Here is a 115,343-nt window from a genome sequence, read left to right on the forward strand (position 1 = left end):
GAAACACCAGCCTGATGGTACCTGGAAATTAAAAGTGAAGGATTTTAGTAGGAACAAAACCCGTACTGTTCATACCAAATATGTATTTATAGGCGCAGGAGGCGCATCCCTTACGCTCCTGCAAAAATCAGGAATAAAAGCAGCCAAAAGCTATGGTGGTTTTCCTGTTGGTGGTCAATTCCTAGTGACCGAAAAACCTGACATCATTAAAGCCCACAAAGCCAAAGTATATGGCAAAGCCCCCGTCGGTGCCCCACCCATGTCGGTGCCACATATGGATACCCGAGTCATAGATGGAAAAGAAGTGGTTCTATTCGGCCCATTTGCAACCTTCTCAAGTAAGTTCCTGAAAAATGGTTCCTTATTAGACTTGTTTAATTCCGTACGCCCATCAAACTTACTGCCAATGACACAAGTAGGGATGAAAAGCTTTGATCTTATCAAATACCTTATCGGCCAGCTAACACAGAGCAATGAAGACCGAATGAATGCACTGCGCGAATTCTTCCCGTCGGCAGACATCAAGGATTGGTCTTTGGTACAAGCAGGTCAGCGCGTCCAAATCATAAAGCATGTGCCAGGTAAAGGTGGTGAATTACACCTCGGATCCGAACTTGTTCACGCTGAAGATGGTAGCCTCACCGCCTTATTAGGCGCATCACCAGGTGCATCTGTTTCGACTTCGATAATGCTTCAATTACTTGAACGTTGTTTCAGTAACGAGATGGCTTCAGATAAGTGGAAGCATAAAATTAAAGAAATGATTCCATCATATGGGTTGCCATTAATCGAACACCCTCAATTGAATCAGGAAATTTTACGTACAACGAGTGAAATACTGCACTTAGAGCAGGACTTACTTGAGGTTCGCTCGAGTAAAGAAAGTATAGTGGAGCAAAACGAACCAGTTTATGCCTGCAGGGCTTAATCTCCTGCGGTTTTCAACGTTTTATTCCCCTATTCTACTCAACTTCCATAACAAAAATACCGCCCGTCAAGGGCGGTATTTTTGTTCTTCAAATGCATGAAAGGTAAGGAAAATCCTGAACCTGACATAAATTCCTGCAATTCTCAGTTTAAACCCAAATGTTCTTGTGGGCTCATTGAACGACTAAAAAGCAATCACTAAGAACATAAGAATAAATATGGCCACCTGTCGCCATATTTATTAATGACAAAACACTCAACTAATAACTTTCAAAACTTGATCGAGGTCAAATTAGTGCTACTTTTTATGTATGGGTTCTCTGTTTTTGAGAGTACACCCATACAAGTCGAAGCTGATTTTTCATTTTCAGATAAGCATTTTTTCATTTTCAGATAGCAGAAAGCTTGCAAGATTGTGACAAAGATGATTATCGGGATGACATCAAGAACAAATGAATTGGAACTTAGTCTTTGTGTGTGCCTAATATCCTGTTCATTATAAGGTACTGTTATGAAAGCGTTAATTACAATCTTATGTATGTTTTTTGCGTTTACCGCTACCGCTGGTGAACGGATGGTTCAAAACAACAAAAAACTATACTCAGATACATTTGCTAGTAAAGAAGAAGCGATCAATGCTGGTTTCAATATGTACGATTCACTAGCGAGCGCAAATGACAACCAGTTACGTTGGAAACTGAATCCTACTGGTCAAAGCGTTGTCGGACATAGTATGAATGTAGAAAGTGCTCAAGTGAGGGTTGAGGAAGTCCCAGTATCTAGAGGTACTGTTGAGTATCGTGCCATTGTTGACGTTGATTTCAACTACAGAGTTAATGAAGACGGTCGCTAAACGACAGGTTTTGAGATGAATAAATAAAAGGCGAACGACTCATTGAGTTGTTCGCCTTTTCTATATAGGTATATGCAGATGGTATTTAGTTTAAACTAACAAATTTTTCTGTATTACCCGCTTCTTTCGCAGCTTTAAAATCTTTGGAAATACGTTCTAACTCTAAATATGCATAGCTATGCTCATTATAACTGCATACGTTCAAAGATATGGCTAACTTGTACACTGATAGCGCTCGGCTCATATCGCCATGTTCCATATAATACTTACCTAAATAAAAATAAGCTTCGGTAAGTCGCTGTGCCATCACTTTATTATCTGTTGTGCTATTAGTAACCAGTTTAACAGCATTTTCTTCAGTTATTTCGTTTAGCAGTATACCCGCTAACACCCAACCCCACTCATCGGTGCGGTTTTTATAACTCTCTTGTAACTTTGCCGTTGCTGCAGTTTTATCAACGTCCGATTCTATAATGTATAACCAGATAGCACGGAAAGGATCATTCGGGTTGTCCTCATGGAAAGTTTTCATATCTTCCAGTGCAAGTTCTGGTCTTCCACCATAATAAAGTGCAATTGCACGGTTGTAGATAGCCTGTTTATTACTCGGGTCCAATTCAAGAGATGAATAAAATGCGTCATAGGCAGCATCAAACTGACTCAGTTGGGTGTAGTACATCCCAAGCAGATTGTAGATATCAGGTTGTTGAGGGTTGATCTCCAGCGACTTGGCGTAGTCTGTACTCGCCAAATCTCTTAACCCAATCTCATCATAATAGAGACCTCGTTTTAAATAGATTTCTGCACGAGCCTCATCGTCGAGTTCTTTATCTGTCAGGAGATGATTTAGTTTTGCAATATTAGCCTCTGCCATTGCATTCGGTTGCAACGGTACAGCCATAGCTGGATAAACTAATTGTTTTTCATTTCGGGTTGAGCTTTCTTGTGAAATGTCTTGCTCAACAAGGTTACATCCTGTCAAAACAATCAGCGCACCTAGACTATAAAACTTATACCATTTAACCATATCTTTACTCCAATTCTACTCCCTGAATCAGCTTGGGAGTCATTCGAGCACCTTTATAACACAAAAAATAATCAAACTGCCAACTATTAACCAAATACTCAATAAGGATCTCATTGTTACTGATCTAGCGAGTGATCACTTTACTTAAATGTCTTTTCCTTGCTGTCTATTTGCATGTTATCGAAATGCATAGCTCTCCACACAAATTGGCTAATCATTATTTCGTCAAGCCATCAAGTGCTACTCGCAAGGGAGCATAAACAAAAACAAACACCAATGAACACAAACGATCAAAATAATGTTCACTTATTGATCATTGTGTACATTTGTGTTTTTATTGCTTCAGTGACCGATTAAAAAATGAGGAATGCAATAATGATTAAACTGATTATCACGGATATGGATGGGACGTTTCTAAACCGTCATGGGGATTACAACCGCGAATTATTCCAGCAAGTAGTCACCAGCATGCAAGAGCATGGTGTGAAGTTCGCCCCTTGTACTGGCAAGCAAGTTGAACGGGTTGAAGAACTATTCGGAGAACAAAGCAAAGATTTCTGGATACTCGGTGACAGCGCTACTCGTATCAAACATCAGGGACAGATTATTTATCAATCTCTTCTCAATAATGCGTTAGGTCTTAATATCATTCAGCAATTAGAATCTATCCAAGGCTCGCATATCGTCATTGCGTGTACCCCCGAATTTGCTGCTATCAAACGAGATACACCCGAGCATTTACGCACCTTAGTAAGAACCTCTTATGCTGAGGTAAAATTGGTCGATTCATATACAGATATTGATTCTGATTTCGTAAAGATCACTGTTTATGATGAGAACAAACAGTGTCCACTAATTCGTCCTCAACTCTCTCACTTTGACGAACAAGCCTATATCGTTGTATCAGAAGCTGCATGGATCGATATTGCGAATGCTGGCGTTCACAAAGGAACCACCGTTGAAAAACTGCAATCCATCGTCGGAGCAACAGAAGCTGAAACCATGGTATTTGGAGACGGATTCAATGATATCGAGCTAATGGAACGTGCTCACTTTAGCTTTGCCATGCGTAATGCTTTTGAAGAAACGAAAGCGGAGGCAAACTATATTACCCGTTCAAATGATGAGGATGGTGTAATGCACACGATTTTACAGTTCCTAGCCCTGCAAACAAAATCATAACCTGTTCCTTAAGTTGGGCTGGCCACTTTAAAGCTGGAAATTCGATAAGCATAAACGAACAGATATGAACACAAAGCGTGTTTGTTTATAATGGTTGCACTAGTTCATGAATAGAAAATGAGGCTCTTCTCCGCTTTCATGAGTCAAACAACATCAATGAACCTATCATAATCACATGATTTATAATGCTTATTTTTATTATAAGTTTGTAGTGTATTTTGTCGTCTTTGTATTCCTCGTTGTTTTGCTTTAAAGGTCAGTGTGTCGAATCTTGTTCAATAGAAGAAGTGTCCCAATCAGTTTTCGTTCGTTGCCGTCGAGACCGAAGATATAAGGTCAAAGATCCAATCACAGGTGCAACCTGCACCGTAGACCACTATGTCAAAAGACGACTTCAGGATCTGCCTGTTAGCGGACGGCCATGCACGATAGAAGTTGAACTGGCTAAAACCAGAGATAAAGACGGAAGACGGCTAATTGAAGATACTGACTATGTCTCTAAAGGAGGTCGCTATACCGCTCGCTTTTGCAAGTTTATCAGTGGATTATGCCGCCACATGAGCATACATGCCGTGTCTCAGCATTTAGGTATTCGGTGGGAAACAGTCAAAAACATCGATAGAGAATACTTGCGTTCAAGCCTGCCAGCTTTAGAACCCGAGAAACTAAAGAACTTACTCCACATTGGCGTTGATGAAGTAGCTAGAGCTAAACGACACGATTATATGACCGTCGTTTACGACCTTGTTTCTGGTCATTTAATTTGGGTAGAACATGGACGAAAAGCAGAAGTCCTTATCTCATTTTTCGAGCAACTATCAGAGGAAACAAAGGCTGGAATTAAAGCGGTATCAATGGATATGGGGCAAGCTTACCAATCAGCGGTAAGAAAAATGTTACCTCATGCAGACATCGTTTTTGACCGATTCCATGTGATGCAAAACTACTGCATTTTAATCAGAAAAGAGAGAGCGAAAGCTTTTAGGATTGGCTCGCACGATGAGAAAAGGATGCTTAAAGGCACACTCTTCCTCCTACTGAAAAATGCACAGAAATTGGATGACAAGCAGTCTGACAGACTCGACGATTTACTTGAGAGTAACAAGACGTTGTGCGTGATTTATATGCTAAAAGAGCAGCTACAAGCGATATGGGATGAGCCTTGTTACGAGACCATGACAGCCGCTCTTGAAGCTTGGTGCCGTCTAGCAAAGTCAACTCGGATAATGTCACTAAGCAGCTTTGCAGACTCAATATTAGAAAGAAAAGTAGGTATCTGTAACTACGCAAAATACAAGCTGACCAACGCTCGGGTTGAGGCTGGCAATGTATCTATAGGGTTACTCAGACGAAGAGCCAGAGGAGTAAGAGATACAGATTATTTTAAGTTGAAGATCAGACAAACATCGGTTCCTGATACCCACTCAACTTTTTACCCAAATATCAAGCTCACCTAAGCGGAGAAGAACCGAAAATGATAATGGAAAAATTTTCACCAGAAGAACGCCATCAGTTAATCCTGAATTTACTCAAATCTCATAATAAAGTGATGGCAACTGACCTAGCCGTGCAACTTGGAACCACCGAAGCCACGATTCGTCGAGACTTACGTTTTCTAGCCAATGAAGGATTATGTAAACGAATTCATGGCGGTGCGCTGTCTCTCGTGCCACCGACAGGAACGCAAGAGCAACGCCTGGAGAACAGAAATAGCGAAAAACAGGCTTTAGCACTTGCAGCACTAACTATTATCAAAGCAGAGCAAGTCATTTTCCTAGATGCCAGCAGTACCCATATGTTGCTCGCAAGCCTGTTACCTACTGATATCGGTTTAACGGTCGTAACTAACAGCCCAGCTATCGCCACCCGACTACTGGATAGGCAACATATCAGAACCATTCTTATTGGTGGTGAATTGAATTATGCCGTTGGTGGAGCCATCGACATTACAGCCGTTGAAGCACTAAGCAAATTTCGATTTGATCTTTGTTTTATGGGGATTTGTGGATGGTCGTCTGAAGCAGGATTCAGCGCGATTCACTATCAGGATGGTGAGTTCAAACGCCATGCAGCATCAAAAGCTGGCGCAATTGTTGCGTTATGTACTGAGGACAAAATTGAAGCATTAGGCCCCTACCCATTTATGGAATCTAAGGACGTTGATTACCTAATCTGTTCTCCAAGCAATACGGTAGCAAAAGATTATTTCAGCCAATTAGATTGCACCGTGATTACCACTAATCCTCTTTAACGAAAAACTCTAAGGCTTCTAAAGTTGATATGCCGACTATCGTTCAGACAACTTGAATTAGGCCTATCAACTCTACCAAACACAAAGTTGGTAAGCCTCATTCGTCAATTGTCTGTTTACGTCCTTTTAATACCGCCTACCATTTTAGCGTTCGACTAAACTCTTCTCCTTAAATGAAACCTTTTTGATAGAAGTTGGGAAAAATCTACCTGATTAATCTACACTTTCTACTTCCTACCAATTCATTTTTCGACGTTCCTTGAGGGAAACATCATGAGAATTTCACCTTTGGTATTCGCTTTACTTTCCGCCAGTGGGACCACTTGGGCGGCAAGTCCAGCAAAACCTTTTGCAGATACGATCTATGTTGGCGGCGAGATTATTACGGTTAATGACTCCGAACTTACCACTGAAGCTTTAGCGATTAAAAATGGTCGCATTTTAGCGGTCGGTAAAGAATCAGAATTGATGAAGTTACGAGATGATCATACGAAAATTGTTGATTTAGATGGTAAAACGATAATTCCAGGCTTTATCGATGGTCATGGACATGTTTTTAACACGGGCATTCAAGCATTATCTGCGAACTTACTTGCCGATCCTGATGGTAATGTAAATAGTATTGCGTTGCTGCAAGAAGAACTAAGATCTTGGGTGGCGAAGCCAGAAAACGGCAAGCATGGAATCATCCTGGGGTTTGGTTATGATGACTCACAGCTAAAAGAGCAAAGGCATCCTACTCGCCAAGAATTGGATGAAGTATCTAAAGACCTTCCGGTACTTATTATTCATCAGTCAGGTCACTTAGCAACGTTGAACACTAAAGCATTGGAGTTGGCAGGTTTGACGGCTGAGAGTACCGATCCTGATGGCGGTAAGATTCGTCGTGAGAGTGATGGAAAAACACCTAATGGTGTGCTGGAAGAAACTGCTTTCTTTGGGACCTTGCTACCGCTATTTGCCAAACTCAACGCCAAAGAGAATGAAGTCATTTTTAAAGCGGGTATGGAGCTTTACGCAAGTTTTGGTTATACCACCGCTCAGGAAGGCCGCGCTTCAACGTCGGCAGTGAAAACCATGTACGACTTAGCTCAATCGGGAAAACTCCCTATCGATGTGGCCGCGTATCCTGATATTCAAGTGGCTCAAGAGGTTATCTCGCCTCCGTATTACTCAAGTGAGTATTCTAACGGATTCCGCGTGGCGGGAGCTAAGCTTAATCTGGATGGTTCTCCTCAAGGCAAAACCGCTTGGCTAACGGAACCTTACCTTGTTCCACCTGTTGGTCAAGAGAAAGGCTACAAAGGTTACCCGAGTATGAGTGATGAACAAGCCGCTGAGCTTATAGAGTTAGCACACCGTAATGGGTGGCAATTGTTAACCCATGTCAACGGTGATGCTGCAATTGATCAATTGCTTAATGGTATTGAAGCGAGTGAGAAAAAACACGGTGTACCTGACCGAGGTTTTATTGCAATACATGCGCAGACCGCTCGTAAAGATCAAGTAGAGCGATTTAAGCACTTGGGCGTTTTTCCGTCGTTTTTCCCAATGCACACTTTCTATTGGGGTGATTGGCACATGAATTCCGTTTTAGGCAAAGATCGAGCAGAGAATATCTCGCCAACCGGCTGGGCTCGAGATTTAGGCATGATTTATACCTCTCACCATGATTCTCCTGTGGCTCTGCCTAACTCAATGCGTGTTTATTCCGCGACAGTTAACCGCGTAAGTCGTACTGGTCATGTTTTGGGGCCTAAACAACGCGTGTCGGCGCTGGACGGATTAAAATCGCAAACATTATGGGCGGCCACTCAATACAAAGAAGAGAAAAGCAAAGGTTCTCTGGAAGTAGGAAAACTCGCTGACTTGGTTATTTTGTCTGAGAACCCGCTCACGGCAAAACCTGAAACACTGGCCGATATCAAAGTATTAGAAACGATAAAAGAAGGGCTAACGGTATATTCAAGTGATCAACAAGTCGCCGCAGGTAGTTGCGTAAACACTAAGCGATGTCAGGAAATCGCAACTGCCACGATGATTTCTGCCGGGCTATTGCATCACTCCCACTGATCTTTTTTCAGTCTCTTACTTTTAACAAACAATTAGGAAGCCAGTTGTGCTTCCTATTTGTTTAACCAACTCTATCTCTAAAATATGGATATATTTGAAAAACAACAATGAATCGCCGCGATTCACTGGCATACAGTTTGTTCTTACAGGCGATTAAAGAAGTTAATAATCTCGTTCAATCGTCAAAAGGGCCTAACGTTGGTAATTTAAGATCCAAAAATTTTCTTACCCATGACCAAACTAAATGCAGTCTATGAAATAATCAGCAATCGTATTGAATGATAGCGCTTGTCTCATTCAATTTTCTACTGACTTAATGTAATAGTGGCAAGCCTAACCATGTTGTGTAACAAGCTAAAACGCATGAAAAAACTTAACCTCATTTTTGTCGCTTTGATCCTTAACTTGTTAGTTGGGTGTTCCTCCGCTTCGGCCATAAGCCAAGATAAAACAACAAGTTATTCCAGATCACATCAGCTTACAGGTAAAGCTTCATGGTATAGTCAAAAGTTTCACGGAAAACGTACTGCAAGTGGTGAACGATATAACAAAGGAGCTTACACAGCGGCTCATAAAAGCTTACCTTTTGGAACAATCGTGAGAGTCACCAATACAGCAAACGCCAAAAAGGTAGATGTCAAAATCAATGATCGAGGTCCTTTTGTAAAAGGCAGAGTCATTGATCTTTCACAAGAAGCATTTGAGCAAATAGGCAACATCAAAAAAGGCGTCGTGCCGATCAAAATCGAAATTATTGATGATAGTAATACCTTCACATATAAACATTAATCCCCCCACATATCGTCCAAATTGTCTTTTTATAACCATATCGATCACCATGGCTGAGTGCCAAAAGTGAGTTGGCGCCTGGCACACAAGCAAGACCTAGAGCAGACAATAACCGTTGAACAGATTGCTCCGCTCATTGGCATCGGCCAACGACAATTGGACCGTTTATTTCAACAAAAGCTTGGCGTTTAAAACATGTGTACTGGCGATTGACACATTCTAGCCATGACCTTGTGCAACTTACAGATGAAGTTAGTGTTAGAGATATCAGCTGTCTCGGCATTGCTTAATGATCAGAATGAATAAGTGAAGTAGATAACTTTGTTTTTCCTGATAAATTGGCTGCTGACACAGCCAAAACGATACGATTATCTAATGAAAGAAGGCTTATACGTTTTAGGCAAGTTTATCTACTTTGAAAACTGATTTCACTTGTCACGTAAACAGGTATTTTTAATGTATTAGATTCAGACGGAACATATTCTAGTTTACTTAAAGCCTTTAACGCGATGAGATCCCACTCCCCCTCGGGAGATGACTCTACAATTGTAGGGTTAAATATCTCTCCATTCGAGTCTATTAAATAGTTGATTTGTACATAACCAGCTATTTTTGGCACATCAATATGAGGCTTTAAACTGAACCTAAAATCTTCAGATGTCTGAACCCAATAATCTTGTAAGTCCTGTAGCTCAACTTTAATTGGTGATTGTGTCAGATATACTTCCTGCTTTGATGCACAACCACTTAAAGCTAAAAGACTTATCGATAATAAACTCAAAATTCTCATTTACACTCCTTGTAAAATATAACACCTCGTTATGGGGTGAGTAGCATAATGCTGAAGCTTATTAAGCCACCTTATAATTTATAATCAACAGGTTAAATGGATAAAAGAAGGTTGGTTCACAAAATCGAGCATTCGCTCTAGGTTGACCTGATTGATGGCAGACAATGAACATTGCTAGCCTCAGCCACTGAAAAATGGAAAATTAGGCCTCACCTGTTAATGTTCTAGTCCAATTGTTTTAGAGTATGCCTCCTACGGTAGTCGATTTAACTAAACAGTGAATTTATGCAAAAAAACTCTGATCTTATCCATCAGGCCAATCGCGAAGCATGTTGGGCGATACTTCTTGCTCTGGGCTACTTTGCCTGGTGGTACTGTGGTGCCTATGTTATCTCTGCGCCAAAAGACGAACTGCAACTCCCTCAATTATACTGGGGCATGCCACTGTGGTTTGTATTGTCATGTGTACTTGGCCCCATCCTTTTTACCGTGCTATGCGCGCTAATGGTTAAATACCTTTATAAGGATATCCCCCTCGATAAATACGACGACGAACATTATGAATAGCCAGCTTATTATTCCTTTATGTATTTACCTTTTTGCGGTTTTCGCTCTGGCATTCCTGACTCGCCGTTATCACAAGCCGGGGAACTTTCTTACCGAATACTTCGTGGGAAGCCGCAGTATGGGAGGATTTGTCCTTGCCATGACGCTGGCGGCAACCTATGCGAGTGCCAGTAGCTTTATCGGCGGACCGGGAGCGGCTTACAAAATGGGACTGGGCTGGGTGTTACTGGCAATGATCCAGCTGCCGGCTACCTGGCTGACTCTGGGCGTTCTGGGGAAAAAATTTGCGATAGAAGCAAGACGCCATAACGCGGTGACGATCAACGATATGTTATATGCCCGTTTTAAGAGCCGAAAAGTAGTGATCTTCTCTTCACTTGCTCTGCTTCTGGCCTTTTTCGGAACCATGGTAGTGCAATTTGTTGGTGGAGCCCGCCTGTTGCAAACTGTGCTTGGGATCAGCTATCAGAACGGACTGCTGCTATTCGCCTGTACAGTCGGCATATACACGACTATTGGTGGTTTCCGGGCTGTTGTTCTGACTGACACCGTTCAGGGGGTGATGATGGTCATCGGCACCATCGTTCTGCTGGCTGGTGTTATTCATGCTGGTGGGAGTCTGGAAAACCTGGTCACCAAACTTCACTCCATTGACCCTGCTCTGGTGACACCATATGGTCCGGATCATTTCCTGAGCCAGCCGTTCATCCTGAGCTTTTGGGTTCTGGTCTGTTTTGGGGTGATAGGGTTACCTCAGGCTGCTGTACGATGCATGTCATACAAAGACAGTCCTTCTCTCCATAAAGGTATGGTGATCAGTACGATTATGATTGCATTACTGATGTTTGGGACTCACCTGACCGGAGCTTTAGGCAGAGCACTCGTGCCAGAGATTGCCAGCCCGGATCAAATCATGCCAACACTGATGATGACGGTTCTGACCCCAATGTTTGCGGGAATTTTTCTGGCAGGGCCAATGGCGGCCATTATGTCGTCTATCGATTCACAGCTGATTCAGGCATCATCGACGCTGCTGAAAGACCTTTATATAAACTATATCAATCCCCAGATCGTTGAAGACAAGCGTGCAGACAGTAAACTGAATCGAATCTCACTGTGGACGACGGCTATCTTCGCCAGTCTGGTTTTTGTTGCTGCGACGAATCCTCCAGATATGATCATATGGCTGAACCTTGTGGCATTGGGAGGTCTTCAGGCCGTATTTTTATGGCCGCTGGTATTTGGTTTGTACTGGTCAAAAGCCTCGGCAACCGGCGCATTTAGCTCCATGGTCATTGGGCTTGGTGTATACATCAGCTTAGTTTGGATCAAACCCGATATGGGTGGTGTTCACCCCATCGTTCCGACGATGATTACAGGCATGCTTACGTTCGTTATCGGCAGTTTATTGAAGCCGAATGCTTCTGAAAGCAAAGAGCTAATATCAGTCAAAACATACTGCACACAGAAAGAGCAATAGTTGATAAAAGCGACATGCTCATGGGCACAGATAGGCGCAATTGTTACTACCTGTGCCCAATAAGGAATGACTCAATTCCAATTCCGTATATATAGGCAAAGTTCAGATGGGAAAAATTGGGCTGGATTTGGTTAAACCTAGATACGACAAAGCCCGCTATAAAGCGGGCTTTGTGTTTGTTCATGAAGAACTAAATTTGGTGGGTCCGGGCGAACTCGAATCGCCGACCCCTACCATGTCAAGGTAGTACTCTAACCAACTGAGCTACGGACCCAAATTTTGTGTTCCTGCTTACCATTCAAATCAGAATGGTGCGTCCGAGTGGACTCGAACCACCGACCCCCGCCATGTCAAGGCGGTACTCTAACCAGCTGAGCTACGGACGCATTTCTCTGGAACGAGAGGGATATTAGCCAGAAGCTATCTGGGGTGCAAGCATAAATTCACTAACTTTGAATCGTTTGGCGAAAATGTAAACTCAACACCCGTTTTCAGGCGTATTTATAAGCGAAACATACCTAATACGGGTATAAAAATGTGATCTAGGTAACTTTCGAGTTTTTGCTTAATTATCATAAGGTACGTCACTCAGCATCCAGATCTGTAAGGTATAAGAAACATCAGGACAAGAACCGAACAGAATTTGGTATTTAGGTTCAAATGGTTCACCGATATAGGTGGTACGAATCAATTCGCCGGTTTTAAGATCCACTTGAGTGACAACTCGTCCTTTGAAGTTTTGAAAAATGACAAACTGCTCGCTGTGATAAACCATTTGATCTCGATAAAACAAAAAATGGTCTTCTGGTGTATCAGTAAGCCTACATTCCAACGGCTTTAAATTAGGAAAAGCAATAGCATTTGAAACGAACAGCAGCAGAGCAAAAATCCATCCATATCGCATAGCACTAACCTACTTTTTGTTTCTCTTTTCAAAGTATAGGACTGATATCCAAATTACTTCTAAATGCTTGGTCCTAAGTTACTAAAAAGGCTTTGACTCAAACAAGTCAAAGCCTCAGCCAAGATAAATTTTACTTATCGTTTTCTAGATCACTAATCGTTTATTGTTACTCGTTTGGAACATCAAACACCACGTTGTAGTTCTCGGTGTAAGTACAGTTTGGTTGACGGCTACACGTGAAAAAGCGTCGGCCTTTAAATTCGCCTTGGCTGGCTGTCTTAATTATCATCGGGCTGCTGCACTTTTTACAAAAACGCACCTCTTTATCCGGCTCGATCAAATCGATGTGCGCCGCAAGTAAACGACGTAATCGCCCTACTTGATAGCTGTGTTTTATCGATGTACCAATTAACGGTAAATTGGCTGTTTTACACACGTGAATCAGCAGCTTTTGTCGCGCAGCCTTGCCTTTGTTGAGAGGCTTTCCATCATCCAACTCTAAGATCACTCGCGGTTCTAACGTACGCGGGTCACAAATTACATAGTCAAAATAGCTTCTGGAAATACGGTTACTCGCAACAAAAAGCTGCCTTTTGTTTTTAATGTCCTTCGGCGCAACCAAGCTGGACATATTAACTTTACTAAATATCACCGCGTGATCGCCAACAGCCGTTCTTAAGGCATTGAAAAACGCAGCTTCTTGCCCTCTTAACAACGCGCCTTTTGAGCGATATGAGTAGTCTCGGGTGTCATCATGCTTGAGCACATACTTTTGAATAATGAAGAAAAAAACAACCAGAAGAACTACGATGATAAAAATGTTGGTCATAGAGAAATCGAGCCGAAAACAACAAGTTGCTCAAGCCTAAATCGAAACGTTGACCAGAGCAACAAAAGGGCTCAATTTTGCAATAATGGTGAGATTCAGGGTAGGAAATGAGCTTAACAGAGGCCTCTATTAAGCTCTAAGATCTAGCTGTTGGCATCCGGTTGATGCTCTGGCATTGCATCAATGAAAGCCGGAAGTTGGTAACAGGCTTCAACAATCGAGTTGATTATCGGATAAGCGGCCAAATCAACACCAAAGCGCAACGCATTATACACTTGCGGTACCAAGCAAATATCAACGATAGACGGCGAATCGGTCAGGCTGAACTTACAATCACCATACGTTTTTCGATGGGCTGCAAGTTTTTCCTCCAATGAAGAAAACCCTTTGTTAATCCAGTGATGAATCCAGGCAACTTTACGCTCTGCATCACACGCCAACTCCCCTTCCAGATACTGCAAGACGCGCAAATTATTCAAAGGGTGAATCTCAATGGCAATATCCTGTGCCATGGAAAGCGCTTGATATCGCAAAGGCGAACGCTTTGGAATGACAGCAACATCCGGATAATTTTCATCAAGATACTGAATAATAGCCAGCGACTGGTTTAATCGAAGCTCACCATCCACCAGCACCGGCACCAGCTCAGAGGCATTCAGTTTGTGATATTCCTCGCTGTGCTGCTCTCCTCCCTCACGCACCAAGTGCACCGATTTTGATTCATACTGGATCTCTTTAAGATTCAGACAAATGCGCACACGATAAGCCGCGGAAGATCGCCAATATCCATAAAGCGTGATCTGTTCGCTCATTCATTTTCCCTGCATTAATGCTTCAAGTACTGGCTAACTTGTTGATCAATCGAACCGAAGATATTGTTGCCATCTGCATCAAACATCTCAAGTTTGATTGCATCACCAAACGACATAAAGTTCGTCGACGGTTTACCATCGCGTATGGTTTCAATCATGCGCACTTCAGCAATACAAGAGTAACCGACGCCACCTTCTTCAATCGATGTGCCATGTTCAGTACCTTGTTTGTTAGACACGGTACCAGAGCCTATTATCGCTCCAGCGGACAGCGGACGCGTTTTAGTAGCATGGACAATGAGATCCGCAAAATCGAATGTCATGTCCACCCCTGCATTCGGGCAGCCAAATGGCTTGTGGTTGTAGGTCGATACCAGCGGTAAATGCACTTTGTTTTCATACCACGCATCACCAAGTTCATCTGGTGTTACCGCGACAGGAGAAAATGCAGATGACGGCTTAGACTGGAAGAAGCCAAACCCTTTCGCCAACTCTGCCGGAATCAACCCGCGTAGCGATACGTCATTAACCAACATGATGAGCCTGATCGATTCTTGCGCCTCGGCGATACTCGCGCCCATTGGCACATCACCCGTCACTACCGCGACTTCACCTTCAAAATCAATGCCCCACTCGTCACTGGCAAATTCGATGTTGTCGCAAGGGCCGATAAACGCATCTGAGCCACCCTGATACATCAGTGGATCCGTCCAGAAGCTCTCAGGCATTTCTGCTCCACGCGCTTTTCGAACCAGCTCAACATGGTTTACGTACGCGCTGCCATCTGCCCACTGATATGCTCGTGGCAAAGGAGATTCACAATAGTGCGCTTCGAACTCTTCGAATCCAGCGACGGTGCCATTATTCAGTGCGATGTACAATTCTTCTAATTGCGGTGCCACTACGTCCCAGTTATCCAACGCAACTTGCATCGTTGGCGCTAAATTTCTTGGATGGAACACTTCTGTCGCTGGTACGCAGCGAGTTAGATCTTTACTCACGACCATCAACAGGCCATCACGAGTACCATTTTTCTTGGTTGCTAATTTCATCCTTGCCTCTTATTTTTCTTGCCAACTGTAGACGTATTCTTTGTTTTCTACCTTTTCCAGTTCATCCGAGAACTGAAGCGCGTGGCGCGTATCTATCATCACCGCCACTTCGTCGGTAAACTTCTTCTTGTACTCCTGACCCGCTTTAAATGCTTTCGGGTGAGGTCCGTGCGTAAAGCCAGCCGGGTGGAATGTCACCATGCCCGCTTCAATATTGTCACGGCTAAAAAAGTCACCTGCGTGGTAGAACAAGACTTCGTCATAGTCATCATTGTTGTGGTAGAACGGTACTTTAAGCGCGCCAGGATCACTCTCTATCGGACGAGGAACAAAGGTACACACCACAAATCCTGCTCCTACAAATGTAGTATGTGCGGAAGGTGGTAAGTGGTAACGGTGCGACATAAGTGGACGAATATCACGCCAGTTCACTTTTACTACCGCTAAATCGCCATGCCAGCCAATCGCGTCTAAAGGATTGAACGGATAAGTAATCACGCTAACTTTATCGTGGCGTTTTACCTGAACTTCTGTGCGGTTTTCAGAATATTGCGCGCGGAATTCTTCGTTGATCGACGGTGTTTCCAGTACCGCAGGATCAAACACAGCGTGATTTCCCACCATTCCCTTTTCAGGCAAGGTATAGGCAGCATCGGTGTTTTCTATCATCAGAATAAACATCGGTTCGCTTGGCTCTAAGCGCCAGCTCGTTGAGCGCGGGATCATGACATAATCCCCTTCGCTCACCTTTAAGTGCCCGTAGTCACAGTAAAGATCGGCAGTCCCCTGGTGGATAAACAGCAGCTCATCGCCATCTGCATTTCGTACCAGAAAATCCATCTTTTCATCCATACGCCAAACACGGATTTTGCAGTTAGCGTTATGCAATAAATGTGGCACCGCCCAAGGCGTTATGTGGCTGGCTTTCTCTACGAGATTGAAATCAAACGCTCGTGGGCGTAATTCGCCTTCCCACTCAGCCCAACCTGTTGGTGCGTGTTGATGATGAAAATGTACCGCAGGGCCAAAGAATCCACTTCGACCTGCTTCACGTTCATAAATTGCCTCTTCCGGGAAATCAGCATGTGCTTGCTTTGAGCACACTCCCTCCCGATGAGGGAATGTGATCCATTTATGCATCGTTCAGTACTCCTCGACGAATTTGGTCTTCTTCAATCGATTCAAATAGCGCTTTGAAGTTACCTTCACCAAAACCTTCGTTACCTTTGCGCTGAATGATCTCGAAGAACACCGGACCAATCACGGTTTGCGTAAAGATTTGCAGCAAGATACCGTCTTTCGTTGGTGCACCATCAATAAGGATCTGCAGCTCACGAAGTTTACTGACGTCTTCTCCATGACCTTCAACACGTTGGTCAACTTTCTCGTAGTAGGTATCTGGTGTTGGCATAAAGTCCATACCACGGTCGCGTAACGTTTGAACGGTTTGATAGATGTCATCCGTTGTCAGAGCGATATGCTGAATTCCTTCGCCATTGTATTCACGGATAAACTCTTCGATTTGCGATTTATCGTCCGAGGACTCATTAATAGGAATTCGGATCTTGCCACAAGGTGCGGTCATCGCACGGCTGACAAGGCCTGTGAGTTTACCTTCAATGTCGAAGTAACGAATTTCTCGGAAGTTACCGATGCGCTCATAAAAGCCAGACCACACATCCATGTTGCCCTGTTTAACGTTATGGGTCAGGTGATCGATCTCGTAAAGACCCACATCAGATTTCGCCAGACGCGCTTGCGCATCATCGTAAAAACGGAAGTCGACATCATAAATACTCTGCTTACCGTATCGGTCAACAAAATAGAGCAAGCTCTCGCCGATACCATAAATGGCAGGAATGCTGAGTTCCATCGGCCCGATTTCGGTTTTGTATTCTGTTCCGCCGTTTTGTATTGCGTGCTCAAGCGCCGCCGTGGCATCTTTTACTCGAAATGCCATCCCACACACTGACGGGCCATGTACCTTCGCAAACGCTTCAGCTTGACTATGAGGCTGCGCATTGACGATAAAACTGATGTCACCCTGACGATATAACCAAGCTTCTTTCGAACGGTGCTTCGCAATCTCTGCGAAGCCTAACGATACAAACAGTGCTTTGAGTTGTTCGATGCCTTTACTGTCCGCAGCCGTGTATTCCACAAACTCAAATCCGTCTGTACCTAATGGGTTGTATGCGTCCACCATGACTTTCTCCTTGCGTCATTAATTTGTTTACAGCGTTTCTAAACTATTTTTCTAACTTGGCGCAGGCGGAAGAAAATTGGAATACATCAACCAAAATCTCTGTTTTCAGGTTTTGAAGGTGTAAATGTAAAATATTTGTTACGCACAAGATCTATGCAATATCCGCCCGTAAATTTCACAATATTAAACATTAATTTCAATAACTTATTCTATTTTAATTGAATTACAACCACACAGACCAATGTAAACAAATTGTTACCGTGGTGATATTTGTTGGCAGTGTGGTGATGTTTTAAACAAATCATTCACTTACATTAAAGCAGCGCCTTCAGCTTGCATGACCTTTCTCTTATAGCCTGACAATGCGATCAGTTTCTCAGCATATCTGGTTATAATTGTGTCAGCCTCCCCACTTTATTGATTCATCTCAGTATCCCTGACTCTCCTGTATGTAATAACAACGACTCTGTTTAGAGGACGTGTTCTAACTCCCCCGTTTACGCCCTCGCCCTACAAGATGAGACCTCCAAATGACACAAATTAATCAAGAACGTCTAGTTGACCACTTCTGCCAACTGGTTCGCATTGACAGCGAATCGATGAATGAAAAGCAAATTGCAGAAACGCTGGCTGAACAATTGGGCGAGTTAGGCTTTACCGTTCAAAAGCTTCCTGTTCCGGAACATATTTCCAATGGCTTCAACGTATATGCGCGTTTGGAAGGAAAGAAAGAAGGCTCTATTCTGATGAGTTGCCACATGGATACAGTCACGCCAGGTATCGGTATTGAACCGATCATTGAAGACGGTATTATTCGCTCGAAAGGCAATACAATCCTTGGTGGTGACGATAAATCCGGTATCGCCGCAATTATGGAAGCTGTACGTTGCATTCAAGCGGAAAATCTAGCGCACAAAACGTTAGAACTTGCTTTCACTGTGCATGAAGAAGGCGGCCTGTTTGGCTCTGAATACTTCGACATGACGCATGTAACGTCAAAAGAGGCAATCGTACTTGATACAGGTGGCCCAATCGGAACGATCGTGACAGCAGCTCCGGGCCAGCAAAAGATCGTTGCGACGATCAAAGGCCGCCCGGCGCACGCAGGTCTAGCGCCAGAAGAAGGCATCAGCGCAATCATGGTTGCGGCAGATGCAATTAATCAGATGAAACTCCTTCGTATCGACGAAGAAACGACGGCTAACATCGGTATGGTAAACGGTGGTCAGGCGACCAACATTGTTATGCCTGAGCTAAAAATTGTGGCCGAAGCGCGCTCGCTAAATGGCGATAAACTGGACGCACAAGTCAACCACATGATCTCGACCTTTGAGTCTGTTGCAGAAAAACACGGTGCAGAAGTCGACATCGAATCTAAACGTGCATACGATGCGTTTGTTATTGAAGAAGACAATGCACACGTTGCTGATATCAAAGCAGCATTCGCGGATATGGGCATCAAAGCGTTTACCAAAGGCACGGGTGGCGGTAGCGATGCGAACAACTTCAACAAGAAAGGCCTGACAACCGTTAACCTTTCTACTGGGATGGCAAAAGTGCATACCACGGAAGAGTACATCGCCGTTGACGATATGGTGAAAATCACTCAGTTCATCAAGCACTACCTAGTGAAATAATCGAAAACAGAGATATCGTCTCTTACTGGCGATACTGGTTGGATACAAAGGCTCTCGCTTTCGTCGAGAGCCTTTTTTATTCTGCATCCAAAACACTCACATCGCTCAAAAGCGGCGTTTTATGGACGAATACCATCGCCCCACGCTAAAATGCGCTACTTTTGATAACTTCGTAAAACTCTATGACCGACGCTGATATCGAGCTTCAACACATTTGGCTGGAAGTTCAGGCAGAACGCTGGCACAACATCCCTCGTTTCCTGTTTAGTTTTTACTGCTACAAACACAACCTCGTTAGTAAAACGAATAAGCCGTGTTGGGAAACCGCGCGTAATGAATTATCTGCATCAAGCTCAGTTCAAGCTCGAAAAAACAGTGTGATTGACCCGCTGGTTCCGGAAGAGGCAGTCGTTGGTTTGCTTAAAACGCTATACAAAGATGGAGAAATGTCTTTCGACGCTATGGCGAAAACATTAGACACGTTTTTGCACTATGTGGTGGTGAGCAAGCAAGAGCACGCAAAGCTCAAGCCAAATATGCCGGCGAGCTGGTATCAGGGGCATGAAAAGCCGTTAATGGCTCGTTTTGATCTTGCAGGTATTTCAATCCAGAGCCGCTAAGTTTTAAAAAATAAGCTAACTCAAAAACTTAATCGCCTAGCCACTGTTAGTCAATGAATAGCGCGAAGTAAAAAGCCGAAGTGAATCAAGAGTGACCCATTTCGGCTTATTAAATATTAAGGCTTTAGATTAAAGCTCGGTCATAAAAGTGCCAGCTGGTTTTATCGGCAGGTACTTCTGATAAAAGTTGTCGTAAGCCGCTTCTGGATTTAAGTCACTAAACACATCTGGGTACATGATTTTGGCATAAAACTGGATCAACGCGCCGTCGATGATCGTGCGGCAAGCACCGTGGTAAGCTGCATACATACGGTTGTTTTTCACCGCAGAAATTGAAGACCAACCAATACGATTTTTAAAGCCCGCTAATCGCTCTTTTGCCAATGCTTCGTCAACACCTTCGCCCATGATCATCGAATCATCCGCACTGCCGGACTCGTAGCCAGTCATTACGATAACATCAGGGTTTGCTGCAATGATCTGTTCTGGGTTCAGTTTGCCCCACCATTCAACAAACGGTGCAGAAATGTTGTCGCCACCCGCCATTGTAGCAATAGCGCCCCACATGTTTTTACCGAATGTGTAGCCAACCTCATTGACACCGGATGCACCGTATTCGGTGTAGACTTTCGGCTTATCCAGATTGGCTTTGGCTAATCGCTCGCTAATCGTCTCAACGTTCTGTTTGTATTCATTCGCGATGGTCTCTGCACGTTCTTGCTGGCCGGTGATTTCACCAATCAGCTTCGTCGTCTGAACATGACGCTCTACCGTTTGAGCGTTGTAGTCCACCACGATAACGGCAATACCTGCGCTCTTCATGCGCTCAACGTCTGACTCCAGTGCTTTGAACTGCCAATCCGCAAGCATTACCACATCCGGGCTCAGGCTTATTACCTTCTCAACGGAAAACGCATTGGTATCAACACGGCCAATCTCAGGGATATTATCCAATGATGGTCGATGCGCCACATACGCCTGCCAACTTGCTGAACGTGCCTGCCAAATGTACTTTGACATGCCTACAACGTTGTCATACGCCGCTTCGGTACCGATCGCCATGTAATCTTCTGGGTAGAATCCCACTACCACTCTTTTCGCCGGCGAATCAAACGTAACCTCACGCCCTAGCACATCTGTAACGGTAGTTTGTTCGGCAAAAGACAACGTGCTAACGCAGACAGCAGCAAGCGCGAATAAGTGTTTCAACATCAAGAAGGTTCCTTTTTATTCCATGAGTCAGGCAGAGACACTTCCACCCTCGTGGCGTATATTAATTCTTTTGTTAACGATAATGCAACTAACTATCATTAGTGCTAATATCGCCACCTTCTCACGAGCTCTGTAGGCCCCTCTACTGGTCGTAAAATAAATAATAATTAGGTAGTAAGTCGTGCAATCTGCAGTTTTAGAACAACTCATTCAACAACAACGTAAGAGTGAAAAACGTCGAATCTTGGTGATCGGAGCTTTTGGCTTACTCATCCTGACGACCTTCATTCTTGATATCATGACAGGCCCCTCTTTACTGGATGCAACCAAAGTACTCCACTCTCTGTTTGAGTTCATCGGCTTGCCATACCAAGTTGCGCCATCCACCCAAATCATTGTGACTGAGTTACGACTGCCAATCGCGATAATGGCGATTGTTGTTGGCGGCGCGCTTGGTATGGGCGGCGCAGAGATGCAAACCTTACTCAATAATACAATGGCCAGTCCGTACACCTTGGGTATGGCTGCGGCGGCTGGTTTTGGCGCTGCGATTACTCTATATATGGGATCCTTCGGCTTAAGCAGCTATTACGCGGTGCCGATGGGCGCATTCTTATGCTGTATGCTTTCGGCGTGTTTTCTTTTCTCGTTAGCCTCAGCGCGTCATATTAGCTCGGGACAACTCATTCTGGCGGGTATTGCCCTGCTGTTCTTATTCCAGTCACTCTTATCTCTGGTGCAGTTTGTATCGTCTCCAGAGCTTAGCCAGCAGATCCTGTTTTGGCTGTTTGGTAGCTTAACGAAAGCAACCTGGAATACAGTCGCGATAACCTCTGCAGTTGTCTTCGTCGGCGGGATATTATTACTTAAAGATGCATGGAAGCTTACCGCCCTACGACTGGGTGAAGAGCGAGCGAAAAGCGTCGGCGTTAACATCACTCGCTTACGCATGAAAACACTGTTTATCGTTGCTGTCATCACGGCTACTGTCACCAGTTTCGTCGGGATCATCGGATTTGTAGGCATCGTCGCACCAAACATGGCCAAATCTATGGTGGGAGAAGATCAGCGCTTCTTCTTACCGCTCTCCTTCTTAATTGGTGCGTTCTTGCTTTCTGGCGCTTCAGTACTGTCAAAGATCATCGTTCCAGGTGCACTATTCCCGATCGGTATCGTTACGGCGATCATCGGCGTACCTTTCTTTTTCTGGTTGATTTTGGCGAAGCGAGGTTAATGATGCTGGTAGCAAACAATGTAAATATTCAGATTGAGTCACTTACCCTTGCCAAGAACTTCAATTTCACATTGGAACCGGGTCAGGTGACCGCCGTTCTTGGTCCAAATGGCGCGGGTAAAAGTACGCTACTCAAAGCCATTTTTGGTGATGTGAATCTGGCCAGTGGTTCCATTTCTCATTACGGTGACGAGCTAGATAGCAAGTCTCTCTCCTCATGGCGAGCCAAGTTTGGTTACATGCCACAGGACATCGGCTTACAGGTTAGTTTGACCGTTCTTGAGGTTGTACTGATGGGACGTTTAGACAGTTTAAGCCTGCGTATCGATGACAAATTACTTGGTGAAGGCTTACAAATACTAAACAGTATTGGTATGGCGCATTTAGCGAACCGGAACGTAAGCTCTTTAAGTGGTGGTCAGCGTCAAATGATCTTGTTCGCGCAAGCCATCATGCGTAACCCACAAATTATGCTGCTTGATGAACCCGTCAGCGCGCTTGATCTTCATCACCAACATGTGTTGCTTGATCATCTCGTGACTCAAACCCGTGCCGAGAACTACGTGAGCGTCATGGTATTGCATGATCTCAACCTCGCCGCGCAGTACGCCGATAATCTATTGGTAATAAAACAGGGGGAATTGGTTAGCGTAGGCTCACCAAAAGACGTCTTAACCACAGAGTTAGTGAAAGACATCTATCAAGTGGAAGCCAATGTTCATCATGACGACGACGGCATACCATTCGTCAGAACGATGAAGGCCAGTTAGGCGAAACTCGGTAAATTGGCGTAGATGAAATATTGCTAAATATCGCAATAGCTGCCGATATCTAGCAATAAATTATCACTTGAGAACACATCCAGTTTGGTTGTTATTTCGCGTTTAATACGAAATTTGAATTGATATACCTAGCCAAGACGCCCCCTCTCTCTTATCGCTTGAAGAGTGCCAATTTTCAATGAAATCCCAATTGGAGTTCATCACGTCATCGACGCCTGAGTCGAACCACTCGCCTTGGGCACTATTGAGAATGTAATGCAATGAATCATCCACCGAAATGACGGATATAAGCATCGTTTTATTTGGGGTAGATTCCTCCATATCCAGAATGCTCACCGGAACCTGTAATTTTTCCATCAGCTGGAATTCGACAGGAAACACCTTACGCAAGTATCGGTTTGTTTCATCGTCACGAATGACAACTTTACACTGCAAGCCAAATTGACCAAGAACATAAAGCATTGCGCCTAGGGAGTTGTATCCCGAGTGTTCTATATAATCTGGATTCTCTCCGGGTGTAATGATCCCAGTGACTTTGTAGAGCTCTAGTGCAAGGCTGGTTAAGTCGTATGAATCGTTTATTTCTATTGAAGACCCTGTGAATGCAACTTCTTCTGGTACATATCTTCGTAATTCAATAGACGATGTAAAAGGCAATCTCCCCAAAGCTGCTAAACATGCAACTACACAATAAGGACCACAATACAAACTGCCCTCTGGCTGCCTTAATTTTGGAAAAATACTCATTTGATCCTCATTGTTGTCTTAAACACATAGCGTCTACTGTATTTGGTGCTTTTCTAAGAAAGGAGTCAGTTTCTCAATAAGTTTGGGTTGAGCACGCTCAGCTTCTTGCATGCCTAGTTGAGCGCCTGCTTGCATTAATGCCGGCGATTTTTCTACAAGTTTTTGTCCTACAGGTGTCGCGTAAAACTCAATCATTAATTCGATTTCTTGTTGGCTGAAAGCTTGAGAATAAAGTGTACCCATCTCAACGATGATGTTTTGGCGATTAATATCATTGATGAACCAATCTCTATAAATGTTAACGAGTTCCTCTTTTTCAGTTGCATTCAACTGAAGGTTATTCGCTAATTGTTCGATGACTGGTGTCATTGCTTCAAAGCCACCGGAAAGCTGTTTTTCAACTTTCATCACCTCTAGTAAGCGATCGACTACTTCTTGTTTATCAGCTGCCATACCAATAATTGGGTTAGCGACAAGTAAAGCTACCACTATAAACTTGCGTAAATTTTTCATTTTAACTCTCTAGATGTATAACAACCCTGTTAAGGGAGAAGAAAAGGCAGATAAAGTGCCATCCGTTGCGAATCTGCTTTAAACACTGTTAGCTATTTTATTCACCCATGAGACCGATGGCATACTCACGAAGAACTCTGGCATTGTCTGCATAAGCCGCATTGCCACAAACAATGTTTTCATAACTAATCTCTGGTGATGAATAGAAAGGATGCGTTTCATCCGCATAAGCCATGATGGTACCTTTGCCACCACAAACATAACCATATGAATACTCTGTAATTTTACTCGCTAAGCTTAAGGGGAGTCGTTTTGAAAGATCAAATGGCATTCCACCAGTTTGGTTCGATAGCGTTTCCATATCATGGCTTGCCCACGCCAAATGACCTAACTCATGTTCTAACACATGATCTTTACATGTAAGTCCAATTGTAAAAAACTGAGGATACACTGATGGACGAGTTTCACCACACCAATCGGTTGTAAATTGCGAGATGTTTTTTTTGAAAACCAGACCATAAAAACCCGTTTTACTGCCATTGACCCGCTCAACTTCTTTAGAGTAGTAATACGCTAAAAAATCGTGCACTACGCTAAATTCTTCCGCTTCTTCCCCAAGAATTTTGGGAGTATAGATAATTTTGTCCAACGTCCGTTTTATAGGAATACATGAGTTTTTCAAAGCGCTATTCGAAAACGTTATCCATCGTTGAATGTGATCTTCGATGACAAATGACTCGTAATCTTTTTGAACTGAATCTGAGATAAAGAATGTAATTGGTGTTTCTAGAGTACGTGACATTTGACATTCTGGTAGGTCAAGAGTACTACTCTGAGAGTCCCAACATAATCCGAAAATGAGTAACACTGAAGCTAGTATTTGTTTCATCTCACTACGACTCCTTTCTGACTAACAACCCACATTTTTCAGACGTCACCAAGCGTCTTTTTCTGTCCACTATGATGTCGTCTTTTTTTGAGCATTTCAAAGGATAATCAGTAAGTTAGCGATCGACACTATGAATTTAGCGATACAATATTGCATTATTCTGGACTTTCGATGTGACGCAGCCATTTGAGGAACTTTTGTTACGGGAAAGGCACACATTCCGCTTATGAGGGAAGCTACCACTATAAACTTACGTCAATTTTTCATTTTAACTCTCTAGTTTTTTTAACATTCTGTTGAGGGATGAGGAGCGCAAAGCAAAAAGGCCACGCGTTGAGAATCAATTTTATGCGCTTTGCTATAGGCATTCGTCACACTGTCAACGCCAGTTTAAAATTGACCCACTTATCGACGTTATCGCCGAAGTAAAATTGACCCACCCATACAATTAACTTTTGCCTTCAGATAGACTTTCTAGAACCGCTGGTATGGTTCCAGCCGCTTTCTTTCCTCTTAATCGATAGCTTTCACCGCTGATTTGTACAATGTGCGAGTGATGAAGAAGTCTATCGAGTAATGCCGCCGTCAACGTTGTATCATCGGCGAACGCATTTGACCATTGAGAGAACGGCAAATTACTGGTCACGATAATGCTGCCTTGCTCATAACGTTTGGCGATGACGTTAAAGAACAAGTTGGCCTCTTCTCTGCCGAACGGTAAGTAGCCGATTTCATCGACGATAAGTAGCTTAGGTGCGAGTACACTTCGTCTCAAGTAGCTTTCAAGCTTACCCTGAGCTTTTGCTGTAGATAGCTGAAGCATCAAGTCTGCTGCGGTGATGAACCGTGTCTTTAGGCCCTTTTGAACCGCTATTTGGCCAAGGCTCACTGCAAGGTGGCTCTTACCAACGCCACTTGGGCCGAGTAATACCACGTTTTCCTTTCGCTCAATGAAGGCTAACCCTGTTAACTCCTTGAGCTGTTTTCTTGGGGCACCCGTTGCGAACTTGAAGTCATAGTCATCGAACGTTTTTTCCATTGGGAAGCTGGCGAACTTAGTCAGTGTGGCTCTTGTGCGTTCTGCTCGCGCTTCCAGTTCAGCGTTCAGAAGTGACTCTAAGTAATCGGCTAGACTCAGTTCACGACTGTTGGCTGCTTCTGCCAGTCTCGGCCACTCCTGACCGATAGCTTGTAACTTCAGCGTTGCACAGGCAGCCTCGATACGACTCATTTGAAGGTTCATGGTCGTACCTCCAACAACGCATCATACGTCGAGAGTGGGTGCTGGAAGCTCTCAAGTGGCATCACACTATCGCTTATTGTTAGTGGTGTGACTGGGCGTGTCGGCGATGGTAGCGACTGAAGTGTAAAGCGCTCTTCATCTAAGAGAACCTGAGGCTTTGCACCTGTCGTACCATGAGTTCGTTGGTGAGCGACGGTTTCTAGCCATGCGCCGATATGTCCATTAAGAACATCGACGGTGATTTTAAGTCCGTGTTGCTTGAGTGTCGCCGCAAGAGGAGTGACGAAACTATTCTTCAAGTAGGAGTTAAATCGCTCCACTTTTCCTTTGGTCTTTGCGCGATATGGACGACAGGCTCTCGGTTTAAAATTGTACTTCTTGGCTGCGGTGAGCAGTGCAGGGTTCCAGCGGTGCTCACCTTCACCGTATGCATCACGCTCTATCATGATGGCTTTCGCATTATCGAACAGAACTTCTTTGGGGACGCCACCGAAGTATTCAAACGCTTCTTCAAGACCTTCTATCCAGTCTTCTTGGCGCTCTCGTTCACTAAAGCGAACGAACGTCGCTCTGCTATAACCAAGCGTTGCCACGAAGGCTTTAACACGGACTCCGTAATGGGTGATGGTCGTAAAGTCCACTTGCATCTGCTCACCTGGCAATGTCTCGAACCGAACGACAGGGTCGACAGGCGTACTTGGTTTGTACTGTTTGATGTACTCCTTAAGCATCGTTATACCGCCTTCATAACCAAGTGATTTTAACTCACGTAGTAAGACGGTTGCGGGTATCCAATAAGGCTTTGCGGCTTCAATCCGCGTACACAAGTAGTCATGGTAGGGCTGAAGTTTAGTTGGTCGGGATTGACGCTCGGGGTACACGGGTGCTTTGCTTCTATCTCGCAGATAAGTACGAACGGTATTCCTTGAGATCCCCAGCTCCTTTGCGATACGGCGGATGCTGCACCCTTGCTGATGTAAAACGTGTATTTCCACTAGTTGCTCCTGATTGATCATAATCCGCCGCTTTGTCCATGTTACGAACGGATAGTTTGACTCAGGTGGGTCAATTTTAAATCGGCGTTAGTGGGTCATTTTTACATCGGCGCTGACAACACATCAATACGTCTGCAATGTGGTGTGAATTATTTTGCAAATATTCGATATCAGCTAAATACGCCAAGTGATGGCCATTTTTAATATTTGCGATAAAAGCTTCATTTCCTTTACTCGCTTCATTATGAATATGCTCAACCAACGCTTGGATTCGGTGGCACATATCAGTAACAAGAGAAATTCGTTCCGCTTTACTCAAACCATAAGCATCACAAAACTGCTTTGCCCTAATCGACTGCGAATGTAGATCCCCCATTGCATCATATTTATCTGTTTTGAATGGAGCCCAACAATAAAGTGCGTAAGCAATATCCCAATTCCTTGGAGCCGGGTGAGCAGTGTCAAAGTCAATAACCCCTACGACTTTGGAACCAACCAAAGCAACATTATATGGCGCATAGTCACCATGGCAGATAACCTCCATTGGTTCTCTACATGGGAGCATCCAAGTTAAATCTTCTGCTGAATTTTCTGATATAAATGAGCGAGATGCATCATGATACTGACGTAATAGCTGGCCAGCTGAAACGAGAGCTTCTACAGTTGCGATATTTCCTTTGAGAGGATAGTTGAAAACCTCACCCTCAACATATGACAGAATTTCATTGCCATTGTTGTCAAAGCCGAAAGGTTTTGGGGCAGAAGTAAAGCCTTTATTGGCGATATGTAATAGCAACTTTTGAACGGTTTCAGACCATTTACCACTTGGGCGAGACACCTTGTCCCCTAAGCGATAAATTGCATTTTCTCGTCCGCCATGCAGTTGTTCCATTTAATTCCTTATATGTATTTTACTTGTAGCCAAACGCCTCGAAAGTACATCATCATGTGCGTACTTTTATGGTTTGCGAGTTACTGTTCAACCACGCCAACTTTCGATTCTTGCTCGGGTTTTGACCACTTGATAATTGCTCTTAGGTTCATTGAGAAAAAGATGATATTTGCAATAATCATGGCAACACTGCCTGTAAGGTAGCCAACCGCGACCCAACTCGTATTTCCGCACATCATTAGAATGAAGCCAATTTTGTTCTTATTCCCGATTTGCCAAATTGCGAGAAATGTAAGCACCATAGCAATCCAGTCGATCCCATAGTACTGAAAGTATTCCATTTTTCCTCCTGTTCTATAACGTCATTTTAAGTAGTTTTCAGGAGCCCAAACACATTGTGAGTTCTGGGTGTCCAGTATGCTCATCTAGTTGTTCGCTGACCACTTTGAACCCCTGAGACAAATAAAACTGACAACTAGCTTGGTTTTCCTTGTATACGGACAGACTTAATTCCGTTCTCTGCGCTTTAGCATGGCTCAACAACTGCTTACCAATGCCTTCACCTTGACGTTCGGGAGCAACAAATATCGCAGCCAATTTATTTTCATACAACGCATAAAAACCAACTACTTTAGACTCAACTTCATAAACGTAGGTCTCTGAAGATGGGATATAGATATTACGCATGTTATCGAGTTGAGATTCCCAGAACTCTACTGAAACGAAATTATGTGCTTGAACTGAAGCGTTAAGCCAAATTTCAAGAACTGAATCTAAGTCATTTTCGTTGTACTTTCGTATCATTTTCAAACTCTAGACAATCAAATTTATTGGGCAACTTCACGCCCTATTAATGGGTGAACGACGAATAGTAAAAATACCGCGGGTTGTGACTCACTCTTTAACAATTTGTTAGACTATTTATGTCCACTTTTGTAACAACTTGTCTTCACTATCCGTGAATTTCCCTAAAGCTAACACAATGCAATCGTAAATAGCCCAAAAGCCCAAACCACCTAATGTTAAGAGCTGAAAAATACCAGACTTTACTCTTCCAACATAAAATCGATGAACACCAAAACTCCCCAGAAATAAACACAATATAAATGTAATCAATATTTTTTTATCTGAAGTTTTCTTATTATCCATTTTTAACCTGCCTTTAACGTTTAAGAATTTTACGTCGCATAACGAATACATTTATATATTCACCTAACGCCGCGTTAACGTGCGAGCAACTCTACCACCCAACCTAAAACATTGTGCCGTAAACCCTAGAGCTGATTCAAACTCAAAGTGCCAAACGTTGCGAATCAACGTTAAACGCTTTTTTATGTATTTCTTACAAACTTCATGTGCTTAGCTAGGTTTACATATAAAAAACAGCTCCAAAGAAGAATAATGCTAACACCAAAGGGAGTTGTAACGGTTACCTCATTTTCTACGCCGAAAGCTGAGTCGTACATTTGAAGTAAAACGACGATTGGAAAAAGGATAACCGAAAATCTAATGGTTACTACAAAGCCAAGACTGAAATATCGTCCTAAAAAGTCTCTCCCACTATTAGCACCATTAGCCCTGTACGTAAAATAGGTTCCCGCCAAAACTACAACAACATTGGAAATTGCCTCTATTTGGTCCCATATATTTGTATATTCGTTGTTGCTGCCTTGAAAGTACTCAAAAGCAGCAGCACTGGATACAATATAAATCAGTGCGTATATAAACCTATCTTTTTCTGTAAGCCTGCCTCCTAAAATGTCACGTTTCAAAGCCTCAATATTCCAAAAGTACATAATATTTTCCTCACACCCGCAAATAACTATAGAGTATTACCAATTAAATCTAACCACTTGTAAAATAATGATTTTACCGAGTAATTTCACAATTTTTTTAGGAAACCTCTAACGCCCTATTAATGGGTGAACGACGAATACCGAAGCCGCCGTAAAACACCTTAATCGCTCAAGCCAACGCATAGTAAAAATACCGCGTGTGCCGAATCGCTTTTAAATTATTTGTTAGGTGCGATACTTAACCAGCTGTTGCCATTCAGTAGAGCTAAATACAGTACATGGAATTCTAACCATGCGTCTATTCATACCCTCCATGTAAGTCAGTTCTAAATATGACCATATGCTAAAACCTGAAATCTCAACATCACAACCATGTCCATCCCAAAAAATAATCCCGCGAGTTGTATTGACAGAAAGATTTTTAAAGATAAATTGAAGATACTTTCGTTTATCAAAAGCTAGAAAAACAGATGATAGAACGAAACATATAAGCAGAAATAGGCCAAACTCCCTAGAAATCGCATAAAGCGCGCCAAAAAATACAGCATATTTAACTAACTCAATTCCCAAATACCTATCAATCTTTAATAGGTCTCGATCTTCCATATTTTCTCCAAAGCACATAACGCCACATTACTGTGTGAGCGACGCAGTAACCTGACCATAACCATTGCGACGTAAACACATGACCCAATCCTGAGCTGAGAATGCCAAGCGTTGGGAACGCTGCCTTAAACTCTTGTATGGTAAATTATTAAACATTAAGTGAGGTTAGATAGCTTAATCACTAAGTTATAAGCAAGTATTGCTGTTATCAACCAGCATAATATCGTTACCAACGTTACATTTAATTTACTCATAATCTTCTCATGCTGAAGAATAAAGAATAAAGGCAGTAATGGGTCAGATAGTGCCTCCAATGTAAATCCATCGGCAAGATCATTGGTAAAAAAGTACGATTGCATAGCTAACAATAATAACCAAAAATATAGAGACCATTTAGAATGCAAAATTGCTTTAGTTCCCACACAAACTCCTTTGAGCGATAGATCGCCAAAACTATCAATAACCATTGGGGATGCACGAGTTAACAACGACTTTAATTTACGCATCCACTTCTCATCTATTTGCCGAACGCTATTTAGACGTCACCAAGCCTGCATTTTCTGTCAAATATGATGTCGTCTTTTTTTGAGCACTTCAAAGGATAATCAGTAAGTTAGCGATCGACACTACGAATTTAGCTATACAATATTGCATTATTCTGGACTTTCGATGTGAAGCAGCCATTTGGGGAACTTTTGTTCGGGAAAGGCACACATTCCGTTTATGAGGGAGTGTTGACGGGGAATGAAACAGGGATGGCTGAAATAAAGCAGTCCGTCAGTTCTAAATACCGAAGTAAATTAGAGCTGACGGGTGGAAAGAGGTAGTGGGCAAATATAGATAAGGCGAAACCTTAAATCCCACATTTTAAATATCCATCTATTTATTATCCGCAACATTTATCGTGATCACGCCAGCTGCAAGCGCCATATCGACCACCTTTTGAAATTCGGAAGGGTGAAGCATGACATACCCCGTCAAAGCGTACCCATCATGTTTGGAGGTTGGATCTCTTTCACCGCTACCACTTATGCGGATCTCACCGGCGACTAACTCTGCCTTTCCTAACATGACAACACATTCGTCTTCTTCAACTTTATCCGTTGAAGAATATTCTCTAACAATTCCTACCTTCATGTTTATTCACTCATATAAGGGAGTTTATTGAATAGTAGTAACGCCCTGAAAGTTCGTCAAAATAGAAAGTGATGTTGTAGGCTTAAAGCTAAAATGGAGTATGCGCTGGGAATAACTAAGTAGAATCTGTCAGCTCTGATTACAGAGAGAATGAAGAACTGACAGATTGAAAGATTTAGGTGAGCTACATTGTTTATTTGGCTACTTAAGTGCTCGCCACGCCTTTCGCTGCTCTTTATCCATATACGACCAGGCAATAAAACGGCTGATTTTTTGTCCTTGGCTCATCTCTACCACACGAATGGCTTTTACGCCCAATTTCTCAAGCTGCTTGCGCATAGGGCGAACATTCTCTTTTTTCGAAATTAGCGTAGTAAACCAGAGCACTTGGGCGCTGAAGGCTTGGCTTTCGTTAGCCATTTTACGGATAAACGCCGCTTCTCCGCCTTCGCACCAAAGCTCTGCGTTTTGACCACCAAAGTTAAGCGTTGGTTTTGCCGTGTTTTCGCGCGCTGGTTTCACGCCTTTCTTACGTTGGTTAGCTCTAAGGTTGTCCACTTTACGTTGACTTCCCATCGCTGCTTCTTCTGCCGAACGGTGGAATGGCGGATTACATGTTGTGACATCGTAACGCTCATTCGGCTGAATTACCCCGCGATAGATGTTTGCTTGACTCATCTGACGAACCAGTTCGATTCTGCCATTTAGTGACACATTGCCATCGACGATTGCCTGAGCCGATTCAATTGACTTAGGATCAACGTCGCTTCCGGTATAGTGCCATCCGTATTCTGTCACTCCAACAATTGGGTAAATACAGTTTGCACCAACGCCAATGTCCAACGCTCGCACATCGTGATGCGGGTATTTACCTTTCACTTCCCCATCGAGTAACTCAGCGACACGGTGAATGTAATCCGCACGCCCTGGAATTGGTGGGCAAAGATAGTGTTCAGGGATATCCCAGAATTCAATATCGAAATGCGCGGCTAACAAGGCTTTATTGAGCATTTTGACCGCTTTTGGATCAGAGAAGTTTATCGAGTCTTCCCCGTTCGGATTTTTAATCACAAAAGCTTTTAGCTCAGGCTCACTTGCCGTCAATTTTTTAAAGTCATAGCGGCCACGATGCTGGTTACGTTCGTGTAATCCACTTTTAGCTACTTTAATGAAGTCCACATCGCTGTTCGTTGCCACTGGCGATTTTGCTTTAGCAGAGGTTTTTTGCTTCACACGCTTTTCGCCTTTTGCATCGCCTCTACTCTGCTTTGGCTTGGCATTTTTTCGAGATTTTTCTGGCTTAGCGGTGTGGTTATTGTTCTTCATTCGAATTCGCTTTTAAATCGAGGTAAATCATAAACAGACGGGCATCAAACTCTAACTGGTGATACTCGGGCTCCATATAACAGCACAGTTGGTAAAACGCTTTATCGTGGTTTTTCTCTCGCGTATGAGCCAGTTCATGAACCACCAGCATTCTCAGTAGTGGCTCCGGAGCTTCTTTAAAAACACTCGCGATACGAATCTCGTTCTTCGATTTGAGCTTGCCACCATGATTACGACTGATCACGCTGTGCAGCCCTAGCGCATTATTAATCAAGTGAATTTTCTTATCGTAGACCACTTTACTGATAGGTGCTGCTTTCTTCATGTAACGATTTTTTATCGCTATGGCGTACTCATACAGCGCCTTTTCACTTTTAATTTGATGACGTTCTGGATAGCGCTTTTCAAACCAAGGAACCAGTTTACCGCTGTCTACCAGCGAGCTAACTTGCTCAACAATGTGTGGAGGGTAACCCTGAATGTATCGAAGTGACGGATGCATGGTATAAAGTCTGCTATGACAAGGGAAAGGCGCTAAATATACCTGAGATAATCAGCACTTTCACCCTCGCTTTGACAATAGATTTCGCCTTTCAATTGTCGATAAAGGCCGTTAAACTTCGCATCCCAAAGATAATGGAGAGAAATTCAATGAAACGTGTCGTTCTTTACGTCAAAGATAAATGCCCCCACTGCAAAGATGCTCAACGTTATCTGGACTCAAAAAACATCACCTATCGCCTGTGCAACGCGAAAATGCAACGTGGCCGTAAAGAGCTGGATGCGCTGGGTGCCCGCTCACTTCCAGTCCTGAAAATTGGCGACCAGTTGATGATTGGCTGGAATCCCAAAAACTTCGAAAAGATGTATAAAGGTGACTAGGGTCTGACTACAAATAACGTTTAACGAAATCAATAAACGTTCTGTCTGCAATCGATAAATAACCGTCTTTCCGCCATGCTAGCGCCAGATCGAGCGTAACTGGCGGATTAAACGGAATCCCCACCACATCTTTTTCATGCTGAGTGACCAGTTCGAGTAACGCCGTAATCGCAAACTCATGCTTTACGATGCTGAGGATCAATGGCAATAAGTTGGTTTCAAATGACGACTTCATGGTAAAGCCGTGCTCCTCGCTGACCTGGTCTAAAAACTCACGATGGAAATAACCGCGCTGGAACATCACCAATTCATGTTCAAAAAACTCATCAAAGGTGAGTGATTCACGCTGGGCTAATTCGTGCTCTGGCGCGACAACGGCAACCATCTGGCTGGTAAACAGATGATCGGTCTCGAGATCGTCGGGTACATTGTCACAACTTATCACCCCGATATCTAACCGCCCATCAAGCAACATACTTCTTATCGAATGCGTACCCGCTTCCACCAGCGTTAATTTCAAATCCGGGAAGCGGCTCTTAAACGCCATGACGATACGTGGGAAAAAATAGCTTCCCATCATCGACGGCGTACCCAAGCGCACTTCACCTTTGGCCAGCCCTTTCAGTTCATTAATCGCGAGCTGTGCATCGTGCAATTGCTGAATGACACGCTTCGCGTGCACCAACAAGGTTTCGCCCTCTTGGGTTAGGCTAATCTTCTTATCTTCTCGCCGAAACAGCGTGACTCCCAGAGACTGCTCGAATTTTTTAATAGAGATACTCAAGGCAGGCTGAGCAATGTTCAGCACCTTCGCGGCATGGGTGATATTGCCTTGCTCTGCAACAGCAAGGAAATGTTTCAGTTGCTTCGATTCCACTAGATCAAAAATATATGGTATCCATATTTTTAATATATTTTTTTAATTTACGATTAGCTGATAGATTGATCACAGTTTCTTTATATTACGCTCTCGCATCAGGCAGGACACATGGTCATCTTCGGCACGCCAGAATACAAACGAATCACGCTCGCTCTTGCGCTGGGTTCATTCTTAGTCTTCTCTAACTTATATCAGTTGCAGCCTATGTTGCCGACCTTTGCTCAGTTGTTTGCCATTTCTGAAACGCAGGTGAACTGGTTGTTTGCCTCTTCCACGCTGGCGCTCTCTTTCAGCCTGGTGCCAATGGCAGTATTGTCTGAAACCATTGGGCGAAAACCGGTCATGATGGCTGGCTTATTCGCTATCCCGGTTCTGTCTGCACTGATGTTACTTGGTGATTCATTCCTGTTTTTGGTTATCTGCCGCGCCCTTATTGGTGTCGCATTGGCGGCGTTTGCTGCCGTAGCGGTCGCTTATATGGCAGAAGAACTCGATAAACACGCCTTCTCCATGGCGATAGGTACCTATATTGCAGCCAACTCATTAGGTGGCATTGTGGGACGTATTAGTGGCGGCTTATTGGCTGACAACTTCAGTGTGGATGTAGCGATTGAAGCCATAATGGTAGTGACCCTGTTAGGCGTAATTTGCGTACATTATTTGCTGCCAAAACAACGTAACTTCACCCCTTCTTCAAGTGGATTGAGACAACAGAACCGCGCCATCTTAGGTCACTTCAAAAACCAGCGTATATGGTTCGCCATGTTGATTGGTGGCCTTAATTTCGCACTATTCGTTAACCTGTATTCAGTAATGGGTTTCAGATTGGTTAGTGAGCCGCACAACATTCCGGTCGGCTTGGCATCGCTTATCTTCGTTTGTTATTTAGGTGGTACGTTCTCATCCCGTTGTGCAGGACACTGGAGTAAACGTTACTCATCTATTTTGGGTATGTTCTTAGGTGCCATTCTCAGCATGAGCGGCATGTGGATAGCGGCAATTGAAAGTGTGGCTGCCATGCTGTTTGGCTTGCTTCTGATTAGCTTTGGAGCCTTCTTCACCCACACTTTGGCTTACGGTTGGGTTGGCCAAAAAGCGACAACCGCGAAAGCGACGGCAACGGCTCTATACCTGGTGCATTACTATGTGGGCGGCAGTCTTGGTGGATTCTTACTGCTTTACTGCTGGCAACATGGCGGATGGTCTACAGTTCTTATCGGCGGTAGCGTGGTCTATCTAGCGATGTTTAGCGCGATAGCTTATCTCAAACGCATCACACAGACACACGACACAAAGGAAAGTGAAGAAGTAGCCAGCTTGAGAAGAAGTTAATTAGGGTCAACAGACCCTAGTATATCTGCTATGCTTGCGCCACTTTCAAAATGATTTAAAAATCGTATGTCAACGCGCTCAACACCAACAAACCAAACTACAGATATAAACGCGATCACCCAACAAGTGGATCAATGGCTGAATGACGTCGTTATCGGACTGAATTTATGCCCGTTTGCAGCCAAACCGCAACGTAATAAACAAATTAAAATCTTCGTTAGTGAGGCGTCTCAAGAAGAAGCCTTGCTGGAAGATATTTTGTTGCAGTTAATTGAACTAAGTAACACAGAGCCAGAGAAGCTGGAAACGACCTTAGTCGTTGTTCCAAATATGCTCGACGATTTCTGGGACTACAACTTGTTTATTGATTGGGTTGAAGGCTTAATCAAGCAGCAAGATTGGGAAGGTATTTTCCAGGTGGCTACGTTCCATCCAGATTACTGTTTTGGTGGTGCAGAGCCAGAAGACGACGAGAACCTGACGAACCGCTCGCCTTATCCGATCTTCCATCTTATTCGTGAAGAGAGCATGGAAAAGGTGTTGAAACACTACCCTGATCCTGAGTCAATCCCAGATACCAACATCGCGCGTGTTTCTGCCCTTTCAGAGGAAGAGCGCAAAACGTTGTTCCCGTATTTATTTAGATAAGTTACGGCTTATAACCTTCAGAGCGGCACCCTACTTCACTCCAAGCGGCAGATTTAATAGTCAGTTAGACTCTTGTCTCTTGGGGAATAAAGAGCGGTTTGTTATCATGACCGCTTCAATCGATTCAATGGATATCAGAATGCAACTGTCAAAGCTAACCCAAGAGATTTTTGATCACTTATACCGTGACATCACCGAGTTCCGTAGCACGTTCGATCTTCCAGTCGCAGACGAAGCGAGTCTGGATGCGCAAGCGGATACGCTGCACACATCTTTGGCGATCGAAGAGCTGACTGAGCTGGCAGAAGCAGATTGTAAAACAGAACAAGCAGACGCAATCGTAGACAGCGTTTATGTTCTTATGGGTCGTCTTGTACACCTTGGTAACAGCAAAGTGGAAGACAATCTGGCGATCAGTTACCTGATTGACCTGCTACTGAACGTTGCGGTAAACCGTGGTATCGACTTTATTCCTTGCTGGGACGAAGTGCACTCAAGCAACATGAGCAAAGTGTGCCGCAACGAAAAAGAATACACAGAAACAGAAGCATTCTACGCAGAACAAGGCATCAAACTGATGGCGGTACATCAGGGCGAGTACATCATCGCCAAATGTGCAGAAGACTTTGTATCTGAAGGCAAAACGGTACGTAAAGGCAAAGTTCTAAAATCGGTTTACTACCGTCCGGCGGACCTTAAGCCACTGACGCAATAAACAGCGACAAAAATCACATCGAAAAAACGACCCGAGTGGGTCGTTTTTTATTGCTTGAAAGCTAAGAGAGAATAGGAAAACCTATTCGAAAAGCAGATACGGTTTCTCTTCTACCATCACCCTTCTTACCTGAGTGTTGAAAACCTCTCCCAGCCCCTCTTCTGTTAATACATCCTCAGCTTTGCCTGATGAGTGCAATACACCATTACTCAGCAACAGCACCTTGTCTGCATGCCTTAGAGTCCGGTTTAAATCATGGTTCGCGACCAACACACCAACACCCTGAGCTGAGACTTCTGCAATCAGCTGATAGAGCAGCCCCTCTTGGGCGATATCTAACGGAGCAGCAGGTTCATCCAAAATAAGTAGCTGCGAATACGGGTTGATACTGCGCCAAACCTGCAAACAGACACCGGCCAGTCTCACACGCTGCCATTCACCGCCAGAAAGCGTCTGAATGCTACGGTGTAACTTATCCTGTAACTGAACAAGCTCAATCACTGCGTTTACCGCGTCGCGCACTTTGCTGTCACTGACCTTCACCCCACTAGGTAAAGACAGCGCGAGATACTGAAACACATCGACGTTAAATACTGGTCTGGATTGCTGACATAAATACCCTCTCAGGTAAGCCTGCTCAGACAACGGCATAGCGAGTAAATCCCCGCTATTAACGCTCACTTCACCACTAACAGAGTCGTGGCTGGTAAGCGTGCCGGAAATCGCGGCTAACAAGGTACTTTTCCCCGAGCCATTTGGGCCCACGACATGCACGATCTCCCCTGCGTTACATTCAAACGACAATGGTAATAGTCGGTTTCCTACCGCAATATGCTTAACGTGCATCATGACTCTTCACCAGCATCCAAATGAAAATAGGCGCACCAATCGATGTGGTCATTACGCCCAGTGGCAGTTCAGCAGAGTCGAGTAATAATCTTGCACCGATATCCGCAAACACCAACAGCGCAGCACCCGCTATCGCAGACAGCGGCAGCAAGTATCGATTTTCTGTACCAAATGCTAAACGCAGAAGATGAGGCACAACTAATCCAACAAAGCTGATGATCCCTCCAAGAGCGACCGAACCACCGACAAGGATTGAAATCGCTAATATCAATTTCCAACGCATTTGATGAACATCGATGCCGAGCTGAGTGGCGTGGATTTCACCTAACATCAGCTTATCGAGCGGCTTGCCCTTACAGCACAGCCAAATCAAAACAGGCAACATCACTAATGTTACGGAATGCTGATACCAACTCGCCCCACCAATGCTCCCCATCAGCCAATACATTAACTGGCGAAGGCTGAGATCATCGCTGAAATAGAATGCCCAAGTAACAATTGCACTAGAGAATATTCCCAACGCCACACCAACCAACAACAAGCGTGCGGTTGTCAGGTGCATCACTCTTGCAATAGAAACCAAGATTAAGGTAAACAACATCGAACCTGCGATGGCGGCCAGCATAAAGATCAGCGGCGTCGGCAAAGTAGGAATCGCAAACATCACCAATACCATGGCGAGGCTAGCACCACCGGAAATACCAAGCACACCCGGTTCAGCGAGAACGTTGCCTAACAGCACTTGCAGTGTTGCACCAGAGACAGCAAGTGCAGCGCCAATAATGGCGGCAGACAGCAATCTTGGTAAGCGTAAATCCACTAATAACTTGTGCTCGAATGCGGAAAGCGATTGAAAAGGAGAAAGGAAAATCTCTCCGACCATCAGGTGAATGGCAGAGAGTAATATGAGCACGGCGGACATAATCAAAAGATTGCGCTGCCAGCGACGCTCCTTGTTCAGGATAAGTTGTTGAAAATCCATAATAGCCGATAAAAACAAACGAGGCCTAACCTTACAGTTAAGCCTCGGTAAATTGCAACGACTTCGAAGCGTTACACCTAATATTTCGCGTTGTGCGTCTGAAAGCTTTGCTTTAATCGTATACCAATTCGCCGTCTTCAAAGCGGGTTTTCACTTCACAAACCATTAAAGCTGCGCGCTGACCAATGGCAACCTTACGGTTTGGAAAGACGATTGCTTCGTTATCATTCTTAGCCATCAATGGTTTATCACCGTCGTGACCGAACACTTCACCATGAACAAACGACGTAAAGTTTTCTACATCGTCGTCAAACATGAAGTCGAAGTCATCGTGTAAACGCACAATAGTACGGCTAACACGATATTTAATACATGGCTTAGGCAAATGCTCAGCTTTGGTACCTGAAACTAAATTGCGCAGCGCTAAATCAAACGCCGTCAGCTTATCTAAATCATTCTCACCAATTCGAGCAACACGTCCAAGCTCCATTGTCAGAGCTTGCGCGCTAAAGTTTTCTGCACTGTACCAGCTGAATGTACTCGCCGGAGAGTTTGATAATAGAACCGCTTCAATGTGGCCACTATCCAAAAACTCCATTAGAGCTTGGCTTCGAACCGGATGGCGTGTCTTAGGACTCACAGCAAACGTGTAGTGTTTAGAACCACGAATTGCACAGTGTAAGTCAAGATGCCAGCGCGTTTCTGGGTCAGTACCTTTAAAGAAGTCACAGACGTGCAACTTCAGTAAATCTGCAATAGCCAACTCTTTGGTTGGCGTATGACCTTTATCATCGAATAAGCGGTTGAGGTTTTCCTCAAGAAAACGCGTATGCGCCAAGGTAGACTCAGGGTGAGCGATGATGAATAGACAACGGGCATCAACCTTCATAAAACCGGATTCAATGTCTTTAATCATTGAGTCGACCAGTTCCATCGGTGCCGTTTCGTCGCCGTGAATACCTGTTGAGATAATGATGTTTTTCGTCTCCTGAGTGTAGTTCTCAGGGACCACTTCTAGCACACCACGCTGATAGAGTTTTAGTGTCACTCCATTAGATAGCGCCAGCTCTGCTGGTTCTACATCAATATGCATATCTAACGTATCAGCTAAAAACGATTGGCGAAAGAAAGACTTCGTCATGCGTTACTCCTTAATTGCACGGCGGGTATGTTAATAAATTGTACAAAGAATTTTTGTTGCTGCGATCCCACTTATGAGTAGAAATCGACATTTTCAACGAAAATCCAATACCGTTTCGAGCCATACACTCAAACCAAGCAACAAACCGCTTATTTGTTAATCAATTACAAATTGTTATACCCAAGTAACCTAGTGCAAACGGCATCTCAAGTTACTTGGGTATAAGGCTGTGAACTTTAACACAGCCCTGATTAAGATCATTATGATTTCACGATATTTTTCGCGTCGAGCTCATGCACCATCACAATACTATGCTGTCTGGGCTCGTTGATTAAGCAGCTGCTCAAACTCATCGACCTTCTGCTGAACCAAAGCTACACTCTGCTGCCAAAAATCAGGTTTCGTTAGATCCATCGACAAGTGCTTATCAACGACTTCTTCAGCGGTCATATTGCCTGTATCGCGAAGCAAGTTAATGTAATCGGTGTAAAAGCTGCCGCCCTTTGATTCACGCTGAGCATAAATACCTTTACTGAAGAGGAAACCAAACAGGTATGGGTAGTTGTAAAAGCTCACACCTGAAATTGAGAAATGTAATTTGCTCGCCCAGAAATACGGATCGGCTTCGCTCATCACATCACCATACCAATCTTTCCAGGTTTCAGACATCAACTCACAAAACTCTTGCGCAGTCAGTTCACCGTTTTGGCGGCGTTCATAGAATGCTTTTTCAAATTCGTAACGAACAGGAATATTTACCATCAGCGCAAGTGCAGAAGAGAGCTCTTCCCATAGCATTTCCAGCTTTTCATCGACACTTTCAGCTTTTGAAATCAGATGATCGCGAACGATGTTTTCCGCAAAAATTGAAGCGGTTTCGGCCAGCGTCATTGGGTAATACGTCTGACAAAGCGGTAAATCACGGATAACCCAGTTATGGAATGCATGACCTAATTCATGTGCTAGCGTCATCAAGTCGGAGCGACTGCCACTCCAGGTCATAAACACCAATGGAGTGCGCGTTGCGGGTAACTTAGTGCAGTAAGCTCCCAAGCGCTTATTTGCGTTTGGCTTCGCGTCTATCCAGCCATTCTTGACCATCATTCGAACAAACTCTGACATGTCAGGGTTAACTGTTTCAAATGCTTCACAAATCACATCTATCGCTTCGTCAAAATCGTAGACTTTAGCGTCACCACTCAGGGCAGGCATAGCAGCAAGGTGATTCCACGGTTTCATCTCATCTAAACCATGCACCTGAGCCATCAGTAAACCCGCTTTTTGGCCGATACCGCGGCTTTGTTTTGCTACAGCCATCATCGCATCCAGTGTTTCCGCTTGAATACGGCTGCCATGCAAACTTGGATCGAGGAAATGGACTTCACGCTTTGTCGAGCGCTTTTTGTTTTCTGTCAAACGCCAACCAGCAAGCGCGTTGAGAATGGCAGCAAAGGACTCTTGATGTGTTGCCATCGCGGTCTGTACACCGCTCCACGCCGCTTCTTGTCGGTTAAATTCAGATCCATAAAGAATGCTGGCTGCCTGAGAGAAGCCAAGCTCTTCACTGCTTCCATCATCGTAGTTCAGGGTTACTTTCAATGAACCAGTCAAGTTGTCGTACAGCTTACCCCATGCAGACTTGCCATCCACACTCATCGCCGCCAACAGCTTTTCTTCTTCTGTACTTAGACGAGTATCAGCCAGGTTTCTCAAGTTCTCGATGGTGAACGCCTGACCACTCACATCGGTATTTTTATGGTTCAAAACACGCGCAATAAAATCATCATCCGCGTGTGTTAGCGTTAACTCAAACGCACTGAATGCTTGCGATAACTCAGAAAAAATACGAGTCATACGCCCTAACAAAGCTTTTGCTTCCGCGTTGCTTGAATCAACAGATGAATAGCAATTAGCGAAATTAAAAATCGTACGTGCTAAGCGATTTGCTGCCTCGTTGGTTAAAATGGCGTTTTGCATCACTTCAACATTCTGGCAATCCAATGACTGCTTATTGAGAAGTTCAATACATTGCTCTACCAAAGCAATGTCATCTTGAATTCGCTGATCAGCGAGATCCTCATATGCGATGGATAAGTCCCAACTTGGAGTGGTCATTTATCTTTCCTTTTTATGTAATCTGGCCAACCCTTCCCTATTTGAATAGTTTTAGGGAATAAAATTGGCCTCTTCCGTGACTTTTACTATCTATGCCCAATCAAAGGTACACCTATCGAACGAACGGAGGCGTAGATTTGGTCATCAATAGTGATTGTTATATGTGTGATTGACGCATTACTGATCGCTAACGTCGAATACCAACGCGGGTTGCGCCAGTCAACGTCTAATATATGAGCGAGAATCATTCGAATAACGCCACCATGCGTGACAATCAGCAGGTTGTCATTGATATCATTGATAATTTGAGACCAAGCACTAGTAACACGCTGTGAAAATGCGTTAAGGCTCTCAGCATTGGGTAAGGTGTGTTGTGACGGAGATTGCCAGAAGGACTCAAGCTTTTTCCAGTTGTCGTTCAGCATGTCGAACGGCACTCCATCGAAGTCGCCAAAATTCATTTCTCTTAGTTCAGAATTTTCGCTCACAGGAAGCATTTGCTGCTCGCCGATGATTTCTGCCACGTCACTGCAACGGGAAAGTGTAGACGTAATAATACCGCTGACTTCACGTCCCTGCTCTTTCCAAGCCTGAGCAATATCATGCTGCTCGGACTCTTTTACCTTTAAATCCGACTGACCGTGCAACCCAGGTGCAGCATCCACTTTACCGTGACGCATGAGATAGATGTTAAGCGTTTCCATGATGTTAAGCCCTATGCTTTGAGTACGAGTGGTAAGCCAGCAGCCACAAATGAAACTCGCTGGCACACTTGCGCAAGTTGTTGGTTCATTCGGCCGGCATTATCGACGAAATAGCGGCTAATCGCGCCAAGTGGAACGATGCCCATCCCGACTTCATTAGAGACAAAGATCAACGTCGCTTGTGAATGAGACACCGCTTCTACCAGTTTATGAACTTCAGCTTCTAACTTTTCATTGGAGCATTCGTCGCCCAGTTCGAAAATCCAGTTGTTCAGCCACAGTGTCAGACAATCAATCAAAACGACATCATCGTGATTAAAGCTTAATAGCAAATCAGCAAGATGCAGCGGACATTCGTGTTCTTGCCACCCTTCTCCACGTTGCTTTTGATGGTGACGAATGCGATCACGCATCTCATCATCAAACGGCAACGCCGTCGCGACGTAATGCAAGCAAGCGTGTTGAGCGTCAGCAGCCAGCCTCGCGGTTTGTTCTGCTAACTTGGATTTTCCGGAGCGTGCTCCACCTAATATTAGTTGCTTCATGATGTGTGATAAAAGGCAATGAGAGTGAGATAAACCAGCAACTCAGATAACTGTTGCGCAGCCCCTAAGCAATCGCCGGTAAATCCGCCAATTCTTTTAGTCAGCCATCGTTTAAAACCATAGCGAAATACCGCTAAGACCAGCACAATAACGGCAGCCTGAGTAACGCCAAGAAACAAAGTAACAAGGCCACCAGTGAACAGTAGGATCACCACTTCTAATGACGACTGTTTGTTGGCAAGGGGCTTGCTTTTGGAAGTGTCGCTGTCACTGACATACGGCATGTCGTAGATAAGCGTAGCCGCCAAAGCACGGCTGGCGGTGTATGCAACGACAATCATTAGCAAAAATTGTGGCTCCTTAGCCAGCTCGCCCCAAAAGACAAACTTCGCCAGCAGTGCCATAACCAAAGTTGCAGCGCCATAAGTACCAATACGGCTGTCTTTCATGATAGACAGTCGTCGCTCGACAGTCATTCCACCGCCGATACCATCCGCCATGTCGGTTAAACCATCTTCATGAAATGCCCCTGTCAGCAGCAGACTAAATACCATGGTTAAAACGATCGAGACGGAAGCAGGAAAAACCAAACTCAACAGCCAAAAAGTCGCTGCGCACAGCACACCCAATACAACACCAACCAACGCGAAGTAGCGCCCGGCTTGGTTCATGCGAGCTTCACTGTATGGCAAATTTGCAGGAACAGGTAAACGGCTAAAGAAACTCACCGCTAACAGGAACAGCTCCCATTGATAACGCCAGTTACCTGTCTTTGCTTCATGAGGTGCTTCTGACACTAAACGGTTACTCCAGCGCTCTCAAAGCTCGCCATATTGTTGTAAAACTGAGCTGCCGCTTTCACTAAAGGTAAAGCCAGCGCTGCACCCGTTCCTTCACCTAAACGCAAACCAAGGTCCAATAGAGGCTCTGCTTGTAAATACTCCAGAACAAACTTATGCCCGGCTTCCTCAGAGCAATGAGCAAACAACATAAAATCGCGCGTCTCTTCGTCAAGCAGCGTGGCAATGTATGCTGCAACTGAAACAATAAAGCCGTCGACCAATACTGGTGTTTTCTGGCGTTTTGCTTCTAAAAATGCTCCTACCATTTGCACAATTTCAAAGCCACCCACTTGGGCTAACACTTCTTTCGTGCTGAGCTCATGGCAACGCGCCACACCGTGGGCAACGGCTCTAATCTTACGGTTTAACTGCTCTTGATTGATGCCAGTACCCAATCCAACACAGTGATCTACTTCCAGTGGGCTAAGTGCGGTTAACAATGCCGACGCAGAACTTGTGTTGCCTATCCCCATCTCTCCGAACATAAGCAGGTTGGAACCCGACAAAATGGCTTGCTCTGCCACCTTCGCGCCATATTCCAAACCAAGTGCCACTTGTTCTAAAGACATCGCGGTTTGTTTGGAAAAGTTCGCAGTGCCATTACCCAAGCGTTTCTCTATCAAGTTCGGATGCGATTTAAAGTCCGGTACCAGCGTATCTATCGGTGACAACATGCCACAATCGATCACTTTGAATTGAATTTGGTTAAGCTCGCAAAAACAGTTGATTGCCGCGCCGCCAGCGAGAAAGTTAGCGACCATTTGCTGTGTGACGGCACTAGGTGCAATGCTTACGCCCTCTTCGGCTACACCATGGTCACCAGCGAATACGAGCATGGTTGGCTGACGAATTGTGATTTGTTCTACCGCTGCGCTTTGATCTTGGCTTTGTATCAGTGCCAGTTCCAAAGCGACTTTCTCAAGCAGCCCTAACGATCCAACTGGTTTGGTTTTGTTATCAATACGCGCTTGAATATCAGCGGCGAAAGTGCGGTCCATGTGTTTGGTTCCTTTTATTTATTGGGGACGAGCAATTGAGAAAGTATTCTCTAGAGTGGCGTATTCACTTCCGCCTAAACGAGAGAGAGGGTCAACGGCTAAAGCATCCACTTTTAATCTGTCGCCTTGAGTAGTTATCACTTTTTCATCGACATAAATGTGTTCTATTTCGGCAAAAATTAAGCTCTGAGGGGTTTCACCCATCTCAATGACTTCATGCAATTTACAGCCGAACGCAATCGGTGCGTCTTTTAATCTAGGAAGTTCAAAGCCACCGAATTCAACCGTTTCCAGATTTGTCAGCGCTAATTCTGACTGTCCGTGATCTAAACCAGCAGATGAATCCGTAACCTTTTGCGCCAGTGCGCTCGAAGCGATGTGAATGACCAGCTTTCCTGTCTCTAATACATTGCGAGTCGTATCCTTAACCTCGCCAGTTGGCTTTTTACCAACAGATAGCATTAGCAAGGGAGGACGGCTGGAAACGGCGGTGAAATATGAAAATGGAGCCAGGTTGAAATTATCTTCACCAGAGTCCGTTAACACCCAAGCAATCGGGCGAGGAATGACCGTCTGAGTCATTAGGTGATACACCTGCGTCGGAGCAAGTGTGCTTACGTCTACATTCATTTTTCTTCCTTGATTCGCGTGTGCCGAAATAATATCGCAAATTCAAACGATAAAGAGAAACAGTGTACCTTTCTCTAAAGGTAATTCACCTACTTTCTCCTAATTACGAAAACTTTTCGCCAAATAATGTCGATTCGCTCGGCAAAGCCGTGATGCCATGTTTACAAGCAACCAACTTATTTCAAAAACGATTTGTGTTGTTACACTCAAGCCACGTAAAAACTGGGTATAAGTCATTGAAATCGGCTACTATTAACTCACGCTGCTGCCATAGAGGAGAAGAGGCATGAGTAATAATACCTGTGTGATCATTGCTGGAGCCTCTGGCTTAGTTGGCAGCAAAGTGATTACTCAATTGGTGTCCCAACCGGGCATCCACACATTATATTCACTTTCCAGACGCCCTCTTACCGATATCTCAGACCCTGAGCAAAAAATCGTTCCGATGATAGACGCTGATCTTTCTATCCTAAATTGGGATGAGCAACACCTGACGCCAGAAATCGGCTTTATCTGTTTAGGAACGACGCTTAAGCAAGCTGGCAGTAAAGAGAATTTGCGCAAGGTTGATGTAGACCTTGTGACAAACGTTGCCAGGCAAATGAAAATGATCGGCGTGAAGCGAGTCGCTGTGGTTTCTAGCCTTGGTGCGAACAGTAAATCTCCTTCGCATTACTTAGCTTGCAAAGGTCAGATGGAAGCCAACATTGAAGAAATGGGATTTGAAGAAGTGGTCTTCGTTCGTCCGGGTCCGCTTGTTGGTCAGCGTACAAAACCAAGAAACGACGAGAAAATCGTTCAATGGATTTTTAGAGTGATTCGTCCGTTCATGTTGGGGAAACTCTCTAACTTTATTCCAATCGATGCGGAAGTGGTCGCCAAGGCTATGATTTATCAGATTTTCAGCTATCAAGAAGACTCAATAATTTATCTGCAACGCAGAGAAATGATCGATTTATTGCGACACTACGAGTAGCTAAAACTAAGAGCCGTACGCACCGAGCAAGTGTCTAACGGGTCACTTACGCCAAAACATATTCCATTTTGATATATCTAATACCCGTTAATCATTTTAAAAGTTATATATTGAAAGCTATCTTACTGCCCCCTTTATCACCTCGTATACAACCCTCAGCATATTGACTGAGTACTAAGGTAAGAGTATGAATTTTGCAGTAATTGCCTCACTTGCAGTCTTTGTTGGCATATTATTCTTTCTTTTTAACCAGCAACAAAAACAAAACACACTTTCTCGTCTCGTTTTAATTGGTCTTGTCACTGGTTCACTTTTTGGCCTTGCCCTTCAACTGATTCACGGTGAAGGCAGCAGCGTCATTTCTGAAACCCTGTCTTGGGTAGCTATCGTTGGTAGTGGCTATGTTGGCCTGCTGAAAATGGTGATCATGCCACTTGTGTTGGTATCGATGATCTCAGCGGTTGTGAAACTGGAAAAAGGCGGCTCACTGGGTAAGATTTCTGGTCTGACAATTTCAGTCCTGCTTATCACCACAGCGATCTCAGCATTAATTGGTATTTTCGTCACATCAGCGTTTGGCCTGTCGGCAGAAGGCCTGACGGAAGGTGCTCGCGAGACAGCTCGCATTGCGGTACTAGAAAGTCGCGCTGGCTCGGTAAGCGATCTAACCATTCCACAAATGCTGGTTAGCTTTATTCCAACTAACCCATTTGCAGACCTAACAGGCGCACGTTCAACGTCTATTATCGCGGTTGTTATCTTCGGTGTTCTAACGGGTGTTGCAGCACGCAAAGTAATGGCCGAAAAAGAAGAACTGGAATCACCGATTCGCACTTTCGTTGAAGCGGCTCAGTCTATCGTAATGCGCTTAGTTAAGATGATCATGGCGCTAACCCCATACGGCATCGCAGCGTTGATGACCAAAGTGGTAGCGACATCAAGCGCAGCGGACATTCTGAATCTGCTTGGCTTTATCGTTGCTTCATACGTTGCGATCGCATTGATGTTTGTTGTACACGGTATCCTTGTTTCTTTTGTTGGCGTTAGCCCAGCAGAATACTTCAAGAAAATTTGGCCGGTACTGACGTTTGCGTTCACTTCACGTAGCTCAGCGGCAACGATTCCTCTGAACGTAGAAGCGCAAATCACTAAGTTAAACGTGCCACCAGCGATTGCTAACCTGTCAGCATCATTTGGTGCAACGATTGGTCAAAATGGTTGTGCAGGTATTTACCCAGCAATGCTTGCGGTAATGGTTGCGCCAACAATGGGTATTAACCCACTAGAGTTCAACTTTATCCTGTCACTGATTGCGATTATCACCATCAGCTCGTTCGGTATCGCGGGCGTTGGCGGCGGCGCAACCTTTGCTGCGCTAATCGTGCTTCCTGCTATGGGCTTGCCAGTGACTATCGCTGCACTGCTTATCTCTATCGAACCACTCATCGATATGGCGCGTACTGCACTTAACGTTTCAGGTTCAATGACGGCAGGTACCATTACAAGCCGCTTGTTGAAATCAACTCATACTGAAGCGGACGTAAAGCCAGAAGAGGCAAAAGCGTAATCCGTTAGCTGCAATGAAACAGTTCAGCGCAAAACTTAAGCCGATGGTTCGCCATCGGCTTTTGCATATTTTCGAGCTGTGTAATGCTCCCATAAGTTATTCAGATACAAAGCGTGCAATAGCACCAAACCTAAACACACAATCTCAACGACTACAATCCATCAGTGTTACTAGCCCTTGTTGAATCCATTGCTAGACAATCTCTATCTGCATTATATGTTGCGGGCCAGCTGGGCCGCCCAAATACAATTTTCCGGTATCTTCAAAGCCACATTTGGAATAACACTGATAAGCGGCTTTATTACGACAATTCACCGTTAGTTGGAGAACCTGAAAATCAGGATAATTTGAGCGAACGTAATCTGGCAATAACTTGATTGCTTGGGTTGCAATACCCTTTCCTTGAGATCGCTGGTCAATTAAAAGAGAGCGTATCCCCAGCGCTTTCCTACTGCCGAAGTTATACGTTTCTGAATACGATAAATCCAGAAGAAAGAAGCCAACCACTTTATCATTTTCAATGATTAAAAAAGGATGTTCGTGTTGCTGCAAAGTGGGAACAAAGTCGTTAACATTGCTCACCGTAAACTGTGCCTGTTCCTGCTTTACACTCAGGAACCCTATTTGTGATTTCCATTTATCACTATATTTTTCAATTGAAGTCATCTTTCCCTCGATGCTTATATACCCTTCATTTCAGACCAGAGAAATAGAGTTCATACCCAAAATAGCCGTCGCTCCATGACTCGGAACACCGCGGATATAGGGCGTAATATAAACCACTCGCCTAACCTGTTATGCAGTCAAATTTCAAACTCAATTAGAGCAAACTTGCCAAGTGTTGGGAATCCCTCATCACGACTTATTATCAGCCCGTTTGTGGCATGCTTGTTTATAGCTGTTGTTGACAACCCATACTGACACCACGATTAAACCTACATGTAAGGGCCAACCCAGCGCCAGTGTGTAGCCCACCAATTCGGATTCAGACACTGAGTCAACACTCAGCAGAAAAACGCTCTTACACAGATAGCTAAATACCCAAATCCCGTTGACCCTTTGCCACATCATCAAACTTGGAATGCCCGTTGATTCCCGACTTCCCTTTAAGGCTGGCGTGGTTATTTCTGCGACCAGCATAGGTATAGGCTTTTTAAACCACGAAAATACTAAAAACACACTGGCAGTGCTGAGCGACCCCATGGCTAGCTTAAGCACAACAGCTTCAACCAGAATCTCCCTAGGAACGAAAGCTGCGATGGTTAGCTCAACAAAGCCAGACAAGGCAAAGGCTAACGCAATCATGCCTAACTCTTTGCGAAACAAGAGAGTTAGCAGGCCATATAGTGAAGTGACTACCACTGCCGACATTAAACCAGCGTACTGATAAGCCAAAAAATACAAAATTGATGGTAACAAGATAGTCAGAAACGAGTCGCGACTTGCGACTAAACGGTAGATGACGTGAAACACAGTAACTCCATTATTAATTACAAACTGAGCAGTTGATTGATTTCGAATCCCACTAGTTAGGTGTGAAAGCCATTGATATACGCCTGCGCTTCTCGAGGGCATGAGATACGCACGAATTTAATGTGACTGTATTGCGGGTTTGAGAACATTTCCTGATAACGCAGCCGATTGCTTTTGTACGTTTTCAATGTCCAAAGAATGATGGAATCTCGGCTGAAAAACGACTTTTTGAATGATTCAACATTCCCGGTTTCGTGCCAGAGTTCTTGCTTGGTTAAAGAACGGGTGACCGCCCTTTTTACCGCCTGATAAATCGTTCTGGGAAACGAATAATCAATCCATATAACAGTATCAACCGTTGCCCATTTTATTGGCGCAGTACGATTATAGTTGCCATCAAGCACCCAATGCTCTTCCCTTAACTGCACTTCAAGTGTGGCAAAAAAACTCGTCATCAGGTGACTCTTGCCAGTTCGGTTTCCAGAACATCGCGTCCATTTCCAGATACGGATAATTCAACTTTTGCGCAAGCCTTCGACCGAATGTACTCTTACCACTCCCACTCGTCCCAACGACGTTTATTCTCTTCATCAACCTTCCCTGTTTTTATGTTCCAGCACAGACCGGTTGTAAATTGGCTGAGAGTCCTTTCCTTCCGCTATCATGCCGATTTTCATTCGAATATTGAAATAATAATCAGTAATTTAGCGATCCATAAGACAAATTAGATGAGTAAGACCTCTTAAAGAAGAGCGAGTAAATCACTTGTTAGGTGGCTATTTTTTAACGGCTGTTATTATTAACATCATTGGCCTTCTCAGTTCATCATGCCACCCCATTTTTTCCACCATTTCTTCCGATGGTTTAGGCTCCAATACCGAACGTATTTCAAATCCTTCGGACAACAGAGTAGAGATATGAGTTTCTATTGTGCGATGATATTTAATGACTTCACTGCCTAAAAACTCTGTTTTTCTTTCCCCTTCATGAAAGTAATTATCCAAAGGCCAGTGTTGAATTTTGCTTTTTTCGTAATACCAATCTTGAGAACTATTTGAAGTGAAAATTGGATGTTCAACGGAATAACAGATAACACCTTTGGACTTTAATAACTTGAATGCTTTTTGAAAAACCGAGCGAAGATCTTCAACATAATGTAAAGCAAGGGAGCTAAATATGACGTCAAAGGATTCGTCTTCTGCGTCAAAATCCTCTATCGCACATCGCTCAAAAGTTACATTGCCTTTGTCTGTTAACTCACGAGCTTTCTCTAGCATCTTTTCTGATAAGTCTATACCTACGACAGCTTCAGCGCCTTGGTCAACGGCATACTGGCAATGCCATCCATAACCACAACCTAAATCCAGTACTTTCTTCCCCGACAATTCAGGTAAGTTGGAACGAAATACTTCCCACTCACCAGCGGACTTTAGACCATCAGTTGAACGCGGCATTTTGGCGTAAGCTTCGAAAAAAGCCGGGTCGTCGTATTTATTTTGTTTCACACTCAATTCTCCATTACTAAACTGGCTGGATGTTTAGCAAATATATCTATGTAAAAGGACTAATGCTGCGCGAGCCAAGTCCCATTTAACTCTTTGTTAGGCAAATTACTGACTACTATTACTACATTCAAAAAACCTATCTCTGAACTGCATCATAAGTTCTTTCTCTTGAATTTCATCTATTGATCGCAGTCCTGGATTTTCACAAGTAACTGACTCAACAAAGCTATTGCATTCTGCTGCGCCGAATAAACAGTGTTTATCGTAATACCAATTTGTAACTGTACCATTCTCGTTCAAGATTGAAGCTGCTCCCAGCAAAGTGTCAACACCCACAAATTTGTCAAAACCATAAAACGGTTTAGCATCATAAAACGATGACTCAATACACTTTTGAACTTCGTCTACATCTTGATCTATTTGAGAAACACCACAATCTACGTACAATCCTGTATCGGGGATAGTAGATAGGACCTGAGCCTGAAACTCCTCAAATGTTATCTTTACCTTGATTGGCTCGGCACCACTCTCATTTGAAGGTTCTTCTTTATCACTATTATTATTGCAACCGACTAACGTTGTTCCTATAAGTAGCACTAAAACTGATTGCTTGATGCTCATTTTTGTTCCTTTTGCCTAACGCTTATAAGGCGGCTCCTAGCCATCCTTTGTTAATTATCATGCCGCCTTTCGTTATGAGCTTCAAAGTAAAATCAGTGAGTTAGTGATCTATGAGGCTAATTTGTTAGCAACAAGAAGCGTATTTCCATCATCACATGGCACAAGAACAACCGTAATTTCTCAGAACCAATTAGCAATTCACTGCTACGTTGGATTCGCGCAGCGGTGATGGAATGGGTAGAGCATAAAGGTGGGTTTAACCTAGGCGTTGAGAGGTTATTAGTACTTTAAGCTTTATGCAGTGCTACCTTCAAAAATATACTAATGCGCTTTCAACACGCCCCCCAACGATGACACCAAAAATGCCAAAGGTTGGGATTTATTATAAAGTGTTTTGCTATTCATTTTCTAAATTGACCTGATGAACCTCAGTAATCACACCAAGATACTCATATGCAGCTCTTGCTTTAATTACAAAGCTCTCATCTCTGGAAAATAGAGCATCGGCAAATGATCCTATCGATGCATGACCCATGTCACTCAACGCTGCCACAAAACGTCTTTCTTTATGAGTCTTAGAGTCAGGATGAAAACCAATAAAATTCAGATGATTATAGATTGCTGTGACTTTCTGATATTTAAAGTAAGGTCTGTCAGGATAAATCAAATTTTGCTTAATAGAGAAAAAATCTTCCAACGACCAATTTAATTTATTGTAAGGTTCTTTCTCTTTGAATAGGTCCCAAACTTTCTCCAGAACATTAGGACCGGTGATGTTGTTAAGTTCTTTTGGACCAATATCTACAGAGTTTCTAAACTCCTTGACACCTGACCAATCAAGCTCGCCTTTAACATTTCGCTTCATTTGCGAAATAGATTCCTTAAGAGTTCTCTCCATTTCAGCTTGAGCAGCGACTGTATAATCGTCCATAAAACGAGCAACATCGGAATTAAATTCTTCTAGATGTTGTGCTTGCTCTCTCATGAATGACATTAAACCAGCAAAGGCTTTACTTTGCTCTTCGGCAATTTCTTCGAATGAGTCTCCTTTTCGGCCGCCAAATAACTTAAAGCTAGATTGAAAAACTGAGTCTTGTAATTGTTGATAAACAGGCTCTTGTTCACAATATTCTCGGAATGCTTCAAATGCATCGCGTTGAGTAATTGTTGCATCACCTGTTGGTTCAAAACTTTGTGTTAGAACTAGTTTTAAGTGAAAAGCATTTAAGTTATTTAACACATTAAGAAACCTTTCAGCGTGACTTCCGGAACGCTTGATTTCCTTAAGAGTTTCATCTGAATAGATGACTTGGAAAGAATCACGCAAGATAACAGCAAAGTCGATCATTCCGTGCTTAACAAAGAGGTCCAAGATGTTGTGATCTAGGTAAGCTGTTGGTTTTCCATTATATATTGGTGTATTTGACATATTTTCTCCAAATGTATAACACTTATTAGCGACTTAGAGCTGTCTTGATTTCCACTATCATGCCGACTTTCATTCGTAGCTTCAAAGCACATCAGTGAGTTAGTGACCTATGCAATCATTTGATAAGCAATAAGAATGATAACTCACTGCAACTTTTTCATGTTCTAACTCTTTTTGCACTTGCGTAAACAACGCTTCTCCAAACTTTCCGTATGCCTTTTTTTGGTCTGATAGCCAGTCATGCTTGTTATAAATCGCCATTACGCCGACCAGTTCATGCCCGAGCATTTTTTCAGTTAGTGCGGCATGGTGCCGAGTTCTGAACAAATGGTAGAAATACTGCGGCGGAAGTCGTGGGCTCGCCACTGAGGAAAGATTAAGTTATCGCGTAACCTTTCAAATTGGGCTCACAATAGTTGCGGAAAAATCAAGCCGATGGGCACTTATCTGCTTTTTCATATTCACAACTTTACCTTGCATCTTTCGTTGCGAGTTAAGGCATTGAATGGTCTAATACTCTTATCGGTTCCGTAAACGGTAAGCAGAATGCACCAAGATAATCAGCCCACTTTTTTCTTCTTTGACTACGAAACTTGGGGAACAAACCCTGCAAAAGATCGTCCGAGTCAATTCGCTGGTGTTCGCACAGATGAAAATTTCAATATCATCGGCGAGCCTTTAGTTATGTATTGCCAGCCACCTGCTGATTACCTTCCTTCTCCTGAAGCTGCTTTAATTACTGGGATTACCCCACAAAAGGCGGTGCAGGAAGGTCTGCCTGAGCCTGAGTTCATTGCTAAAATTCATGCTGAGTTATCCAAACCCAATACCACCAGTTTGGGTTACAACAGTATTCGTTTTGATGATGAAGTGACGCGTTACACCTGTTACCGCAACTTCATTGACCCGTACGCGTGGAGTTGGCAGAACGGCAATTCGCGCTGGGATTTACTTGATGTGCTGCGCGCTTGTCATGCACTTCGACCAGAAGGTGTTGAGTGGCCAGAAAATGAAGAAGGCTTTCCTAGCTTCAAACTTGAGCATTTGTCTGTTGCCAACGGTATTGAACACAGCAATGCACACGATGCCATGGCTGACGTTATCGCAACGATCGAGATGGCGAAGAAAGTTAAAGCTGCTCAGCCTAAATTGTTTGATTACTTCTTCTCCATGCGTCAAAAACGTAAGCTGAATGAATTGGTTGATATCGTTAATATGACGCCTTTGATGCACGTTTCTGGAATGTTAGGACGCGAGTGTCAGTACACAAGCTGGATTGTGCCTGTTGCATGGCATCCGACGAACAACAACGCGGTTATCACGATTGATTTAGCCAAAGATCCGCAACCTATCCTAGAGCTGTCTGCGGAAGAGCTGCACGAAAGGTTGTACACCAAGCGAGAAGATCTCGGTGATTTACTGCCTGTACCAGTTAAACTTGTTCACTTGAATAAGTGCCCTATTCTGGCACCAGCGAAAACACTGACGGCTGAAAACGCGGAGTCTATCGGCATTGACCGTCAACAATGCTTGAACAATCTGGCTCTGTTGCGTCAGCACCCAGAGATTCGAGAAAAGCTGATCAGCCTGTTTTCTGTTGAGCGCACATTTGAAAAAAGTGATGATGTGGATACTCAACTGTACGATGGCTTTTTCTCTCCAGCGGATCGCGCAGCGATGGATATTATTCGCGAGACCGACCCGAATAATCTGGCCGCTCTGGATATTGAGTTCGATGACAAGCGCATTAAACCACTGTTGTTCCGTTACCGTGCTCGAAACTTCCCTGGCACGCTAGACGAACAGGAACAAAGACGTTGGGCACAGCACTGCCGTGAAGTGTTTGAAAGCCAAATCGAAGAGTATATGCTGAATTTAGAAAACTTAGTTCACGAACATGAAAGTGACGAAAAGAAAATAGCACTATTAAAATCCGTTTATCGTTACGTAGAGAGCCTCGCCTCTTAATTTCTTACTTTTACAAGGGCACCGTCAGGTGCGCTTGTCGTTTTTATATGCTGCCCAAATGATAAAAGATCGATTATTACAACTGACCCAATTGCTCGTTTCCCTCTTTCTCATCATGGGAGCACTTGGGATCGGAGTTACTATTCAAAGATTTACTGACACTTCCGTCCCAGGCAGTGTTATCGGCATGATCCTGTTATTCCTTTCTATGGCAACCGGGATTGTCAAAGTAGAGTGGGTAAAGACTGGCGCAACTCTGTTTATTCGCTACATGATCTTATTGTTCGTTCCAGTTAGTGTTGGCCTGATGGATCACTTCGACATGCTTTTCGCCAACGCACTACCTATTCTTGCAAGTGCGGTCGGCGGCACCTTAATTGTGCTGGTGAGTCTCGCATGGCTGTTGGATTATTTGCTAAAGGAGAAACACTAATATGTGGATTTTACTCACTATTGTTGTTTTCCTTGTTGCACGTCAGATTGCGATTAAAGCGAACCATCCAATTGTTAACCCACTGCTTATTTGTATTGCGGTCATTATTCCGTTGTTGACCTACTTGAACGTGCCGTTTGACACTTATTACGCCGACAACGAAGTGTTTAGTTTCCTGCTACAACCAGCCGTTGTGGCGCTAGCTTACCCGTTATATGAGCAGCTTCCTCAGATCAGAGCAAACTGGCGCATCATTACCTTCGCTTGTGTTTTGGGTAGTGTGATGTCGATGATGACGGCAACTCTCATCGCCGTTGCGTTTCACACCGAGTTAAGTTTGATCGCGAGCTTGGTTGGTAAATCAGTGACCACCCCTATTGCGATGGAAATCTCCAGCCACCTTGGTGGTGAAGCGGCAGTTGCGGCGATTTTAGTTCTTCTAGTTGGCTTGTTGGGTGCGATTGTGGCTTACCCTATCTACAACCTGATTGGGATCAAGCATCCTATTGCCCGAGGTTTAACCATGGGTACGGTGTCCCACGCACTGGGTACCGCGACGTGTGTTGAGAAACAACCAGCAGACGCGGCGTTCTCGTCTTTGGCGTTAGTGCTTTGCGGCATTATTACGTCGGTTCTGGCTCCGAGCTTTTTTGCTCTGGCTGTCTGGTTATATCAATAAGAATCAAGTTTTCGGCCTGCCTATCATCTGGGCAGGTCTTCACCTATTCTCTCCAAGTCTCCCTCGATAGATTGAAATCCGTTCGCAACCTTACCTCTTGGACATGTAATAGAGCGACGATCAAAGCCTCATTACTTGGCGATATGTGTATGAGTTAATATAGTTAAGAGATCGACGTAACATTCAGCGCCTGTGCAATCGAATACATGTGTGACTTCACTCTAATTATGTAACGTGAATTTTAATTGCATTACTTTGCGTGATCTAAAGCACAGAACATTTTCCCACTTTGCATAGAATAACTGTCCATGCAATAACAAGGATTCAACATGAAAAGTCGCATTGAACAAGCGCTAGCAAGCGCACCTGAAGCACTTTCAAACCAACTTGCTCCTATCGTTTTAGCCGACGATTTTGATGCTACTCTTTCAGCACAGCAGTTTGAGCAGTTACTGTCTGCTACCGCTCTATCTGACAAAGAGCTGCGTGTTGCTCTGCTTCCTTTTGCCGCTGCTTATTCTTACGCGCCTATTTCTGAGTTTTATGTTGGTGCCATTGTTCGCGGACTTTCTGGCCGTCTCTACTTCGGCGCAAACATGGAGTTCCTTGGCGTTCAACTTGGCCAAACAGTTCACGCAGAACAATCTGCAATCAGCCACGCCTGGATGAAGGGTGAACGCGGTGTTAAAGACATCACGATTAACTTTAGCCCTTGTGGCCACTGTCGTCAGTTCATGAACGAGCTGTCTACAGCGAAAGACTTAAAAGTCCAATTGCCAGAGCGTGAAGAAAAATCATTACATGAATATCTGCCTGAAGCATTTGGCCCGGCCGATTTGGGTATCAAATCTGGCTTAATGGCAGAAGTTAAGCATCAGTTCGAATGTGATGAGAACGATGCGTTGATTCAAAAAGCCGTCGATGCGATGAACATGAGCCATGCTCCTTACACCAATAACCTGAGTGGACTGGCGTTAGAGCTTGCTGATGGTCGCGTTTTCCAAGGCGCTTACGCAGAGAATGCGGCGTTTAACCCGAGCCTTCCTCCTCTTCAAGTTGCTTTGATTCAGGTACTACTGGCGGGTGAAACCTTTGATAACATCAAAGCAGCCGCTTTAGTGGAAAATTCAGAAGGTAAGATCAGTCATCTTGCTGATACGCAATCAACGTTAGAAGCGTTGAATCCCGACATTCCACTAAGTTTCGTTAACGTGTAATTTACATAATGATGTCGATGAAAGCTCTACATGATGTAGAGCTTTTTTATTAGCAAAAAACCATACGCAAACGTTTGCTTTACGATAAAAATTCAGTATGATCCCCTGCAAATTCTGTCTCATCACTTTATTTTGTAAGGGAACGATATGTTCGGTACTGCAACCAGCGCAAACGCTACTCGTGTATTACTTTTAGGCTCTGGCGAACTTGGTAAAGAAGTCGCGATTGAATGCCAACGACTAGGTCTGGAAGTCATCGCGTGTGACCGTTATGCGGATGCACCGGCGATGCAAGTCGCTCACCGCAGCTACGTGCTTGATATGTTGGATGGTCAAGCATTACAAGAAATCATCAATAAAGAGCAACCTGCTTATGTTGTTCCTGAAATTGAAGCTATCGCGACCGATAAACTGGTTGAGTTAGAAGAAAAAGGTCTGAATGTCGTTCCAACAGCAAAAGCGACTAAGCTTACAATGAATCGTGAAGGTATTCGTCGTTTAGCTGCTGAAGAGCTTGAGCTTACTACCTCCCCTTACCGATTTGCAGACAACTTCAACGATTTCAAAGCCGCTGTTGAATTTGTTGGTATCCCTTGTGTAGTTAAGCCAGTGATGAGCTCATCTGGTAAAGGCCAGAGTGTCATTAAATCAGAAGCTGATATTGAAAAAGCATGGAACTACGCTCAAGAAGGTGGCCGCACTGGTGCTGGTCGTGTCATTGTTGAAGGCTTCATTGACTTTGATTACGAGATCACCCTACTAACCGTACGTGCGGTTGACGGCGTACACTTCTGCGCACCAATCGGTCACCGTCAAGAAGATGGTGACTACCGCGAATCTTGGCAGCCTCAAGCGATGTCAGAAGAAGCCATCAAAGCAGCGGAATACACTGCGGAAAAAGTAGTGAATGCACTTGGCGGCTACGGAATTTTTGGTGTTGAGTTGTTTGTGAAGGGCGATAAAGTCATCTTCAACGAAGTTTCTCCTCGTCCACATGACACAGGTATGGTTACGCTGATTTCTCAAGAAATGTCTGAGTTTGCACTGCACGTGCGCGCATTTACCGGTATGCCGATCAACCAGATCGTTCAATATGGTCCTTCTGCATCAGCGGTGATTCTTGGTCAAGGTACGTCAACAAACATTCGTTTTGACAATGTGTCTGAAGCACTGGCACAACCACAGACTCAAGTTCGCCTATTTGGTAAGCCAGAAATCGGCGGTCGCCGCCGCTTAGGTGTTGTTCTTACTCGTCGAAATAGTACAGAAGAGTCCGTTCAAGATGCGGTAGCAAATGCATCGAAGGTAAACATCGTTTACTAAGCCATCTTTTATTAACAAAAAAGCGCAGCTATTAAATAGCTGCGCTTTTTTGTCTTTTCGTACACGTAGTCAGTCACTTACGCTGTTCGAAATCACTGAGCTTCAATCAAATACACTTCTTCAGAAAAACGACTTAAGCCTTGCTTAGCAATTTTCGGGTGATTCTCATCTGCTTCGTCCACGTTGAGACAAGTCACGTTGTAACCCGAGAATAACTGTTCGATTTCATTCACTGGTACGCTAAATGGAGGTCCCGCCATTTCTTGCTGAGGGTAATTGAGTGTCACAAGCAGAATACGGCCACCCGGTTTAAGTAGCTGTTTCAAACGCTCGGCGTACTCTTGTCTCATCTCCTGTGGCAGCGCAACCAAAGCCGCTCGGTCATAAATGATATCGACTTGAGAAACCGGTGCCGTGAAAAAATCTCCGGTATAAATAGAAAGCTCATCAAACTGATACAACTCATGCATACCACTTAATGGCGTAACAGTTGGAGTATAAAAGTGCTCTGCAAAGAAAGCGCGTACTGCAATTTGGCTTAATTCAACGCCATTCACTTCATCATGTTTGGTCGCCAACCACACAAGATCTTCAGACTTACCGCAAAGCGGAACCAACACAGTGTCTTCGCGCTTAGGGTTGGTGTGGTGCCAATGCTGAGGCAGTAATGGATTTACATCTTCCAAATGGAATCCGATTTTATTGCTGGCCCACTTATTGTGCCAAAATTCTGGGTCTCTCATTTTACTTTCTACTTATCGGCTGAATTACGTTTTGTGGAGTAAGACTAATGATTTTTTCGAATTTGTCTATGCCGTTCATCTTTCGTTAATCCTCAAATGCTACGATGCAATCACGATATACGAAATGATACTGACGTTTAATTAACAGAATAATGAAAATATAAATAGTGATCTAACGCATAATTCCACTGTAAACATGAGAGTTAACCTTGGAATGTTTCAAAAGATCCCCATTTATTAATAACAACCTGATTTGCAAATCTTAGCGACTTCTTTGTCCCCATTTTCTAAGTGCAAGCAAGTTAAGGAGAGTGAATGAGCTTATTTTTACGTACAGCAGCATTGATGCTTTTGGTACTAAGCCGTGCACCTGCAATTGCCGCAATGCCTATTGCGCCAACAACGAGTGAACAGAATCGTTCTGCAAGTCAAAACGAGGTTTGTTCAAAACTCTTCAAACATAGCCTAAGTGGCTTATATGGCATTCAAACTATCGACTCAAATCCAACCCAGCCATACGCTGATTTTGATATTCTTTACTCCAAAGCTCACCAAGCTCAGTTCGAACTGGAAACCATCTGTAAAAGTACCGCCCTTCTCAACGACGCCCAACCTTACTTCGCTGGCGTAAAATCCAAACAACGTGCAGAGGAAAAAATTGCTTACGAACTGGATGGTCAGGTTGAACGCATTACCGATCTAGCACGTGCGACGATAGTTGCGGAAGATGTGGCAAGTTTGGTCTCTATCTATGAAACACTAGAGCGCGAAACAACAATCGTTAAAGTGAAAAACAGATTCAAAAAGCCGGGGCCTTCGGGTTACCGAGATTTAAACTTACTGGTTCGTTTGCCGAAAACAAACCTCATTGCAGAAGTTCAGCTCCATTTGAAAGCCATTGCGGATGTGAAGAATGGTCCTGAGCATGACCTTTATGAGAAAATTCAAAAGCTTGAACGTCAGGCAATGGCAGAAAAACGCCAGCTGACTGAATTTGAAACGGCGGCGATTCGAAGCATGCGAAGCCAAGCTAAGAACTTGTACCAGCACGCGTGGCAACCATACTTAACAACTCACTTAGAAGCGGCATAAAAAATTGCTTCTCTGAAAACAACAAACCACCGCAATGCGGTGGTTTTCTTTTGCATGCCGAAACGAAAATGCATGCACGACAAAAGACCACGACTAAGCGTGATCTATTTGGTCAGCTTACTGTTCTTTCTTAAGATTTTCTACGCGAGCTTTTAATTTCTGACCCGGGCGGAAAGTCACTACACGTCGAGCAGTAATTGGAATATCTTCACCAGTTTTCGGGTTACGACCAGGCCGTTCATTCTTGTCACGAAGATCAAAATTACCAAAACCTGACAGTTTTACCTGTTCGCCACTTTCTAGTGCCTTGCGAATTTCTTCAAAGAACACTTCCACCGTTTCCTTGGCGTCCCGCTTACTAAATCCTAATTTATCAAACAGGTTTTCTGCCAATTCGGCTTTTGTGAGCGCCATAAAACTTTCCTCAAAGCTATGTTAAACAATGCTACTTAGTGTAGCGCCAGAGCAGTTTTACCCTACCAATTCAAGAACATATCGGGGTTACATCAGGAAGTGTATGACAAGCTTATGATTTTCGCCAACTTTTTTCTTTGCGAATAAATGGAATATGGCTGTATAAATTATTGTTAAATACCAACATTTTAACATTTTTTATTTAGAGAGTTCTTAAATACAAAACTCAACCAGTCAATTAAACCAATAAATTGGTAAAATTTGAAACAAAAAACCATTTAATAAATTTATCAGGTATAGGCTATTTTACAAACACCTGACATAGAACCTGTCGGTATTTCATTGATTTGTAAGTAACTAGGTACATAAACACTTGAAAAGAAGTATGACCACTTACCAGCAGTTTTACTTTTATAAAGCTTGATAAACGCCAAGATTCTCACTGTTTTACGATGACTCACTAATCAAAGGTTGTTAGTGTGAACCTAGATTCATTACTTAACGAAACAATCACATCTTTTACCTTTAATTAAAGTGCGGTCATGATTAATCAAGTCATCAATATTCTTTTTCCCGTCTTCGCTCTTGTCGGCGTCGGCTATTTAGTCGGTCGGCATATCAAGCCAGATTTTCGCCCAATCAATCGAATCAATATTGATGTCTTTACGCCTGCGCTGGTGTTTTCGTCTCTGGTCAGCATGCCGCTCGATGCGGAACAAGGCCCTCTTCTTTTTGCTGCGATTGTTGCGGTTCTCGTCCCTGGATTGGTCATGATACCGATCTGTAAAGCGACCGGATTAACTTTCAAAGCCTGGGCACCACCCCACATGTTTCGCAATAGTGGCAACTTGGCTATCCCACTATTTACTTATACGTTCGGAGACGTGGCGCTTTCTTCTGCCGTCTTACTGTTTGTTGTATCGGCCTGTCTGCACATTAGTTTAGGGGTGATGCTTCTCAGCAGTGGCAACCCACTAAAACAGATCATAAAAATGCCAATCTTTTTATCGGCTTCTCTCGCGCTGGGCCTGAACTTGTCAGGAATTGGCGCTTGGGCACCGCTTTATGAAGCGACGGCATTATTAGGTCAGGCCGCAGTACCGGTAATGTTGCTCTCTCTCGGGGCACAAATGTGCAACTTACGATTGGATGGTCTGCGAGTTGGCGTGATATGTACGGTACAATCGCTGACCACAGGTGCAGTTGCCTTTGCGCTTATCTATTGGTTTATTCCGTTACCCACAATGCAATTGCAGATGATGGTACTTTTCACCATGTTACCGCCTGCGGTGATGAACTATTTATTTGCAGAGAGACTCAATATAGAACCGATGAAAGTGGCGTCGATGGTGTTGTTTGGCAACTTTTTTAGTGTGTTGACCCTGCCCCTTCTTCTCTCTTATACGTTGTCGCTCTCTTAGCGCTGAGATTAGCTAGCTCAACGATAGTGTAGTTTCGCAGGAAGAATCAGATGCTCGGCTTTACGATCGGGTGAACCTATAGATGCCGTTGCTTGCTCAAATAACGTTTTAGCGATGAGCTCGCAATCTTGTTCGATTGAATCAATGTTGATCGGTAAGCAATCTAAAATCGGTGAGTTATCGAACGTTGCTATTTTCACATTAGCATTCAATAACCGATGCTCAGACATATAACGCAAAACACCTTCGAGAATCGAATACGAAGCGACAAATATGCGAGTTGGCAAACGCCCAATATTCTGGTGGATTTCCTCAATCATGGCGTAACCGGACTCAGGTTGATAATCTTTGTGTTTCACTAACTCCGTATCCAACTCCACTCCAGTAGCTAGCAAAGCCGCCTGATAACCCGAGAATCGATCTTTACTCGGAGAGAGCTCTAACTGTCCGCCTAAATAGGCACATTCTTCCGCTTGCTGACACAGTTTTCCTACCAGTTGTTTGGTCGCGTTATAAGCATCTGTTTTTATCGTCGTTAACGGCGTGGCGTCGAAAATACGGTCGAACACCAACACGGGGGTTTGCTCGGTGACTTTGCGATAGAAGGTGTCTTCAGTCATAGCCGTTGCCACCATTAGCAAATCGACTTGCCTTTCTAGCAAGCTTTTAACTGCCGCTTTTTCTTGTTTCGGGTTGTCTTCAGAAGAAGCGATTAAAAGCTGATAACCATGGCTACGCGCCAACTTCTCCAAAAACTTCGCCGTTGTAGCAAACCCCATATTGGCCAAATCAGGAATAACAAGACCCAGCGTGTAGGTACGGTTTGCCTTTAAAGCGCGTGCGTATAAGCTCGGAGCGTAATTGTGCTCGTCTACCACAGCTTGAACACGCTTTACGGTCTCTTCATTAATACGATGTTTCTTCGCATGACCATTGAGGACAAAGCTAACGGTGGACTTTGAAACTCCAGCGAGCTCAGCGATATCTGCTAACTTTAGTTTTTTCTTCTTCACCTTACCCTTCCGAGATGAGTTTCGCTCTGGCTATTTGGATTCAACACATCGGCGGTCATCATACCGATGAAAACGTCGAAAACCATCACTTTTAGTATCTTGGGACTAAGGCTGCATTGTCGACTCGCGGCGTAGATCACAATCAGGATCATTTTTGCTTCTGATAAGTCAATTTCCATTGATTAGCTAAATCGTTTTAGCTAAAAATACTCTCAGTGAAATTAAGAAGTTTAAGGTAAGAATGATGAGTACGATTTGGGTGACTGGTGATGCCGTGGTTGATTTGATTCCGGATGCCAACGACACATATTTGAAATGTCCTGGCGGAGCACCTGCTAATGTCGCTGTTGCTATCGCACGATTGGGCGGCACGGCTGCATTTTTTGGCCGTGTGGGGCTTGATCCTTTGGGTCGCTTTATGAAGGAAACGTTGACCAACGAATCCGTCAATACCGATTTTATGTTGCTTGACGAGGCACAACGGACGTCTACTGTCATTGTCGATCTGGATGATTCTGGTGAGCGTAGCTTTACCTTTATGGTCAAACCAAGTGCTGATCAGTTCTTGCTTCCTACAGATATTCCTTCTTTCACGAAGGAAGATTGGCTGCATGTGTGTTCCATCGCTCTGGCAAACGAGCCAAGCCGCAGCAGTACTCTAAAAGCAATGCGAGACGTTAAAAAAGCTGGTGGCTTTGTTAGCTTTGATCCTAACCTTCGAGAGGAGGTGTGGGCGAATCCAGAGCAACTGAAACCTGTGGTTCACCAAGCCATAGAACTGGCAGATGTCGTCAAGTTTTCAGACGATGAGCTACTTTTCTTAACCGATACCATCTCTTTAGAAGAAGGCTTAGAGGCGGTCAAAGTTTACAATAATACTCTCGTCTTAATCACTCAAGGTGCGAAAGGCGCACTGACCGTCTTTGAAGGAGAGCAAGAGTTGATTGCTGGTCAAGCTGTAAAACCAGTCGATACGACGGGTGCTGGCGATGCGTTTGTCGGTGGTCTACTCGCGAAATTAGCTCAGCATACTGAATGGGCGAATAAAGAGGTTATTCACGCCGCGGTGACATGGGCGAATGGTTGCGGCGCGTTAGCCACAACTCAAAAAGGCGCAATGACAGCATTACCAACTCAGGATGCCCTCATCGATTACATCTAGATTAAAGAAACAATCGACCAATAGAAAAATCCCCGCAAGTGAACTGACCCCCAATAGTTGGACACCAATTATTGGGGGTCTCTTTATGTCCAAATATAGCCGAGCATTTAAGTGTGCGGTCGCCAAACAATATTTACTGGGTGAGTGTTCATCTTACGAACTTTCTCAAACTTACTCCATTGCACCACGCATAATACGTTACTGGGGAAAAGTGTTTGAGATTCATGGTGCTGATTCATTTAAGCCTCATGATTTCGCTAAAAATGCTCAAACCAAGCTCCAAGCGTTAAAAAAAATGTGGACGAATGGCTGGTCTATCAACCACACTAGTGCGGTATTAAATTTCTCCTCCTCTGGAACACTCTCCGTTTGGCTTAAACAGTACAAACAATATGGCATTCAGGGGCTTGAACGTAGTAGAGGACGATCACCAATGAGTAAGCACCCTTTTATCCAGCAAAAAAGTGATGATGAAAAAACGCTGGAGGAGCTAAAAGAGGAGTTAGCCTACTTACGCGCCGAGAATGCCGTTCTAAAAAAGTTAGAAGAGCTGGAGCAGGAAAAGCCTCGCCGAACAAAGAAAAAGCGAACGTAGCTCTAGCTCTTAAAAGCTGTTATCCACTAAAACACCTTTTGCATGCCTTAAAGTTAGCGAGAAGTATTTTCTATTATCATGCGAAGCCAAATAACGACGCCGAACAGTATCAAGATGAAAAGAGTCTAATAGAGCAAATTTACCATGAGCATAAAGGCAGATATGGGTATCGTCGTATTCACTTAGAGCTACGAAGACAGGGCGTTATGCTTAACCACAAAACGGTTCAACGGCTCATGGGTCAACTAGGCTTGAAGTCTACCGTCAGACCCAAACGGTACCGCTCTTACAAAGGAGAAGTGGGAACTGTGGCCCCCAATGTTCTTGAACGAGACTTTAAAGCGACGAAGCCAGATGAGAAGTGGGTAACTGATGTCACTGAGTTTAAAGTTAAACAGCAGAAAGTCTATCTATCACCAATCGTTGATCTGTTCACACAGGAAGTTGTGGCTTATAAGGTCGCAAAAAATGGGCGTCTACCTCTGGTCACTGAAATGTTGACAGACGCGGTTGCGACTTTAGGCGAAGGCGCTAAGCCAATCGTTCATAGCGATCAAGGGTGGCAATATAGGCATAAGAAATATCAGAAAAAGCTATCTGAAAGTTGCTTAACACAGAGCATGTCGCGGAAAGGAAACTGTCTAGACAATGCAGTTGCGGAGAACTTCTTTGCCTTACTGAAAACAGAAATGTACCATAACCAGCACTTTGAAGATGCTGATGACCTGATCGCTCATATTGACGAATACATCGAGTATTACAATACCAAACGAATTAAAGTGAAATTAAAAGGCCTGACTCCGATAGAGTATCGAAATCAGGCCTTGCAAGCCGCTTAACAGAAATGTCCAACTTTATGGGGTCACTTCACAAGTGCGGGGATTTTTTGCAACCATATCTAGCTTTGACTAAAAGGCGCTTTAATCGGTTTATAACGGCGGAATGTCGCGGTTTTCTCTTCGCCTTGAATCGAAATTTTCGTCGCATCTTTATCCGTGAATACACGCGACGTCATTACCGCTGCACCACCGTTTACGAACACTTCAAGCGAAGAATTATCGGAAAGAATACGAAGTTCAATACGCTCACTCGCCAGTGGCAGCTCACGAATCGTATCTTGGGCACGATTAAGTGTTTGTGAACGATTCATTATCAGACGTCGGTTGTCTTCATCCGCTCGTAATACGAATTTCTGCGCGGTGTTTTCAAATAGATTTAGTTCGTCGCCCCAATCTAACGTAACCGTCAGATCAAAGGACTTAGTCCCAATATCCACGCCATTCGCATCCAATTTGATCTCAGAAGAAGACTCAATCAAGGATTCCATTTCAAGAATAGGCCACTGGTATAAAGCACCATCCCGATACGACAGCTCTCTCATCGCAGTAAGCTGGTGTACCCAACCGTTATCGGTGCTTGGCTGATCCACTTCGTCGGGCAATCCCATCCAGCCACACATTACACGTCTGCCATCCGGAGTTTGCATACTTTGCGGTGCGTAAAAATCAAAACCGTAGTCTAAATGCTGAAAGTCACCCATTCTCAAGCCATCACCATCAACCCATTGCGCTTTCACAATTCCATTATGATGAGGAATGGTATTGTGTTCAGAGAATGATGGAATACCTTGTGGGCCAATAACGACAAACAATTGTTCATTCAACGTAAACAAATCCGGGCATTCCCACATGTAACCAAAATCACCCATCTCGTCACCAAATAAACCAACGAACGCCCATTGATACAAATCTTCAGACTGGTAAATAGCCAGACGCCCTTTCAGCTCTGTCGTCTGTGCACCGAGCAGCATTAGCCACTTATCGTTATGACGCACGACTTTTGGATCTCGAATATGTGGGGTGACATTAGGTGGCAGAGCGTCAATGACGGGGCCATGCTTGGTGAAGTTCAAACCATCGCTAGAGGTCGCTAAACATTGGGTCGTTTGTCTGTCCCGCTCTTGTCCTATGCGGGTATTCCCGGTGTAGAACAGCATCAACTCTTTCCCCTGACTTAATGCGTGTCCAGAAAACACACCGTGGCTGTCACACCAAAGTGAAGGCGTCAAAGCGACGGATTGCCACTCCCACTCAACCAAGTCTTGGCTCGTTAGGTGCACCCAATGTTTGTCCTTGTGTTCACAGCCATAGGGAAACCATTGGTAGAACAGGTGATAAGCACCATCATGATAAATAAACCCGTTGGGATCGTTGAGTAACCCCTGCGGTGGAGAGATATGCCAGGATGGGCGATATTCGCACTCAACAGGCTGCTGTAAAGCAGAAAAATGTTTAGATTGCTCGGCCGCAATATCATCCCCCACTTTGAGCAACACCTCTGCGCTCAAGCTCTCTGGACGGGAGAATGTTAACTGAGTCTCCCCCTGAATCTGATCTCGGGCTTTTATCAGCTCAGAATCCTGAACCAGACGCTTATCCCGGACTTCTATCATAAGGTCTTTTTCTGTAAGCAGAGTACGGGTGATATTTTCAATACCGCCACAAACAGCAAAGTATGGTGTTAAAGACATCAGTTTACCTAAACATTTAAATTGGGAACGTTTGCAAAATTAGCATAGCATCCATTAATTTCCTAGTTTTCCACATATTTTAAGTAGCCATAGTTGAGGTAGGTCTTGTTTTTAGACCCGATAATGTCCATTAAACCCCATTATCTTCACTTTTAATTGGGAACGTTCCTTATTTATCATGCTCGTTTATTTTGATTTACTGACTGAAAGTATAAAAAAACCCTGCCGAGTTGGCAGGGTTTTTAAACACTCTAATTAGAGAAGAGTTGCGATACGCTTAGTCACGTAGAGTTGCACCAAACTTCTCAGATACGTGAGCAACGATAGCTTCTACCGCACCCGCGATGTCTGCATCTTCAAGCGTGCGCTCTACTGATTGTAGAGTCAGAGCGATTGCAAGGCTCTTCTTACCTTCTTCAACGCCTTTACCTACGTAAACGTCGAATAGTTTCGCATCTTTCAGGAATTCGCCACCCTGCTCTAGGCAAGCATTAACAATGTCACCTGAAGCAATTGCGTCATCCACTACTACCGCGATATCACGACGGTTTGAAGGGAACTTAGAAAGTGCGACTGCTTCTGGAATCACTTTAGCGTTAATAGCAGACCATTCGATTTCGAATACGATAGTGCGGCCGTTTAGACCAAACTTACGCTCAAGCTCTGGGTGAACCGTACCGATTACACCTACTTCTTTGCCATCTACGATGATTGCTGCAGATTGACCTGGGTGAAGTGCTGGGTGCTTCGCTGCTGCGAACGAGTATGCTTTTTCGTTAGCAGAAAGCTCAAGAATCGCTTCAAGATCACCTTTAAGATCAAAGAAATCAACTGTGTTAGTTTCGATGTCCCAGTGCTCTTCGCTACGAGTACCAGCGATAACACCTGCTAGCATAGGCTCTTGGCGCATACCGTTTTCAGCAGATTCACATGGGATGAAACGCAGACCGTATTCGAATAGACGAACGCGTGGCTGTTGACGTTTCTGGTTGTGAACAACCGTGTTCAACAGACCTTGGATAAGACCAAGACGCATTGCTGACATATCTGCTGAAATTGGGTTTGGAAGCACTAGCGGCTCAACACCCGGAACGACCAGTTTTTGTTGCTCAGGCTCAACGAAGCTGTAAGTAATTGCTTCGTGGTAACCACGGTCAACAAGAAGATCACGAACGCGTTTAAGTGGAAGATCCGCTTCAACGTGGTTGTGCATCTTAAGCGCTGCCGCTGGGTGCTGGTTTGGAATGTTGTCGTAACCGTAGATACGGCCAACTTCTTCAATCAGATCCTGCTCGATAGCGATATCGAAACGCCATGTTGGAGCAATAGCAACCCAACCTGCTTCACCGTTTTCAAGAACAGAAGCTTCAACCGTTAGACCAAGACGCTTCAGGATTTCTACAACGTCAGCATCTGCGATGTGGTGACCTAGTAGGTTGTCTAGTTTCGCGCGACGTAGTGCTACTTTGTTTGGCTTAGGCAGGTCTGCTTCAGACTCAACCGCAACAACAGGAGCCACTTCACCGCCACAGATTTCAACAAGAAGTGCTGTTGCACGTTCCATTGCGCTTGCTTGAAGTGCGTAATCCACACCACGTTCATAACGCATTGAAGAATCAGTATGCAGACCGTAGCTACGCGCGCGACCACGGATGTGGTCAGGTGCAAAGAATGCACACTCAAGTAGCACATCTTTAGTTTCTGATGTTACACCAGAACCTTCGCCACCAAAGATACCAGCAATAGCGAGTGCTTTGTTGTGGTCAGCGACAACTAAAGTATCTGCGTTTAGCTCTGCTTCGCTACCGTCAAGAAGTGTTAGCTTCTCGCCTTGCTCAGCCAGACGAACAACGATGCCGCCTTCGATCTTCGCTAGGTCGAACGCGTGCATTGGTTGGCCTTGCTCAAGCAGTACGTAGTTTGTGATGTCTACTACAGGGTCGATAGAGCGGATACCACAACGACGCAGTTTTTCTTGCATCCAAAGTGGAGTTTCAGCTTGAACGTTTACGTTCTTAACCACACGGCCCATGTAACGTGGACACGCTGCTGGCGCTTTTACGTCGATAGATACTGTATCTTCAATAGAAGCAGCAACGGCTTCTACTGCAGGTTCAGTTACATCAGCGCGGTTAAGTACGCCTACTTCACGAGCCATACCACGGATGCTGAAACAGTCAGCGCGGTTTGCTGTTAAGTCTACGTCTACCGTTACGTCGTTTAGACCTAGGAATTCGCGGAAATCAGTACCGATCGCTGCGTCTTCTGCCAGTTCCATGATGCCGTCTGATTCTACGTCGATACCTAGTTCAGTAAATGAACAAAGCATGCCGTGAGATGGCTGACCACGTAGTTTTGCTTTCTTGATTTTGAAATCACCAGGAAGCACTGCGCCTACTGTAGCAACTGCAACTTTTAGGCCTTGACGACAGTTAGGCGCACCACAAACGATGTCCAGAAGTTCTTCTTCGCCCACATCGATTTTAGTTACGCGTAGTTTGTCTGCATCTGGGTGTTGACCACATTCCACAACGTGACCAACTTTTACGCCAGTAAATGAACCCGCTACAGGAAGAACGTCGTCTACCTCAAGGCCGGCCATTGTAATTTGGTGAGTTAGCTCGTCAGTAGTAACCGCAGGGTTTACCCACTCACGAAGCCATGATTCGCTGAATTTCATGTTAATGAACCCTCTGGATTACTTGAACTGTTTTAGGAAACGAAGATCGTTCTCGAAGAACGCACGCAGGTCGTTCACGCCGTAACGAAGCATTGTCAGACGCTCAACACCCATACCGAATGCGAAACCAGAGTATTTTTCAGGATCGATGCCTACGCTACGTAGTACGTTCGGGTGAACCATACCGCAGCCTAGTACTTCTAGCCATTTACCGTTTTTACCTTTCACGTCTACTTCTGCTGAAGGCTCAGTGAATGGGAAGTAAGATGGACGGAAACGTACTTCTACTTCCTCTTCGAAGAAGTTACATAGGAAATCGTGCAGAATGCCTTTCAGCTGAGCAAAGTTTACGTTCTCATCAACCAGCATACCTTCCACTTGGTGGAACATTGGCGTATGCGTTTGGTCGTAGTCGTTACGGTATACACGGCCCGGTGCGATGAAACGGAATGGTGGTTTGCCATTTTCCATCGTACGGATCTGTACGCCTGACGTGTGAGTACGAAGCATCAAATCTGGGTTGAAGAAGAAAGTATCGTGATCAGTACGCGCTGGGTGATCAGCGGCAATGTTTAGCGCATCGAAGTTGTGGAATGCATCTTCGATCTCTGGACCAGACTCAGTGTTAAAACCAAGTTCGCCAAAGAACTTCTCAATACGTTCTACAGTGCGAGTTACTGGGTGTAGACCACCATTTTCAATACGACGACCTGGCAGGGTTACGTCGATGGTTTCAGCAGCTAGTTTTGCTTCAAGCTCAGCGCGTTGAAGCGCGTCTTTGCGAGCAGCGATTGCTTGCTGAACGGCACCTTTCGCTTTGTTGATCTCTTGACCAGCTTCACGGCGCTCTTCTGGTGGTAGTTTGCCTAGGCTTTGAAGCTGAGCAGTTAGCTCACCTTTCTTACCTAGATACTGAACACGCACTTCATCAAGTGCGACTAGCGATTCGGCAGCTTCAATTGCAGTGCTTGCGCTAGCAATGATCTCTTCTAGATGTTGCATCGTTTCCTCATCTACCTGTTGGTAGTATCCATAAGGGAGTGATTGGTTTTTTGATAGCTGTACATAGTAGCCAAACCAGACACCAATGCCAAATTGAATTACGAAAAGAAGAGGTTATTGAATAAAAAGAACACAAAAACGCAAAAAAAGCAGTGTTGTTATTAAATTGAGCCGAATTCATCTGAGTTGATTACGGAAAATGAAACTCGAACAACGCGTGATTTTCACAAAGAACAACTAATCAAAGGGAAACCGTAAACATTCACGGCGAGAGTATTTCGAAGCTGCAGTAAGATACCGCTACTATTTCAAACCAATGTCTAATTCAGACATCCCATGGTTTAAGAAATAGTAGAGATACCAACAAGCGAAGAATAGTTAGATAGATAAACTCGGCTTTTCACCCGCGGATGCAATCGCATAGCGAATGTCGTCAATAAAGTGCGTGTTTGTCTCAGTAATGCCATCAGAGAATGTGACAGGTTGATGCGGGCCAGCTAATACGACGATGTTGGTGAAATCCGAGACGTCATAGTTCTCTGCGACAACATTCTTTGAATGGAAATCAAGCACTGTCTTGGCGACAATGTCTTCAAGCTGTAAAAGCTGCTCTTCAGTGATCTTCATCCTTGCCAAAGCAACACGGACACAGTTCTCAGCGGCAATGGCCTGCTTTTTAATGATTTCTGTGTATTTATCGTTAAGCTTCGAGTTCTCAGCATAGCTGTAAAAAAGCGGACCATGGAGGGTAATATTGTTCTCTTCATCAACATAGACGAGATCCAACAGCTCAAGAGCCTTGAGATAATCAGACATGCTCTGTTTAGACAGCTCATACTTTTTCTTCAAAATAGAGTAACCGTCTTTACCACGTAGCATCCTTAACTCACGATAAAAGTCGTAAAGGTGTGGGTATTGGAAAAACACTTCATCTTGAGTGCGGCTGAAGTAGTCTTCGTCTTCACCTTGAAGCTGGTCTGCTAGCTTTTGCAGTTCATCTAACGTGCAATCAATGGCTCTGCAGTATTCGAGTAATTTATCTAGAGCTAGGTTGGTACTGGTTAAATGTCTTTTAAAAGTGGACAACGGCATGCCCATTTTTTCAGATAGCTCTCGATATGTTAGCCCTTTTGTCTTAATCGCTTGTCTTAAAGCGGCTAGCAAATACTCGGGAGTCAAATCTCTCATCTACGATTCCTTTTTGGCAAAGTTACAGCTGCACAACATTTGTAACAACTTAGAATCACTTAGCTAGTGAATAGTTCATATTTTTATCATAAAAATATGAATTAATATACCGCCCCTTACATTCGCATGACAAATGGCGCATTGAAAAATGCTGTTGATTTCAGTATTCCCAACAAATCTTATTGATAATAAAAACAAATAAATTCAGCATTTATTTAGACACTTACAACATTCCGTTCATAAACTTCAGAATGTTACACCATAGAAATTATACCATTTCAGAATGTTACACTTTACCCACCCAAAACAGAAAATGAATAATAATTCACACAATGCGCAGTAAAATACAATTTATCAATCTAGGGGAAATTGCCAGCGGCCCCTCCCCTTTACGACATTGAAACCGTGGACTTTGGTAAAACCATCATCGAATTGGATTAACCTACTATGGCAAGCGTAGAACTTAGCAGTTGGACTGAGTAATGGCTTTCACCTGCTCACAGACAAGTATGGTATGACAGCTGGAGAGAAGATAAGAGCAGTAGAGATAAGGGAATTGAGAGAAATATGAGTGATTGGCTTTTAAAGGCAATAAAAAAGGAGAGCTAATGCTCTCCTTTTCTTAAACCTAAACTGCTAATTAAAGAGCAGCTTTCGCTTTTTCAACTAGAACTGCAAATGCAGCTTTGTCGAATACTGCGATGTCCGCAAGGATCTTACGGTCGATCTCGATAGATGCTTTCTTAAGACCGTTGATGAAACGGCTGTAAGATAGACCATTTTGACGAGATGCCGCATTGATACGTGCAATCCAAAGTTGACGGAATTGACGTTTCTTAGCGCGACGGTCACGGTAAGCGTATTGACCAGCTTTAGTAACTGCTTGGAAAGCTACGCGGTAAACACGTGAACGCGCACCGTAGTAACCTTTAGCTTGTTTTAGAACTTTCTTATGACGTGCACGAGCTTGTACACCACGTTTTACGCGAGGCATTATGCTTCTCCTAAACTAAACGATTGATAACTATAAAGAATTAAGCGTATGGCAACATACGGATTACTGCAGCCACTTCACATTTAGGAAGGATTGCATTTGGACGTAGTTGACGCTTGTTCTTAGTAGTACGCTTAGTCAGGATGTGACGTTTTGTAGCGTGCTTGTACTTAATACCACCAGCAGTTTTCTTGAAACGCTTAGCAGCACCTTTGTTGGTTTTCATCTTAGGCATGATGAATAACTCCGCATTGTAGTAGTTTAATAAACAATGTAATTAGGGCGAACAAAACCCAACCGCTAACCTTCTATTCAAAGGGAATCGGCTAGGTTTTAATTACTTTATGAGCCGTTAATTACTTCTTTTTAGGGGCTAGCACCATGATCATCTGACGACCTTCAATACGGCTAGGGAAAGATTCAACTACAGCTAGTTCTGCAGTGTCTTCTTTCAAGCGGTTTAGAACGTCGACACCGATGTCTTGGTGTGCCATCTCACGGCCACGGAAGCGAATTGTTACCTTCACCTTGTTGCCTTCTTCTAGGAAACGCACCAGGTTGCGTAGTTTTACCTGGTAGTCTCCAATATCAGTTCCAGGTCGGAATTTTACTTCCTTGATCTGAATCTGCTTTTGCTTCTTCTTCTGCTCTTTCGCAGCCTTGCTCTTTTCAAAGAGGAATTTACCGTAGTCCATCACACGACAAACTGGCGGCTCAGCGTTAGGACTAATCTCAACAAGATCCATACCTGCTTCTTCAGCAGCAGCAATCGCTTCTTGGATCGATACAACACCAACTGATTCACCGTCAGCGCCTGTTAGTCGAACTTCACGAACGCCACGAATTTCACCGTTTAAACGGTGTGGGTTTTGTTTTACCGGCTGTTGGCCGCGTCTTCCGCCTTTAATAGCTTATTCCTCCAGATTGAGCTTACGGCTTGAAATCTCGTCTTGGATGTAAGAGATAAAATCATCCACCTTAAATTTACCGAGATCTTTACCTTTACGAGTACGCACTGCAATTTCGCCAGCTTCCATTTCTTGGTCACCAACGACAAGCATATACGGTACACGCTTCAAAGTGTGTTCGCGGATTTTAAAGCCAATCTTCTCATTTCTCAAGTCCGCTTTAGCTCTAATTCCACTTTTTTGTAATTTTTGTACTACTTCTTGAACATAATCTGACTGTTTATCAGTAATATTCATAAGAACAGCCTGTTCTGGTGCCAACCAAGTTGGGAAGAAACCAGCATATTCTTCGATAAGGATACCGATGAAACGTTCTAGGGAACCTAGAATTGCACGGTGAATCATTACCGGAACTAGACGTTCGTTGTTTTCACCTACATAAGTTGCACCTAAGCGACCAGGTAGGTTGAAGTCTAACTGAACCGTACCACACTGCCATGCACGATCTAGACAGTCGTATAGCGTGAATTCAATCTTAGGACCGTAGAATGCACCCTCGCCTTCTTGAATCTCGTATGGAATTTCCATTGATTCTAGAGAAAGTTTCAATGCTTCTTCAGATTGATCCCAGATTTCATCAGAACCTACACGTTTTTCTGGACGAGTAGACAGTTTCACTACGATGTTGTCGAAACCAAATGTTTGGTACGTATCGTAAACCATCTTAATACAGCTTGTTACTTCCTCTTGGATTTGACTCTCTGTACAGAAGATGTGAGCGTCATCCTGAGTAAAGCCACGTACACGCATGATACCGTGTAGTGCGCCTGATGGTTCGTTCCGGTGACATGAGCCGAACTCTGCCATACGTAGTGGTAGGTCACGGTACGATTTTAGACCTTGGTTAAAGATCTGAACGTGACCTGGACAGTTCATTGGCTTGATTGCGTATTCACGGTTCTCAGAAGAAGTTGTGAACATCGCATCTGCGTATTTGTCCCAATGACCAGAGCGTTCCCAAAGAACACGGTCCATCATCAGTGGGCCTTTTACTTCCTGGTAGTCGTACTCGTTTAGTTTGTCACGAACGAACACTTCTAGATCACGGAAGATAGACCAGCCATTGTGGTGCCAGAACACCATACCCGGTGCTTCTTGCTGCATGTGGAACAGGTCTAGTTGCTTACCGATTTTACGGTGGTCACGCTTCGCAGCTTCTTCAAGGCGAGTTAGGTGAGCCTTAAGCGCTTTCTTATCGTGGAAAGCCGTGCCGTAAATACGCTGAAGCATTTTGTTGTCGCTGTTACCACGCCAGTAAGCACCCGCAACATTCAATAGCGTGAAATGTTGACAGAAGCCCATGTTAGGAACGTGAGGGCCACGACACATGTCGATGTATTCTTCATGGTGGTAAAGACCAGGACGATCATCACGAGATACGTTTTCGTCTAGGATTTCCACCTTGTATGGTTCGCCACGTGATTCAAACGTATCACGCGCTTCCTGCCAGCTTACTTTTTTCTTAACAACTTCGTACTTGGTCTTCGCCAGTTCTTTCATACGCTTTTCAATCTTCTCAAGATCTTCTTGCGTTAGAGACTCGTCTAAGTCGATGTCGTAGTAGAAGCCGCTATCGATGGTTGGACCGATCGCCATTTTAGCTTGTGGGTAAAGCTGCTTTAGAGCGTGACCAAGAAGGTGCGCACATGAGTGACGAACGATTTCCAGACCGTCGACTTCATCTTTTACTGTGATGATCTCAAGGCTTGCGTCTTCTTCAATTAGGTCACACGCATCAACACGGTTACCGTTAACACGACCAGCGATAGTTGCTTTTGCAAGACCAGGACCGATCGATTGCGCAACTTCCATTGTAGATACTGGGTTGTCAAATTGACGCTGACTGCCGTCAGGAAGAGTAATAATAGGCATGCTATGTCCTTTACAGTGGTGTTGCATACCAAGCAACACATGTTATTCAAATTTAGAAGCTATTTGTTGGAAAATAGTTGAATTCGATGAAGGTCTCTCGGTAATACGAATACCGGACCATTATCGGAAGAGCAGATTGTACCTAGCTCACAATTAGAATGCAAAGAGCGATTTACTCTGTCATTTAATCTTCACCCATCGGTCGCTAAACACAAGCAAAAACGGTTAACACAAAGAAAAGAAAATAAAAATCGGAAACCAGAATGTAAATTTAACACTATATTTACATTAATGAGTCATTTCCGTTTAGGTATTCATATGATCAAAATGAGATGGCATCCTACCCTATTTTGCACTGTTGTATGTTTCTCAACCCCTGCATTGGCCGCAAATGACTTTTATGGCCCGCTCCGCGCCTACGCTCAATCACCGATACAATCGGTTAGTCATACTAATTACTTACGCTCAGGATTTAGTTTGCCTTCAGATTACATTGAAGGTTATGCATCAGCCACAATAGCCAGTGTCTGGGCTCATACGGATGAGTACGCTTTGGATTATTACCATAATCAGGTCGAGGTTGGTGGAAAATGGCAAATCAGCAGCCGCTGGCAGTGGGAACTCAACTATCGCTGGGTATTTGAAGCCGATAATCATCTGGACGGTCTTACGAGAAAATTCCATGATTTATTTAGTATCGATCAAAATGGACGAGACGAAGTTGGCAAAGGTCGCTCTTACATATCAATGCCCCAATACGGCGTTTTTGAGGACGACTTTAGCAGAGAAACCATCGCCAATAATATTTCCACTTACGTCCAATACCAGATATTTCAAAGCAAACAGCATGGCTTGTCGCTCGGTGGCAGCCTTTATTACGACAAGGTTACTCACGGCACTTTTAAAGGAAGCAGTTTTGAACAAGGTTTTCAGGTCAACTATAGCTATCTGAATAGCGACCATGCCATTTATTCAATGATAGGAATGACCTTTCGTCCTGACGACCGTGCAATGCTCAACTTACCCTATCGAAAGAACACGGCTGCAATTTCAGCTGGCTATCGTTACTCCCTTGCCGAAAATCACCATATGATCATTGAGTACCACTGGTACCAAGGTTCAGCTGCAGGCCCGGACGAATTTGCCGATGCCGCCAAAGAGATTAAAGTTGGCTATCGTTACCTAATGCAAAACTCTGCTTTGGAGCTCATCGCTATAGAGAATGTGGGAAACATGGACAACAGTACCGATATCGCATTTACGATTGGCTATCGGTACTTATTTAGGCCGGGATCAGACAGCTAATCCAATTATAAACTTAAAGTTGGAGCAATCGCTGCGGCGACTTGAGCATCTGTCGCACTGATCGGCAAAGTAAATGAACGATACTGGTCTCCAGACAAGCTGAGCGAACGGTCGATTTCTGCTAAACAGTGGATGACTTGCCCGTCTAAAATGAAGGAAAGTTCAATTTCTTTCGAAGAGATGAAACCATTGTTACGGAACTCCAATTCCTGATAGATACCTGAGCGCGAAGAGAAAGAACCGCCGCGCAAGAAACCTTTTTCAACATCCGCTTTCACCATTGAAAATCCGGCTTGTTCGATCGACTGAATGACTCGTGATACCACTGGCAGCGGCTTAACTTCAATATAGTCGCGGTCACGAGGGTCCATCGCGAAGTCAATATCTAAGGTTGTTTCTAACCAAACGTGGCACTGATTTTTTAATGCGTTGACCAGAGTAATGGGTGTTTCATCATGTAACTTCAACTGAAACGGCACTTGCTTTTCTTCATTGGCTTGAATCACAAAAGGCTCAACAGCTTTCAACTGATCAAGCGTAAACGTCCCGTATCTGACGCTGTCATCCACTTCTACTTTCATTTCCGTATTCAGTTTGATGGTGATTGCGTCAATGCGCTGTTCTACATCGCCACCAATAATTTGGACATACCCTGTAAGCGTTGAACCCTGGTAAACACTCATCTCGTCCAAAATGGTATCCACTTTTGCCGAACCAATACCTAATGATGCTTTTAACTTTTTAAACATTTCTTCCCTTACGTCTCTATCATTTTTATTTTGATTGTGACCTATTTACACAATTGCTTCGTGCGCTTCAAGCTATAGACATCGAGAATTCGGGCTATTTCCCTTATCGATGAAAAATAACCACACGTCTCCCACATTCAGCATCAGAGTCACTCACGCAATGCTGTGACTAAACCAGCCATATTGATACCCGTTGGAGAGAACTGTTTGCTATTTTTCCTTAAATTGAGCACTATTTGTATAGTCAATTAAAGGAGCTCATTATGTCTGCGCCACTCTACATGCAAATTAAGCAATTTATCCTCGATAAAATTGAAACCGGAGAGTGGATGACCGGACAACGTATCGCAACTGAGTTCGAATTAACGGAACAATTTGAAGTCAGTAGAATGACCGTGAACAAGGCGATTCGAGATCTCGTGAATGAAGGCAGACTTCAACGTCGCCCGCGGCTTGGCACATTTGTTTGTGATCCGGTTGAGAAATCGGAGTCACCATTGCTAGACATCCGCAATATTGCTGCAGAAGTGAGGGACCGCGGCCGTGAGTATCGCAGCAAGGTTCTAAAACAGGTTGCGATTAAAGCCGATGCGACCATCGCAACAAAACTTGGCGTGATGCTGGGCACCACCGTATTTTACAGTGAAATTATCCACTACGAAGACAGCACGCCAATTCAGTTGGAACTGCGCTGGGTCAACAGCCAATATGCACCAAGCTATCTGGACCAAGACTTCACTCATATCACGCCTAATCAGTTTTTGTCAGACAACTGCCCGCTCAGTGCCATCGAACACACTGTGGAGGCTATCGTTCCTGATAACCGCATAAAGCTTGATCTCAATATGTCATCCAATGAGCCTTGTCTTCTCCTAAACCGAAGAACCTGGAGCCAGGACAAATTGGTCAGCACGGCTTTACTTTACCATCCAGGGAATAAATACAAACTGAGTTCCAAAGTGCTGATTTAAACGAGTGGGAATAACAATCCTCCTACTCTTCGATCACACCTTTACAACATCAATCTTGTCATCGATACTTTCTTGCTATACATATTTGTATATACATTTAAAACTACAAACCATATAGGATATAAAAATGGACTTGCTGATTGAAAATGCGCGTCTGGTCACTATGACGCAAGGGGAAGCAGGATATCTGCCTACATCACCTGCGCGTGTCGGGATTCAATCTGGGAAAATTGTCGCCATCAGTACTCGTGCCTTTGGTGAGGACGAACCTCAGATCGAGTCACAGCTAGATCCACAGCTCTACCCTCAAAGTTTCGATCTGCAAGGCAAACTGATGATGCCAGGTTTGATTGATTGCCATACTCACCTTGTTTATGCAGGCAATCGCGCGAACGAATTCGAGATGCGTTTAAACGGTGTGCCGTATCAGGAGATCGCTCAACAAGGCGGTGGTATTCTCTCTACCGTAAAAGCAACAAGAGCGGCCACTGAGGAGCAACTCGTCGAACTCGCACTTCCTCGTTTAGACGGGCTGCTCGCTAGTGGCGTGACTTCAATAGAAGTGAAATCAGGTTACGGGTTAACACTCAATGACGAACTCAAAATGTTGCGTGCAGCAAAAGCACTAGAGCAAGAACGAAAGGTTAAGATAACTACTACGCTGCTTGCTGCGCATGCACTACCACCAGAGTTTGCTGGTCGCGCGGATGACTATATTGAACATATTTGTCAGGACATCATCCCACTCGTTGCAGAAGAAAAGCTCGCCACCAGCGTCGATGTTTTTTGTGAATCTATCGGCTTTAACCTAGAGCAGACAGAAAAAGTGTTTGCCACAGCAAAACAACACGGCTTAAAAGTAAAAGGCCACACAGAACAGTTATCTAACCTTGGTGGCACCGCGCTTACTGCACAGTACAACGGCCTCTCTGCCGATCACATTGAGTTCCTCGATGAAGAAGGTGTTATTGCGCTGTCAAAATCAGAAACGGTCGCAACCTTACTGCCCGGTGCATTCTACTTTTTGCGTGAAACGCAACTGCCACCGATTGAGTTACTGAGAAAGCATCACGTACCGATGGCGATCGCAACTGATGTTAACCCAGGTACATCACCATTTTCCGATATGACCCTGATGATGAACATGGCGTGTACCCTATTCCGTCTGACGCCTCAAGAAGCACTACGAGGTGCAACCCAACATGCAGCAAAAGCACTGGGCTACAAAGATACTCGAGGAGCGATAAAAGTTGGCTTTGATGCCGATTTCTCGATTTGGGATATCGACCATCCAGCAGACCTTAGCTACCAAGTCGGTGCAAAACGTCTGGTAGGTCGTATAGTAAATGGTGAATACATTGCACATGGAGGCCTTTAAGATGTCTCAATCCGATCTACATAATCCGCTATTTCACTGGCAAGGTCGTCATGATGCCGAAGATGGTAAGCTTGGCCAACGTATCCACCATGTTGTCCAACATCAGCCAGCTCACGAGCTGGAAAAAGTGGCGCAAGGCGTTTCAATATTAGGCTTTGCTACCGATGCTGGCGTAGCAAGAAACAAAGGCCGCGTCGGAGCGAAGAAATCGCCTGATTTAATCCGTCGAGCACTGGCGAATCTTGCTTGGCACAAAGATGCCCCAATTTACGACCTCGGAACGGTGGTATGTGAAGACGATTTGTTGGAAGAAAGCCAGGCTCGTTGTGCAAGTACCATTGCTCAAGCACTTCCCCACTCGCCAGTCATTGTGTTGGGCGGCGGGCACGAAATTGCATGGGCCTCATTTTCCGGACTTGCGGAGTACTTTAAGTCACATCATCCGGATAAAAAGCCGAAAATTGGCATTATCAATTTCGATGCGCACTTCGATCTGCGTGCTTTCGAAAGCCAGATAGCCGATGTGAAGCCAAGCTCCGGTACCCCATTTAATCAAATTCATCACTTTTGCCAACGCAATGACTGGGCATTCCACTATGCGTGTTTAGGGGTGAGTCGCAGCAGCAATACTCAGGCTCTATTCCAAAAAGCGGATGACTTAAATGTGTGGTACGTAGAAGATCATCAGCTTAGTTATTTGAACCTCAGCTACCATCTGACGCAACTGCAGCATTTTATCGACGATTGTGATTACCTGTATCTGACGATTGACTTGGACGTATTTCCAGCGGCAACGGCTCCTGGTGTGAGTGCGCCAGCTGCTCGTGGCGTGAGTTACGATACGATTGCGCCATTCTTAGAGCGTATTCTTCATTGTAAAAACAAGTTGATGCTGGCAGATGTTGCCGAGTACAACCCAAATTATGATGTCGATAGCCAAACGGCACGCTTAGCGGCTCGTTTATGTTGGGACATTGCCAATGCAATGGCAGAGAAGTAACTCTAGTTATTATTTAAACTTCTTTCATTAATGCAGTATTTAAAAGGCTCTACCTAAAGTGTGGGGCCTTTTTGTGTCTATACTTCTATCATATAAGTGAATACCTAGATATCGCCGTGTCATGAACACTTAGGCCTCTGGCTTTATAGGTATTAAAAGTAATTCAAGTGTGCGTTTTTACACATTTATCTTTCGATGAGCATATCATGGTGAAGATACGATGAAATCTCACTGGATGGACCATTGCCCGTCAGTGTTTCGCATATAATCCCTTACAGTTTTGGTTACTACGTAAAAATTATGTTTCTAACACCTTATTTTTCTAACAATGAGCACCAGTTTCAGTTCACTCGCGAGCAGGCAAGTCACTTTGCGAAGCGCGTAGCTGGCGATTACAACCCAATCCATGATGAAGACAACAAACGCTTCTGTGTACCTGGCGATCTACTGTTTGCCGTACTGCTAAGTAAAGAAGGCATCAGCCAAAAAATGCGTTTCAACTTCTCTGGCATGGTAAATGACGGCGTTGCGCTTCATATTGAGAATAAGTGTGAGAAAGAAAGTGCAGTTGTTGATGCAGCTGGCAAAGAATATTTGCACATGTCTCGCGAAGGTGAAACCAACCGCGACCCAGCATTTATTGAACATGTAGTGACGAATTACGTTCAGTTTTCTGGCATGAACTTCCCTCACATCATGGTTCCTCTTATGGAAGAGCAGCAAATGATGATCAACTGCCAACGCCCATTAGTGATTTACGAAAGTATGGAAGTTGAATTCTCTCGTCTGGATCTAACCCATCCGGAAGTAGAATTTACAGGCGCAACTTTCGACGTAGACGGCAAGCGTGGCGTAGTAACATTGAACTTCGCGTTCAAAGAAGATGGTGAAGTTGTCGGTAACGGTATTAAACGTATGGTTGCAAGTGGTTTGAAACCTTACGACCAAGAAGCTGTTGATGATTTGGTCACGCGCTTCCATGAGCGTAAGGACGCATTCTTAGCAAAGTTCGTTGAGGCAGCGTAATTACTGCCTCATATTCCTAAGAAACCAAATTCTAGCGGTAACGACTTAATGCGTTACCGCTATTTTTTTAGCCCGTCTTACTTCGCGTTTCTTGCTGACTGAATCATTGCCTCAATATAGGCAGGTCCGGTTGGACGAATTCCCGCTGGATTTAGCTCTTTTATCGAGTAATAGCCCGCTGTAATGTGATCGATACTGACCGTATCTACCACACCCGGAAGATTAAGTATGCGTTCCATGTAGCTGGAAAGGTTCGGATAATCTGCAATTTGCTTGCGATTGGTTTTGAATAAACCGTGATATGCCGCATCAAAACGAATCAAAGTAACAAAGGTACGGATGTCCGTTTCTGTTAGTTGGTTACCAACCAGATAATCTTGCCCTTCCAAACGCATTTCCAACTCGTCCAACATATCAAACACTTTGTTTACTGCTTCTTCATACGCAGATTGGGACTGAGTAAAACCAGCCTTATAAACGCCATTGTTGAGATCGTTGTAGATACGTGGGTTAAGTTCTTCAATCTCAGCAGAAAACGCCTCCGGATACAGTCTGATATCCGATGGAACAATCTCTTCAAAAGCCGTATCCAGCATTCGCAGAATATCCGCACTTTCGTTGTTCACCAGTACATTTTGTTTCATGTCCCACAACACGGGTACCGTTGCACGCCCAGTGTAAGTCGGGTTCGCACGCGTATATATTTCATGCATGTACTGCGATGAAAAAAGCGGATCGGTATCAGCACCATCATAACCACCGAATGCCCAGCCTTGTGATGTCATTTGAGGATTGACCACGGTGACAGGAATAATATCTTCCAACCCTTTCAGTTTACGTGCGATCAATGTGCGCGATGCCCAAGGACAAATTAGCGCAACATATAAGCGGTAACGTCCTGGCTCTGCGTTAAATCCCCCGGTTCCTGTAGGACCCGGGCTACCATCCGGAGTAATCCAGTTACGAAACTCGGAGACCTGTCGAACAAAGCGTCCCTTGTCATCCGCTTTTTGTAACGCTTTCCAGTTTTCTGTCCATTTGCCATTCACTAACATACTTTAATCCCCTAATTTTAAGCGCCGTTGAAAACGAATGAGCGCATTGAGATTGAACCTAGCTCGACACCTTGTGAGGTATAAATGAGTTCATCTTTCAAATTCGATGCTCCAGCGATCGTCAATGCTGGCGCATAATGCTCGAGTGTCGGGTTAGCCATTCGCAATAGGCTTCCCATAGAAGCAACATCGGCTAACGATTTAAAGTCACGGTTATTCAGTTGGTCAGCGACATACTGATCAAATTCAATCGCCCAATCGTGTGGTTTACCATCAAACTGCAAGGCTCTTAAATTGTGAACAATATTGCCCGAGCCAAGAATCAACACGCCTCGATCGCGCAGTTCAGAGAGCTTTTTACCGATGCTTAAGTGCCAGTTCATGTCTTTGGTGATATCAATGGATAGTTGAAACACTGGCACATCGGCAGCCGGGAACATTGAGTTCAACACTGACCATGCACCATGATCGAGTCCCCAAGTGTCATCAGTATGTACATGATGATCTGACAATAATGCAGCGACTTCTTTAGCGAGCTCTGGATGCCCTTTCGCCGGATATTGCTTCTCGTATAACGCATCTGGGAACCCGTAAAAGTCATGAATGGTACGAGGTAATGCAGATACATCGACCAGCGTACTACCTTGCGTCATCCAGTGCGCAGAAACCACTAGTATCGCTTGAGGTCTTGGCAATGTACGTCCCAGTTCCACCCAACTGCGTGTGAATTCATTATCCTCAATGACGTTCATTGGGGAGCCATGACCAAGGAATACCACCGGCATTCTTGGTGAAGCTTTAAATCTGTTTTTCAGCTTTTGAAGTGAGGACATAACGCTCATCGCTTTTCCCTTAAACTGTCAGTACCACAACATTGTGGTTCGTTTTAACTTGGTATGGAGAAATTATGTACGCAGCAAACTTTCAATACAATGACGATTATGTAGAATGATATTCAACAAAACGTTCCTAATTATGGAGTAGTACAATGGACTTAGTTGATGGTTTAAAAGCATTTGTCGCCACCGCACAAACAGGGTCTTTTACAGAAGCAGCACAAAGGCTCGGCGTTTCTAACCGAATCACTTCTAAATATGTCGCTCAGTTAGAGGAAAGGATTGGCGCACAGTTATTACAGAGAACGACTCGGAAAGTTGGCCTCACTCCCACAGGTCAGGCGTTGCTGGCCAGAGCCCCTACGCTATTAGACGAGTTGGATGACCTGCTTGGTGCCATATCAGAAGAATCAAAAGGATTGACGGGGGTGCTGCGTGTTTCTGCCCCACTAACCTTTGGAGAGATTTACATCACCGGGCTATTAAGTCGCTTTTCTGCCCTTCATCCTCAGCTATCGATTGATCTGCGTTTGAGTGATTCCTACGTAGACTTAGCTACTGAGGGCATTGATTTAGCGTTTCGTATCGGTCTGCCGGACACAGCAACACTGAAAGTAAGAAAGCTTGGAGAGATCACCAGTTGTGTCGTTGCCTCACCTGAATACCTGAAACAACGAGGAACACCAAATACACCTCAAGAACTCAAGGATCATTTCTGTATTATCGATACCAACCGAAGAGGTCACAACAAGTGGCTATTCTATCGCGGCAAACAAGAAACCGCCGTCGTACCTGAGAGGAACCTGATGGTGAACAGTGCCCGCATCGCAAAAGATTGGGCGATAGATGGACGTGGGATAGCGATTTGTCCGGATTTCGTTTTACAACACGATCTTGAAAGTGGAAGGCTGGTACAACTTCTCGGCGAATACAGCATGAATAAGCACCCGATTAACGCGGTCTATTTAGAAGGCAACGTAATACCGCGAAAAGTCCGGGCACTTATCGATTTCGTGGTAGAAGACTTCGCTCAAAGACCACCAGGTGCTATTTAGGCCAAAATTAAATCGCCTTTAGAACATAGCGAAACGGCCTGCGCTTATATCCAGCGACGTACCCGGTTTTTGTATTTCAGGTAATCTTCACCAAACAGCCTTTCTAACACGTGCTCTTCTGGCTTAATTTGGTAACGATTCATATAGGAGATAAACAGAGCACCACAAGGGATGACGCTAAGGTGCTGCCACCACAAACCCAGAGCGATAATAAGCAGCAACAGAGCCACATACATCGGGTTTCGGGTATAAGCGAAGACACCAGTATTTACGACAGATGACGCAGACTCCGGCTTAACTGGATTGACCGTTGTCTTCGCTTTACGAAATTCATAAACGCCGGCAATGCCAATAAAGCCCGATAACAGCGTTAAAGCAGCAACAACAAATTCGACAAAAGGGACTGTGATCTTAAATGTCGGCGTCAGTCCTTTCAGCCAATACATAAGTAAAACCACCAGCAAAAAGACCGCGACAGGTGGCACTCTAAGTTCAAGTTTTCTCAAGGTTCAAATCCTTTGAAGTCTCAAGTTGATGAGTCGATAAAAAGCCCAGCAGAACTGGGCTTATTCTTCATTGAAGTGATTAAATAAGTGTCAGCAACGCCTGAACCGGATGCTTCGGCTTAGTGCCTTCAAAACGTTTTACCTGACTTCGACAAGAGTAACCCGTGATGAGACATCGCTCGTTGTCCAACTTATCTAAGTTTGGCTTCCAGCTTAGGTTGTAAATGTCTTTCGACATCGTCACCTTATCAACCTCGTGCCCAAAAGTCCCCGCCATACCACAGCATCCAACCGGGACGGTATTTAGTACCGCACCGAAGTGAGAGAAAATTGCACCCCACTCTTTTTCTGCGTTTGGCATTTTGGTTTTTTCTGTACAGTGAGCAAACAGATACCAAGGTTCTTGCTGAGTAGACTCTACTGATGCGAAATCTTCCAGTCTTGGATAGAGCCATTCATGAGCGGTCAGTACCTCAAAGTCCCCACGCTTGCTACCCAGAACTTCGTTGTACTCGTCTCGGTAACAAAGCACTAATGCTGGGTCAACACCCACCATTGGAATGCCCAAATCGGCAACCAAAGATAAAAACTTCGCGGTATCCGTTGCTGTTTCTGAGAACTGGCGTAAAAAGCCTTTGATATGCTGCGCTTTACCATTTGGTTTAAATGGCAGTAAAACCGGATTCATTCCCAGTTTTTTTGTCAGCTTCACAAAATCCTCTACCACTTCGGCATCGTAATAGCTGGTAAACGGATCTTGAACGATCAGAACATGTTTGCTCTTCTGTTCTGAAGACAATCGAGACAACGCGGTGAGGTCATAAGCGGTTGTCAGAGATTCAACACGTTTTTGCAAAGTCGGTACAGACAGCAAAGGCGCATCCACGTAACCCACTGTCGATGCGGTTAGGCTTTTCACCCAAGATTGCTTCAGGACACCGTTCACAACACCAGGGGCTTTCGCCATCAGCGGTAACATGGTTTCAATGTTCGCCACCAGGTAATCTTTTGCAGGACGCTGGTAGCGAGAGTGATAAATATTTAAGAAGCGAGAACGGAAGCTCGGCACATCCACTTTAATCGGACACTGGCTGGCACACGCTTTACAAGCCAAACAGCCATTCATCGCCTCATAGACCTCATGAGAGAAATCATATTCATGACGACGGTTAATTGAATGACGAACGCGATCGATCATAGTTTTGATCGACGATTTGTTTTCCAATGCTTGTTGTTCAAGGTCGAGAATATCGATTCCTTGTTCCGTCAACTGACGTAACCACTCACGCACTAAGCCTGCACGACCTTTAGGAGAGTGACGACGGTCAGCCGTGACTTTCATCGATGGACACATTGGTGAGCTGGTGTCGTAGTTAAAACACAGGCCATTACCGTTACATTCCATCGCTTGCTTGAAGCTGTCGCGAACCTGAACATCTATCTGGCGATCAAAGTAACCACGTTTGGTGTCAGTTACTTTCACCAGCTCTGCATCACTGTCTAACGGCGTACAGATTTTGCCCGGGTTCATCTTGTTGTGAGGGTCAAACGCCGCTTTTACGCGTCTTAGCTCAGTAAACAGCTCTTCACCAAAGAATTCTGGTCCGTATTCTGAACGGAAACCTTTTCCGTGTTCACCCCACATCAAGCCGCCGTATTTCGCGACCAGCTTAACCACTTCATCTGAGAGTTCATGCATTAGCGCTTCTTGCTGCGGATCGCACAGATCCAGAGCAGGACGAACGTGCAATACGCCCGCATCGACATGGCCAAACATACCGTAGTTGAGAGACTTTCCGTCAAGCAGTTCGCGGAACTCAGCAATGAAATCGGCTAAGTTTTCTGGTGGGACACACGTATCTTCAGCAAACGGTACCGGTTTAGCACGACCTTTAGCCGCACCCAGCAGACCTACTGCTTTTTTACGCATGTTGTAAATACGGCCAATGCTCGCCACATCATTACACACCTGATAACCAATAATGCCCGCTTCTTCTGTTTTGAGCATGGTATCAAGTTTGGCAGTTAACGCTGCGACTTGAGAGGCGATCTCCTCAGCATCTTCGCCTGCGTATTCCACCATGTTGATACCAAGCATCTCTTTGTCTGGTACATCCGTGATGAGATCGCTGACCGTATGCCAAACAATATCTTGTTTCGCGAGGTTAAGAACTTTTGAGTCAACCGTTTCTACCGACATCGCGTTCGCTTGCACCATCAGTGGCGCGTTACGCAATGCTGAATCAAAACTGTTGTATTTAACGTTCACCAAGGTACGCACTTTAGGAATACGAGTCAGGTTTAACTTCGCTTCGGTGATAAAAGCAAGTGAACCCTCTGCGCCACACAAAACGCGGGTGATATCGAAGCTACCATCCTCTTCGTTAAGTGCATTTTTCAGATCGTATCCAGTTAAGAAACGGTTTAAAGGTGGGAACTTATCGTTAATTTGTTGACGCTTTTCACGACAGACGGATTCGGTGACGTTCAGTGCGGTTGCGGCAAACTCGCCTTCTTCTGGATAACCATGAGACAAGTCAGACTCTAAAATCGAACCATCGGCAAAAACGGCTTGGAGTGAGAGGACATGATCCGACGTTTTGCCGTATTTCAATGATCCCTGACCAGAGGCGTCAGTGTTGACCATACCGCCGATAGTGGCGCGATTACTGGTGGATAAGTCAGGTGAGAAAAAATAACCATAAGGGCGTACTGCATCATTTAACTGGTCTTTAATCACACCAGTCTGAACGCGTACCCAGCCTTCTTCCTCATTGATTTCAAGCACTTTGTTCATGTGGCGAGATAAGTCAACCACAATGCCTTTCGTTAGGGACTGCCCATTAGTACCAGTACCGCCACCGCGAGGTGAGAACGTGATTCGCTCGTATTTTTCTTTATTGCTCAGTTTACCAATAAGCGCAACATCTTGCGTTGTTCTTGGATGAACAACAGCCTGAGGTAACTGCTGGTACACACTGTTGTCAGTGGAAACCGCAAGTCGGCTTGAATATTGGCTTTCTATATCGCCGGTGAATCCAGCTTGTTCAAGCTCTTTTAAAAAAATCAGAACAAGAGGGTCGACGTCAGTTTGCGAGTGTAATCTTGGTAACATTTGCTTCCTGCCCCTACGACGCTGATCCTATCAGCTGCGGGTTATCTAATTATTTTACTCAATCCTCAAGCTGCTTTTCGAAAGAGTCTCGAGACAGGCAGTAGAGTTAGAGTGGAGTGATTTTCTTCGGGTTTGATCACTTTACAACATTTGAAAAAGCGATTAAATCAGAATCTCAATACAATATTGAAACTTATGCTTTATTTCTTGACTATTAATGCCTTACATTGAGAAAAAAATCGCCTTTCTCAATGAGCTTTCAGAATGAAAAAGAATAAAGTAGTAACCACAGAAGATATCCTTCTAAAACTTTGCCAGTCAGTTTCTGGCGTCCTTACCTCTGCCACCTCATCCCAAGTCAACTATTCCGCCATGGTGCAAAAGATCAACAAAACCAGCCTTAAGCCAGATTTTGGTTGTTTTGTCTTGTTTGATGGTGGATTCACCGGCTTAGTTGTCATTAACTTTACGGCCAAAGCCGCACTTGAGATCTACACCAATTACATGCGTAATATGGGCATGCCCGAAGAAGAACTGGCCATCTCTCATACATCCGATGAAGTGGCCGATGTGCTTGGTGAGCTGATGAATCAATTAGTGGGTGACTTCACGAATAAAATCCGTAAAGAGTTACAAACTATCATCACGCAAAATCAGCCTAAAATGCTGTCACTGAATAAACAGGTAATTTTGCAGGTAGACACCAACCTTGATCGCCCTCAGGCGCGCCGTGTGACGTTCTCTACCGCAAATAACAACATCTTTTACCTTGAACTGGCTATGGATAAAACCGAGTTTATTCAGCTGGAAGAATTTGAAATCGCTGAAGACGAAAACCCGGATGATATTCTGGAAGCCACTCGCAAAAAGATGGCAGAAAAGGAAACTCAGGAATCACTTGCAACAGATGAAGCTAATGACTTGTTAAACCAACTGGGCTTGTAACTGCGTACAACATCGTTGTCCCTCCATATCAGAGAAATCTGACCTTCTGAATAGAATGCAGAAATACCACGCTCCGGCTCGCAACGGGGCGTTTTCCTTCTTTAGCCGTCGCATTGTATTTCGTTTTTATGTCAAAAAAGGTAATATATCTGACTTCATAAATTTTCTGCTTTAGTAATTGGTTGTCGATGGATAAACAAAAAGCCCTGAAAAAAATCGCCAAGTGTTTAGAACTGGGTAACTCTGCCAACGTCAATGAGGCCGCAAATGCCATCAAGATGGCTCACCGCCTGATGATGAAGTATGGTCTGGACAAAGATGACATTGAGTTCATCAAAATGGGAAAAACACAGTCTTCCCATCTATTACCTGCGAACATAAGTTCTACCATTTTGCGCGTGATTCGTGGCATCAACACCAAATTTGGCGTTGAAGCGGTACTGCTGAATCACAAAGGGCTTAAACGCGTTGAGTTTATTGGTGAAGCGGACCGTGCGATTTTCGCCGCCTTTGCGTTCGATATTATCTATCGTGAAATGAACGAAAGTACTGGCCAATTCCGCAACAGTTTTGCTGGTAGTGGTACTTCTTCAATGGAAGTGACACGCCGCGTGAACTCGTTTGTCTCAGGTTGGGTTGAAGGTGCGATTGAAAAGCTCCCTGTTATCTCTCCAGACGAAGAGTCGGCCAACAAAATCAACGACTATATCGACAAAGAATTCAAAAACATCGATCGCGAAACGTTCAAGAAGCAACTTAAAGAAGCGATGAAAAACCTCACTGCAGACTATGAAGTTGGTCTGAAGAAGGGTCGAAAAGTTTCGGTGAACCGCGGGGTGGGTGGCGAGCAAGCACGTAAAATGCTCAACAATCACTCAGAATAACCTCCTCTATCAGGCCAAATATGTCAATGGCTTAGCAAACCCATTGATCTTATTTGGCCTAAGTAAGACAATTCTTACAATTTTCTGGTTCCATCTTACTTTCACCTAACAAAACTTAAGAACAGCTGATTAATAATTTATATCTCAATTTTATAAAGCAGCGTTTCGCCTCATTTTTATACGGAGATTTTCCCTTGAAAAAGCTGTCTATAGCACTTGCTCTAGTGCTTGCTCTTACAGGCTGTCAAGCCACTCAACGTCAAAATGCCACAACTGGTGAATACGAAACCAACTCCACGACCCTGGGAGCCTTAACCGGTGCCGTTGCTGGTGCAGCTATCGGGTTAGCAACAGGTGACAATGCTAAAGAGCGTCGTCAACGTGCTTTGATCGGCGCAGCTGCTGGTGGTGCAACAGGTGCTGGCGTGGGTTACTACTTTGACAAACAAGAAGCGGCACTACGTCAGGAATTGCTGAATTCTGGTGTACAAGTTCAACGTGTTGGTGAAAACCAGCTTCTGCTTCGTATGGAAAACGGTATTGGCTTCGCGTCAGATTCATACCAATTGGATTACGGCATCCACAACACGCTTCGTGGTGTTGCTCGTATCCTTGTTGAATACCCAGATACCAGCCTTGTGATTGACGGCTACACCGACAGCACAGGCAGTGAGTCACACAACCAGTCACTATCTGAAAACCGCGCAGAATCGGTACGTCAGTTCCTGATACAGCAAAATGTGGCAGCTGGACGTGCAATTGCACGCGGCTATGGTGAACGTAACCCACTGTGTTCAAATCAGACAACTGAAGGCCGCGCTTGTAACCGCCGCGTTGAAATCCAAATCTTGCCTCTGAAGTGATTTGATAGCACCATTAGGTAATTACGGATAATTACCGGAGCAGGCCTAGAAATTGTTTCTAGGCCTGACAAACTAATGGCTTTCAAAACCGTCTTTATATTTATCTTGAGCAGTTGCCTCTCAAGTCTCGTATTTGCCTCCCAGTACCCTTCTTCAGCGGAAGACCAATTTAAACTGGCCATGAAGTCAGACTCAACGTCTCCGGAAGAAACTCGTTACTGGTTAGAACAATCCGCAAGCCAAGGCTACCTGCCCGCGCAAAAACAGTTAGCGGAAGATTATACTTTGGGATTAACGGGCTCAGTATCCTACCCTCAAGCCGCCTACTGGCTAAGCTCCATCGCTCTGAGTGATCCAGCAGATAATGGCTACGCCCTTGCCAGTTTCTTGGAAAAGCACCAGCAAAACATCACCACCGATGATTTAATCGAAGCGTGGTATCAACTTTCTGCAAAGCAAAACAAAGATGCAGAAATCGCGTACAACCATTTCCTAGAGCAACGTTTTAATCAGTTAAGAGCCAAACAAGTATCGGCAATGACTGAGTTGGACCAAAGCTCCGCTGAAGCGCAACCAATGCAATCCGACGACATAAACCAAGCGAAAGGGTTTAGCGCCGAGCCGTTTCTTGCCATTGGTTTCTGTGGGTTAATGCTGAGTGCTGGTTGGTTTGGGTATAAAAAACAACAGCAAAAGCGCAAACTTCAATCGGTTGATGAAGAAAATCGAACCCGACAACTGGATGTGCAAGTGAAAGAGTTGGAATTCACCAATAAGCAATTAAAACGCCAGTTGGAGCAGGTATTTAGAGAGTTTAAGAAAGTCAAATCTGAATCCGCTCCCCATGATCTGACCATTGCCTGTGCTGTGTTTGGTTACACGCCAAATTCGATTCCACAAGCTCAAGCCGTAAAACTACGTTATCGTCAATTATCCAAGCTTTACCATCCCGATGCTCAAGGAAGTGAAGCAGAGATGAAACGTCTTAATCAAGCTTTTAGAACAATCACACAAAATGTTACAAAAGCGTGAATTTTCAATAATCATTAGAAACCACAACCTTTCATCCCCCACAAACAGGGAGCTGCAATCGATTTCCTTCTCAAAACAATTAACAGACATTTAACCTTCCCCACGTACTTGTGTCATAATGTGCTGCGAAAAATAACACCTAAAGACTCTAATTTTTCTAGGTGGGGAGAAAAATCAATGTTCACTGAAGAAGGCACCTGTGATTGGTGTAAGAAACCAGCTCTTATCACGCGACATGACTATGTAGATGGTAAACATCATAATTCATGTCAATCTTGTTACGATATGGCGAAAATCGATGTCCGCCTATTCAACCAAGGTGAATTGCAAATGCGTGAGCGTATGTCTCAACGTGCAAGCTGAAAACTCAAATCAATGGAACTGATTTCTAAAGGCGCCTCGTAGGCGCTTTTTTGTTATCTGCTCATCTCCACTGCCATGGAGAACCCGCCAAATACAGTAAAAAGTACTGTATAGACTGATCATAACCACTGTATATACAGTAGTTTTCTTTCCTTGATGCCCCACCAATATTGTTAGTTACTTCACATTTCGTAAGCCGTACCAAACATATCATCTAAAATTTAAATCTTTATGTTTCAATATTTTAAATAAAAACCCCAACAAAACGACGAAATTGCATTGCTTCAAAAAGCATAAAAACCAGTTGATCGATCCCTTAAAACAAACTACTGTATAGACATACAGCATGTATAAAGGAACAGTAAGATGCAGCTACACAGTCAAACTCAAACATACTCTCGTTACAATGTACTGGCACAAGCTACTCAACCCATGAATGTTTCTAACCAGCTTCTTTCTAAGCTGGCTGTACTGTCTCAGCAGAAACAATGGATTTTGTTTACGTCCGAGTGCCCTCGTCCCAACTTTGACCAGCTCACTGCTTCCAATATTTGTTGTAAAAACGTCATTCAGATGAAGCCATCCCAACAGCTTTCTGAAGTCGAAATTGTAGTTAAAGCGATACGCTCAGGTAACGCCAGTGCGGTTGTCGCATCAAATGACATAGCGCCGATGAATCAGTCTATGCTGCGTGATATTGGCCTACGTTATCAGTGTGAAGTCTTTTTCGTCGAAGGCAGAGTAAACCAGTATCACTAACAAGTTCGACGTTATCCATCCTGCATCTCGCCTCCATTCCATGGGGGCATTTTTTTACCTGTGACTTAGGGAATTAATAAATAAGGCAAACGTTTGCTTTTTCTCTGGCGAGTTAAAATAGTTCTGGTATGATGCCCACATTCGATTTATTCAGCTGCTTACTTTGGCTGAATATCTTCTCTTTATGACGTTTGATTAAGATGATAGGAATGTCGCAATGAGCCTTGCTAATCAAGTACTTGCCGTCAATGACGACCTGCCAATTCGCACTCACAAACCCGTTCACAGCGGTAAAGTTCGTTCAGTTTACTGGTTAACTGAAGAAGACAGCGCCCGCCTGATCAAAGAAAAAGGATACGATGTTGCCCCTGACGCGCCTCTGGCGATCATGGTGATCAGCGACCGTATTTCTGCTTTTGATTGCATTTGGCATGGAGAAGGCGGTCTGAAAGGTGTGCCTGGTAAAGGTGCCGCATTAAACGCGATCTCGAACCACTGGTTCAAACTATTTAAAGACAACGGCCTGGCTGACAGCCACATCTTAGATATTCCTCACCCGTTCGTTTGGATCGTACAGAAAGCAAAACCAGTTAAAATCGAAGCGATTTGCCGTAAGTACATCACAGGTTCTATGTGGCGCGCATACGCAAATGGTGAACGCGAGTTCTGTGGTATCCAGCTTCCTGAAGGTTTGGAAAAAGACAAAGCTCTACCAGAGTTATTGATGACACCTTCAACCAAAGGCATTTTAAAAGGTATCCCTGGTGTACCAGAAGCAGACGACGTAAACATCACTCGTCAGAACATCGTAGATAACTTCGAAGCATTTAACTTCTCTAGTGCAGACGATATTGCACTTTACGAAAAGCTATTGAAAGAAGGCTTTAATGTCATTAGCAATGCGCTAGAAGCGATTGATCAAATCTTTGTCGATACGAAGTTTGAGTTTGGTTACGTTCACGATGCAGCAGGCAACGAAAAACTGATTTACATGGATGAAGTTGGCACGCCAGATTCTTCACGTATTTGGGATGCAAAAGAGTACCAAGCAGGTAATATCGTTGAGAACTCAAAAGAAGGTTTCCGTCAGTTCCTGCTGAACCACTTCCCTGACCCAGATATCTTGCTGAACAAAGAGCGTATGCCTGAACGTGAGGCACTAGCTCGTGATAACGAACTGCCAGTTGATTCATTGATGGACATTTCCAAGACTTACATTGGTATTGCAGAAAAAATTACTGGTAAGCCAATTACGCTAAGCGAAAATCCAAAAGCCGAGATCATTGACGTTCTTAGCAAAGAATACGGGTTAATCGACTAAAACGTTCGATAGCCAACTGAAGTGTATTGATACAGAAAGTCCGCATTAATGCGGACTTTTTTCTTTGTGTGACTCAACCGGGTTAAACAATATTTAACGTAATACCGTCTGTCGTCGAAGCCGACTTTGTCGTGACCTGATAGTCTTTCGATTTAATGGTCGACACAAAATACCAAGTCGACTGCGCATTATCAGGCGTAAACGTCACTCGCATAAAGCCCCGTTGTTTAATATCCGTCCACTTTAGCTCTGAGACTAAATGCGGCAAAGTGAACTCCATTTGGGCAGTTACTGTTGAGTCCATGGCTAAATACGCTTCCAAACCCGGTGAACTGACTGAGCTGGTTGCAAATTCAACACCGACAGGAGTACCTGAAATGTCATGCAAAGCACTCGCCCATGCATTGTGCGTATCGCCCGCTAAACAGACAAAATTGCCAGCACTAGCGTTCGCTAATTGGTAAACTTTCTCTCGCTCTACGTAGTAACCATCCCAAGCATCCAGGTTATAAGGCAACGAGACGGGATCTGAACTTGGGTCAGACAGATAGTTAGTAATGGCTGTATTCACGGCCAATAAAGCCGCGGCTTGCTGATCTTCGGTCGCGGTAAACAATTGGAACATCGCAGTCATAACTGAGCTTGGTAACTCCATTTTAGACATCAGAACCTGTTGCCCCAATACATTCCATTTGGCATTACTCGTCGTAAATTCATTCATCAACCAAGCCAGTTGATCAGAGCCAAGTAGCTCTCTGTCGACACTTCGTGACTCAGCGACCAAGCCTGCAATGGCTTCTATGCTTGGTTCACTTAACGAAAAGTAATCCAATGGCTCATCACGACCAACTAATCGAGTATCGAGCATCATCAAGTTCACTAAGTTACCAAAGGAGAACTGGCGATAGATCAGCATACTTGAATAGCTATTCTCTCGTACGGGCAACCACTCAGTCCACGCCGCCGCTGCCGCTGCGCGTCTGTCATTAAAACTGCCTTCGTCATCTTGATGGTTTTCGGCGCCTTCTTTCCACGCATCATTCGCGAGTTCGTGGTCATCCCATACCGCGATCATCGGTAATTTCGCATGTAACGCCTGAAGATCAGCATCTTGGCGATATTGGGCGTATCGTTTTCGGTAGTCATCTAACGTCACACACTCCGTGCCTTTACTTGCCACTCGATCTAACGTCTCAGCGTCTTCACTGGCATACCCACCAGCACCATATTCATAGATGTAGTCCCCTAAATGAAGCACCACATCAAATGAAGCCTCTTCGTGCTGATTTAAAATCTCGCGATAGACATTGAAATACCCAGCCGGATAATTTGCGCAAGACACAACCGCCATTGATGCCTGTTCGACACTTTCATCCTGTAGAGTTTTGGTCTCTCCAACTCCGCTTACCACCTCACCAACCATAAAACGGTAGTAATAGTGAGTATTCGGATTGAGGTTGTTAACGTCGACTTTTACGGTAAAATCACGACTGGTATCCGTAGTGAACACTCCACTTTGTACTACATCTGAAAAGCCCTCATCTGAGGCAACTTGCCATGTCACATCAGCATAGTCAGCATCCGTGGTAACACGCGTCCAGATGATGACTTGAGTTTGAGTCGGATCGCCACTGGCGACGCCATAATCAAAGGAACCCACTACTAATTCAGAACTATCACTACCACAGCCAATGAGCCCGGCTGTAACTGCGGTCGAAGAAACTGCTTTCATGAAATCTCGACGAGAAATGGACATACTCACTTCCTTTCTTATTGTTTGTTTTGTTATTAGTTTTCACCTAACTGTCCATAGTCGATGAGCATGACTTATCTTATTGATTCACTGTAGATAAGTTACTAACCCATGCCGATGACAATCTGGTCTAATCAGTTAACCAAGAGCATTAAGTTAGAAGATAGTTGTGACAATTAGATTGCTGCACATAAAGAACATGCTAAATATAGTGCATATAAAGCCGCACCGTGATTTTTGAGGATTCGAGGTATCAGAGCAAAGGCTGACTGACGGTTGTAGGCAAACGCAAAAAAGTAGTCAGTATTGATGGGGGTCTAGAGCGATCCAGAGGGTGATCGCTCTAATCATGGCTGGAGAAAGACAGGCTCACAGTTTGATGTTTAGAATCTCTTGCTCTGTGGCATCAACTTTCAGATGGCTTCGCGACTCAATATACTCAATCTGCTTTAAGTCTAACGAATATGGCATGACAACACGCAGTTCTTCTATCCCTTCACCTTTTGCAAGTCGAGTTAACTCGACCAGATTCGACTCGTCACTATGACGTGAAGACATGGACTTTAATGCGGCGTCCCATAGACGGTCTTGTGGCTCACTGAGCTCTGCAAGGTTCTTTTTCCACATCAGACCAAAGATGGGGGCGATGGTGGCAAACGCGTCTAGGAAGGTCCACTTCTTACTTGCAGTAGCCCCTAGAAAACTGGTGTAGTCGAATTCAATGCATGTTTTATTTTGTTGATCCATTTTATGCTCCGACACTCAAATTGAGATATACCAACTATCGTTCAACTATTTTGATATAGCAATGGGATATAAGAGAATAGTCTTTTATGCCCTAATTTGCCGTCAAAAAGAAATATTAAAACCAGCCTTGTAACAAGTAATGTACAGCTTTTCTATATACGCAACCAATTGATTAATATTTCAATTTAAAAAAGAAACAATCCCATAAATATTCAATATATAAATACTTAACCAACAAACATTCACAAAGAAAATAAACTCGTATAACTAAGATATAAAATCGTTATTACTTCACATCAATGACGCGGCTGGCTTTCTTATATTGCACTTTCCAACCCGACCAACGTGGCAGTTCCCAGCGCTTTGGATCGCCCTTTCGACTCCCTTCACTATAAACAACTTGGACAAGTTTGCGGCTGGCAAAGTACTCCACATCAAGCTTAAGTTCGGCAAGCAATAATTTCAGAGGGAATTTCTGCGCGAAATCCTCGTATTCCCATTCAGGTACCCCTGAAAAAGGTAGATCATCGGCATCGAATAACGCCATATCTTCAACTGATTCGACCCCCAGTGTTTGCAGTTGCTCGGCTAACCAATCGGTAAAAGTCAGAGATTCCAATCCTTCGAGGCCGGTCGCTTGTTGATTTAACCCCAGTGCGTTGTATAACTGCCAATGCAGAATTTGCTGTTTTCTTAATGGCGCAAACCCCGGCATTAACGTTTCATCTTCGATCATCTCTACGATAGATTGAATGGCAACGTCCCCTTGCAACGCCTGATATTCAGTCACGACAGTCCGACCAGCGTACACCAGGCTCATGGTTGCCCGTGGTGATTCTTCTTCATAATTGGTTTCGCCTTGTTGCCACTCTCCCAAGTTGAGGTCTTTAATGAGCGATAATGGAATTGGCATCATCACCGAAGCAAGATTAAGCGTCTGCTTAACACCTCTGCCGGGTACACTATGGCTATCCAGTACTAACGCGGCTTGTTCTTTTTCGGGGAAACGGCTATTGCGCCCTACTACCATCTCCATAACGCCGTTCCCTAAGGCATCTCGACGGCGCTCTCTGCGAACAAACACCAGTTCAGAGTGAATTTCCGCTATCGCATAGCAAAGTGATTCGCGCCGATATCTTGATGCGACTTCCAGTTGCGGTAATTCGAATAGCTCCCGCATTTGCTTAGCAAGGCCCTGCGCTTCTTCCAGCACACTTGAATCGACTGTGATGCCTGGTAACTTGTCGCCGCGAACTAAACGAATCATCAGAGAAGCATCACACCCCGTAGGCTCCTCTAGTGCCAAAGCCTCCGCAGCGTCGCCACTTTGTAACTGATATAGCTGCGCAGGAACCGACAACGCAGCCGCTAAATCAACCATGGCTTCTTTTTCAGGTCTGGTCTGAATACGGGTCACTAAATCAGCAAATAAGGCATCAATCGGTAATGGATACACTTTTCTTCCGTGCTCGGTAATCTCACCTTGCTCATCAACCGCTTCCATGGCTTTCAGGTTCTCAAATGCCAGATGTAAGGATTTATCAGGGACACTATCGAGGAAAGACAATTCTGCCAGACGATATCCGCAGCAAGCGGCGGCTAACATCGGCTCGCCCAATTCTTCTCGTTGCAGCTCAGGTGGCGTAATGAGTTCTAAAGGTGCATGCTCTCCGTATAACCTTATGCAAGTGCCTTGTGCAACACGACCTGCTCGTCCCATTCGCTGTTCAGCACTGGCTTTTGAAATGTTGCTTAACGTTAATGCCGTGCGACCATTACGCTGCACAGTTCGTCTTTCGAGCCCGCTATCAATCACGACTCGAATATTTGGGATGGTTAGCGACGTTTCAGCCACATTAGTCGCAAGCACGACCTTTCGCTGACTTTGGATGGTTAATGCACGATTGCGCTCTTCGTCACTCACAGAAGCATGAAGCTTTACCACCAATACACTTTCCAGACTTTGCAGCATCTGGGCACACTGAGTGATCTCTTTACGGCCCGGAAGAAATACCAGAATGTCTCCCTCTTCATCGACCAATGCTTCTTTTACTGTTCGAACAACTTCATTCTCACAACCTTTTTTGTTCGGAAGATAACGGCTATCAGCGCTTCGGTATGTCACTGAAACTGGGAAGCAACGCCCTTCAGAGCGAAGACGTTTAGCCTGTAAATAATCAGCAAGCTTCTCTCCCTCTAAAGTGGCAGAAGTGACAATAAGACGGTGACGATTTTCCTGTTTCAAAATCGCGGTAAGGAGATCAATGTCCCAACGGCGTTCATGAAATTCATCGACCATTACGATATCGAAGCTTGCCAGCTTGTCTTCTGCAAACCAACGTAGCGCAACACCTGGCGTAACAAAAACCACTTGCGTTTTTTCATCAAAATAAGAATACAGCTTAATCGCATAGCCAATTTTCCCACCGACCGACTCACCTGATTGCTGCGCAAGAAACTCCGCCAATGACGTACAGGCTATTCGGCGCGGTTCAATCACTAAAACACGGCCATGGCCAGCAGCCCAAAGTGGTAAGCGAGTGGATTTACCCGAACCAGTTTCGGCTTCCACAACAAGGTGAGCGTGTTTCAGGTTTTGATCGAATTCATCTTTTAGGGTATCGATAGGTAATAGAGACATAGGATACAGGGGTTTTTCTGATAATGAGGGGCATTATACCCAAATAACGTCGAGATACTCGTTTCAGAGAGAATCACGCGACTTTGAAACCTTCTGGATGATTTCTTTTGAGTATAAATTTCCACCAGACGTGAATTTTATTGCAACATTGCCTTGATGTGCATCAACGAATGTTTACAACTAAAGTCGGAAACCGTTAAAATTTGGCGCGCATCCTTCAACCCTACATAAGGCACCCAATGAACAACGACAAACGCCCGCTATATATTCCGTATGCGGGACCCGCTCTTATGGCAACCCCTCTTTTGAACAAAGGCAGTGCTTTTTCTGCTGAAGAACGCAGTTCATTCAACTTAGAGGGCTTGCTACCTGAAGCCACTGAAACCATACAAGAACAAGTAGAACGTGCTTACCAACAGTACAAAGGTTTCGAAAGTGACATGGATAAACACATTTATCTACGTAACATTCAAGATACCAACGAAACGCTATTCTACCGCTTAGTACAAAACCACGTTTCTGAGATGATGCCAATCATCTACACGCCAACCGTTGGCGCAGCTTGTGAGAACTTCTCCAATATTTACCGTCGTGGCCGTGGCCTTTTCATTTCTTACCCTAATCGTGACCGTATTGATGACCTGCTGAATAACGCAGCAAACCATAACGTAAAAGTGATTGTTGTTACCGACGGTGAACGTATTCTAGGTTTGGGCGACCAAGGTATCGGTGGTATGGGCATTCCTATCGGTAAACTTGCTCTTTACACCGCTTGTGGTGGTATTAGTCCAGCTTACACACTACCTATCGTACTAGATGTCGGCACGAACAACCCTCAGCGTTTGGCTGATCCAATGTACATGGGTTGGCGCCACCCTCGTATCACAGGTGCAGAATACGACGCGTTTGTTGAAGAGTTCATGCAAGCGGTACAACGCCGCTGGCCTGATGCTTTAATCCAGTTCGAAGACTTTGCTCAAAAGAATGCAATGCCTCTACTTGAGCGTTACAAAAACCGTATTTGTTGCTTCAACGACGACATCCAAGGTACAGCCGCAGTTACTGTTGGCTCACTGCTTGCTGCGTGTAAGGCAGCTGGCACTAAGCTTTCTCAACAGCGTATTACCTTCTTGGGTGCAGGCTCTGCTGGCTGTGGTATCGCAGAAGCGATCATCGCTCAAATGGTTTCAGAAGGCATTTCTGACCAACAGGCTCGCTCTCAGGTTTACATGGTTGACCGTTGGGGCCTACTTCAGGAAGGCATGCCAAACCTTCTTGATTTCCAACAGCGATTGGTACAAAAACATGAAAATACCAAAGAGTGGGAAAATGAAGGCACTGGTTACTCACTACTAGACGTAATGCGTAACGCGAAGCCGACTGTGCTTGTTGGTGTATCTGGTGCACCTGGCCTATTTAGCCAAGAAGTCATCGAAGAGATGCACAAACACTGTAAGCGCCCTATCGTGTTCCCGCTATCAAACCCAACCAGTCGTGTAGAAGCAACACCAAACGACATCATTCGTTGGACCAATGGCGAAGCGTTGGTTGCAACTGGTAGCCCGTTCGCTCCAGTTGTACACGAAGGAAAAACCTACCCGATTGCTCAATGTAACAACAGTTACATCTTCCCTGGTATTGGCTTGGGTGTTCTTGCTGTGAACGCAAAACGTGTGACTGATGAAATGCTGATGGAATCTAGCCGCGCACTTGCAACGTGTTCGCCTTTAGCGATTAATGGTCACGGTGCACTTCTTCCACCACTGGAAGAGATTCACCTGGTATCGAAGAAAATCGCTTTTGCTGTCGCTAAAAAAGCCATTGAACAGGGTGTGGCATTAGAAATCACCGACGAAGCGCTTCACGTTGCGATTGAACAGTCGTTCTGGCAACCAGTTTACCGTCGTTACAAGCGAACTGCGTTCTAAATTTAACCGCAAAAGAAAAACTCGCCTAATAATTAGCCCCTAACACATAGGGGCTTTTGTTTTTTAAACGTTTTTTTATCATCCTAACCGTATTTTGGCACAAATGGACTTCTCTCTTTTTGTTTGTATCAGATATGATGAGACATACACTTTCATTTAAGGATAAAAAACGTTTTGTTGTTTTCTCGTATAAGGTCAAAGTGGATGCTTAAATTTACATGGAAGCGACTTGCTTTGATTTTGTCGATCGCTGTACTTGGCCTGCTGATCTCCGTTATAGCCATCGACAGATGGGTAGTATTGCAAGCCAAAGAGAACATTTTTACTGACTACGAACCAATACCTCAGCATGAGGTAGCCGTCGTACTCGGTACGAGCAAATACATCGGAAAGGTCCTCAACACTTACTACACCCATCGCATCAACGCTGCAATTGAGCTTTACGAGCAAGGTAAGGTGAAACAATTTTTGCTCAGTGGTGACAACGCTCACCGATCTTACAATGAGCCATGGACGATGAAACGCGATCTACTCAAGGCTGGCGTACCAGAAGAAGTCATTCATCTCGACTACGCAGGTTTCCGTACGCTCGATTCGATTGTCCGTGCGAAAAAGATATTTGCTTCCGAGCGCTTTCTGATTGTGACCCAGCGTTTCCACTGCGAACGAGCACTGTTCATTGCCAATGCGTACCACATAGACGCCCAGTGTCTTGCCGTCGCAGGCCCAGTCACAAACAAACAGAAAGCATCGATGCGTATGCGCGAACTGCTTGCCCGCGTGAAGGCGTTTCTTGATCTTTACGTGATTGATACACAACCGAGATTCCTTGGCCCTCAAGAACCGATTTTTGCTGTAAAAGAGCCCATCGAGCCAAGACAAGTCCCTGTGGAATAGCCACTAACGCTTTTAATAACACTTCTATAAAAAGAATGGGTAGCAATCTACCCATTTCTAATTCCCAACATCACATTTTCATATTTGCTCTACGATTCAAGCAAAACTCAATTGCTCATTCAAAGTAACATTTAATCAATAAATAAATACAAGTCAGTTACTTTGCCATAAAAAACCGACAAAAAGGCAATGAATAAGGAGCATACCCCATGACCGCACTCGCTGTGACATTGAAGAACTGGTTCTTCACTCGCAACAGCATGATATTGAACGCAAATATCCTGCTATTCATTATCTTGTTTAATACCCTACCCTTTGAACCGCAAGTCGTAACCGGCATTAGCATCTTAGTTTTTGTTGCAATTTTGTGGTTAACGGAAGCGATTCACGTAAGTATTACAGCATTGTTGATTCCGCTACTCGCCGTGTTCTTAGGTGTGTTTAATACACAAGTCGCGCTCAACAACTTTTCTAACTCAATCATCTTCTTGTTCTTAGGTGGTTTTGCCCTGGCGGCGGCGCTGCATAAGCAGAAGTTAGACCAAGCGATTGCCGATAAGGTGTTGATATTAGCCCAAGGAAAAATGTCGGTAGCCGTCTTCATGCTGTTTGGAGTGAGTGCGGGTTTGTCGATGTGGATCTCTAATACTGCGACCACAGCAATGATGCTTCCTCTGGTTCTCGGCGTGATGACCAAACTGGATGGTGATAAAAACCATCGCACATTCCTATTCGTTCTGCTTGGTATCGCATACAGCGCATCCATCGGTGGTATTGCCACTCTCGTTGGTAGCCCACCAAATGCAATTGCTGCAGCCGAAGTTGGTCTTAACTTTACCGAATGGATGAAGCTTGCTCTGCCAATCTCTCTATTGTTGATGCCAGTTGCGGTTTTGGTTCTGTACGTTATGACCAAACCTGATTTGAGCCACAAGTTTGAACTTGACCACAAACCTGTCGAGTGGACAAATGGCAAGAAGGTCACTCTGGCGATTTTCCTTCTGACAGTGACGCTTTGGATCTTTAGTAAACCAATCAATGCGATGCTAGGCGGCTTTGCTAAGTTCGACACGCTGGTGGCAATTGGCGCAATCCTTTTACTCGGCGCATCTCGCGCGGTTGAATGGAAAGACATCGAGAAAACAACCGACTGGGGCGTATTGATACTGTTCGGTGGTGGTATCTGTCTAAGTAACGTTCTTAAAGATACTGGCACCAGCGTTTTCTTAGCACACAGCTTGTCAGGCTTTCTGGAACAGGCAGGCGTTCTGCTGACGATTCTTGCCGTCGTTGCCTTCGTTGTATTCTTAACTGAATTTGCGAGTAACACCGCAAGTGCAGCGTTGCTGGTACCTGTTTTTGCCACCATCGCAGAAGCACTCGGTATGTCGCCTGTCATTCTTTCAGCATTGATTGCCGTCGCCGCTTCGTGTGCGTTTATGTTGCCAGTAGCGACTCCACCAAACGCGATTGTATTTGGTACCGGTCATATCAAGCAAAAAGAGATGATGCGCATCGGCCTTGTTCTGAACATTGCATGTATTGGCGTACTAACACTTTTCGCTTGGCTTTTCTGGTAAGCAAAGACTTTTTACTGCTGTACCACGTCGTTTCGTTCCCCCTGAATGATGTACAGCAGTTTCCCGACTGGTGGCCAATTGGCCACCTTTTTTTTATCTTAGTTCCCCAAATTTAAAGCTCCTATTTCCCGCCAACATTCTATTCCCCCCTGCCCCTGACTTTGCATTCAGTATATACTGTGCAAAAACACAATAATGAGTAATGTTATGTCCTTAATTGCAACTGGTACGCTTAACAAAATGCGAGCTTCTCTGGATGGCGCAGTAAGCTATCGTCTTCCCGTAGGTGATGAAGAGATTGACCTTTCTCCATTCCTCGGCCAAACGCTAACACTGACCCACACTGGTAATATTTTCTGCTGTTCTTGCGGCAAAAAAACCAAAAAGAGCTACTCGCAAGGTCACTGCTTTGTCTGCATGAAGAAGCTAGCAAGCTGCGATATGTGCATCATGAAGCCAGAGACATGTCACTACGACCAAGGGACTTGTCGAGAGCCACAATGGGGCGAAGAAAACTGTATGGTGGATCACTTCGTGTATCTGTCTAATACATCGAGCCTTAAAGTCGGTATCACTCGTCACACTCAAATCCCAACACGCTGGATTGATCAGGGCGCGACTCAGGGTTTGCCGATCTTTAAAGTAAAAACCCGCCACATTTCTGGCTTGATTGAAGTTGAGCTGGCAAAACATATTGCCGATAAAACCAACTGGCGCGCATTGCTTAAAGGTGATGGAGAACCGATTGAACTGCAGGATCGATTTGCAGAGCTTCTTCCTTTAGTGGAAGACAAAATCGCCGAGATCAAACAGCAATTCGGTGAGGATGCGATCGAAGTATTAAGTGAAAGCATCACGGATCTTAGCTACCCAGTGCAACAGCACCCAACTAAGATTACTTCACATAACTTTGATAAAAACCCGGTTGTGACGGGCATTCTGCAAGGTATTAAAGGCCAATACCTGATTTTCGATACTGGCGTCATCAACGTGCGTAAGTTCACGTCTTATGAAGTTGAAGTCAGCGCATAAAAACTGACGACTTTTATATACAAAAAAGCTCGAGCTAAATGCTCGAGCTTTTTGTTTTCTATTTGAATTCACTAAGCATCAAGAATGCTTTCAATCACATCAAACAACATATCCACTTCTTCAAGTGTGTTGTAATGCATGCAACCAATTCGCACAACACCACCGGTCTCTTCCAGCCCAAGCTGACGAACTAAGCCCAGTGCGTAAAAATGCCCGTTCCAGACACAAATATTGTGTTCGCCCAAGGTTTTCGCAATAAATTCTGGCGAATATTTATCGAAGGTCAACGCAAATGTTGGTGTACGAAGCTGCGTATATTCCTTATCGATGCCATACAGTTTGACGCCCTCTAGCGCATCTAATCGCTGTAAGAAACGCTCACTTAATCGTTGTTCATGCTGAGAATAAAGCGCAAAGCTTTGTTCAAGTCTTTGGCGAAGTGGTAACCCTTCTTCACCAAACTGCGCTAGGTATTCAACAGCTGCGCTTACGCCAGCCAAGCCTTCAAAACTTTGTGTCCCTGTTTCAAACCGACCCGGGCCGATATTCGTTGCTGGCTCAACTTTATATGGGCGGATGCTGTGTAACCATTGGTCAGCAACGTATGCTATTCCCACATGAGGTCCGAAGAATTTGTAGGCAGAACATGCAAGGAAATCACATCCTAACGCCTGTACATCTACAAGATGGTGCGGCGCATAGTGCACTGCGTCGACGTAAACTTGAGCGCCAACTTGATGCACCATTTCCACAACACTTTGAATATCGACAATTGACCCTGTGGTATTCGAAGCATAAGTGACTGCGACCAAACGCGTTTTGTCAGACAACAAGCTTTGTAGATGTTCAAGATCCAGCGTACAGTCATCCTCATTAATACGAACCTGATGAACGACTGCGCCTTTGTCTTCCGCGGCTTGCTGCCAGCTAGAAACGTTTGAATAGTGATCTAAGGCAGAAACGATAATCTCATCGCCCTCTTGCCACTCTCGGCTGATCGCACGACTTAGTTGGAAAGTCAGCGATGTCATGTTCGCACCAAATACAATGTTGCCAGAAGAAGGCGCATTCAATAGCGCCTGAGCCGATTCGCGCGCATTTTGCATCACATCAACGGTCGTTTGGCTCGAAAAGTAATGCCCACCCAAGTTCGAGTTGTAGTAACCAAGGTAAGCCACCATAGAATCAAGAACTGTCTGTGGTACTTGTGAACCGCCCGGACCGTCAAAGAAAGTAACTGGTCTGTCGTTATGGTACTGCGCTAACGCAGGAAACTGCTGTCTGATTTGATTAAGATTGAAGTTCATTACGCTTGTCCGTTGCCGTAAGTACAAATACATCCATATGGCCAGCTTTATCGTCAATCACAGAGCGGATTGGACAGGCGTTATGCCAAAGTTTACTGTCTGCCAACATTGCGACTTCACCATTCTCCAGAACTTTACGGAAAAATGGCGCTTGGTTGTGGCTGCTGTATAGCATGATATCGCCACCAATGATGTTGTGACGGCCAACCCCTACCATTGCGATGTGATCAAAGCCATCTTGGTGTACACCTTCTGGTGCTACTTGCGTCTCATCTTCAAATGCGGTGATGCGGATTTGGTGAATTTCAATTTCTTGTCCATTCACTAGGTGATTCGCATTAACAAACAGCTCGCACATTTCTCTAAAGCCTTCACTAAGCAGAATATTCTTCTCAATCGGCTCAAATTGGCGAACAACATCACCCTGGAATCGGTTGATATCTGAAGACTGAACAAAGCTGTTTTTGTTCAAATCGATGACTTTGCCATTTTCAAAACTGACAACAGAGTAACGTCTCAATCGGTATTGGCCATCGGCATGATCCGTATGAGGTAGCGTTTCAAAAGATGGTGAAAGTTGCTCAATTGCTGCCATGCTGAGCTGGGTTAAATGTAGAGTATTCTCGCGTGAATGTAACATCATTTGCTCCTTTAATGAGGCACATTTAATTAACATTTAATTTACACGATAGGTTACGCAAATATTCTGCAATTACCAGCTTTTGACGTTGATAACTTCAGCAAATATCAAAAAATACAATAAAAAACCACAAAATTAAGATTAGATAGTTCCATGTTTCAGATTTTAACTTTGGCAACATTTGAAACTAGATATCTCTACTGTCATTAGAATTTTATGCTAGAACAAAAAGTAACCTACTACTTCAGAGTAAGTTCTAACCTATAACCAATTATTAGATCTCTATCCTGCTTTATGCTTTTAAAGCTATAAGAATTTCCATACAATCGAAGGAAATGTTCAGCCCTTTTTGGAGCCATAATGAGCGACGTAAAACATTGTAAACTATTAATTCTCGGTTCTGGCCCTGCGGGTTACACGGCGGCAGTGTACGCTGCACGTGCAAATTTAAACCCAGTGCTGGTAACAGGAATGCAGCAAGGTGGTCAGTTGACCACAACAACAGAAGTTGAAAACTGGCCTGGCGATGCGGAAGGCTTAACTGGTCCCGCGCTAATGGAACGCATGAAAGAACATGCTGAGCGCTTTGAAACCGAAATCGTCTTTGACCACATCAATGAAGTTGAGTTAACTCAGCGTCCTTTCCGTCTGAAAGGTGATTCTGGTGAGTACACCTGTGATGCATTAATCATCTCAACAGGCGCGTCAGCAAAATACTTAGGTCTTGATTCTGAAGAAGCTTTCAAAGGCCGTGGTGTATCTGCTTGTGCTACTTGTGACGGTTTCTTCTACCGTAACCAGAAAGTGGCGGTTGTAGGTGGTGGAAATACAGCGGTTGAAGAAGCGCTTTACCTTTCAAACATCGCATCTGAAGTTCACCTGATTCACCGCCGTGACTCGTTCCGCGCGGAAAAAATCCTAGTGAACCGCCTGATGGATAAGGTGGAAAACGGTAACATCATTCTTCATACCGATCGTACCCTTGACGAAGTTCTTGGCGACGATATGGGTGTAACTGGTGTTCGCATTAAAGATGTAAACACAGGCGCTACTGAAGATGTCGATGTAATGGGTGCCTTTATTGCGATCGGCCACCAGCCAAATACGCAAATTTTTGAAAGCCAACTTGAAATGAAAGATGGCTACATCATCGTTAAATCTGGTTTAGAAGGTAACGCTACACAGACCAGTATCGAAGGTGTATTTGCGGCAGGCGACGTGATGGATCATAACTACCGTCAAGCAATCACTTCAGCGGGTACAGGCTGTATGGCAGCATTGGATGCAGAACGCTTCCTTGACGCACTGAATGACAAATAACTTTTCATATTTGTGCCATATCCTTAAAACCCAGCGGTATTCCCGCTGGGTTTTCTTTTGTATACTACCGCCTCATTAAAACAATTATTATTAAGCCTTTACAATGGATAAGAAAAAGCATAGCAGCTTGAACAAGTGGCTTAAGCAACAAAGTAAGTTAGCCAAGCGCTGGCTTATGATTGCGATCGGCCTAGGCGTACTTTCAAGCGTGTTTTTATTGGCTCAAGCAGCCCTGCTCGCCTCTATTCTTCATCAATTGATCATCGAACAAGTCGACAAAAGTGAACTCATTTGGCACTTTGTCGGACTGGGTGGAACCGTTATTGGTCGTGCAGCCTGTACTTGGGGTCGCGAAATCGCCGGTTATCGTTGCGGTGAACAGATCAGAGTTTATATTCGTCAACTTATTTTGGACAAGGTCCATAAGTTGGGGCCGGCTTACATCAAAGGTAAGCCAGCAGGGAGCTGGGCGACGTTGATCTTAGAGCAAGTGGAAGACATGCAAGATTTCTTTTCTCGCTACCTTCCTCAAATGTCGTTATCGGTTTTGATTCCTTTCATCATTCTGATCGTCGTGTTCCCAGTAAACTGGGCGGCTGGTTTGATTTTCCTGGTTACGGCTCCTCTGGTCCCTATCTTTATGGCATTGGTTGGTAAAAAAGCCGCAGAAGCTAATCGCAAAAACTTCAAAGCGATGCAACGTTTGTCCGGTCACTTCTATGACCGTCTACAAGCCATGACGACCATCCGTCTGTTTGATCGCACCAAGTCTGAAACAGAAACGCTCAAGGGAGCCTCTGAGGTATTCCGTACCCGAACAATGGATGTGTTAAAAATCGCATTCTTGTCTTCGGCAGTTTTAGAGTTCTTTACCTCGATTTCCATTGCGATTACCGCCGTTTACTTCGGTTTCAGCTACATCGGTGAGCTAAACTTTGGCTACTACGGCGCAGGAGTAACGCTGTTCGCAGGTCTGTTTATTCTGATCCTAGCCCCTGAGTTTTATCAGCCGCTGCGCGACTTAGGTACTTACTACCACGCGAAGCAACAAGCGGTTGGCGCGGCAGAAAGTATTGTCGAGTTTTTGGAACTAGAGGTCGACCACGTAAAAGATGGTAACCAGATTCTAGACCAAGACGCACCGATCCAGATTGAAGCCAATGATCTCGTCGTCCTTAGTCCGGAAGGTAAACAACTTGCAGGGCCTCTATCTTTCTCATTAGAAGCCAATCAAAGTACAGCACTTGTTGGCCCAAGTGGTGCAGGTAAAACCAGCCTTGTGAATACCATTCTTGGCTTTATGCCTTACCAAGGCAGTCTAAAAATCAATGGTTGTGAGTTATCACAACTCGATCTTGCCACATGGCGTAAAACTATTAGCTGGATTGGTCAAAACCCGATGTTGCTTCATGGCAGCATTCGTGACAACGTCACATTGGGTAAGCACAATGTCCAAGACGACGCAGTCAATGCCGTGCTGAAGGACTCACACGCTGCAGAATTTGTTGAAATGCACGGTCTGGATTACCCAATTTCTGATCGTTCTGGTGGTTTGTCCGTTGGTCAGGCACAACGCCTGGCTCTTTCTCGAGCTATGCTGCAAAACGGCCGTTTTTGGTTACTCGATGAGCCAACTGCGAGTTTAGATGCACGTAGCGAAAGACTGGTGATGGAAGGGATCAGTAAATATACCCAATCAACCACGAACCTGATTATCACTCACCAGCTTGCACCATTGAAAAACGTCTCACAGATCTTAGTGATGCAAAACGGTCAGATTATTCAGCGTGGCGACTACACAACTCTCTCGTCTGAGGACGGTTTATTCAAAGACATGCTAGAAGCTAATTTAGCCCAGCGTGAATCAGACAAGGGGAACTTAGATGCGTGATTTACTCCCTTACTTAAAACTGTATAAAAAGCACTGGTTTGGTTTGTCATTAGGGATGCTATTGGCATTCCTGACTCTTGCAGCTTCAATTGGACTGTTGACCCTTTCTGGCTGGTTTATTTCTGCCGCTTCAGTCGCAGGATTAACTATCGCAAGAGAAACCTTTAACTACATGCTTCCTGGCGCTGGTGTCCGTGGTGCTGCCATGGCACGTACCGCTGGCCGTTGGGGTGAGCGCGTGGTGAGCCACAATGCCACATTTAAGCTGCTTACCGATTTACGTATATTCTTCTTCGAGAAACTTTCTCCGCTTATTCCGGGTCGAGTTTCAACCATGCGTGATGCGGACGTACTTAACCGTCTGGTTGCTGATGTCGATGCTATGGATCACGTCTATTTGCGCCTTATCAGCCCAGTGATAATAGGTATATTCGGCATCCTGAGTTTAACCGCGGTGCTGGCATTCTTTGACTGGCACTTGGCAATGCTGTTGGGTTCCGTACTCACTGTTATGCTGTTGGTTTGGCCGGTGCTGTTCTACAAACTCGGCAAAAAGAATGGTGCACACCTGACACATCGCAAAGCTGAACTGCGCGTTGCGACTCTTGACTGGTTACAAGGCTATAGCGAGCTGAGTATTTTTGGTGCAGAAGAACGTTACCGCAACTTGATTCTAGACAAGCAAAAACAGCTGCTTTCCAATCAGTTTGTTAACGCGAATCTCACTGGCATGGCATCAGGTCTACTGATGTTGGCTAATGGTTTGACGCTGGTAATGATGTTATGGTTTGCTGCGGACGGCGTTGGTGGTCGAGCTCCGGATCCGTGGATTGCGCTTTTCGCCTTTGCAACCATGGCAAGTTTCGAAATCCTAATGCCTATTGCAGGTGCATTTCAGTATCTGGGTCAAACCTTGACGTCGGCACGCCGTCTGAACGAAGTTATTCTTGCTAAACCAGATGTTGTTTTTCCTCAGCAGTCGAGTCGTGAAGACAAACCGTTGGATATCGAGTTTAACAACATTAGCTTTGCCTATCCGGACGGCCAGCAAAAAGTGCTGAACGATTTATCGCTATCTCTGCCTCTGGGTTCAAAAACCGCAGTGGTTGGTCAAACTGGTTCGGGCAAGTCGACGCTTATTCAACTGCTGTGTCGCTACTGGGACGTGAACCAAGGTGAAGTACGTATTGGTGGCGCATCACTAAAATCTTGGGGCGAATCTGATTTGCGTTCAGCCATTACCGTCGTTAGCCAGCGTGTAGACGTACTAAATGGCACACTGCGTGACAACCTCCTGATGGCTGCGCCCGATGCAACTGATGAACAACTGGCTGATATTTTAACTCAGGTTGATCTTGGCGGCCTGCTTGAAGAACCAGGTTTAAGCGCGTGGTTAGGCGATGGCGGTCGTCAGCTCTCTGGTGGCGAAAAACGTCGTATTGGCATTGCTCGAGCGCTGTTACGTGATGCGCCAATTCTGCTGTTAGATGAGCCTACTGAGGGCCTTGATAAACGCACGGAGCAAAAAGTGATGGCGTTATTCAACCAGCACTTTGCTAATAAGACCGTCGTGTTCATTACGCACCGACTCATCGAGCTGGAGAACATGGATAACATCTGCTTGATGGAGCAAGGCGAAATCATTGAGCAAGGCAACCACAATGCGTTGATAGCGCAACAAGGTCGCTACTTCCAACTGTTGCAGTCTCTATAAAGATAAAAACGCAAAGGGCTCATCACAAGATGAGCCCTTTTTTATTGGCAAGCATCAATCACAACGTTCTGACTGAGCCAAATATGCCGCCATTTCTGCTTCAGGAACCATGCCGCCGCCCGTCGCCCAAACGAGATGCGTTGCTCCATTAAGCTTCTCGTTGCTAATGTTCATACGAGCCAGGTATTCTTTGTTATTCGACACATGAACCGCACCGACCATCCCAGCAAGCGCTGACGGCTCGAGACGAATATTTTCAAGATCACTCAACTCACCTAAATGATGGTACATGCGCTCATCGGAGATGGTGTAATACCCATCTAACAACCTTTCCATTGCCCGCCCGACAAAGCCAGAAGCCCGCCCCACTGCGAGACCATCAGCGGCGGTCACATTATCAATGCCTAAATCCTGAACTGAAATTTGGTCATGCAAACCGGTATGTACACCTAATAACATGCAGGGAGAGTGAGTTGGCTCAGCAAAGATACAATGGACGTGGTCACCAAAAGCCATTTTGAGACCAAATGCGACACCGCCCGGACCACCACCCACCCCACATGGCAGGTAGACAAACAGTGGATGGTGTTCATCGACAGCAATACCTAACTCTTCAAACTGTTGCTTTAGTCGCTCCCCCGCAACTGAGTACCCCAAGAATAGAGTTTGCGAGTTTTCGTCATCAATAAAGAAACAGTTAGGGTCTTGCTCCGCCTCTTTACGGCCCTGCTCCACCGCGACACCGTAATCTTGTTCGTATTCAACAACATTAACACCATGAGAACGGAGTTTGTCTTTTTTCCATTGGCGAGCATCGGCAGACATATGGACTGACACAGAAAAGCCAAGTTTTGCGCTCATTATGCCAATCGACATACCTAAGTTGCCTGTCGAACCTACTGCGATAGAGTATTGTTGGAAAAACTGGCGAAACTCCTCACTGAAAAGTTTGCTGTAATCATCCCCTTCAGTCAGCAACCCCGCTTCCATCGCGAGCTTTTCTGCATGCGTCAATACTTCGTAAATACCGCCACGAGCTTTTATTGAACCTGAGATGGGTAGATGACTGTCCTTCTTCAACATTAAGCGACCCGAAATCGGGGTTTTATACTGAGTTTCCAGACATGCTTTCATCTTGGGAATGTCAACAACAGGCGATTCAATAATGCCGTTATTGCCAGAGGTTTCAGGAAAGGATTGCATGATGTAAGGCGCAAATCGCTTCAAGCGT

The 115,343-nt window shown here is 44.4% G+C and carries 110 protein-coding genes, 2 tRNA genes and 2 pseudogenes (2 of these 114 cut by a window edge); 50 read left to right on the forward strand and 64 right to left on the reverse strand.

The features are described from left to right. Both mqo and L9Q40_RS12000 read left to right on the forward strand, forming a co-directional pair. Window positions 1-928, forward strand: the 3' portion of a protein-coding gene (mqo, locus tag L9Q40_RS11995) for a malate dehydrogenase (quinone) (protein WP_498793406.1). Its footprint begins 674 nt before the window's first position; the window shows 928 of its 1,602 coding nt (coding positions 675-1,602); its start codon lies off the left edge, out of view; it ends in the stop codon at window positions 926-928. A 510-nt stretch (window positions 929-1,438) separates the two neighbouring features. Next, entirely contained in the window at window positions 1,439-1,780 is a 342-nt protein-coding gene (locus L9Q40_RS12000) for a DUF3316 domain-containing protein (protein ID WP_014231685.1), read from the forward strand. Between the two features lie 85 nt (window positions 1,781-1,865). On the opposite strand, the gene nlpI is transcribed toward L9Q40_RS12000, so the two are convergent. Continuing rightward, the gene (gene nlpI / locus L9Q40_RS12005) at window positions 1,866-2,807 is read right to left on the reverse strand and encodes a lipoprotein NlpI (RefSeq protein WP_268669216.1); all 942 of its coding nucleotides are present in this window, start codon (window positions 2,805-2,807) and stop codon (window positions 1,866-1,868) included. A gap of 375 nt (window positions 2,808-3,182) precedes the next feature. Here nlpI and L9Q40_RS12010 point away from each other — a divergent pair, with 375 nt between their 5' ends. From L9Q40_RS12010 to L9Q40_RS12035, 6 genes are all read left to right on the forward strand, one after another. Beyond that, entirely contained in the window at window positions 3,183-3,989 is an 807-nt protein-coding gene (locus L9Q40_RS12010) for an HAD family hydrolase (protein WP_498793407.1), read from the forward strand. Between the two features lie 218 nt (window positions 3,990-4,207). Further along, on the forward strand, window positions 4,208-5,446 hold the full coding sequence (locus L9Q40_RS12015) for an ISL3 family transposase (protein ID WP_498791601.1): 1,239 nt from the start codon (window positions 4,208-4,210) through the stop codon (window positions 5,444-5,446). Between the two features lie 23 nt (window positions 5,447-5,469). Further along, on the forward strand, window positions 5,470-6,240 hold the full coding sequence (locus L9Q40_RS12020) for a DeoR/GlpR family DNA-binding transcription regulator (RefSeq protein ID WP_243976898.1): 771 nt from the start codon (window positions 5,470-5,472) through the stop codon (window positions 6,238-6,240). A 273-nt stretch (window positions 6,241-6,513) separates the two neighbouring features. Continuing rightward, complete coding sequence (locus tag L9Q40_RS12025) at window positions 6,514-8,313, forward strand: amidohydrolase (RefSeq protein ID WP_498793408.1); 1,800 nt, start codon at window positions 6,514-6,516, stop codon at window positions 8,311-8,313. 363 nt (window positions 8,314-8,676) lie between these two features. Then, on the forward strand, window positions 8,677-9,102 hold the full coding sequence (locus L9Q40_RS12030; protein ID WP_372378355.1) for a septal ring lytic transglycosylase RlpA family protein: 426 nt from the start codon (window positions 8,677-8,679) through the stop codon (window positions 9,100-9,102). A 66-nt stretch (window positions 9,103-9,168) separates the two neighbouring features. Further along, window positions 9,169-9,294 (forward strand): hypothetical protein, encoded by a 126-nt coding sequence (locus L9Q40_RS12035; protein WP_498793409.1) that lies wholly within the window; start codon window positions 9,169-9,171, stop codon window positions 9,292-9,294. A 214-nt stretch (window positions 9,295-9,508) separates the two neighbouring features. On the opposite strand, the gene L9Q40_RS12040 is transcribed toward L9Q40_RS12035, so the two are convergent. Continuing rightward, window positions 9,509-9,892, reverse strand: a complete 384-nt coding sequence (locus L9Q40_RS12040; protein WP_330470395.1) for an energy transducer TonB — start codon at window positions 9,890-9,892, stop codon at window positions 9,509-9,511. A gap of 285 nt (window positions 9,893-10,177) precedes the next feature. Here L9Q40_RS12040 and L9Q40_RS12045 point away from each other — a divergent pair, with 285 nt between their 5' ends. Next, complete coding sequence (locus tag L9Q40_RS12045; protein WP_498793410.1) at window positions 10,178-10,459, forward strand: YhdT family protein; 282 nt, start codon at window positions 10,178-10,180, stop codon at window positions 10,457-10,459. Then, window positions 10,452-11,939 (forward strand): sodium/pantothenate symporter, encoded by a 1,488-nt coding sequence (gene panF / locus L9Q40_RS12050; protein WP_498793411.1) that lies wholly within the window; start codon window positions 10,452-10,454, stop codon window positions 11,937-11,939. The genes L9Q40_RS12045 and panF overlap by 8 nt, the downstream gene beginning before the upstream one ends. A gap of 197 nt (window positions 11,940-12,136) precedes the next feature. Here the strand turns inward: panF and L9Q40_RS12055 are convergent. The 8 genes from L9Q40_RS12055 to hppD all read right to left on the reverse strand — a co-directional run bounded on the left by L9Q40_RS12055 (window position 12,137) and on the right by hppD (window position 17,742). Further along, window positions 12,137-12,213, reverse strand: a tRNA-Val gene (locus tag L9Q40_RS12055). Window positions 12,214-12,248: 35 nt separating this feature from the next. Further along, window positions 12,249-12,325: transfer RNA gene (locus tag L9Q40_RS12060), tRNA-Val, on the reverse strand. A 179-nt stretch (window positions 12,326-12,504) separates the two neighbouring features. Then, on the reverse strand, window positions 12,505-12,843 hold the full coding sequence (locus L9Q40_RS12065) for a hypothetical protein (RefSeq protein ID WP_498793412.1): 339 nt from the start codon (window positions 12,841-12,843) through the stop codon (window positions 12,505-12,507). A 166-nt stretch (window positions 12,844-13,009) separates the two neighbouring features. Next, complete coding sequence (locus L9Q40_RS12070) at window positions 13,010-13,672, reverse strand: DUF2726 domain-containing protein (protein WP_330470397.1); 663 nt, start codon at window positions 13,670-13,672, stop codon at window positions 13,010-13,012. 143 nt (window positions 13,673-13,815) lie between these two features. After that, complete coding sequence (maiA, locus tag L9Q40_RS12075; RefSeq protein WP_239947817.1) at window positions 13,816-14,484, reverse strand: maleylacetoacetate isomerase; 669 nt, start codon at window positions 14,482-14,484, stop codon at window positions 13,816-13,818. Between the two features lie 14 nt (window positions 14,485-14,498). After that, window positions 14,499-15,536: a fumarylacetoacetate hydrolase family protein gene (locus L9Q40_RS12080; RefSeq protein ID WP_014231672.1), complete on the reverse strand. Its 1,038-nt coding sequence runs from the start codon at window positions 15,534-15,536 to the stop codon at window positions 14,499-14,501. Between the two features lie 9 nt (window positions 15,537-15,545). Next, window positions 15,546-16,676, reverse strand: coding sequence for a homogentisate 1,2-dioxygenase (locus L9Q40_RS12085; protein WP_498793413.1), 1,131 nt, complete (start codon window positions 16,674-16,676; stop codon window positions 15,546-15,548). Continuing rightward, window positions 16,669-17,742 carry a 4-hydroxyphenylpyruvate dioxygenase gene (gene hppD, locus L9Q40_RS12090; RefSeq protein WP_065296749.1) on the reverse strand — a complete coding sequence of 358 codons (1,074 nt, stop codon included), beginning with the start codon at window positions 17,740-17,742 and terminating at the stop codon, window positions 16,669-16,671. Before hppD ends, L9Q40_RS12085 begins: the two co-directional genes overlap by 8 nt. Window positions 17,743-18,272: 530 nt before the next feature. Here hppD and L9Q40_RS12095 point away from each other — a divergent pair. Next, on the forward strand, window positions 18,273-19,379 hold the full coding sequence (locus L9Q40_RS12095) for a M20/M25/M40 family metallo-hydrolase (RefSeq protein WP_498793414.1): 1,107 nt from the start codon (window positions 18,273-18,275) through the stop codon (window positions 19,377-19,379). Between the two features lie 182 nt (window positions 19,380-19,561). Then, on the forward strand, window positions 19,562-19,999 hold the full coding sequence (locus L9Q40_RS12100) for a hypothetical protein (RefSeq protein ID WP_498793415.1): 438 nt from the start codon (window positions 19,562-19,564) through the stop codon (window positions 19,997-19,999). A gap of 129 nt (window positions 20,000-20,128) precedes the next feature. Here the strand turns inward: L9Q40_RS12100 and L9Q40_RS12105 are convergent, their stop codons facing one another. After that, window positions 20,129-21,211 (reverse strand): ABC transporter substrate-binding protein, encoded by a 1,083-nt coding sequence (locus L9Q40_RS12105; RefSeq protein WP_498793416.1) that lies wholly within the window; start codon window positions 21,209-21,211, stop codon window positions 20,129-20,131. Between the two features lie 181 nt (window positions 21,212-21,392). Between L9Q40_RS12105 and L9Q40_RS12110 the strand changes: the two genes are divergently transcribed. Beyond that, window positions 21,393-22,445, forward strand: a complete 1,053-nt coding sequence (locus tag L9Q40_RS12110; protein WP_020333135.1) for a FecCD family ABC transporter permease — start codon at window positions 21,393-21,395, stop codon at window positions 22,443-22,445. Continuing rightward, on the forward strand, window positions 22,445-23,215 hold the full coding sequence (locus L9Q40_RS12115; protein ID WP_498793417.1) for an ABC transporter ATP-binding protein: 771 nt from the start codon (window positions 22,445-22,447) through the stop codon (window positions 23,213-23,215). The genes L9Q40_RS12110 and L9Q40_RS12115 overlap by 1 nt, the downstream gene beginning before the upstream one ends. Before the next feature lie 114 nt (window positions 23,216-23,329). Here the strand turns inward: L9Q40_RS12115 and L9Q40_RS12120 are convergent, their stop codons facing one another. The 15 genes from L9Q40_RS12120 to L9Q40_RS12190 form a co-directional block, all read right to left on the reverse strand. Further along, window positions 23,330-23,974, reverse strand: a complete 645-nt coding sequence (locus L9Q40_RS12120) for a T3SS effector IpaJ family cysteine protease (RefSeq protein ID WP_498793418.1) — start codon at window positions 23,972-23,974, stop codon at window positions 23,330-23,332. A gap of 33 nt (window positions 23,975-24,007) precedes the next feature. Then, complete coding sequence (locus L9Q40_RS12125) at window positions 24,008-24,487, reverse strand: DUF2059 domain-containing protein (RefSeq protein WP_498793419.1); 480 nt, start codon at window positions 24,485-24,487, stop codon at window positions 24,008-24,010. Between the two features lie 97 nt (window positions 24,488-24,584). After that, window positions 24,585-25,376 carry a hypothetical protein gene (locus L9Q40_RS12130; RefSeq protein ID WP_498793420.1) on the reverse strand — a complete coding sequence of 264 codons (792 nt, stop codon included), beginning with the start codon at window positions 25,374-25,376 and terminating at the stop codon, window positions 24,585-24,587. Between the two features lie 448 nt (window positions 25,377-25,824). Continuing rightward, window positions 25,825-26,619: an IS21-like element helper ATPase IstB gene (istB, locus tag L9Q40_RS12135; protein WP_050935648.1), complete on the reverse strand. Its 795-nt coding sequence runs from the start codon at window positions 26,617-26,619 to the stop codon at window positions 25,825-25,827. Then, window positions 26,616-27,635, reverse strand: a complete 1,020-nt coding sequence (istA, locus tag L9Q40_RS12140) for an IS21 family transposase (RefSeq protein WP_050935650.1) — start codon at window positions 27,633-27,635, stop codon at window positions 26,616-26,618. Before istA ends, istB begins: the two co-directional genes overlap by 4 nt. A 55-nt stretch (window positions 27,636-27,690) precedes the next feature. Then, window positions 27,691-28,506: an aminoglycoside phosphotransferase family protein gene (locus L9Q40_RS12145; protein WP_498793421.1), complete on the reverse strand. Its 816-nt coding sequence runs from the start codon at window positions 28,504-28,506 to the stop codon at window positions 27,691-27,693. Window positions 28,507-28,586: 80 nt separating this feature from the next. After that, window positions 28,587-28,847, reverse strand: coding sequence for a nicotinamide mononucleotide transporter (locus L9Q40_RS12150; protein ID WP_020333126.1), 261 nt, complete (start codon window positions 28,845-28,847; stop codon window positions 28,587-28,589). A 37-nt stretch (window positions 28,848-28,884) separates the two neighbouring features. Beyond that, entirely contained in the window at window positions 28,885-29,310 is a 426-nt protein-coding gene (locus tag L9Q40_RS12155; RefSeq protein ID WP_498793422.1) for an N-acetyltransferase, read from the reverse strand. A gap of 117 nt (window positions 29,311-29,427) precedes the next feature. Continuing rightward, complete coding sequence (locus L9Q40_RS12160) at window positions 29,428-29,655, reverse strand: TM2 domain-containing protein (protein ID WP_065297651.1); 228 nt, start codon at window positions 29,653-29,655, stop codon at window positions 29,428-29,430. Between the two features lie 182 nt (window positions 29,656-29,837). Beyond that, window positions 29,838-30,302 (reverse strand): hypothetical protein, encoded by a 465-nt coding sequence (locus L9Q40_RS12165; RefSeq protein ID WP_065296741.1) that lies wholly within the window; start codon window positions 30,300-30,302, stop codon window positions 29,838-29,840. A 225-nt stretch (window positions 30,303-30,527) separates the two neighbouring features. Further along, a complete protein-coding gene (locus L9Q40_RS12170; protein ID WP_498793423.1) occupies window positions 30,528-30,908 on the reverse strand; it encodes a hypothetical protein in 381 nt (126 codons plus the stop codon). A 155-nt stretch (window positions 30,909-31,063) separates the two neighbouring features. After that, complete coding sequence (locus L9Q40_RS12175; protein ID WP_162889675.1) at window positions 31,064-31,414, reverse strand: hypothetical protein; 351 nt, start codon at window positions 31,412-31,414, stop codon at window positions 31,064-31,066. Between the two features lie 373 nt (window positions 31,415-31,787). Next, a complete protein-coding gene (locus L9Q40_RS12180; protein ID WP_014231655.1) occupies window positions 31,788-32,045 on the reverse strand; it encodes a hypothetical protein in 258 nt (85 codons plus the stop codon). Between the two features lie 201 nt (window positions 32,046-32,246). Further along, window positions 32,247-33,371: a 23S rRNA (adenine(1618)-N(6))-methyltransferase RlmF gene (gene rlmF, locus L9Q40_RS12185; RefSeq protein ID WP_498793424.1), complete on the reverse strand. Its 1,125-nt coding sequence runs from the start codon at window positions 33,369-33,371 to the stop codon at window positions 32,247-32,249. Beyond that, window positions 33,358-33,873: a M48 metallopeptidase family protein gene (locus L9Q40_RS12190; RefSeq protein WP_065299574.1), complete on the reverse strand. Its 516-nt coding sequence runs from the start codon at window positions 33,871-33,873 to the stop codon at window positions 33,358-33,360. The genes rlmF and L9Q40_RS12190 overlap by 14 nt, the downstream gene beginning before the upstream one ends. Before the next feature lie 149 nt (window positions 33,874-34,022). Here L9Q40_RS12190 and L9Q40_RS12195 point away from each other — a divergent pair, with 149 nt between their 5' ends. Continuing rightward, complete coding sequence (locus L9Q40_RS12195; protein ID WP_014231652.1) at window positions 34,023-34,253, forward strand: glutaredoxin family protein; 231 nt, start codon at window positions 34,023-34,025, stop codon at window positions 34,251-34,253. Between the two features lie 7 nt (window positions 34,254-34,260). Here the strand turns inward: L9Q40_RS12195 and L9Q40_RS12200 are convergent, their stop codons facing one another. Beyond that, complete coding sequence (locus tag L9Q40_RS12200; RefSeq protein ID WP_237315447.1) at window positions 34,261-35,130, reverse strand: LysR family transcriptional regulator; 870 nt, start codon at window positions 35,128-35,130, stop codon at window positions 34,261-34,263. Between the two features lie 111 nt (window positions 35,131-35,241). Here L9Q40_RS12200 and L9Q40_RS12205 point away from each other — a divergent pair, with 111 nt between their 5' ends. The 3 genes from L9Q40_RS12205 (at window position 35,242) to L9Q40_RS12215 (ending at window position 37,828) form a co-directional block, all read left to right on the forward strand. Continuing rightward, window positions 35,242-36,465: an MFS transporter gene (locus L9Q40_RS12205; RefSeq protein WP_014231650.1), complete on the forward strand. Its 1,224-nt coding sequence runs from the start codon at window positions 35,242-35,244 to the stop codon at window positions 36,463-36,465. Between the two features lie 66 nt (window positions 36,466-36,531). Beyond that, the gene (locus L9Q40_RS12210) at window positions 36,532-37,113 is read left to right on the forward strand and encodes a DUF1415 domain-containing protein (RefSeq protein ID WP_176293584.1); all 582 of its coding nucleotides are present in this window, start codon (window positions 36,532-36,534) and stop codon (window positions 37,111-37,113) included. 139 nt (window positions 37,114-37,252) lie between these two features. After that, entirely contained in the window at window positions 37,253-37,828 is a 576-nt protein-coding gene (locus L9Q40_RS12215) for a nucleoside triphosphate pyrophosphohydrolase family protein (RefSeq protein WP_014231648.1), read from the forward strand. An 81-nt stretch (window positions 37,829-37,909) separates the two neighbouring features. Here L9Q40_RS12215 and btuD read toward each other — a convergent pair whose 3' ends face one another. The 9 genes from btuD to L9Q40_RS12260 all read right to left on the reverse strand — a co-directional run bounded on the left by btuD (window position 37,910) and on the right by L9Q40_RS12260 (window position 46,634). Then, a complete protein-coding gene (btuD, locus tag L9Q40_RS12220; protein WP_498793425.1) occupies window positions 37,910-38,677 on the reverse strand; it encodes a vitamin B12 ABC transporter ATP-binding protein BtuD in 768 nt (255 codons plus the stop codon). After that, on the reverse strand, window positions 38,664-39,659 hold the full coding sequence (gene btuC, locus L9Q40_RS12225) for a vitamin B12 ABC transporter permease BtuC (protein ID WP_020333111.1): 996 nt from the start codon (window positions 39,657-39,659) through the stop codon (window positions 38,664-38,666). Before btuC ends, btuD begins: the two co-directional genes overlap by 14 nt. Before the next feature lie 112 nt (window positions 39,660-39,771). Further along, window positions 39,772-40,800, reverse strand: a complete 1,029-nt coding sequence (locus L9Q40_RS12230; protein WP_065296732.1) for a succinylglutamate desuccinylase — start codon at window positions 40,798-40,800, stop codon at window positions 39,772-39,774. A 309-nt stretch (window positions 40,801-41,109) separates the two neighbouring features. Further along, a complete protein-coding gene (locus L9Q40_RS12235; protein WP_498793426.1) occupies window positions 41,110-42,915 on the reverse strand; it encodes a M3 family oligoendopeptidase in 1,806 nt (601 codons plus the stop codon). An 86-nt stretch (window positions 42,916-43,001) separates the two neighbouring features. Next, the gene (cobC, locus tag L9Q40_RS12240; protein WP_498793427.1) at window positions 43,002-43,619 is read right to left on the reverse strand and encodes an alpha-ribazole phosphatase; all 618 of its coding nucleotides are present in this window, start codon (window positions 43,617-43,619) and stop codon (window positions 43,002-43,004) included. Between the two features lie 11 nt (window positions 43,620-43,630). After that, a complete protein-coding gene (gene cobU, locus L9Q40_RS12245; protein ID WP_498793428.1) occupies window positions 43,631-44,164 on the reverse strand; it encodes a bifunctional adenosylcobinamide kinase/adenosylcobinamide-phosphate guanylyltransferase in 534 nt (177 codons plus the stop codon). After that, the gene (locus tag L9Q40_RS12250; RefSeq protein ID WP_498793429.1) at window positions 44,161-44,961 is read right to left on the reverse strand and encodes an adenosylcobinamide-GDP ribazoletransferase; all 801 of its coding nucleotides are present in this window, start codon (window positions 44,959-44,961) and stop codon (window positions 44,161-44,163) included. The genes cobU and L9Q40_RS12250 overlap by 4 nt, the downstream gene beginning before the upstream one ends. After that, complete coding sequence (cobT, locus tag L9Q40_RS12255) at window positions 44,961-46,004, reverse strand: nicotinate-nucleotide--dimethylbenzimidazole phosphoribosyltransferase (RefSeq protein WP_020333105.1); 1,044 nt, start codon at window positions 46,002-46,004, stop codon at window positions 44,961-44,963. The genes L9Q40_RS12250 and cobT overlap by 1 nt, the downstream gene beginning before the upstream one ends. A gap of 18 nt (window positions 46,005-46,022) precedes the next feature. Further along, window positions 46,023-46,634 carry a flavin reductase family protein gene (locus tag L9Q40_RS12260; RefSeq protein ID WP_498793430.1) on the reverse strand — a complete coding sequence of 204 codons (612 nt, stop codon included), beginning with the start codon at window positions 46,632-46,634 and terminating at the stop codon, window positions 46,023-46,025. Between the two features lie 286 nt (window positions 46,635-46,920). On the opposite strand from L9Q40_RS12260, the gene L9Q40_RS12265 reads away from it, so the two are divergent. Next, complete coding sequence (locus tag L9Q40_RS12265) at window positions 46,921-47,610, forward strand: NAD(P)H-binding protein (RefSeq protein ID WP_498793431.1); 690 nt, start codon at window positions 46,921-46,923, stop codon at window positions 47,608-47,610. Between the two features lie 187 nt (window positions 47,611-47,797). Continuing rightward, on the forward strand, window positions 47,798-49,177 hold the full coding sequence (locus tag L9Q40_RS12270) for an L-cystine transporter (protein WP_498793432.1): 1,380 nt from the start codon (window positions 47,798-47,800) through the stop codon (window positions 49,175-49,177). A 192-nt stretch (window positions 49,178-49,369) separates the two neighbouring features. Here the strand turns inward: L9Q40_RS12270 and L9Q40_RS12275 are convergent, their stop codons facing one another. The 6 genes and pseudogenes from L9Q40_RS12275 to L9Q40_RS12300 form a co-directional block, all read right to left on the reverse strand. Next, complete coding sequence (locus L9Q40_RS12275) at window positions 49,370-49,843, reverse strand: GNAT family N-acetyltransferase (protein ID WP_498793433.1); 474 nt, start codon at window positions 49,841-49,843, stop codon at window positions 49,370-49,372. A 189-nt stretch (window positions 49,844-50,032) separates the two neighbouring features. Next, the gene (locus L9Q40_RS12280; RefSeq protein WP_498793434.1) at window positions 50,033-50,650 is read right to left on the reverse strand and encodes a hypothetical protein; all 618 of its coding nucleotides are present in this window, start codon (window positions 50,648-50,650) and stop codon (window positions 50,033-50,035) included. A gap of 56 nt (window positions 50,651-50,706) precedes the next feature. Continuing rightward, a pseudogene (locus L9Q40_RS12285) lies at window positions 50,707-51,241 on the reverse strand (shikimate kinase). A 185-nt stretch (window positions 51,242-51,426) separates the two neighbouring features. Next, entirely contained in the window at window positions 51,427-52,155 is a 729-nt protein-coding gene (locus L9Q40_RS12290) for a class I SAM-dependent methyltransferase (protein ID WP_498793435.1), read from the reverse strand. A gap of 105 nt (window positions 52,156-52,260) precedes the next feature. Then, window positions 52,261-52,776: a hypothetical protein gene (locus L9Q40_RS12295; RefSeq protein WP_065299561.1), complete on the reverse strand. Its 516-nt coding sequence runs from the start codon at window positions 52,774-52,776 to the stop codon at window positions 52,261-52,263. Window positions 52,777-53,173: 397 nt separating this feature from the next. Then, window positions 53,174-54,205, reverse strand: a complete 1,032-nt coding sequence (locus tag L9Q40_RS12300; protein ID WP_498793436.1) for a hypothetical protein — start codon at window positions 54,203-54,205, stop codon at window positions 53,174-53,176. A 546-nt stretch (window positions 54,206-54,751) separates the two neighbouring features. On the opposite strand from L9Q40_RS12300, the gene sbcB reads away from it, so the two are divergent. The 5 genes from sbcB to purT all read left to right on the forward strand — a co-directional run bounded on the left by sbcB (window position 54,752) and on the right by purT (window position 59,825). Further along, complete coding sequence (gene sbcB / locus L9Q40_RS12305) at window positions 54,752-56,173, forward strand: exodeoxyribonuclease I (RefSeq protein WP_065302254.1); 1,422 nt, start codon at window positions 54,752-54,754, stop codon at window positions 56,171-56,173. Between the two features lie 58 nt (window positions 56,174-56,231). Then, window positions 56,232-56,606: a CidA/LrgA family protein gene (locus L9Q40_RS12310; protein ID WP_065302253.1), complete on the forward strand. Its 375-nt coding sequence runs from the start codon at window positions 56,232-56,234 to the stop codon at window positions 56,604-56,606. A 1-nt stretch (window position 56,607) separates the two neighbouring features. Beyond that, a complete protein-coding gene (locus tag L9Q40_RS12315; protein WP_014231625.1) occupies window positions 56,608-57,285 on the forward strand; it encodes an LrgB family protein in 678 nt (225 codons plus the stop codon). Between the two features lie 329 nt (window positions 57,286-57,614). Beyond that, window positions 57,615-58,502, forward strand: a complete 888-nt coding sequence (cdd, locus tag L9Q40_RS12320; protein ID WP_014231624.1) for a cytidine deaminase — start codon at window positions 57,615-57,617, stop codon at window positions 58,500-58,502. Window positions 58,503-58,649: 147 nt separating this feature from the next. After that, complete coding sequence (purT, locus tag L9Q40_RS12325; RefSeq protein WP_498793437.1) at window positions 58,650-59,825, forward strand: formate-dependent phosphoribosylglycinamide formyltransferase; 1,176 nt, start codon at window positions 58,650-58,652, stop codon at window positions 59,823-59,825. Between the two features lie 92 nt (window positions 59,826-59,917). Here purT and L9Q40_RS12330 read toward each other — a convergent pair whose 3' ends face one another. Further along, window positions 59,918-60,568 (reverse strand): thiopurine S-methyltransferase, encoded by a 651-nt coding sequence (locus L9Q40_RS12330; RefSeq protein WP_498793438.1) that lies wholly within the window; start codon window positions 60,566-60,568, stop codon window positions 59,918-59,920. A 315-nt stretch (window positions 60,569-60,883) separates the two neighbouring features. On the opposite strand from L9Q40_RS12330, the gene L9Q40_RS12335 reads away from it, so the two are divergent. After that, window positions 60,884-61,660 carry a nucleotidyltransferase family protein gene (locus L9Q40_RS12335; RefSeq protein ID WP_014231621.1) on the forward strand — a complete coding sequence of 259 codons (777 nt, stop codon included), beginning with the start codon at window positions 60,884-60,886 and terminating at the stop codon, window positions 61,658-61,660. Window positions 61,661-61,777: 117 nt separating this feature from the next. Here L9Q40_RS12335 and ihfA read toward each other — a convergent pair whose 3' ends face one another. Next, the gene (gene ihfA, locus L9Q40_RS12340; protein ID WP_005462650.1) at window positions 61,778-62,074 is read right to left on the reverse strand and encodes an integration host factor subunit alpha; all 297 of its coding nucleotides are present in this window, start codon (window positions 62,072-62,074) and stop codon (window positions 61,778-61,780) included. A gap of 542 nt (window positions 62,075-62,616) precedes the next feature. Here ihfA and L9Q40_RS12345 point away from each other — a divergent pair. Beyond that, on the forward strand, window positions 62,617-63,495 hold the full coding sequence (locus L9Q40_RS12345) for an AEC family transporter (RefSeq protein WP_020333039.1): 879 nt from the start codon (window positions 62,617-62,619) through the stop codon (window positions 63,493-63,495). A 17-nt stretch (window positions 63,496-63,512) separates the two neighbouring features. Here L9Q40_RS12345 and L9Q40_RS12350 read toward each other — a convergent pair whose 3' ends face one another. Next, window positions 63,513-64,508 (reverse strand): LacI family DNA-binding transcriptional regulator, encoded by a 996-nt coding sequence (locus L9Q40_RS12350; RefSeq protein ID WP_498793440.1) that lies wholly within the window; start codon window positions 64,506-64,508, stop codon window positions 63,513-63,515. 244 nt (window positions 64,509-64,752) lie between these two features. Here L9Q40_RS12350 and cscK point away from each other — a divergent pair, with 244 nt between their 5' ends. The 3 genes and pseudogenes from cscK to L9Q40_RS12365 form a co-directional block, all read left to right on the forward strand. Next, window positions 64,753-65,670: a fructokinase gene (gene cscK, locus L9Q40_RS12355; protein ID WP_498793442.1), complete on the forward strand. Its 918-nt coding sequence runs from the start codon at window positions 64,753-64,755 to the stop codon at window positions 65,668-65,670. A gap of 85 nt (window positions 65,671-65,755) precedes the next feature. Beyond that, the gene (locus L9Q40_RS12360; RefSeq protein ID WP_498791700.1) at window positions 65,756-66,265 is read left to right on the forward strand and encodes a helix-turn-helix domain-containing protein; all 510 of its coding nucleotides are present in this window, start codon (window positions 65,756-65,758) and stop codon (window positions 66,263-66,265) included. Next, window positions 66,262-67,104: pseudogene (locus L9Q40_RS12365) on the forward strand (IS3 family transposase); the annotation flags it as partial. The gene L9Q40_RS12360 and the pseudogene L9Q40_RS12365, both read left to right, overlap by 4 nt. A 59-nt stretch (window positions 67,105-67,163) precedes the next feature. Here the strand turns inward: L9Q40_RS12365 and L9Q40_RS12370 are convergent. The 8 genes from L9Q40_RS12370 to thrS form a co-directional block, all read right to left on the reverse strand. Then, window positions 67,164-68,795, reverse strand: a complete 1,632-nt coding sequence (locus L9Q40_RS12370; protein WP_498793443.1) for a glycoside hydrolase family 32 protein — start codon at window positions 68,793-68,795, stop codon at window positions 67,164-67,166. Between the two features lie 277 nt (window positions 68,796-69,072). Further along, a complete protein-coding gene (gene pheT, locus L9Q40_RS12375; protein ID WP_498793444.1) occupies window positions 69,073-71,475 on the reverse strand; it encodes a phenylalanine--tRNA ligase subunit beta in 2,403 nt (800 codons plus the stop codon). Between the two features lie 18 nt (window positions 71,476-71,493). Then, complete coding sequence (pheS, locus tag L9Q40_RS12380; protein ID WP_014231614.1) at window positions 71,494-72,477, reverse strand: phenylalanine--tRNA ligase subunit alpha; 984 nt, start codon at window positions 72,475-72,477, stop codon at window positions 71,494-71,496. Window positions 72,478-72,855: 378 nt separating this feature from the next. Continuing rightward, a complete protein-coding gene (locus tag L9Q40_RS12385; RefSeq protein ID WP_020333032.1) occupies window positions 72,856-73,665 on the reverse strand; it encodes a helix-turn-helix domain-containing protein in 810 nt (269 codons plus the stop codon). Window positions 73,666-74,305: 640 nt separating this feature from the next. Further along, a complete protein-coding gene (gene rplT, locus L9Q40_RS12390; RefSeq protein ID WP_004727974.1) occupies window positions 74,306-74,659 on the reverse strand; it encodes a 50S ribosomal protein L20 in 354 nt (117 codons plus the stop codon). 40 nt (window positions 74,660-74,699) lie between these two features. Beyond that, the gene (gene rpmI / locus L9Q40_RS12395) at window positions 74,700-74,894 is read right to left on the reverse strand and encodes a 50S ribosomal protein L35 (protein WP_005377932.1); all 195 of its coding nucleotides are present in this window, start codon (window positions 74,892-74,894) and stop codon (window positions 74,700-74,702) included. A gap of 121 nt (window positions 74,895-75,015) precedes the next feature. Continuing rightward, the gene (gene infC, locus L9Q40_RS12400; protein ID WP_076633413.1) at window positions 75,016-75,567 is read right to left on the reverse strand and encodes a translation initiation factor IF-3; all 552 of its coding nucleotides are present in this window, start codon (window positions 75,565-75,567) and stop codon (window positions 75,016-75,018) included. A gap of 3 nt (window positions 75,568-75,570) precedes the next feature. Next, entirely contained in the window at window positions 75,571-77,499 is a 1,929-nt protein-coding gene (gene thrS, locus L9Q40_RS12405) for a threonine--tRNA ligase (RefSeq protein WP_065299506.1), read from the reverse strand. 318 nt (window positions 77,500-77,817) lie between these two features. On the opposite strand from thrS, the gene L9Q40_RS12410 reads away from it, so the two are divergent. Beyond that, window positions 77,818-78,804, forward strand: coding sequence for a DUF3187 family protein (locus L9Q40_RS12410; RefSeq protein ID WP_118118269.1), 987 nt, complete (start codon window positions 77,818-77,820; stop codon window positions 78,802-78,804). 5 nt (window positions 78,805-78,809) lie between these two features. Here L9Q40_RS12410 and L9Q40_RS12415 read toward each other — a convergent pair whose 3' ends face one another. Beyond that, the gene (locus L9Q40_RS12415) at window positions 78,810-79,553 is read right to left on the reverse strand and encodes a sporulation protein (protein ID WP_498793446.1); all 744 of its coding nucleotides are present in this window, start codon (window positions 79,551-79,553) and stop codon (window positions 78,810-78,812) included. A 263-nt stretch (window positions 79,554-79,816) separates the two neighbouring features. Here L9Q40_RS12415 and hutC point away from each other — a divergent pair, with 263 nt between their 5' ends. The 4 genes from hutC to L9Q40_RS12435 all read left to right on the forward strand — a co-directional run bounded on the left by hutC (window position 79,817) and on the right by L9Q40_RS12435 (window position 83,928). Then, window positions 79,817-80,524, forward strand: coding sequence for a histidine utilization transcriptional repressor HutC (gene hutC / locus L9Q40_RS12420; protein ID WP_020333030.1), 708 nt, complete (start codon window positions 79,817-79,819; stop codon window positions 80,522-80,524). A gap of 127 nt (window positions 80,525-80,651) precedes the next feature. Further along, a complete protein-coding gene (hutI, locus tag L9Q40_RS12425; RefSeq protein ID WP_498793447.1) occupies window positions 80,652-81,902 on the forward strand; it encodes an imidazolonepropionase in 1,251 nt (416 codons plus the stop codon). A gap of 1 nt (window position 81,903) precedes the next feature. After that, complete coding sequence (gene hutG, locus L9Q40_RS12430) at window positions 81,904-82,902, forward strand: formimidoylglutamase (RefSeq protein WP_498793448.1); 999 nt, start codon at window positions 81,904-81,906, stop codon at window positions 82,900-82,902. 300 nt (window positions 82,903-83,202) lie between these two features. Next, on the forward strand, window positions 83,203-83,928 hold the full coding sequence (locus L9Q40_RS12435; RefSeq protein ID WP_014231605.1) for a DUF3581 domain-containing protein: 726 nt from the start codon (window positions 83,203-83,205) through the stop codon (window positions 83,926-83,928). Window positions 83,929-84,005: 77 nt separating this feature from the next. Here L9Q40_RS12435 and L9Q40_RS12440 read toward each other — a convergent pair whose 3' ends face one another. Beyond that, on the reverse strand, window positions 84,006-84,983 hold the full coding sequence (locus L9Q40_RS12440) for a glutathione S-transferase family protein (RefSeq protein ID WP_498793449.1): 978 nt from the start codon (window positions 84,981-84,983) through the stop codon (window positions 84,006-84,008). Between the two features lie 17 nt (window positions 84,984-85,000). Further along, window positions 85,001-85,825, reverse strand: coding sequence for a 4,5-DOPA-extradiol-dioxygenase (gene ygiD / locus L9Q40_RS12445; RefSeq protein ID WP_014231603.1), 825 nt, complete (start codon window positions 85,823-85,825; stop codon window positions 85,001-85,003). A 146-nt stretch (window positions 85,826-85,971) separates the two neighbouring features. Here ygiD and L9Q40_RS12450 point away from each other — a divergent pair, with 146 nt between their 5' ends. Then, complete coding sequence (locus L9Q40_RS12450) at window positions 85,972-86,874, forward strand: LysR family transcriptional regulator (protein WP_020333026.1); 903 nt, start codon at window positions 85,972-85,974, stop codon at window positions 86,872-86,874. 44 nt (window positions 86,875-86,918) lie between these two features. Here the strand turns inward: L9Q40_RS12450 and L9Q40_RS12455 are convergent, their stop codons facing one another. Continuing rightward, window positions 86,919-87,380 carry a methyltransferase family protein gene (locus L9Q40_RS12455; RefSeq protein ID WP_014231601.1) on the reverse strand — a complete coding sequence of 154 codons (462 nt, stop codon included), beginning with the start codon at window positions 87,378-87,380 and terminating at the stop codon, window positions 86,919-86,921. A 79-nt stretch (window positions 87,381-87,459) separates the two neighbouring features. Continuing rightward, on the reverse strand, window positions 87,460-90,495 hold the full coding sequence (ydiJ, locus tag L9Q40_RS12460) for a D-2-hydroxyglutarate dehydrogenase YdiJ (RefSeq protein WP_498793450.1): 3,036 nt from the start codon (window positions 90,493-90,495) through the stop codon (window positions 87,460-87,462). 264 nt (window positions 90,496-90,759) lie between these two features. On the opposite strand from ydiJ, the gene L9Q40_RS12465 reads away from it, so the two are divergent. The 7 genes from L9Q40_RS12465 (at window position 90,760) to L9Q40_RS12495 (ending at window position 96,662) form a co-directional block, all read left to right on the forward strand. Then, window positions 90,760-91,440, forward strand: coding sequence for a DUF3334 family protein (locus tag L9Q40_RS12465; RefSeq protein ID WP_020333023.1), 681 nt, complete (start codon window positions 90,760-90,762; stop codon window positions 91,438-91,440). Window positions 91,441-91,628: 188 nt separating this feature from the next. Further along, entirely contained in the window at window positions 91,629-92,324 is a 696-nt protein-coding gene (locus L9Q40_RS12470) for a DUF2786 domain-containing protein (protein WP_014231598.1), read from the forward strand. A gap of 194 nt (window positions 92,325-92,518) precedes the next feature. Next, window positions 92,519-93,187, forward strand: coding sequence for a YiaD family glycine zipper/OmpA-like lipoprotein (locus L9Q40_RS12475; RefSeq protein ID WP_014231597.1), 669 nt, complete (start codon window positions 92,519-92,521; stop codon window positions 93,185-93,187). 75 nt (window positions 93,188-93,262) lie between these two features. Next, window positions 93,263-94,219, forward strand: a complete 957-nt coding sequence (locus tag L9Q40_RS12480; RefSeq protein ID WP_498793453.1) for a J domain-containing protein — start codon at window positions 93,263-93,265, stop codon at window positions 94,217-94,219. Between the two features lie 177 nt (window positions 94,220-94,396). Further along, on the forward strand, window positions 94,397-94,582 hold the full coding sequence (locus tag L9Q40_RS12485; protein WP_014231595.1) for a hypothetical protein: 186 nt from the start codon (window positions 94,397-94,399) through the stop codon (window positions 94,580-94,582). Window positions 94,583-94,948: 366 nt separating this feature from the next. Next, window positions 94,949-95,341: a SulA-like leucine-rich domain-containing protein gene (locus tag L9Q40_RS12490; protein ID WP_014231594.1), complete on the forward strand. Its 393-nt coding sequence runs from the start codon at window positions 94,949-94,951 to the stop codon at window positions 95,339-95,341. A 217-nt stretch (window positions 95,342-95,558) separates the two neighbouring features. Beyond that, window positions 95,559-96,662, forward strand: coding sequence for a phosphoribosylaminoimidazolesuccinocarboxamide synthase (locus tag L9Q40_RS12495; RefSeq protein WP_065296701.1), 1,104 nt, complete (start codon window positions 95,559-95,561; stop codon window positions 96,660-96,662). A gap of 82 nt (window positions 96,663-96,744) precedes the next feature. Here L9Q40_RS12495 and L9Q40_RS12500 read toward each other — a convergent pair whose 3' ends face one another. The 3 genes from L9Q40_RS12500 to L9Q40_RS12510 form a co-directional block, all read right to left on the reverse strand. Then, a complete protein-coding gene (locus L9Q40_RS12500; RefSeq protein ID WP_498793456.1) occupies window positions 96,745-98,418 on the reverse strand; it encodes an alkaline phosphatase D family protein in 1,674 nt (557 codons plus the stop codon). Between the two features lie 366 nt (window positions 98,419-98,784). Further along, window positions 98,785-99,162: a hypothetical protein gene (locus tag L9Q40_RS12505; protein WP_014231591.1), complete on the reverse strand. Its 378-nt coding sequence runs from the start codon at window positions 99,160-99,162 to the stop codon at window positions 98,785-98,787. Window positions 99,163-99,448: 286 nt separating this feature from the next. Continuing rightward, complete coding sequence (locus L9Q40_RS12510) at window positions 99,449-101,803, reverse strand: helicase-related protein (RefSeq protein ID WP_498793457.1); 2,355 nt, start codon at window positions 101,801-101,803, stop codon at window positions 99,449-99,451. 239 nt (window positions 101,804-102,042) lie between these two features. Here L9Q40_RS12510 and L9Q40_RS12515 point away from each other — a divergent pair, with 239 nt between their 5' ends. The 4 genes from L9Q40_RS12515 to L9Q40_RS12530 all read left to right on the forward strand — a co-directional run bounded on the left by L9Q40_RS12515 (window position 102,043) and on the right by L9Q40_RS12530 (window position 107,240). Next, window positions 102,043-103,731, forward strand: coding sequence for an NAD-dependent malic enzyme (locus tag L9Q40_RS12515; RefSeq protein WP_498793459.1), 1,689 nt, complete (start codon window positions 102,043-102,045; stop codon window positions 103,729-103,731). 204 nt (window positions 103,732-103,935) lie between these two features. After that, the gene (locus L9Q40_RS12520) at window positions 103,936-104,628 is read left to right on the forward strand and encodes a SanA/YdcF family protein (RefSeq protein WP_014231588.1); all 693 of its coding nucleotides are present in this window, start codon (window positions 103,936-103,938) and stop codon (window positions 104,626-104,628) included. A gap of 209 nt (window positions 104,629-104,837) precedes the next feature. Next, window positions 104,838-106,208, forward strand: a complete 1,371-nt coding sequence (locus L9Q40_RS12525; protein WP_014231587.1) for an SLC13 family permease — start codon at window positions 104,838-104,840, stop codon at window positions 106,206-106,208. A 207-nt stretch (window positions 106,209-106,415) separates the two neighbouring features. Then, complete coding sequence (locus L9Q40_RS12530; protein WP_020333018.1) at window positions 106,416-107,240, forward strand: DUF2797 domain-containing protein; 825 nt, start codon at window positions 106,416-106,418, stop codon at window positions 107,238-107,240. Window positions 107,241-107,311: 71 nt separating this feature from the next. On the opposite strand, the gene L9Q40_RS12535 is transcribed toward L9Q40_RS12530, so the two are convergent. Together L9Q40_RS12535 and L9Q40_RS12540 are read right to left on the reverse strand one after the other, a co-directional pair. Next, the gene (locus L9Q40_RS12535) at window positions 107,312-108,547 is read right to left on the reverse strand and encodes a cysteine desulfurase-like protein (protein ID WP_498793461.1); all 1,236 of its coding nucleotides are present in this window, start codon (window positions 108,545-108,547) and stop codon (window positions 107,312-107,314) included. Continuing rightward, complete coding sequence (locus L9Q40_RS12540; RefSeq protein ID WP_020333016.1) at window positions 108,531-109,187, reverse strand: 2OG-Fe dioxygenase family protein; 657 nt, start codon at window positions 109,185-109,187, stop codon at window positions 108,531-108,533. Before L9Q40_RS12540 ends, L9Q40_RS12535 begins: the two co-directional genes overlap by 17 nt. A gap of 360 nt (window positions 109,188-109,547) precedes the next feature. Between L9Q40_RS12540 and trxB the strand changes: the two genes are divergently transcribed. The 3 genes from trxB (at window position 109,548) to cydC (ending at window position 114,112) form a co-directional block, all read left to right on the forward strand. After that, window positions 109,548-110,507 (forward strand): thioredoxin-disulfide reductase, encoded by a 960-nt coding sequence (trxB, locus tag L9Q40_RS12545; RefSeq protein WP_020333015.1) that lies wholly within the window; start codon window positions 109,548-109,550, stop codon window positions 110,505-110,507. Window positions 110,508-110,610: 103 nt separating this feature from the next. Beyond that, window positions 110,611-112,398, forward strand: coding sequence for a heme ABC transporter permease/ATP-binding protein CydD (gene cydD / locus L9Q40_RS12550; RefSeq protein WP_498793463.1), 1,788 nt, complete (start codon window positions 110,611-110,613; stop codon window positions 112,396-112,398). Further along, window positions 112,391-114,112: a heme ABC transporter ATP-binding protein/permease CydC gene (gene cydC, locus L9Q40_RS12555; protein ID WP_498793464.1), complete on the forward strand. Its 1,722-nt coding sequence runs from the start codon at window positions 112,391-112,393 to the stop codon at window positions 114,110-114,112. The genes cydD and cydC overlap by 8 nt, the downstream gene beginning before the upstream one ends. 54 nt (window positions 114,113-114,166) lie before the next feature. Here the strand turns inward: cydC and dsdA are convergent, their stop codons facing one another. Next, a protein-coding gene (gene dsdA, locus L9Q40_RS12560; RefSeq protein WP_498793465.1) for a D-serine ammonia-lyase crosses the window boundary here: on the reverse strand, window positions 114,167-115,343 show its 3' portion. It continues 161 nt past the right edge of the window; 1,177 of the gene's 1,338 nt are visible here — the last part of the coding sequence; its start codon lies off the right edge, out of view; its stop codon occupies window positions 114,167-114,169.

This window comes from Allocatenococcus thiocycli, from assembly GCF_921292965.1.
Classification (GTDB): Bacteria; Pseudomonadota; Gammaproteobacteria; order Enterobacterales; family Vibrionaceae; genus Vibrio; species Vibrio natriegens.

Coding starts and splice junctions, on each gene's coding strand:
- L9Q40_RS12000 (WP_014231685.1), top strand. CDS start 1,439: ATGAAAGCGTTAATTACAATCTTATGTATGTTTTTTGCGTTTACCGCT.
- nlpI (WP_268669216.1), bottom strand. CDS start 2,807: ATGGTTAAATGGTATAAGTTTTATAGTCTAGGTGCGCTGATTGTTTTG.
- L9Q40_RS12010 (WP_498793407.1), top strand. CDS start 3,183: ATGATTAAACTGATTATCACGGATATGGATGGGACGTTTCTAAACCGT.
- L9Q40_RS12020 (WP_243976898.1), top strand. CDS start 5,470: ATGGAAAAATTTTCACCAGAAGAACGCCATCAGTTAATCCTGAATTTA.
- L9Q40_RS12025 (WP_498793408.1), top strand. CDS start 6,514: ATGAGAATTTCACCTTTGGTATTCGCTTTACTTTCCGCCAGTGGGACC.
- L9Q40_RS12030 (WP_372378355.1), top strand. CDS start 8,677: ATGAAAAAACTTAACCTCATTTTTGTCGCTTTGATCCTTAACTTGTTA.
- L9Q40_RS12040 (WP_330470395.1), bottom strand. CDS start 9,892: ATGAGAATTTTGAGTTTATTATCGATAAGTCTTTTAGCTTTAAGTGGT.
- L9Q40_RS12045 (WP_498793410.1), top strand. CDS start 10,178: ATGCAAAAAAACTCTGATCTTATCCATCAGGCCAATCGCGAAGCATGT.
- panF (WP_498793411.1), top strand. CDS start 10,452: ATGAATAGCCAGCTTATTATTCCTTTATGTATTTACCTTTTTGCGGTT.
- L9Q40_RS12065 (WP_498793412.1), bottom strand. CDS start 12,843: ATGCGATATGGATGGATTTTTGCTCTGCTGCTGTTCGTTTCAAATGCT.
- L9Q40_RS12070 (WP_330470397.1), bottom strand. CDS start 13,672: ATGACCAACATTTTTATCATCGTAGTTCTTCTGGTTGTTTTTTTCTTC.
- maiA (WP_239947817.1), bottom strand. CDS start 14,484: ATGAGCGAACAGATCACGCTTTATGGATATTGGCGATCTTCCGCGGCT.
- L9Q40_RS12080 (WP_014231672.1), bottom strand. CDS start 15,536: ATGAAATTAGCAACCAAGAAAAATGGTACTCGTGATGGCCTGTTGATG.
- L9Q40_RS12085 (WP_498793413.1), bottom strand. CDS start 16,676: ATGCATAAATGGATCACATTCCCTCATCGGGAGGGAGTGTGCTCAAAG.
- hppD (WP_065296749.1), bottom strand. CDS start 17,742: ATGGTGGACGCATACAACCCATTAGGTACAGACGGATTTGAGTTTGTG.
- L9Q40_RS12095 (WP_498793414.1), top strand. CDS start 18,273: ATGACACAAATTAATCAAGAACGTCTAGTTGACCACTTCTGCCAACTG.
- L9Q40_RS12100 (WP_498793415.1), top strand. CDS start 19,562: ATGACCGACGCTGATATCGAGCTTCAACACATTTGGCTGGAAGTTCAG.
- L9Q40_RS12105 (WP_498793416.1), bottom strand. CDS start 21,211: ATGTTGAAACACTTATTCGCGCTTGCTGCTGTCTGCGTTAGCACGTTG.
- L9Q40_RS12115 (WP_498793417.1), top strand. CDS start 22,445: ATGATGCTGGTAGCAAACAATGTAAATATTCAGATTGAGTCACTTACC.
- L9Q40_RS12120 (WP_498793418.1), bottom strand. CDS start 23,974: ATGAGTATTTTTCCAAAATTAAGGCAGCCAGAGGGCAGTTTGTATTGT.
- L9Q40_RS12125 (WP_498793419.1), bottom strand. CDS start 24,487: ATGAAAAATTTACGCAAGTTTATAGTGGTAGCTTTACTTGTCGCTAAC.
- L9Q40_RS12130 (WP_498793420.1), bottom strand. CDS start 25,376: ATGAAACAAATACTAGCTTCAGTGTTACTCATTTTCGGATTATGTTGG.
- istB (WP_050935648.1), bottom strand. CDS start 26,619: ATGAACCTTCAAATGAGTCGTATCGAGGCTGCCTGTGCAACGCTGAAG.
- istA (WP_050935650.1), bottom strand. CDS start 27,635: ATGATCAATCAGGAGCAACTAGTGGAAATACACGTTTTACATCAGCAA.
- L9Q40_RS12145 (WP_498793421.1), bottom strand. CDS start 28,506: ATGGAACAACTGCATGGCGGACGAGAAAATGCAATTTATCGCTTAGGG.
- L9Q40_RS12150 (WP_020333126.1), bottom strand. CDS start 28,847: ATGGAATACTTTCAGTACTATGGGATCGACTGGATTGCTATGGTGCTT.
- L9Q40_RS12155 (WP_498793422.1), bottom strand. CDS start 29,310: ATGATACGAAAGTACAACGAAAATGACTTAGATTCAGTTCTTGAAATT.
- L9Q40_RS12160 (WP_065297651.1), bottom strand. CDS start 29,655: ATGGATAATAAGAAAACTTCAGATAAAAAAATATTGATTACATTTATA.
- L9Q40_RS12165 (WP_065296741.1), bottom strand. CDS start 30,302: ATGTACTTTTGGAATATTGAGGCTTTGAAACGTGACATTTTAGGAGGC.
- L9Q40_RS12170 (WP_498793423.1), bottom strand. CDS start 30,908: ATGGAAGATCGAGACCTATTAAAGATTGATAGGTATTTGGGAATTGAG.
- L9Q40_RS12175 (WP_162889675.1), bottom strand. CDS start 31,414: ATGCGTAAATTAAAGTCGTTGTTAACTCGTGCATCCCCAATGGTTATT.
- L9Q40_RS12180 (WP_014231655.1), bottom strand. CDS start 32,045: ATGAAGGTAGGAATTGTTAGAGAATATTCTTCAACGGATAAAGTTGAA.
- rlmF (WP_498793424.1), bottom strand. CDS start 33,371: ATGAAGAACAATAACCACACCGCTAAGCCAGAAAAATCTCGAAAAAAT.
- L9Q40_RS12190 (WP_065299574.1), bottom strand. CDS start 33,873: ATGCATCCGTCACTTCGATACATTCAGGGTTACCCTCCACACATTGTT.
- L9Q40_RS12195 (WP_014231652.1), top strand. CDS start 34,023: ATGAAACGTGTCGTTCTTTACGTCAAAGATAAATGCCCCCACTGCAAA.
- L9Q40_RS12205 (WP_014231650.1), top strand. CDS start 35,242: ATGGTCATCTTCGGCACGCCAGAATACAAACGAATCACGCTCGCTCTT.
- L9Q40_RS12210 (WP_176293584.1), top strand. CDS start 36,532: ATGTCAACGCGCTCAACACCAACAAACCAAACTACAGATATAAACGCG.
- L9Q40_RS12215 (WP_014231648.1), top strand. CDS start 37,253: ATGCAACTGTCAAAGCTAACCCAAGAGATTTTTGATCACTTATACCGT.
- btuD (WP_498793425.1), bottom strand. CDS start 38,677: ATGATGCACGTTAAGCATATTGCGGTAGGAAACCGACTATTACCATTG.
- btuC (WP_020333111.1), bottom strand. CDS start 39,659: ATGGATTTTCAACAACTTATCCTGAACAAGGAGCGTCGCTGGCAGCGC.
- L9Q40_RS12230 (WP_065296732.1), bottom strand. CDS start 40,800: ATGACGAAGTCTTTCTTTCGCCAATCGTTTTTAGCTGATACGTTAGAT.
- L9Q40_RS12235 (WP_498793426.1), bottom strand. CDS start 42,915: ATGACCACTCCAAGTTGGGACTTATCCATCGCATATGAGGATCTCGCT.
- cobC (WP_498793427.1), bottom strand. CDS start 43,619: ATGGAAACGCTTAACATCTATCTCATGCGTCACGGTAAAGTGGATGCT.
- cobU (WP_498793428.1), bottom strand. CDS start 44,164: ATGAAGCAACTAATATTAGGTGGAGCACGCTCCGGAAAATCCAAGTTA.
- cobT (WP_020333105.1), bottom strand. CDS start 46,004: ATGGACCGCACTTTCGCCGCTGATATTCAAGCGCGTATTGATAACAAA.
- L9Q40_RS12260 (WP_498793430.1), bottom strand. CDS start 46,634: ATGAATGTAGACGTAAGCACACTTGCTCCGACGCAGGTGTATCACCTA.
- L9Q40_RS12265 (WP_498793431.1), top strand. CDS start 46,921: ATGAGTAATAATACCTGTGTGATCATTGCTGGAGCCTCTGGCTTAGTT.
- L9Q40_RS12270 (WP_498793432.1), top strand. CDS start 47,798: ATGAATTTTGCAGTAATTGCCTCACTTGCAGTCTTTGTTGGCATATTA.
- L9Q40_RS12275 (WP_498793433.1), bottom strand. CDS start 49,843: ATGACTTCAATTGAAAAATATAGTGATAAATGGAAATCACAAATAGGG.
- L9Q40_RS12295 (WP_065299561.1), bottom strand. CDS start 52,776: ATGAGCATCAAGCAATCAGTTTTAGTGCTACTTATAGGAACAACGTTA.
- L9Q40_RS12300 (WP_498793436.1), bottom strand. CDS start 54,205: ATGTCAAATACACCAATATATAATGGAAAACCAACAGCTTACCTAGAT.
- sbcB (WP_065302254.1), top strand. CDS start 54,752: ATGCACCAAGATAATCAGCCCACTTTTTTCTTCTTTGACTACGAAACT.
- L9Q40_RS12310 (WP_065302253.1), top strand. CDS start 56,232: ATGATAAAAGATCGATTATTACAACTGACCCAATTGCTCGTTTCCCTC.
- L9Q40_RS12315 (WP_014231625.1), top strand. CDS start 56,608: ATGTGGATTTTACTCACTATTGTTGTTTTCCTTGTTGCACGTCAGATT.
- cdd (WP_014231624.1), top strand. CDS start 57,615: ATGAAAAGTCGCATTGAACAAGCGCTAGCAAGCGCACCTGAAGCACTT.
- purT (WP_498793437.1), top strand. CDS start 58,650: ATGTTCGGTACTGCAACCAGCGCAAACGCTACTCGTGTATTACTTTTA.
- L9Q40_RS12330 (WP_498793438.1), bottom strand. CDS start 60,568: ATGAGAGACCCAGAATTTTGGCACAATAAGTGGGCCAGCAATAAAATC.
- L9Q40_RS12335 (WP_014231621.1), top strand. CDS start 60,884: ATGAGCTTATTTTTACGTACAGCAGCATTGATGCTTTTGGTACTAAGC.
- ihfA (WP_005462650.1), bottom strand. CDS start 62,074: ATGGCGCTCACAAAAGCCGAATTGGCAGAAAACCTGTTTGATAAATTA.
- L9Q40_RS12345 (WP_020333039.1), top strand. CDS start 62,617: ATGATTAATCAAGTCATCAATATTCTTTTTCCCGTCTTCGCTCTTGTC.
- cscK (WP_498793442.1), top strand. CDS start 64,753: ATGAGTACGATTTGGGTGACTGGTGATGCCGTGGTTGATTTGATTCCG.
- L9Q40_RS12360 (WP_498791700.1), top strand. CDS start 65,756: ATGTCCAAATATAGCCGAGCATTTAAGTGTGCGGTCGCCAAACAATAT.
- L9Q40_RS12370 (WP_498793443.1), bottom strand. CDS start 68,795: ATGTCTTTAACACCATACTTTGCTGTTTGTGGCGGTATTGAAAATATC.
- pheT (WP_498793444.1), bottom strand. CDS start 71,475: ATGAAATTCAGCGAATCATGGCTTCGTGAGTGGGTAAACCCTGCGGTT.
- pheS (WP_014231614.1), bottom strand. CDS start 72,477: ATGCAACATCTAGAAGAGATCATTGCTAGCGCAAGCACTGCAATTGAA.
- L9Q40_RS12385 (WP_020333032.1), bottom strand. CDS start 73,665: ATGAGAGATTTGACTCCCGAGTATTTGCTAGCCGCTTTAAGACAAGCG.
- rplT (WP_004727974.1), bottom strand. CDS start 74,659: ATGCCTCGCGTAAAACGTGGTGTACAAGCTCGTGCACGTCATAAGAAA.
- rpmI (WP_005377932.1), bottom strand. CDS start 74,894: ATGCCTAAGATGAAAACCAACAAAGGTGCTGCTAAGCGTTTCAAGAAA.
- thrS (WP_065299506.1), bottom strand. CDS start 77,499: ATGCCTATTATTACTCTTCCTGACGGCAGTCAGCGTCAATTTGACAAC.
- L9Q40_RS12410 (WP_118118269.1), top strand. CDS start 77,818: ATGATCAAAATGAGATGGCATCCTACCCTATTTTGCACTGTTGTATGT.
- L9Q40_RS12415 (WP_498793446.1), bottom strand. CDS start 79,553: ATGTTTAAAAAGTTAAAAGCATCATTAGGTATTGGTTCGGCAAAAGTG.
- hutC (WP_020333030.1), top strand. CDS start 79,817: ATGTCTGCGCCACTCTACATGCAAATTAAGCAATTTATCCTCGATAAA.
- hutI (WP_498793447.1), top strand. CDS start 80,652: ATGGACTTGCTGATTGAAAATGCGCGTCTGGTCACTATGACGCAAGGG.
- hutG (WP_498793448.1), top strand. CDS start 81,904: ATGTCTCAATCCGATCTACATAATCCGCTATTTCACTGGCAAGGTCGT.
- L9Q40_RS12435 (WP_014231605.1), top strand. CDS start 83,203: ATGTTTCTAACACCTTATTTTTCTAACAATGAGCACCAGTTTCAGTTC.
- L9Q40_RS12440 (WP_498793449.1), bottom strand. CDS start 84,983: ATGTTAGTGAATGGCAAATGGACAGAAAACTGGAAAGCGTTACAAAAA.
- ygiD (WP_014231603.1), bottom strand. CDS start 85,825: ATGAGCGTTATGTCCTCACTTCAAAAGCTGAAAAACAGATTTAAAGCT.
- L9Q40_RS12450 (WP_020333026.1), top strand. CDS start 85,972: ATGGACTTAGTTGATGGTTTAAAAGCATTTGTCGCCACCGCACAAACA.
- ydiJ (WP_498793450.1), bottom strand. CDS start 90,495: ATGTTACCAAGATTACACTCGCAAACTGACGTCGACCCTCTTGTTCTG.
- L9Q40_RS12465 (WP_020333023.1), top strand. CDS start 90,760: ATGAAAAAGAATAAAGTAGTAACCACAGAAGATATCCTTCTAAAACTT.
- L9Q40_RS12470 (WP_014231598.1), top strand. CDS start 91,629: ATGGATAAACAAAAAGCCCTGAAAAAAATCGCCAAGTGTTTAGAACTG.
- L9Q40_RS12480 (WP_498793453.1), top strand. CDS start 93,263: ATGGCTTTCAAAACCGTCTTTATATTTATCTTGAGCAGTTGCCTCTCA.
- L9Q40_RS12485 (WP_014231595.1), top strand. CDS start 94,397: ATGTTCACTGAAGAAGGCACCTGTGATTGGTGTAAGAAACCAGCTCTT.
- L9Q40_RS12490 (WP_014231594.1), top strand. CDS start 94,949: ATGCAGCTACACAGTCAAACTCAAACATACTCTCGTTACAATGTACTG.
- L9Q40_RS12495 (WP_065296701.1), top strand. CDS start 95,559: ATGAGCCTTGCTAATCAAGTACTTGCCGTCAATGACGACCTGCCAATT.
- L9Q40_RS12500 (WP_498793456.1), bottom strand. CDS start 98,418: ATGTCCATTTCTCGTCGAGATTTCATGAAAGCAGTTTCTTCGACCGCA.
- L9Q40_RS12505 (WP_014231591.1), bottom strand. CDS start 99,162: ATGGATCAACAAAATAAAACATGCATTGAATTCGACTACACCAGTTTT.
- L9Q40_RS12510 (WP_498793457.1), bottom strand. CDS start 101,803: ATGTCTCTATTACCTATCGATACCCTAAAAGATGAATTCGATCAAAAC.
- L9Q40_RS12515 (WP_498793459.1), top strand. CDS start 102,043: ATGAACAACGACAAACGCCCGCTATATATTCCGTATGCGGGACCCGCT.
- L9Q40_RS12520 (WP_014231588.1), top strand. CDS start 103,936: ATGCTTAAATTTACATGGAAGCGACTTGCTTTGATTTTGTCGATCGCT.
- L9Q40_RS12525 (WP_014231587.1), top strand. CDS start 104,838: ATGACCGCACTCGCTGTGACATTGAAGAACTGGTTCTTCACTCGCAAC.
- L9Q40_RS12530 (WP_020333018.1), top strand. CDS start 106,416: ATGTCCTTAATTGCAACTGGTACGCTTAACAAAATGCGAGCTTCTCTG.
- L9Q40_RS12535 (WP_498793461.1), bottom strand. CDS start 108,547: ATGAACTTCAATCTTAATCAAATCAGACAGCAGTTTCCTGCGTTAGCG.
- L9Q40_RS12540 (WP_020333016.1), bottom strand. CDS start 109,187: ATGTTACATTCACGCGAGAATACTCTACATTTAACCCAGCTCAGCATG.
- trxB (WP_020333015.1), top strand. CDS start 109,548: ATGAGCGACGTAAAACATTGTAAACTATTAATTCTCGGTTCTGGCCCT.
- cydD (WP_498793463.1), top strand. CDS start 110,611: ATGGATAAGAAAAAGCATAGCAGCTTGAACAAGTGGCTTAAGCAACAA.
- cydC (WP_498793464.1), top strand. CDS start 112,391: ATGCGTGATTTACTCCCTTACTTAAAACTGTATAAAAAGCACTGGTTT.